The organism is Pedobacter ghigonis, from assembly GCF_903166585.1.
Taxonomy (GTDB): domain Bacteria; phylum Bacteroidota; class Bacteroidia; order Sphingobacteriales; family Sphingobacteriaceae; genus Pedobacter; species Pedobacter ghigonis.
In genome coordinates this window covers 1-97214 of the sequence record NZ_CAESCM010000021.1, presented here as the reverse complement: position 1 = coordinate 97214, position 97214 = coordinate 1, and the positions used below count along the sequence as shown (strand labels likewise).

67 protein-coding genes are annotated in these 97214 nt (G+C 40.2%); 20 read left to right on the top strand and 47 right to left on the bottom strand.

What is annotated here, in order from left to right; translation table 11 throughout:
- Positions 1 to 380: 380 nt before the first annotated feature.
- From HWV58_RS22650 to HWV58_RS22590, 13 genes are all read right to left on the bottom strand, one after another.
- Positions 381 to 2165: a glycoside hydrolase family 15 protein gene (locus HWV58_RS22650; RefSeq protein ID WP_175636284.1), complete on the bottom strand. Its 1785-nt coding sequence runs from the start codon at positions 2163 to 2165 to the stop codon at positions 381 to 383.
- 211 nt (positions 2166 to 2376) lie between these two features.
- Positions 2377 to 3645, bottom strand: coding sequence for a glucose-1-phosphate adenylyltransferase (locus HWV58_RS22645; protein WP_175636283.1), 1269 nt, complete (start codon positions 3643 to 3645; stop codon positions 2377 to 2379).
- A gap of 8 nt (positions 3646 to 3653) precedes the next feature.
- Positions 3654 to 5066 (bottom strand): glycogen synthase, encoded by a 1413-nt coding sequence (locus HWV58_RS22640; protein WP_175636282.1) that lies wholly within the window; start codon positions 5064 to 5066, stop codon positions 3654 to 3656.
- A gap of 645 nt (positions 5067 to 5711) precedes the next feature.
- Positions 5712 to 6506, bottom strand: coding sequence for a uroporphyrinogen-III C-methyltransferase (gene cobA / locus HWV58_RS22635; RefSeq protein WP_175636281.1), 795 nt, complete (start codon positions 6504 to 6506; stop codon positions 5712 to 5714).
- Between the two features lie 598 nt (positions 6507 to 7104).
- A complete protein-coding gene (locus HWV58_RS22630) occupies positions 7105 to 7572 on the bottom strand; it encodes a hypothetical protein (RefSeq protein ID WP_175636280.1) in 468 nt (155 codons plus the stop codon).
- A gap of 84 nt (positions 7573 to 7656) precedes the next feature.
- Positions 7657 to 8667: a bestrophin family protein gene (locus HWV58_RS22625; RefSeq protein ID WP_175636279.1), complete on the bottom strand. Its 1011-nt coding sequence runs from the start codon at positions 8665 to 8667 to the stop codon at positions 7657 to 7659.
- A 238-nt stretch (positions 8668 to 8905) separates the two neighbouring features.
- Positions 8906 to 10156, bottom strand: a complete 1251-nt coding sequence (locus HWV58_RS22620; RefSeq protein ID WP_175636278.1) for a sulfate adenylyltransferase subunit 1 — start codon at positions 10154 to 10156, stop codon at positions 8906 to 8908.
- Between the two features lie 74 nt (positions 10157 to 10230).
- Positions 10231 to 11136, bottom strand: coding sequence for a sulfate adenylyltransferase subunit CysD (gene cysD, locus HWV58_RS22615; RefSeq protein WP_175636277.1), 906 nt, complete (start codon positions 11134 to 11136; stop codon positions 10231 to 10233).
- 235 nt (positions 11137 to 11371) lie between these two features.
- Complete coding sequence (locus tag HWV58_RS22610) at positions 11372 to 12073, bottom strand: phosphoadenylyl-sulfate reductase (RefSeq protein ID WP_175636276.1); 702 nt, start codon at positions 12071 to 12073, stop codon at positions 11372 to 11374.
- Positions 12074 to 12075: 2 nt separating this feature from the next.
- Complete coding sequence (locus HWV58_RS22605) at positions 12076 to 13587, bottom strand: TSUP family transporter (protein WP_175636275.1); 1512 nt, start codon at positions 13585 to 13587, stop codon at positions 12076 to 12078.
- Complete coding sequence (gene cobA, locus HWV58_RS22600) at positions 13571 to 14341, bottom strand: uroporphyrinogen-III C-methyltransferase (RefSeq protein ID WP_175636274.1); 771 nt, start codon at positions 14339 to 14341, stop codon at positions 13571 to 13573. The genes HWV58_RS22605 and cobA (HWV58_RS22600) overlap by 17 nt, the downstream gene beginning before the upstream one ends.
- 104 nt (positions 14342 to 14445) lie before the next feature.
- Positions 14446 to 16536 carry a HEPN domain-containing protein gene (locus tag HWV58_RS22595; protein ID WP_175636273.1) on the bottom strand — a complete coding sequence of 697 codons (2091 nt, stop codon included), beginning with the start codon at positions 16534 to 16536 and terminating at the stop codon, positions 14446 to 14448.
- 654 nt (positions 16537 to 17190) lie between these two features.
- Entirely contained in the window at positions 17191 to 17637 is a 447-nt protein-coding gene (locus tag HWV58_RS22590) for an RrF2 family transcriptional regulator (RefSeq protein ID WP_124562610.1), read from the bottom strand.
- Between the two features lie 215 nt (positions 17638 to 17852).
- Between HWV58_RS22590 and HWV58_RS22585 the strand changes: the two genes are divergently transcribed.
- The gene (locus tag HWV58_RS22585) at positions 17853 to 19073 is read left to right on the top strand and encodes a metallophosphoesterase (protein WP_175636272.1); all 1221 of its coding nucleotides are present in this window, start codon (positions 17853 to 17855) and stop codon (positions 19071 to 19073) included.
- A 165-nt stretch (positions 19074 to 19238) separates the two neighbouring features.
- Here HWV58_RS22585 and HWV58_RS22580 read toward each other — a convergent pair whose 3' ends face one another.
- On the bottom strand, positions 19239 to 21665 hold the full coding sequence (locus HWV58_RS22580; RefSeq protein WP_175636271.1) for a TonB-dependent receptor: 2427 nt from the start codon (positions 21663 to 21665) through the stop codon (positions 19239 to 19241).
- A 320-nt stretch (positions 21666 to 21985) separates the two neighbouring features.
- Between HWV58_RS22580 and HWV58_RS22575 the strand changes: the two genes are divergently transcribed.
- From HWV58_RS22575 to HWV58_RS22555, 5 genes are all read left to right on the top strand, one after another.
- A complete protein-coding gene (locus HWV58_RS22575; RefSeq protein WP_175636270.1) occupies positions 21986 to 23527 on the top strand; it encodes a pyridoxal phosphate-dependent decarboxylase family protein in 1542 nt (513 codons plus the stop codon).
- The gene (locus HWV58_RS22570) at positions 23472 to 25931 is read left to right on the top strand and encodes a GNAT family N-acetyltransferase (protein ID WP_175636269.1); all 2460 of its coding nucleotides are present in this window, start codon (positions 23472 to 23474) and stop codon (positions 25929 to 25931) included. The genes HWV58_RS22575 and HWV58_RS22570 overlap by 56 nt, the downstream gene beginning before the upstream one ends.
- Positions 25931 to 27286, top strand: coding sequence for a lysine N(6)-hydroxylase/L-ornithine N(5)-oxygenase family protein (locus tag HWV58_RS22565; protein ID WP_175636268.1), 1356 nt, complete (start codon positions 25931 to 25933; stop codon positions 27284 to 27286). Before HWV58_RS22570 ends, HWV58_RS22565 begins: the two co-directional genes overlap by 1 nt.
- A 78-nt stretch (positions 27287 to 27364) precedes the next feature.
- On the top strand, positions 27365 to 29176 hold the full coding sequence (locus tag HWV58_RS22560; RefSeq protein ID WP_175636267.1) for an IucA/IucC family protein: 1812 nt from the start codon (positions 27365 to 27367) through the stop codon (positions 29174 to 29176).
- 569 nt (positions 29177 to 29745) lie between these two features.
- Positions 29746 to 30372 carry a M23 family metallopeptidase gene (locus tag HWV58_RS22555; protein WP_175636266.1) on the top strand — a complete coding sequence of 209 codons (627 nt, stop codon included), beginning with the start codon at positions 29746 to 29748 and terminating at the stop codon, positions 30370 to 30372.
- A 665-nt stretch (positions 30373 to 31037) separates the two neighbouring features.
- Here the strand turns inward: HWV58_RS22555 and HWV58_RS22550 are convergent.
- The 16 genes from HWV58_RS22550 to HWV58_RS22475 all read right to left on the bottom strand — a co-directional run bounded on the left by HWV58_RS22550 (position 31038) and on the right by HWV58_RS22475 (position 59286).
- Complete coding sequence (locus HWV58_RS22550) at positions 31038 to 31340, bottom strand: hypothetical protein (RefSeq protein ID WP_175636265.1); 303 nt, start codon at positions 31338 to 31340, stop codon at positions 31038 to 31040.
- A gap of 37 nt (positions 31341 to 31377) precedes the next feature.
- Positions 31378 to 32901, bottom strand: coding sequence for a M60 family metallopeptidase (locus HWV58_RS22545; RefSeq protein ID WP_175636264.1), 1524 nt, complete (start codon positions 32899 to 32901; stop codon positions 31378 to 31380).
- A 38-nt stretch (positions 32902 to 32939) separates the two neighbouring features.
- On the bottom strand, positions 32940 to 34142 hold the full coding sequence (locus HWV58_RS22540) for a glycoside hydrolase family 27 protein (RefSeq protein WP_217707055.1): 1203 nt from the start codon (positions 34140 to 34142) through the stop codon (positions 32940 to 32942).
- Positions 34143 to 34282: 140 nt separating this feature from the next.
- On the bottom strand, positions 34283 to 37447 hold the full coding sequence (locus tag HWV58_RS22535) for a glycoside hydrolase family 2 TIM barrel-domain containing protein (protein ID WP_175636263.1): 3165 nt from the start codon (positions 37445 to 37447) through the stop codon (positions 34283 to 34285).
- 238 nt (positions 37448 to 37685) lie between these two features.
- Complete coding sequence (locus HWV58_RS22530; protein WP_175636262.1) at positions 37686 to 39380, bottom strand: alkaline phosphatase family protein; 1695 nt, start codon at positions 39378 to 39380, stop codon at positions 37686 to 37688.
- A 12-nt stretch (positions 39381 to 39392) separates the two neighbouring features.
- A complete protein-coding gene (locus HWV58_RS22525; protein WP_175636261.1) occupies positions 39393 to 41324 on the bottom strand; it encodes a M60 family metallopeptidase in 1932 nt (643 codons plus the stop codon).
- An 11-nt stretch (positions 41325 to 41335) separates the two neighbouring features.
- Entirely contained in the window at positions 41336 to 43084 is a 1749-nt protein-coding gene (locus tag HWV58_RS22520) for a LamG-like jellyroll fold domain-containing protein (protein WP_175636260.1), read from the bottom strand.
- A 23-nt stretch (positions 43085 to 43107) separates the two neighbouring features.
- The gene (locus tag HWV58_RS22515; protein WP_175636259.1) at positions 43108 to 44811 is read right to left on the bottom strand and encodes a DUF5008 domain-containing protein; all 1704 of its coding nucleotides are present in this window, start codon (positions 44809 to 44811) and stop codon (positions 43108 to 43110) included.
- A 32-nt stretch (positions 44812 to 44843) separates the two neighbouring features.
- A complete protein-coding gene (locus tag HWV58_RS22510) occupies positions 44844 to 45563 on the bottom strand; it encodes a fasciclin domain-containing protein (protein WP_175636258.1) in 720 nt (239 codons plus the stop codon).
- A gap of 4 nt (positions 45564 to 45567) precedes the next feature.
- Positions 45568 to 47094 carry a RagB/SusD family nutrient uptake outer membrane protein gene (locus HWV58_RS22505; protein ID WP_175636257.1) on the bottom strand — a complete coding sequence of 509 codons (1527 nt, stop codon included), beginning with the start codon at positions 47092 to 47094 and terminating at the stop codon, positions 45568 to 45570.
- Between the two features lie 7 nt (positions 47095 to 47101).
- Entirely contained in the window at positions 47102 to 50272 is a 3171-nt protein-coding gene (locus HWV58_RS22500; protein ID WP_175636256.1) for a SusC/RagA family TonB-linked outer membrane protein, read from the bottom strand.
- A gap of 35 nt (positions 50273 to 50307) precedes the next feature.
- Complete coding sequence (locus HWV58_RS22495) at positions 50308 to 51330, bottom strand: DUF5007 domain-containing protein (protein ID WP_175636255.1); 1023 nt, start codon at positions 51328 to 51330, stop codon at positions 50308 to 50310.
- Between the two features lie 9 nt (positions 51331 to 51339).
- Positions 51340 to 52017, bottom strand: a complete 678-nt coding sequence (locus HWV58_RS22490; RefSeq protein ID WP_175636254.1) for a hypothetical protein — start codon at positions 52015 to 52017, stop codon at positions 51340 to 51342.
- A gap of 22 nt (positions 52018 to 52039) precedes the next feature.
- Positions 52040 to 53632, bottom strand: a complete 1593-nt coding sequence (locus tag HWV58_RS22485) for a RagB/SusD family nutrient uptake outer membrane protein (RefSeq protein WP_175636253.1) — start codon at positions 53630 to 53632, stop codon at positions 52040 to 52042.
- An 18-nt stretch (positions 53633 to 53650) separates the two neighbouring features.
- Positions 53651 to 56653, bottom strand: a complete 3003-nt coding sequence (locus tag HWV58_RS22480) for a SusC/RagA family TonB-linked outer membrane protein (protein ID WP_175636252.1) — start codon at positions 56651 to 56653, stop codon at positions 53651 to 53653.
- Positions 56654 to 57570: 917 nt separating this feature from the next.
- Positions 57571 to 59286, bottom strand: a complete 1716-nt coding sequence (locus tag HWV58_RS22475) for an FAD/NAD(P)-binding protein (protein WP_175636251.1) — start codon at positions 59284 to 59286, stop codon at positions 57571 to 57573.
- A gap of 106 nt (positions 59287 to 59392) precedes the next feature.
- On the opposite strand from HWV58_RS22475, the gene HWV58_RS22470 reads away from it, so the two are divergent.
- Positions 59393 to 60007, top strand: coding sequence for a DUF1543 domain-containing protein (locus tag HWV58_RS22470; protein ID WP_317174811.1), 615 nt, complete (start codon positions 59393 to 59395; stop codon positions 60005 to 60007).
- Here the strand turns inward: HWV58_RS22470 and HWV58_RS22465 are convergent, their stop codons facing one another.
- From HWV58_RS22465 to serC, 3 genes are all read right to left on the bottom strand, one after another.
- Complete coding sequence (locus tag HWV58_RS22465) at positions 60008 to 60799, bottom strand: DUF4350 domain-containing protein (RefSeq protein ID WP_175636250.1); 792 nt, start codon at positions 60797 to 60799, stop codon at positions 60008 to 60010.
- Between the two features lie 675 nt (positions 60800 to 61474).
- Positions 61475 to 62596, bottom strand: coding sequence for a DUF1015 family protein (locus tag HWV58_RS22460; RefSeq protein ID WP_175636249.1), 1122 nt, complete (start codon positions 62594 to 62596; stop codon positions 61475 to 61477).
- Positions 62597 to 62608: 12 nt separating this feature from the next.
- Positions 62609 to 63706, bottom strand: a complete 1098-nt coding sequence (gene serC, locus HWV58_RS22455) for a 3-phosphoserine/phosphohydroxythreonine transaminase (protein WP_175636248.1) — start codon at positions 63704 to 63706, stop codon at positions 62609 to 62611.
- A 323-nt stretch (positions 63707 to 64029) separates the two neighbouring features.
- On the opposite strand from serC, the gene HWV58_RS22450 reads away from it, so the two are divergent.
- Complete coding sequence (locus HWV58_RS22450) at positions 64030 to 64497, top strand: Lrp/AsnC family transcriptional regulator (RefSeq protein WP_175636247.1); 468 nt, start codon at positions 64030 to 64032, stop codon at positions 64495 to 64497.
- Positions 64498 to 64716: 219 nt separating this feature from the next.
- Here HWV58_RS22450 and HWV58_RS22445 read toward each other — a convergent pair whose 3' ends face one another.
- A complete protein-coding gene (locus HWV58_RS22445) occupies positions 64717 to 65760 on the bottom strand; it encodes an NAD(P)-dependent alcohol dehydrogenase (protein WP_175636246.1) in 1044 nt (347 codons plus the stop codon).
- Between the two features lie 227 nt (positions 65761 to 65987).
- On the opposite strand from HWV58_RS22445, the gene HWV58_RS22440 reads away from it, so the two are divergent.
- The 7 genes from HWV58_RS22440 to HWV58_RS22410 all read left to right on the top strand — a co-directional run bounded on the left by HWV58_RS22440 (position 65988) and on the right by HWV58_RS22410 (position 72379).
- Entirely contained in the window at positions 65988 to 68315 is a 2328-nt protein-coding gene (locus HWV58_RS22440; protein ID WP_175636245.1) for a TlpA family protein disulfide reductase, read from the top strand.
- A gap of 178 nt (positions 68316 to 68493) precedes the next feature.
- Entirely contained in the window at positions 68494 to 68823 is a 330-nt protein-coding gene (locus HWV58_RS22435; protein WP_175636244.1) for an ArsR/SmtB family transcription factor, read from the top strand.
- A 1-nt stretch (position 68824) separates the two neighbouring features.
- Positions 68825 to 69289 carry an SRPBCC domain-containing protein gene (locus HWV58_RS22430; RefSeq protein ID WP_175636243.1) on the top strand — a complete coding sequence of 155 codons (465 nt, stop codon included), beginning with the start codon at positions 68825 to 68827 and terminating at the stop codon, positions 69287 to 69289.
- Positions 69290 to 69295: 6 nt separating this feature from the next.
- Complete coding sequence (locus HWV58_RS22425; RefSeq protein WP_175636242.1) at positions 69296 to 69685, top strand: DoxX family protein; 390 nt, start codon at positions 69296 to 69298, stop codon at positions 69683 to 69685.
- A gap of 56 nt (positions 69686 to 69741) precedes the next feature.
- Positions 69742 to 70320, top strand: coding sequence for a YdeI/OmpD-associated family protein (locus HWV58_RS22420; RefSeq protein WP_175636241.1), 579 nt, complete (start codon positions 69742 to 69744; stop codon positions 70318 to 70320).
- A gap of 19 nt (positions 70321 to 70339) precedes the next feature.
- Positions 70340 to 70900, top strand: coding sequence for a DUF4256 domain-containing protein (locus HWV58_RS22415; protein ID WP_175636240.1), 561 nt, complete (start codon positions 70340 to 70342; stop codon positions 70898 to 70900).
- 582 nt (positions 70901 to 71482) lie between these two features.
- Complete coding sequence (locus tag HWV58_RS22410; protein WP_175636239.1) at positions 71483 to 72379, top strand: DMT family transporter; 897 nt, start codon at positions 71483 to 71485, stop codon at positions 72377 to 72379.
- Positions 72380 to 72658: 279 nt separating this feature from the next.
- On the opposite strand, the gene HWV58_RS22405 is transcribed toward HWV58_RS22410, so the two are convergent.
- The 4 genes from HWV58_RS22405 to HWV58_RS22390 form a co-directional block, all read right to left on the bottom strand.
- Positions 72659 to 74038: a helix-turn-helix transcriptional regulator gene (locus HWV58_RS22405; RefSeq protein ID WP_175636238.1), complete on the bottom strand. Its 1380-nt coding sequence runs from the start codon at positions 74036 to 74038 to the stop codon at positions 72659 to 72661.
- 280 nt (positions 74039 to 74318) lie between these two features.
- Positions 74319 to 74648, bottom strand: a complete 330-nt coding sequence (locus HWV58_RS22400; RefSeq protein ID WP_175636237.1) for a hypothetical protein — start codon at positions 74646 to 74648, stop codon at positions 74319 to 74321.
- Between the two features lie 33 nt (positions 74649 to 74681).
- Positions 74682 to 75926, bottom strand: coding sequence for an MFS transporter (locus tag HWV58_RS22395; protein WP_235972801.1), 1245 nt, complete (start codon positions 75924 to 75926; stop codon positions 74682 to 74684).
- Between the two features lie 7 nt (positions 75927 to 75933).
- Positions 75934 to 76998, bottom strand: a complete 1065-nt coding sequence (locus HWV58_RS22390; protein ID WP_175636236.1) for a zinc-binding dehydrogenase — start codon at positions 76996 to 76998, stop codon at positions 75934 to 75936.
- Between the two features lie 284 nt (positions 76999 to 77282).
- On the opposite strand from HWV58_RS22390, the gene HWV58_RS22385 reads away from it, so the two are divergent.
- The 5 genes from HWV58_RS22385 to HWV58_RS22365 all read left to right on the top strand — a co-directional run bounded on the left by HWV58_RS22385 (position 77283) and on the right by HWV58_RS22365 (position 82555).
- Positions 77283 to 77966: a phosphonatase-like hydrolase gene (locus HWV58_RS22385; RefSeq protein ID WP_217707054.1), complete on the top strand. Its 684-nt coding sequence runs from the start codon at positions 77283 to 77285 to the stop codon at positions 77964 to 77966.
- 244 nt (positions 77967 to 78210) lie between these two features.
- Positions 78211 to 78549, top strand: coding sequence for a hypothetical protein (locus HWV58_RS22380; RefSeq protein ID WP_175636235.1), 339 nt, complete (start codon positions 78211 to 78213; stop codon positions 78547 to 78549).
- A 158-nt stretch (positions 78550 to 78707) separates the two neighbouring features.
- Positions 78708 to 79712: an ABC transporter ATP-binding protein gene (locus tag HWV58_RS22375; RefSeq protein WP_175636234.1), complete on the top strand. Its 1005-nt coding sequence runs from the start codon at positions 78708 to 78710 to the stop codon at positions 79710 to 79712.
- Positions 79705 to 81069, top strand: coding sequence for an HlyD family secretion protein (locus tag HWV58_RS22370; protein WP_175636233.1), 1365 nt, complete (start codon positions 79705 to 79707; stop codon positions 81067 to 81069). The genes HWV58_RS22375 and HWV58_RS22370 overlap by 8 nt, the downstream gene beginning before the upstream one ends.
- A 28-nt stretch (positions 81070 to 81097) precedes the next feature.
- Entirely contained in the window at positions 81098 to 82555 is a 1458-nt protein-coding gene (locus tag HWV58_RS22365; protein ID WP_235972800.1) for a TolC family protein, read from the top strand.
- 61 nt (positions 82556 to 82616) lie between these two features.
- Here HWV58_RS22365 and HWV58_RS22360 read toward each other — a convergent pair whose 3' ends face one another.
- The 9 genes from HWV58_RS22360 to HWV58_RS22320 form a co-directional block, all read right to left on the bottom strand.
- Positions 82617 to 84251 (bottom strand): ABC-F family ATP-binding cassette domain-containing protein, encoded by a 1635-nt coding sequence (locus HWV58_RS22360; protein WP_175636231.1) that lies wholly within the window; start codon positions 84249 to 84251, stop codon positions 82617 to 82619.
- A gap of 189 nt (positions 84252 to 84440) precedes the next feature.
- Positions 84441 to 85685 carry an amidohydrolase family protein gene (locus tag HWV58_RS22355; protein WP_175636230.1) on the bottom strand — a complete coding sequence of 415 codons (1245 nt, stop codon included), beginning with the start codon at positions 85683 to 85685 and terminating at the stop codon, positions 84441 to 84443.
- 152 nt (positions 85686 to 85837) lie between these two features.
- On the bottom strand, positions 85838 to 86926 hold the full coding sequence (locus tag HWV58_RS22350; RefSeq protein WP_175636229.1) for a TlpA disulfide reductase family protein: 1089 nt from the start codon (positions 86924 to 86926) through the stop codon (positions 85838 to 85840).
- 15 nt (positions 86927 to 86941) lie between these two features.
- The gene (locus HWV58_RS22345) at positions 86942 to 89494 is read right to left on the bottom strand and encodes a zinc-dependent metalloprotease (protein WP_175636228.1); all 2553 of its coding nucleotides are present in this window, start codon (positions 89492 to 89494) and stop codon (positions 86942 to 86944) included.
- Positions 89495 to 89502: 8 nt separating this feature from the next.
- Positions 89503 to 90918 carry a RagB/SusD family nutrient uptake outer membrane protein gene (locus HWV58_RS22340; protein WP_175636227.1) on the bottom strand — a complete coding sequence of 472 codons (1416 nt, stop codon included), beginning with the start codon at positions 90916 to 90918 and terminating at the stop codon, positions 89503 to 89505.
- 12 nt (positions 90919 to 90930) lie between these two features.
- On the bottom strand, positions 90931 to 94293 hold the full coding sequence (locus tag HWV58_RS22335) for a TonB-dependent receptor (RefSeq protein WP_175636226.1): 3363 nt from the start codon (positions 94291 to 94293) through the stop codon (positions 90931 to 90933).
- 113 nt (positions 94294 to 94406) lie between these two features.
- Positions 94407 to 95534 (bottom strand): FecR family protein, encoded by a 1128-nt coding sequence (locus tag HWV58_RS22330; protein ID WP_175636225.1) that lies wholly within the window; start codon positions 95532 to 95534, stop codon positions 94407 to 94409.
- Between the two features lie 66 nt (positions 95535 to 95600).
- On the bottom strand, positions 95601 to 96194 hold the full coding sequence (locus tag HWV58_RS22325; protein WP_175636224.1) for an RNA polymerase sigma factor: 594 nt from the start codon (positions 96192 to 96194) through the stop codon (positions 95601 to 95603).
- Between the two features lie 290 nt (positions 96195 to 96484).
- Positions 96485 to 96736 carry an FUSC family protein gene (locus HWV58_RS22320; protein ID WP_175636223.1) on the bottom strand — a complete coding sequence of 84 codons (252 nt, stop codon included), beginning with the start codon at positions 96734 to 96736 and terminating at the stop codon, positions 96485 to 96487.
- Between the last annotated feature and the right edge of the window lie 478 nt (positions 96737 to 97214).

Sequence of the window (97214 nt, the reverse complement as noted above, 5' to 3'; positions counted from 1 at the left end):
ACAACACCAATAGGAAACAGCAGGAAAACTGGGGCTTTAATCCAAACATAAAAACAAATATTATCAACAGAAATGTGGAAAAGGATTTGTTTTTTTAAAATTCAAAATGTTTCGAACACTCCTAATTACAAATCCCGACCTTTTTTAGATTCAATCCTCCTTTTTTTCCATCAGAAAAAGTTAAAATGATCTGATCCAGTAACACAAACACGTCATCTCCGTGAAAACGGGAATCTTAAAGCAAAATAAATGCATAGCTAAGGCATTAAGATTCCCAGTCAAGCTGGAATGACGATCACCAAGGGAATACCATAGGACGGTCTGGGTTGGTCGGGATTTGTAATCCCGACCTCAGAACTGTGGATTTATAATCCACATTATTATAAAAATATCGGTCTATCCAGTTTAATTGCAATTCGGTAGGCAGCATTCATTAAGCCAACATGGCTGTAAGCCTGCGGAAAGTTTCCCCATTGGCTACCAGTTTTAGCATCCACATCCTCGCTGAAAAGCAATAGATGGTTACAGTATTTGATGATATTTTCAAATTCCTTAATGGCTTCATCGGTTCGGCCAACACAGGCCAAGGCCTCAACATACCAAAATGCGCAGATTAAAAACGTAGTTTTTGGTTTGCCAAAATCATCGGCATGCAGGTAGCGGTAAAATAAGCCATCTTCGGTTTTAAGCTCGGCTTCCAATGCTTTTAAATGGTCTTTAGCTTTATCCGAAGCGGGATCGAGGTAATTCATCATAATCAGCTGCAGTGTGCTGGCATCCAAATGTGTACTGCCCACTGCATTGGTGTATACCTTCCTTTCCGGATCGTAGCAGGCTTCGATATGGGCCGCAGCTTTATCGATTAAAATCTGCGCCCGGTGTTCAAAATTTTCATTGCCTATGGTTTTGGCCATTTTTAGTGCTGCCTGTGCCCCTGCCCACTGAAACAAATTACTGTAGCAGTGCACATTGGCGATATTCCTGAACTCCCAGATTCCTGCATCCTTTTCATCAATGGTACTTTCAATTTTAGATAAAACACTTTCTATCCATTTTACCGAATCGCTCCGCTCAGAAAACACAAAGCGGTGATCGGTATAGAGCGGCAGCATTGAAATTAAAACCTGACCATAAATATCATTCTGAATGTGCTCGTAAGCCTGATTTCCAATCCTGATGGGTTGCTCGCCTTTATAGCCTTCCAGATGATCTAATGTCCTTTCCGTAATTTTCCTTTCGCCGGCAATGCCGTACAAGGGCTGGTAACGTGTATCTTCCGCATACGAAATATCAGAGAGATAATTAAAATACTTCTCCATCTCTTCAAAATGACCAATGTGGTTAAGCGAGGTTAGCACATAGTGAGAATCGCGCAGCCAGCAATAGCGGTAATCCCAGTTGCGGGTACTGCCCGGCGATTCGGGCAAACTGGTAGTACTGGCAGCAATAATGGCTCCCGTATCTTCATACTGGTGTATTTTAAGCACCAGCGCCGATCGGATAACGAAAGGCTGGTAAAACCCTGCAATAGAAGAGTGTTTAATCCACAAGCGCCAATAGGCAATCGTTTCACGCAGAAAATTTTCTGAAGTACTTACAATTGGGGCTTCAAGGTCTTGTCCGTAAGTCATTACCAGATATTTGGTTTCGTTCAGTACAAATGCCTTTTCATCAATAATATAAGTTAATGAAACGTTGGTACTTAAACGGATATTTTCATCGCAACCTGAATAATCGATGTGATTACTCCCTCTGGTAACCGTCATTTCATTTTTGCCATAATTGCAAACCGGTTTACATGTGATCGTTATCCTCGGATTTCCGCTTAGGGGTTCTATTTTCCTGATCAACATTAAAGGTTTAAAATACCTTTCGTAGAGGTGAAAGCGCGGGGCGAAATCGGTAATCCGGTAAGTGCCATCTTCGGCGGTAATTTCGGTGCGCAGCACATTGGTATTTTCGACATAGTACTGGTTAGTTGAAAATTCGCCCTGTGGCCGAATGGAGAACTCCCCTCCTTTGTGTTGATCCAACAAACTCCCGAAAACGAAAGGGCTATCGAAACGTGGCCAGCAAAGCCATGATATATCGGTGTTTTTATTTACGTGGGCTAAAAAAGCGCAATTTCCTATTATTCCGGTTTGATATAAATGCTGTTCGGGCATAAGCTGTTTTTATGTGTTTATAAATTAACAAGCCTGTACCGAAAATGTTGGCAGGAATATGAAAAACCTAATTCAGCTACTATTAATACACCTTTTTGCCCGGCGAAAGCACGCAATTTGGCGAGCGATAAACGTGAAGGAATAAATTCCTAAAATAAAAAAGCCAGTCTGGATAAATCCAAACTGGCCTATAGTTAATGATTAATGATTGCTAAATTACGGTTCCGCTAGGCAAAACCACTCCTTTTTTAATTACCACTATACCATCTTTAACAGCATAGAGTTCAAAATCGCCATCTTCTAAATGATCGCCTCCATTAATTTTTACATCGTTACCAATGCGGCAGTTTTTATCGATAATGGCATTGTTAATGAAACACCTGTCGCCAATACCAATCAGCGAATTTCCTTTACTCGTTTCCTCCTGTATTTCTTCGAAATTCTGATACCTGTCGCTACCCATAATGTAGGAGTTAGTAATTACGGTATCTTTTCCAATTCTCGATCTGATCCCCAAAACAGCATGTTCTACCTTGCTGGCCTGTACAATACAGCCTTCGGCAATAATGGTTTTATCTAAAGTGGTACCCGAAATTTTAGAAGGGGGCAACATCCGCGCCCTGGTAAAAATAGCATGGTTACTATCGAACATATTAAACTTAGGAATTTCGTCAGTCAATCCCAAATTGGCTTCGAAAAACGACGAAATATTACCAATATCAGTCCAGTAACCTTCGTACTGATAACTTAAAACCCTGCTTTGGGTAATGGCACGTGGCAAAATTTCTTTACCAAAGTCTTTTTCTTCTTCGTTTTCGTTTAAGATATTGATCAGGTATTCGCGGTTGAAAACATAAATACCCATAGAAGCCAGAAAATTACGTCCTTCACCCTGCATCTCCTCACCAGTATCCGAAATCCATTCATCGAGACCTGTTTTTGGTTTTTCGATAAAAGAGGTGATCATATTTTCTTCGTCAGTTTTCAAAATACCGAAATCGGTAGCATCCTTTGCTGTAACCGGGATGGTAGCAATGGTAATTTCAGCATTGGCCTCAATATGCTTCTCAATCATATCTTTAAAATCCATCTGGTACAACTGATCGCCGGAAAGGATTAAAATATAATCGAACTCATGTGAAACAATGTGGTGCATACACTGACGTACCGCATCGGCAGTACCCTGAAACCAACCTGCATTTTGTACCGTTTGCTCTGCTGCCAGAATATCAACAAAAGCCTTACTGAAATGGCTAAAGTGATAAGTGTTTTTAATGTGCTTATTTAACGATGCCGAATTAAACTGTGTGAGCACAAACATGCGGTGGATACCAGAATTAAGGCAGTTAGAAATCGGAATGTCTACCAACCGGTACTTCCCTGCAATTGGAACTGCCGGTTTAGAACGTGTTTGTGTAAGTGGCGATAATCTAGAGCCCTGGCCACCGCCAAGGATAACGCCTAAAACTTTGTCAGTCATGCTTAAGCTTAATTTAATATTTGGTACAATTCTATATAATTTAATGCAGCATTATCCCACGAGTGGTCTAGCTTCATCATTGTTTTGCGTACTGCTTTAAATGCCTTTTTATCGTTATACAGTTCTACTGCCCGGTTAATAGCGTGGGTAACATCCCAAATGCTGGTTTGGTCGTGACAAATACCGAAACCTCCATCGCCAATATCAATAACGGTATCTTTTAACCCGCCAATGCGCCGTACCATGGGTACTGTGCCATATCTTAAAGCATACAGCTGGTTTAAACCACATGGCTCCACGCGTGAAGGCATGATCAGAAAATCGGCACTGGCATATATTTCGTGCGAAACCTGCTCATTGTAGCCAATATAGGCATTATACTTACCCGGAAAAATATCCTTTAACTGGTTTAAGCGTCCTTCTACCCAACTGTCGCCCGAACCTAAAACCAATACATTAATGTTATCGCCATGCTGCTGCAAAGCTGTATAAAATATATCGGGCAGTAAATCGGCTCCTTTTTCATCAACCAGCCGGCCAATAAAAGTAAAGAGGGGTTTAGTAGCATCCAATTGAAAAACATTACACAGGGCGGTTTTGTTTGCCAGTTTACCAGCTTCAACTGTTTTTATGTTGTAACCTTTGCTCAGCATGGGGTCGGTTTCGGGGTTCCAAACTTCACTATCAATCCCGTTTAAAATCCCTACCGATTTCCAGCGTTCCTGCCTCAACAAACTTTCGAGACCGCGGGCATTGTTCATCATTTCTTCGAGATAACTTGGCGAAACCGTAGTTACCCGCCAGGCACATTTTATGGCCGATGCCAAAGGATTAATGGCATCTTCCCAACCCAGCAAGCCACCTTTCCATAAATCGAAAGCAGGCAGGTAGTATAATTTATCCCAACCAAACTGCCCCTGGTATTGTGCGTTATGAATGGTTAAAACTGTAGGTACATGTTTAATACTTTCGTATTTTAAGCAGTTCGATGCCATAAAAGGAATTAACCCGGTATGGTGATCGTGGCAATGAATTACATCCGGACGATGCTCCCATTGCGCTATCCAATCTAAGGCAGCAATCTGAAAGGCAACAAAACGCTCGGTATCATCGCCGTAACCGTAAACATTTGGTCTGTCGGTAAGGCCTTTGATGTGGATTACATAAACATCGAACCCCAGTTTATTCGTTTTTTCTTTTAAGATGCGGTACTGAAAATGGTGATTGCCATAGTTAGACCAGGCATCGTATGTTACTTCAAATTCGCTTTCGCGGATGAATTTAGTGTCGTACGCGGGAACAACCACCTTGGCAATGTGGCCTAATTTATTTTGATACTTGGGTAAGGCCCCTACTACATCGGCTAAACCACCAACTTTTGCAACAGGGTAACACTCGGCACTTATATGTATAATTTCCATCAAATATTTGGTGTAGATAACCTAAGTAAGTTACTAATTGTTTTGAGCATTGCAAATAATGGAAATTATATTTTTAGTTGAATATTTAACGGTCAGGTATTTTTTAACGAGGGTATTGATTTTGAATCTGAGTGGCAATGTTTTAGGTATTTCTCTATTAATTACGCAGATGTACGCGGAGAATTATTATGAAAAAATGAAGCTTTCAAAACAGGCTTAAAAAGTAAATTTAGCAGTTGAAAAACGTAGGAAACAGGTGCTTAATCAGCGATGATCTTCTTAAATCTGCGGGACAATTTCTAAATAGCTTCCTGCTGCTTATACTGAGGCATGTTTATCAGAAAGTGAATGTTCAGCAATTTGTGGCAGCCAGCAGCCCTGCTTTACACTGCAAGTCCTCACCCGATGAAATATCGGGTTCCGGGCTTTTCGTTTCAATCAGGCTTATTAACAGCGTTGGTGCAATAGAGATACCTAAATAAATAAGCTACGATGATCACCTTAAATCTGTAGGATAATTTCCAAACAGCTTCCCGCTGATAGCGCAGATGTACGCTGAGGCAAACATAAAAACAAAAAAAACCGCCTGGCTCGCCCACGCGGTTTTTAACAACAAAACAAATATATTTTTGGTTTAAAAATATCTTAGTACTCTTCCGCTAAAATTTCGTAGAAATCGCGGATAGGCTGAAATTGTGGGTGTAGGGAAACAACATCGCCGAAAACCAATAAGGCTGGCGCGGTTATTTTTTTATCCTCAACAATTTCGGCAATGGTATCAACTATACCTACGGCAATTTTCTCTTGTGGCGTCGATCCGTTCTGGATTACAGCTACTGGTAAAAGATTTTTATTTTCAGACTGAAATATAGCTGCGATTTCTTTTACCTTCTCAATTCCGTTTAAAACCACGATGGTCGCTTTGGTTTTAGCTGCGATGTATAAATCTTCCGAAATTTCACCTTTCGAATTGGTTCCGGTTACCGCCCAAAAACTCTCGCTCAGATCTTTATAAATCATCGGGATCTTTTGTAAGCTTGGTGCACCTGTGGCACTCGAGATACCAGGAATAATTTCGGTTGGGATGCTGTAAGATTCTGCCGCATCGATTTCTTCGTAACCTTTGGCAAAGAAAAACGGATCTCCGCTTTTTAAACGTACCACGTGTCCGTAGTTTAAAGCGTAATCTACAATCAGCTTGTTAACAGCCTCCTGCGAAAAATCTTCATCATCGCTGCGTTTACCTACATAAACTTTCGGAATACCATCTGGTGCATGACATAGTAAAGCTTCATTCACATTTGCATCGTACAAAACAACATCAGCTGTTTTTAATGCTTTAACACCTTTTAAACTAAATAAATCCGGGTCGCCAGGACCTGCACCTATTAAAGTAATTCGTGGTTCAATGTTCGCTTTTTCTACTTTATTTAAAATCATAACACCAAATTTATGCTGGTTCACATTCGTTAATTATCACAAATATATAAAGTCTATAGGAATTGTAGTAATTTATTTTAAAATATTTTTTTATTGTGACGATGAACATAGTGAAGCATCTCTTATGATATGAAAAACAAGACTATAAAAATCCTTCGACTCCAATACCATTGACAGCCCCAGTAGAAGAATCGTCATTTCGACTGAAGCCAACCGGTTTTTCACCGGTAGCGGAACGGAGAAATCTATAGAGACGGATTTAGCTTCGCTGAGTATTGCGTGTTTCTCGACTACGTTGCATTTCTGCTCGAAATGACGACTCCGAAGGGTTGTAACTATATTGATTTTATCCAATAAATTACCCCTCAAAGGACAATCTATGGAGTGGCTATCTATTAGTGCTGTCAGATATTATTATCGAACAGCCATCGAAGCTTTGATTAGTATAAGGCAAATGGTAACATTTGACCTTACGTTAGAAACCAGAATAACAAAAAAGAAAAATCTTTCCGTGTTTTCCGCGCATCCGTGGCGAAAATATTATAGCATACAAAGAGGTCTTAACGAAACACTAAGACCCCTAAAAATAGTTTATTACTTATTTACAGTTTACTGCTGTAAAAATAAATTTTCCGGCTTCGTAATTAATTGGTTTCCCTTTAGCAAAGTATGAGCGACCCAATGTGGTTTCGATCTGCCCTACTCCCATAACCAGTTTACCATCTTTTTTTAGGAAAGCCAGTGGATTTGTAAATACCCGGGTGCTGTCTTTCCCAGTATTAAAGCGATAATCTACATATAAAGTATCGCCACTAAATTTACCGTCAATTTTACCATTGTTTTGCGGTTTATTGGCATACTTAATTAATAATGAACCTTCAACTTTACCCGAAGCCATTGTTTTAACAATAATTGCTGCACTATCTTTTTCAAATGCTGATGCATAACAAGCTTCATTAACTACAGAATCGGTTTTCTCTTTCGAGTTTGTACTGGTTTTATTTTGGTTACAGGCATAAGCAAAGGGAAGCGCCGCCATAACGAGGTAAACGATGTTTCTTTTCATATCAGGAGTTTTAGCATTGTAATTGATTATACTAATATACCAATATGATGAAGAATTTAAGGTATTTCCATAACAGAAAAACCATTACATCAGTATAAAATGCTCTGGTGTAAGTGCCGGCGGCAGATCGGTTTCATCAAGCATATCCCGCATGTCGATTTCTATCGTTCTGGAGATATTGGTGATTGGAACATCGTTCGCACTTCCTTCAAAAGGATTAGTAGAACTTTCGCCAACAATATCCAGCGAATTGAAAACCCAGGTTAACAAAATAGCGAAGGGAATATTTAACCAGATAGAATAACCTTCAATTAAAGTGCCGTTGCCTAGCTTATTAAATTCGTTTAGCAATCCGTAAGGAACCAAAAACACAAATAAATTTAGCATAATGGTGGCTATAGACGAAAAATGGCGTGGATAAGGAAAATTCTTAATCCTTTCAGCCTTACCCTGGTTATCGTAAAAGCTGGTAATGGTATTTTGTAAAGATTGCAGTTGCAGTTCGGTTAAAAATCCGCTAACCACAAGTTTATTAATATGGGCCGATTGCAGTGCCATTAATTGGGTAGCCTTGTTCTTCTTGGTCAAAATATATTTTAATTCATCAGCAGAAAGGTATTGTGCAAGGCTATCTTCCAAACGATCTGCCTTTTCTGAAACCCGATAAAGCCGGGCATATTCGATATTGCGCGGATCATCTGAGTTTTCCCATGCCCTTGGTTCCCTTAGCTGAAAACGTAAGGCGGTTAACCATGCAAAATGGCGATAAAAAATAGCCTCAACATCTGTCTTTTTATCGTGAATTGCCAGATAATCGCGAACCATTACTCCAAAGGCGCGGCTCGAGTTGATTATTGCTCCATAAATTTGCCGGGCTTCCCAAAGGCGGGCATAACTTGCATTATTTTTAAAACTAATGATAAATGAAACTGCGGTGCCCAAAAGCGCTACAGGTACCCAGGAAATGGAAAGAAAAGTAAAAGCGCAATAATGATAAAGTACGGTAGGAATAATGGCCAGGATGGTTAAGCGGTAAATATCGCGCCTGGTCCAGATGATAAATTCCAGAAAAGTATATTTTTTTCCTGCATGCATAAGTTAAGCGGTTATAAGAGATAGTGAGTTAAACTAAGATATAAAAATTATCTACGCAGGCACTAAATTATGATAAAATAGCCAGCACACTACGAAAAACGGGACTATCGTAACCGATGCCCCGCTGAAATTGCTTTCACACTATACCTTTCGGCATAGCGTCTTCATCTTATATTTGGTTGTGGTTTTGCTGGATATTTACAAAATTCATCCACCTCACATCTCCCTTACGTTTATTTTATTCAATTGCTGCCCTGAACATTAAGGCTCCAACTGTTAAATTGGTACGGCTATCAACCAAAATAGCTGAGCCGTTAGCGCGGTTATCATCATAAAGATCAAAAGCCAAAGCATCTGCCGTTTTAATAATTACGCGACCTATATCATTCAGTTTAAATTCATCAGCTGCATGTTTTTCGAGTGTATTAATATCTACCTTATGCAGAATTTCACTGATTTTACACTTCGTAACCTTACTGTTATGCTGAATGTTATACATGATCGAGGTATCCAATGCACGTGCATCCATCCAGCACAAATCGGCTTCAATCAGTTTCGATTCCTGCGGCAAGGCAGAAGCATTTACAATGGTATCGCCACGGCTAATATCCACATCATCTTTTAAATGGATAATCACCGACTGACCTGCATGGGCTTCATCCAGTGCTTCATCAAAAAATTCAATTTTCTCGATGGTAGAACCTGCACCTGAAGGCAATACATTTACTTTATCGTTCAGGCTAAAAGTTCCGCTCAATACTCGGCCGGCGTAACCGCGGTAATCGTGCAATTCGTCGGTTTGCGGGCGTACAACCCACTGTACCGGCATGCGTGCCAGTTGCGAACGGTCTGAATGATCGGTATCTACCTGTTCTAAGAAATGTAGCAAGCTTTCGCCTTCGTACCACTGCATATTTTCTGAACGTTGCACCACGTTATCACCTTTCAGGGCACTAACCGGGATGTAAGTTACATCGTCTAACTTAAGCTGCTGGGCCAGTACCTTGTACTTTTCGATAATGGAAGCATAAACCGTTTCACTGTAATCAACCATATCCATTTTATTGATACAAACCACCACGTGTTTAATGCCCAATAAGGAAACAATATACGAGTGGCGGATAGTTTGCTCTACAACACTGTTCCGGGCATCAATTAAAATAATGGCCAGATTAGCGGTTGAGGCTCCGGTAACCATGTTGCGGGTGTACTGGATGTGCCCCGGGGTATCGGCTATAATAAATTTACGCTTTTTGGTTTGAAAGTATTTATAGGCTACATCGATGGTAATGCCCTGCTCGCGCTCTGCCCTTAATCCATCAGTTAAAATAGCCAGGTCAATTGTTCCGTCGTCATTTTTACGGTTCGAGCTTTGTAAGGCTTCTAATTGATCGGCTAAAATAGAATCTGTATCGTATAGCAAACGGCCGATTAAGGTACTTTTACCATCATCTACACTGCCTGCTGTAAAGAATTTTAATATGTTCATGTTAAAAAATGATTGAATGAATGGTGGATTTAATTATTGAATTGGACTCCCGACTAAAGACTCCGAACTCAAGACTAAAAATACCCTCCCTTTTTCCTGTCTTCCATTGCTGCTTCCGAAACTTTATCGTCTAAGCGGGCACCACGTTCCGAAATTTTAGATGCGCTGATTTCTGAAATAATATCATCAATCAAAGTGGCTTCCGATTCTACCGCAGCCGTGCACGACATATCGCCAACTGTACGGAAACGTACTTGTTTGCGGAAAACAATATCCTCATCATCCATATTTAAAAACGGCGATGCTGCCATTAACTGTCCGTTGCGGGTAATCACATCGCGTTCGTGCGAGAAGTAGATGCTTGGTAATTCAATTTTTTCGCGGCGGATGTAGTTCCAAACATCCAGCTCGGTCCAGTTGCTGATAGGAAATACACGGATGTTTTCGCCTTTGTGGATTTTACCGTTATAAATGTTCCAAAGCTCTGGACGCTGACGCTTAGGATCCCACTGGCCAAATTCATCACGAACAGAGAAAATACGTTCTTTTGCGCGTGCTTTTTCTTCGTCTCTGCGTGCACCGCCAATACAGGCATCGAACTGGTGTTTGGCAATGGTATCTAATAAGGTTACGGTTTGCAAAGCATTTCTACTCGCATTTTTACCGGTTTGTTCTACTACTTTACCTTGATCAATAGATTCCTGAACTGAACCAATAATCAGCCTTTCGCCAATTCTTTCTACCATTTTATCACGGTAGGTAATGGTTTCTTCAAAATTATGCCCGGTATCGATGTGTACCAGTGGAAAAGGAAATTTACCCGGACGGAAAGCTTTTTCTGCCAAACGTACTAAGGTAATCGAATCTTTTCCACCCGAAAACAGCAAAGCCGGCTTTTCAAACTGCCCTGCAACCTCACGTAAAATGTGAATGGCCTCTGCCTCTAGTTCATCTAAATAATCAAAATTATATGTACTCATTATAAAATGTTGAAATGATTGATTGTTGAAATGTTGGAAGGTTGCCTGCCAGCGCTGTTCCTTTTTCAACTAATATATTTGCTGTTGTTATTCTATTTACGTCATTGCGAGAAGGTTTTTCAACCGCCGAAGCAATCTGTTTCGGCTTTCTGCAATAGTAATTTTATTTTATCTTTCTATAAGATTGCCACGGCTCACTCTTTCCCAGCCTCGCAATGACGCCCCGATAGGAGGCTCAGGATGCTGCATGCAAGCCACATTCCTTTTTGCTTTGGTCTTCCCACCACCATCTTCCGGCCCTAAAATCTTCGCCGGGTTGTACGGCTCTGGTACATGGGGCGCAACCGATGCTCGGAAATCCTTTATCGTGCAAGGTATTGTAAACAATGTTGTTTTCTTTAATATAGGCCTTCACCTCATCTAATGTCCAGTCGAAAATCGGGTGAAATTTAACCAGCTGATTGCCTTCATCCCACTCTACATCGTGCATATCTTCGCGGTTGGCACTCTGATCGGCCCTGATGCCTGTAATCCAGATTTCGTTACCTTTTAATGCTCTTTTTAAAGGTTCTATTTTACGGATATAGCAGCACTCTTTCCTGTTTTCGACCGATTCGTAAAAACTGCTTGGCCCTTTACTGTTTACCATATTCTGCAATAGCTCATTTTGCGGATAGTAAGCGTAAATTGGTTTATTGTATATTTCAAGAGTACGGTTCCAAACGTAGTACGTTTCCGGAAATAACCGTCCGGTTTCTAAAGTAAAAACCTTGATCGGAATATTATTGGCAAAAATAAGGTGTGTAATTGCCTGATCTTCCCAACCAAAACTGGTCGAAAAGATGATTCGGCCTGCATAGCGATCGGCCAAAAACCTCAATTTTTCAACAGTACTTAAGCCCTTTAGTGCTTCTTTTATCTCTTCTACACGTTCCATCACTAAATTAATTTTAAAATAAACATAATTACGCTGCGCAAGCTTACGATCATCACAATAATCCCAACGGCTACCATAATGGTTTTTGCCGAAATTTTGTTCGATACTTTTGCAGCAATCGGCGATGCTATCGCACTACCAATAATCAATCCCAAAACAGCTTCCCAGTGTTTGCCACCCAACATGGTAAAAAAGGTTAGCGAACTAAGTGTGGCAATAAAAAACCTGCTGATTTTTACTGTTCCCAATGAAAACAAAGGGTGCCTGCCACCGGCAATTAAACTTGAAAGTACGATTGAACCCCAACCGCCACCAAAAGCAGCATCGATAAAACCACCCACAAAACCCAGTAATCCAATTTTTTTAATCTTCTGATCGGCTTTCTTTCTTTTGATGTTAAAAGCTTTCATTAAAATGATACCACCTAAAAATAAGGTATATACTGCCACAATTGGCTTAACATAAGCACTATAGTGCTCAAGCGACGATAAGATATATGCGCCAAGCACTGCCCCTACAATAGCCGGCAGGATTAATATTTTAAACAGCTTCCAGTTTACATTGCCCATACGGTAATGCATCCAGCCGGCAATACCGTTACTCATTACTTCCGAAATGTGGATAGCCATACTGGCTGAGGCAGGTGGTAAACCCATTGCCAGCGAGAAAGAGGCTGTAGTAACCCCGTACGACATGCCAATTGCACCGTCAATCAGGGCGAATAAAAATCCGGCACCTAAAAACCAGTAAAACAAGGGGTCGATATTAATCAGGAAAGTTTGAAACTCTGGCTCGGTATTCCATAATGAAAAACCTATGGCACCGATTAATAATACCGAAGCCACCCAGATTAACCATTTGATATTGCGCTCGGCAAAACTCTTTTTAGGGTCAATTAAACTTTGGGTAACCTTATTCAGCTTTTTAACTTTTGCCGAGAAATCGCCGTTTAAGGTCTGGCGCAAAGCACTCATATTCTGCAAAGTTTCATCCAGCTCGGCCGGTAAACCTTCGTTCAAAATTTGTTTTAAGCGTTTGGCTATGGTTGGCGATTTCCCGTTGGTAGAAATCGCAATTTTTAAATCACCCCTTTGAACAATAGATCCTAAATAGAAATCGCAAAGCTCGGGTTTATCGGCTACGTTAATCAGCAAACCTTTTTCGTGCGTTACTTTTCTAATTTCTTCGTTTAAAATGTCATTGTTTGTAGCGGCAAAAACGATATCAATATCCTGCAAATCAGAAACATCAAAACTCTTTTGCTTCACCTTAACCAAAGGATAATTCGCAATTAAGGTATAAACCTCCGGAGAAATTACTTCGGCCACAATGGTAATAGTAGCCTGTTGGCTGTTGTTAACAATCGCCGTTAATTTCTCGAGGCCAATATTACCTGCACCAATTAATAATGTACGCAGCTTATTCAGCTTCACAAAAACCGGAAACAGCTGGTTACCTTTTTCTTCCTCAGAAAAAGATTCTGCATTATTGGGTTGGTTAGGCAATACTTGCATATTGTTTAATGATGTTTTTAAATGACGGATGTAATGATACAACTTCTCCAAATATTAACAATGCCGGAGCCTTAATATTTTCGTATTGTACTAAACTTTCTATGGTTTCTACCACACCAACAACAAGCTTTTCGTCTTCTGCCGAACCATTCTGCACTACGGCTGTTGGTAAATTGTGTTTTCCGGCAGCTTTAAAAATTTCGACAATTTTCGACAGTTTTTTAAGTCCCATTAAAACCACTACGGTAGCATTTGATGTTGCTGCCTGATAAATATCGGCCGATACTTCACCAGAAGTGGTTGTGCCGGTAATTACCCAAAAACTTTCGCTCAGGCCGCGGTGCGTAACCGGAATCTGCTGTAAACCCGGTACGCCGATAGAACTCGAAATACCCGGAATAACGCTTACCGGAATGCTATATGATGCAGCATAATCCAACTCTTCGTACCCCCTGCCGAACACAAATGGATCACCACCTTTTAACCGCACTACATGCCCATAGTTTAAAGCGTAATCGATCATTAATTTATTGATGGTATCCTGAGGATAAGAATGCTCTCCTGAACGTTTACCCACATATACTTTAATGGCTTCTGCCGGTGCATGCTCCAATAAAGCTTCGTTGGTTAATGCATCATACAATACTACATCTGCAGCCTGTAAAGCTTTTACCCCTTTTAAAGTTAACAAATCAGGATCGCCCGGACCTGCGCCTAGAAGGGTTATTTTTGATTCTTTATTTTGATTAACCATGTTTCTTTTTAATTATTGAATTTTGAATGACTAGATGAAGAGTTGTTTGGCGTACGGCGTTTAGCGTCTGCAGTTCTCAAATCTCACATCAATTATCTCAAATTTCATTTTACTAATAGGCCCCTTTTTTCTTTAATCTGATTTAAAAACTGATTGGCTTGTTCAAAATATTTTTGAGCAAATTCAGCACTTGGTTCATTTTTATTGATCTGAAGAACCAAATCAGAAAAGTTAGTGGCCAGATTAAATTCGCCAGTTTCAACATAATGGTTATCGAACTCCCGAATCACACCAACCTGGGTACTGCTGTTTACACCTTTATCCAGCAACAACGATTTTGCAGCACTTACAAACGTACTGTAGGTATGGTAAATGGCATCAGCATAAGCACCTTTCTCTAAGTTTTGCTTTGCCCAGTCAAATTTCTCGTCTGCTTCCAACAATAGAGTAGCAACCAAATCAATCACTACACCAGCACATTCACCCACACCGATTGCAGTAACAAAAGGTTCTACGTGTCCCCAATCTACAAATTCTTCGGTTTGCAGATTAGTTAAATCGGCCAGTGGTTTTAATAACTGATAAAAATGGTCTTTACCTTTTCTATCATAATACTGGTGAAAATTCTCATCAGCCAGGTTATTGGCTTTAAAATCATTTAAAATGAAGTGCAAAACACTGGTTGCTCTTTTTGATGGAACTTTGATTACACGTTCTGCCACACGGCCAACGCCATCACCCACGGTACCACCACCCAACATTACCTGCACCGCCGGAACCACTTTTCCTTCGGCCTTTACCGAACTACCGTGAAAACCAATTTCGGCTAAACCATGCTGGCCACAAGAGTTCATACAACCACTGATCTTGATTTTGATGTTTTTCTCATAGATCAATTCAGGGAAATCGGTATAAATGACATCTTCCAACACCTCGGCCAATGTCATAGAGTTGGCAATACCTAAATTACAGGTATCGGTTCCCGGGCAAGTGGTAATATCGGCCACACTATCGAAACCGGCAGTGGTAAAACCAATTTTATTTAACTCCGCATATAAAGCCGGTAAAGCTTCTTTGCGTACATATTTTAATAACAAACCCTGATTTTGTGTAACCCTGATTTCATCGGCGACATACGGTCTGATGGCATCAACAAAGGCCCTGGCTTTATCTGTTTTAATATCGCCTACCTGTACTTTTACATACACCGAATAAAAACCAGTCTGTTTCTGTTCTACCACGTTGGTAGCCGACCAGTGCTTGTAATGGGTTTCGTTTAAAATTTCTACCGCCGGATAATCTTGCTCTGCTGGCAAAACAGGCTCGGCGATTGTATTTAAATCTATTTTATAGCTTTTTACTTTATTGGCAATGCGCTCTTCGGCAACCAGGCGTAAAACTTCGTCTAAACCTAATTTTTGAACCAGGTATTTTAAACGTGCTTTATTTCTGTTGGTACGTTCGCCATAACGGTCGAAAACGCGAAGCACAGACTCTGTAAAGGGAATGATCTGATCTTCGTGCAAAAATTCGTGAACGGCACTGGCTAAGAAAGGTTGTGCACCTAAACCACCAGCAAATAAAACTTTAAATCCACGTTCGCCCTCTTCGTTAATTTTCGGAATGAAACCTAAATCATGAATGTAGCTAAATGCAGTATCCTTATCACTCGAAGAGAATGAAATTTTAATTTTACGGCCCATTTCCTGACAGATTGGGTTACGCAAAAAGTATTTAAAAACAGCGTGCGCGTATGGCGAAACATCAAACGGTTCATCTTTATCGATGCCCGAATTTGGCGATGCCGTTACATTACGCACCGTGTTACCACAAGCCTCACGCAGGGTAATATCATCCTGCTCTAATTTAGCCCAAAGTTCTGGTGTGCGGTCTAAACTTACATAGTGCAACTGGATATCCTGACGGGTGGTTAAGTGTAAATTGCCACTTCCATACTCATCAGCAATATCGGCAATGCGCAGTAACTGCTTAAAAGTAACCTTTCCAAAAGGCAGCTTAATCCGGATCATTTGCACCCCCGGCTGTCTTTGTCCGTAAACACCGCGTGCTAAACGCAGGCTCCTAAACTTTTCGTCGTGGATTGTACCATCCCGAAAGGCTTTAATCTTATTCTCTAAATCGATAATGTCCTGCTCGACAATATTGTTTTCGAGTTCTGTTCTGAAAGTTTGCATATGTGTTGTTAGCTTTATTCAAAAAATGCTTCCCTTTTACTGAGAAGCATCCAATATTTTATACTTAAATTATCTATAGGCTCCTGTTACCGTGTTTTACAACAACAGCACATCATCCGGATAGCGGCTCTATTAAGTATAAAATTTAGGTTCATCCGTCAAATATATAAAGTATATAGGAATAGTCGTAATTTTTTATGAAAAAAATTACGGTACGGTGTTAATCTGTAAACCCTTAACGACAGTTTTCTCTTGTTTTTTCGCCTTCAATAGGCTGCGCAATCGTTTGCTAAAAAATGTTGCTAGTTGTAATTTATTTTTGAAGATAGCCGGAAGCTAAGCTGGTTGGTGTGGACACCAACCAGTAGATACCAAGAAATAACCTGGCACCTTTATCCTATCGGTTGGTGTCCCCACCGAACGAAACAGGCAACGAAAAAATCATCCCCTGCCCCCGTATCCTATCGGTAGATGCCCCAATAGACCCAAACAGGTGCTAAAAAACTGGTTGGTGTGGACACCAATCAGTTGACAAAAAAATCATCCCCTGCCCCCTTCAAAGGGGGAAAGATCATCTTTAAATGAAAAGAAAAATCAATAAAAAAAGGCTGGTGCAAACACCAACCTTTAAATCTTTATGATTAAAATAAGTTCTTACAATTTTTCGATAGCCAGCTTTAGCGTATCCTCACGATTAATTACATCGGCGATACTGGTTTCGCTTAAAACCTTCAATGTGGCATCTCTCACATCAATAAATGCACTTCTGATGCCGCAAGTCTTTTCATCTTCGCATTCATCGCATTTGTGATAGAAGTTTAAGCTGGCACAAGGCACCATGGCAATTGGACCATCGGTAACCCGCATGATGTGTACCAAAAGAATTTCTTCGGGCTTTTTGTTTAGACTGTAACCACCTCCGGCTCCTTTTTTACTATATAAAAAACCTGCGTTACGTAAATCGAGTAAAATTTGCTCCAGGAATTTTTTTGGGATATGCTCCTCCTCTGCAATTTTTGAGATCTGCATGGGTGGTTTATCTAAATTTTTACCAAGAGCAACAAGTGCCTTTATGGCGTATTTTGTTTTTTTCGACAGCATATTCGCACAAAGCTAATAAAAGAAAGTAAATTATTACAATACGCTATTCAGGCTGTTTTGTTTTCTACCTGCAGCGCGTTATTTAAAATCAGGGCCCTGCCCCTTTTAGATACATTTTAATCAAAGAAGCGTAAAAATAATCCAACTTGCAAACTGCAGGCAATTTATCTGCGTTTAAGCCCTACATTTATCTTTATGCCTCTTACCCATTTGTAATGAAAAGAAAACTCAATTTCATCCCGCTCTTAATTGTAGCATTCATGTTTTTTGCCTTAAATGCATACGTTTTATCAGGTTTGGGCACCTTAAATCAATCTACCTGGCTTAGTCCTATCTTCTGGGTTTTTATCGTAGGCTTAACATTTGCCTTGTTTTATGCCATCCAGCAAATGCGAATACAAGGCATAAACCGGTTTTTTCAAATCGTAAGTCATACTTTCCTGATCATTTTTACAGCAGAAGTAGTTTTTGCCATCTTCTTGCTGCTAGGCGATATTTACCGTTTTCTGTTCGGGATTACAGGTAGCTTTAACGGCGGCGGTTTTCACCTTTTGGCGCGTAGCAATTATTGGGTCGATTTTGCTTTTGTAATGTTTTGCTTAACTATTGCCTTATTTGCCTACGGCATTACCCAGGGGAAATATGCTTACCGGGTAATTAAACATACTTTGTATTTCGACGATCTACCCCCAGCTTTCGATGGTTTCACTCTAACGCAAATTTCGGATGTACACGCCGGCAGCTTTACCAACCCTAAAGCTGTACAAAAGGGCATTGATTTAATTAATGCGCAAAAAAGCGATTTGTTTGTATTTACGGGTGATTTGGTCAACAATATTTCCTCAGAGATTGTACCTTACATTGGTCATTTCTCTCAAATTAAAGCACCATTCGGACAGTTTTCTGTTTTGGGTAATCATGATTATGGCGATTATGTAAAATGGCCAAGCGAAACGGAGAAGATCAAAAACCTCGATCAGTTAAAAGCTTACCATAAAGAACTTGGCTTTAAATTATTGCTCGATGAGCATGTAGAACTGCATAAAAACGGTGAAAAAATTATTCTGGCCGGGATAGAAAACTGGGGAATTGGTTTTGGCGAACGGGGCGATTTAAATAAAGCTTTGGCCAAGACTGCTGCCAATGATTTCAAAATTCTGCTCTCTCACGATCCTTCGCATTGGGATGCACAGGTAAAAAATTATCCCTCAAAAATCCAACTTTCATTAGCTGGCCATACGCATGGCATGCAGTTTGGGATCGAGGCTTTTGGTATTAAATGGAGTCCGGTGAAATACCGTTATAAGCACTGGGCAGGTATTAAAACCGAGAACGGCAGGTATTTAAATGTAAACCGTGGCTTTGGTTTCCTGGGCTTTTCCGGTCGGATTGGAATCTGGCCGGAGGTAACGGTGATTGAATTGAAGCGGAAGTAAACACTAAATGCCCAACATTGTGCATTTAGTGTTTAGAGGGTCGTCATTCCCGCGCAGGCGGGAATCTTAATGCAACTAAAAAAACCTTGCTAAGGCATTACGATTCCCATCCGATAGTTATCGGATCAAGTTGGGAATGACGGATCACAAAGCAATCTATTGAACCTAATAATTAAGCGTATACGTTACATTGTAGGTACGACCACGGCCAGCATAATAAAAGGTTTCGGGTTTAGCTAGGGCAGCATACAAAATTGATGAACGCTGACTCCAAACTGTTTGGTAATTTTTGTTCAACAGGTTTTGCACACCGATTGATAAGCTTCCGGTAAATACTTTTACTGATCCCAATACATCAACAGTTGTATATCCTTTTAATTCGTATTCTTTTAAATTAGTAGAAATACCTTTTGAATCAAATGAGTGGAAAACCTGTGCTTTTAAGCCAAATACTTTTCCGTTATAGCCTAAATAACCAGCCAGTTTAGATGGACTAGCCACCGTTACATCCTGCAATGACCAGGTACCATCGGCATTTTGTTTCTGGGTTTTGATATACATACCATTTACGCCAGCCTCGAAGCCATTTTTCAGGTTAAGCGATAGCGAGCCTTCAAGTCCAAGGTTTCTTACATGTTCATCGTACACCTCGATATTGAAAGTGCTGTTGGTTTTCACGTTTTTATCTGATAAAGCATAAAAAGCAGCCACCTGCCCGTTAAATACACCAGTGCGGTAACGGTAACCTGCCTCGTACTGATCGGTTTTAATGCCCGTTAACGGAGAGCTGCCAACGTTGATAGAATTACCTAAATTCCAGTTGGTGCCAGCTAAAGTATAAGTTCCCTGACCATAATATTTTGCCGGATCGGCCAGGTTAAATCCTTGCGAATAGTTAAACCAGGCTTGTTGAGGTGTGTTAATTTTAAATACCAAACCACCATTAAGCAAATTAACATCGTAGTGATTGCTTCCACCCGCAATAGCAGTAGCGCTACGGCCTACACCATAAGCCAAAGGTACAGCAGCAGCCGTGCCTACAAAATCGCCAACCTTAACAAACATGCGTTGCTGACGAACACCACCAGATAGGGTTAAGAAATCGGCCAGCTTAAATTGTGCCTGTAAAAAGCCCGATAAGCCATTTACCCTAAAATTAGGATAACGCGCAATAGTAGCAACTGTGGTATTGGTTAAACCGCCAGATGTAGCTGCTTTTACCCTATCGAAAAGCGCTTGCTGTGCATTAAAATTCTCGTTATCGGCATCAATACCATAGGTTAGGTTTAATTTATTCCAGTCTTTATTCAACACCAGTTTTAAAGCACTGTAATTGGTATTCTGGATGGAAGAGCCACTGTAAAGCACTCCCGGTAAGGCCGCTGTTCCCGGAAATGGGTGAAAGCTAAACCGTTCATTTCTGGCTGCCGCCTGCACGTAAAGGGTTTGTCCGCCTAAAATATCGCTGGCCTGATAATTGGCATTGATATTGGCACGACTTGTTTTAGGATCAACATCTGATGAATAACCGTTTCTCATCTCCAATAACGATGCATTTGACAATAAGCCAGCATAGTTAGTACCTAAAAATAAGTCTTTATCACCACGATAGCCCGAATTGTAATACTGCGCATTTACCGTTAACTTTTGATAATCTGTCAATTTAAATTCTGTACTTCCAAAGAAATCAAAAGACTGGTTGTACTGCAAATCGGTTTGGGTAATATCGGTAAAAATCTGCTTTCCATCGGCACCATAAGCTGCGTTGTTTTTCTGGAAAGCAATACCAATCCGGCCATTCCAATCTTTACTGCCACCTGAAATAGCCTGGGCAATGCGAACATCGTGATCGCTTTTTTCTTTCAAACCACTGCGTACACCAAGCTGCGTAGTAAAAGCTGGCTGACCATCCTGTCCTTTTTTGGTAATGATGTTGACAATACCACCGGTTGCACCGCCACCATAAACGGCACTGGCACCTGATAAAACCTCGATTCTTTCGATATTAAAGGGATCGATAGATTCGAACTGGCGGCTTACCCCACGGGTACTGTTAAGCGATACACCATCAATCATCACCAATGCATCTCTGCCACGCTGGTTTTGGCCATAATTGGTACGGCCTTCGGGTCCGGCATCTAAACTCGGAATCAATTGGGCTAAAGCCTGTTTAAAGGGTACACCTGCCTTAACCTGCTCCTGTATTTTTGCACCATCAACCACCCAAACGGTACCCGGTATCTCACTTATTTTGGTTGGTTTACGTGCCGATACCACTACCACCTCCTGCATATTGGCCGTTGGACTTAAGTTGATGATTAAATTAACCGTTTGCCCTTTAGCTAAATTTACTTTTTGAAATACGGTAACATAGCCTACATAACTTACCTGTAGCTGATGTGAACCTTCGGTTAGCGCAAGTTCGAAACTACCATCTGCACCAGTGGTAACCGCAGAACTTTTCCCCTGCACTTTAATATTGGCACCACTTAGCGGTGCAGTTTCGCCTATTACCTTGCCGGTAATGGTTTGAGCTTTACCTGTAATTATAAACCCACAGATAAGGATCGCAATTAAGTATAGATTTTTCATCAAATAATTTATTTTTTTCGCAAAGCAATCATTTATTTGGATTAAATCCAAATAATAATTATCAAATATTTTACAAAACATCCTAAAAAATGAAATAAAAACTATACTTAAACAACTTATTAACAACGGTTTAAAACTATTTTAAATATTATTTTTAATCAATCTAAATAAAAATATACCTTAGCGGTCGAGATTATAGTCTACACATTACGCTTATTTTAAGTACTCAACTAACCAATTAATCAGTAAAAAAACTATCGGCATTTTGCCCGGTATGGTATTGCCTTTTTGACCTTAAATTTTGAAAAATTGAAAAACTAATGTTTACATCAGACCTAGAAAAACAGGACCTCATCGATTTCCTTACGGAGAGCCCGGCGAAGGAAATCTTTCACCACGAAAACGAAGCAGAGTACCTGCATGCGGTTGGCAAAGTTACCCAGGCGGTAAAAAAATTCCTGAACCACAACAAGCAGCCCTTCAGCGGTGTATCGCCAGCCAAACTGAAACCCTTATTCGATGCCATCGAATTTGAAAAAACGCATGACAATTACGATGCTTTGCTGAAAGAAGTAGAACAGCTTTACACCAATCACGCTGTTGCTTTTCACCACCCTGCCTACATTGCGCACTTAAATTGTCCCATTGTTATCCCGGCTGTTGCCGCCGAGGTGATGATTTCAGCCATCAATTCCTCTATCGATACATGGGACCAAAGCGCTGGCGGCACTTTAATCGAGCAAAAATTAATTGAGTGGACCTGCGATCAGATTGGTTATGGCAAAAAAGCCGACGGCATTTTTACCAGTGGCGGTACGCAGAGCAATTTAATGGGGCTTTTACTGGCAAGAGATCATTACGCCATTACCGCCCTGAACCACAACATAAAAGTAAATGGCCTGCCTGCCGAGGCTTCTCGATTCAGGATTTTTGTTTCCGAAAAAGCACATTTCAGCATTCAGAAAAATGCCTCACTATTAGGCCTGGGCGAAAAAGCCGTCATCAAGATTAAAACCGACCGCAGTTTCAGGATGAATACCGTTTTGCTGGAAGACGCGATAAAAAGAGAACTGGCACAGGGAAATATACCAATTGCCATTGTAGGTACTGCGGGCACCACCGATTTTGGTAATGTAGATCCATTGCAGCAACTGGGTGCGATTAGCCAAAAATACAATACCTGGTTCCATATTGATGCGGCTTATGGCTGTGGCTTATTGCTCACCGATAAATACCGTAACCTGCTAAACGGTATCGAACTGGCCCATTCGGTTACGGTTGATTACCATAAATCTTTCTTTCAGCCTGTAAGCAGCAGCGGTTTTCTGGTGCGCGACAAGCACTTTTTTAACCTGATTACGCACCATGCCGATTACTTAAATCCTAAAGATCATGATGAAGATGGCCTGCCCAACCAGGTAAATAAATCGATACAAACTACCCGCCGCTTCGACGCTTTAAAACTATGGTTCACACTCCGCATGATGGGCCGCGATAAACTGGGAGGCTATTTCGATACCATTATTGAAACCGCAGCAGAAATAGCGGGCTTATTGCAGGCCGACCATGATATTGAACTTATGAACGAATCCGATATCAGCGCACTGGTTTTCAGGTACCGCCCTAAAAACGCACAGTTAGATGTTTGCGCCATGAACCAATACATCAAAAAAGCCATGTTTAATCAAGGTAAGGCCCTGGTGGCCGGTACCAAGATTAACCAGCAATTCTACCTCAAATTTACCCTACTAAACCCGCTTACTACCATCAGCGATATTGAAAATATCATTAAAATCATTAAAAAACATGGAAACGAATACGTTAGACTTAATCAAGCTTCAGCAGATTTCAGAAGAAACTAACTTTAATGCGCTCCTTAACAGCTACTGCCGCGAATTTACCAACTGGACCCGCTATGCAGGCATCCCGAAATACGACGCACCGCTGGCTAACTACCTGTCAACTAAGTCAGACCGCTTGCATCTCAGGTTTGATTTTAGCAGCATTGGTTACGAGGTATATGCCCCGTTAAAGTTTTATGCAGATAGCGGCCGGCATGTATTTAATTTCCCGGTTGTAGCACGCGATATTGAAACAGATGCCATTACTGCCATTGATATTTACCGCTTTATGGAATTGGCGGTGCAATTTAGCTCGACTGAGTTTCCGGATGCAGCTGCCGACCTGGTAAAACAGCGTTTAACCAATAGTGTAGAAAACCTTCAGCAATTTCTTTCATTCTTCCTGCAAAATGGCAAGCCGGTAAACTTTGCCAAAATGAACTTTATATCGGCAGAACAATCGCTGTTTTTAGGTCACAATGCCCATCCCCTACCCAAAGGCCGGTCGGGTTTTAACAGTACTGACGAGCTTTTTAAATATTCGCCCGAAACAAAAGGCAGTTTCCAGCTTAGCTATTTCTTAATTGCGGCAACCAATATCAACGAAAAAAATGCCGAAGGTTTCGATATTACCGATTTTTTCAGGATTGAACTTTTAGAGACGGCAAATACAGAAACAATAACAATACTTGATCGGTACCCTAACCACAAAGTGGTGCCCATGCATCCCTGGGAAGCGGATTACCTGCTTGACCAACCTGCTGTACAAGCCATGCAAGCGGAAAAACTGCTGATTTACCTCGGGCAATTTGGCGATACCTATACCCCAACCTCATCGGTTAGAACGGTGTATAATGCAGCGAGCGATTGGATGCTTAAATTTTCGCTCCATGTTAAAATCACCAATTCGCAACGCGTTAATCTGGTTAGAGAACTGCACCGTGGTTACGATGTAAGTAAACTTTTAAAAACTACTTTAGGCAAAGCGGCAAAAGCCGAATTCCCTGAAATCGAATTCATTACCGATCCGGCTTTTATTACCGTAAATTATCAGGGGCAAAACATCGATGGTTTTAACATCAGTATCAGGCACAATCCGTTTAAGGGCGAAGAGGCAGAGAAAAACGTAACCCTGCTTGCGGCCTTATGTCAGGATGGTTTGCTGGGCCAAAAACCGAGGCTGGTACATGTAATTGAAGAAGCATCGATCAGCAAAAACAAAAGCCTGGCCCATACTGCAGTAAACTGGTTTAAACAATACCTGCATCTGTGCGTAGCGCCTATTGTAGGCCTGTACAACCATTATGGGATGGCTTTCGAATTTCACCAGCAAAACGTAATGGTAGAACTGGATAAAGATTTTTATCCAGCCAAATTGTACTTCAGAGATAATCAGGGCTATTTCTTTAGCGAGAGCAAAGCTGAAGCCCTGCAACAGGCATATCCCGAAATTGCAGCAGAAAGTGGCTCTATTGTACCCAATGAGTACATTATTCCGAAACTGACTTACTATTTACTCATTAACAATATTTTAGGTGTAGTAAATGCGCTGGCCAGCAATAATCTGGCGGATGAAAAGACTTTAATCGACCTGGTTTATTTAGAGTTTAAACAATTTGAAAACAGCGATACTACCGGTTTGGTAGATTATATTATTAACCGCCGCAGCTGGGAAGTTAAAGGCAACCTGCTTACCAACCTCTGCAATATCGACGAAGCCAGTGCACCGATTGATAATCCGGCCATTTACCGCGAATTCCCGAACCCGCTGTCTAAATATCTGTTTGCAGAAAACCTGATTAAACCGCAAACCAAAGAGGTGCTATACAGCCGGTATTTCCCCAAAGAAGATGTAACGATTAACATCCGTCCTTTTGATATAGACCGGGATCTGGAAATGGTGCACGACTGGTTTAACCAGGAACACGCCAAACCCATCTGGAAAATGGATGGCCCGATTAAAGGGCTGGAACTCTTTTACCGCACCTTGTTACCCAACGATGCCTCGCACAGTTTTATTGGCGAGATAAATGGCGTACCCACCTTCACCATAGAACCTTACTGGCCGATGCGTGATGGTGTAGGCGCTTGTTACGAGGCATTAACCACTGATTATGGTGCTCACTTGCTCATTGCCCCAACCGATAAAGACAAGAAATACAGTTTTGAAACCGGTCAGGCTCTAATGGATTTCATTTTTGAGCAGAAAGAAGTAGGCAAATGCATCGGCGAAGCTGCTGTTGAAAGTCGTGCCATGCACATTTTTGTAACCCGACTTGGCTTTAAGCTCGAAAAAGTAATCCAGATGCCTTATAAAATGGCCAATCTTACCTTTTGCTACCGCGATTGGTACTGGGAAAAATTCCCTGAAGCTAAAGCCTATGCCCAGGCCAAATTATCACCATTTGAAACGGAGGAAGCCTAATGCAAAACCAGAAAATATACGATATCGTAGGCATTGGCATCGGTCCCTTTAATTTGGGGCTTGCCGCCTTATGCGCACCCATTAACGGTTTATCTACCCTGTTTTTAGATCAGGCCAGCGAGTTTAACTGGCACCCCGGCATGATGCTGAGCGATGCTACCCTGCAGGTTCCCTTTATGGCCGACCTGGTCACCTTAGCCGACCCAACCAGTGCGTACAGCTTTTTAAACTACCTGAAACAAACCGACCGTTTGTATAAATTTTATATCAGGGAAGATTTTTTTGTGTTGCGCAAAGAGTATAATGCCTATTGCAAATGGGCCATCAGCCACCTTCCGAACTGCCAGTTTGAGCAAAAAGTTACGGCAATACACTACAAAGATGGCATTTACGAAGTAGAGCGGATTAACCTCAGCACCGGAACAACGGAAACTGTTTTTACCAAAAAGATTGTACTCGGAACCGGAACAGGCCCAAAAATACCTGACTTTGTTAAGCCTGCCCTGCATCAAAATGCGATACACTCTTCGGAGTACCTCCAGTTTAAGCAAAGCATTTTACAGCAAAAAACCGTCACCATAGTGGGTTCAGGGCAAAGCGCTGCAGAGATTTTCTACGATCTTTTACCGGAAACAGAAAACGGACTGCAACTAAAATGGTTTACGCGTCCCGATCGGTTTTTCCCAATGGAATATTCGAAACTGACGCTGGAATTAACCTCGCCAGAGTATGTAGACCATTTTTACAACCTGAGCGATGCCAAAAGAAAGCAGTTGCTGAGTAAACAAAATTCGCTGTTTAAAGGCATCAACTTCGATCTGATTAACCAGATATTCGATAAACTGTATGAGTTGAGTGTAGATGGCGAACAAATAAATGCAGCACTGATGCCCAACTGCCAGCTGAACAATTTAAACGCTAAAGCTAGCGGTGCTTACCAGCTCGACTTTTACCATACTGAAAGCGAGAAAAACTTTAGTGTAGATACGGATTTTGTGGTACTGGCTACCGGCTATAAGTATAACGAGCCTGCATTTTTAAGTCCTATTCAAGAACGCATAGGCCGAAATGCCGACGGCCTATTCCAGGTGCACCGCAATTATGCCATTGATGTAAACGGAGATGAAATTTTTGTTCAGAATGCCGAACTGCATACCCACGGCTTTGTGACCCCCGATTTAGGCATGGGTGCTTACCGCAACGCTTCCATTATCAATGCCGTACTGGGATTTGAAATTTACAAGGTAGAAAAACGCATTGCCTTCCAGCAGTTTAGCATTCCAGATGAAAAACCGGAAAATGAATTTGCTGAGGAACAACAGTTGGTCGGGATTTATAATCCCGACCGGAGATAAGTAAAGTCCGGATTACAAATCCGGACTAACACTAACTAAGCGCAAATCCGGACTAACAACACCATTAAAAACAACACCATGAATTACAATAACTTTGATCAAATAAAACCTTTAAAAAAAGAAATCTGGGATAAGGTAAATCTCAACTATATCGCCAAATCGATTGTAGAACTGATGCATGAAAAACTAGCCGAACCTACCTTGGTGGGCAGCAGTACACCGGGCTGGAATGATTACCATTTAGCTACCGATAGCTCAGAGATTTACTACACCTTTTCGGGTCAGGAACGTGCACTCGATTACCTGCATATCGACAAAAAGAGCATTAAAAAGTTTGTAAACGGCGAAAGCGTGGCGGTAAATAATGCACCGGCATTTTACACTGAGCTACAGCAAACTTTCGGTATTAAACCTTTTACGCTGGCACATTTTATAGAAGAAACCTTAAATACCCTTTATGCCGACGCTTACATTCACGAAAAAGGCAAGTTAAATGCCGATGAACTGGCCAATGCAGATTACCAAACCATAGAGCACCAAATGGATGGTCACCCATGGGCAACCATTAACAAAGGCCGCATAGGCTTTAACCATAGCGACCAGGGTAAATACGCACCAGAAGCAGCACAAAGAACACGTTTGGCCTGGTTAGCCGTACACCACAGCAGGGCTTCGTTTAAAAGCATTGAAAGTATTTCGGCATTTTCTTTCTACAACGAAGAGCTAAGCTTAAAACAGGTACACGATTTTAATCAGGTGCTTTTGGAGCAACAGCTACAACCTGCCGATTATTTCTTTATCCCTGTGCACGAATGGCAGTGGAACAATAAAATTGTGCTTCAACTGGCGCACGATATTGCCCACCAGTTAATTGTACCGGTTGGTTTGGGTGCAGATGAATACATGTGCCAAAACAGTATCCGTACCTTTTTTAATGTAAGTGAGCCAAAAAAACACTATGTAAAAACAGCCATTTCAATTTTAAACACTTCCATTTTCAGGGGCTTATCGCCTAAAAAACTGGCTATTGCACCAAGGGTAACCCAATGGGCTAAAGATATGTTGCAAGGCGATGAATACCTGAAACAAACCCGCGTTGTGCTTTTGGGTGAGGTGGCTACGGTAGCCTATACGCACCCGCAGTATAGCGAAATTCCGGGATCGCCTTACCAATACCAGGAGTTTTTAGGTGCCATTTGGCGCGAAAGTGCCGAAAATTACCTGCTCGAAGACGAGACCATCATGACCATGGCCAGCTTGCTTTACGTAGATGATCAGGGCAAGAGCATGGTGCAGGCATTGATCGAAAAATCGGGGCTGGATGCTGCGACCTGGTTAAATGCCTATTTATCGGCTTACCTAAAACCTGTGCTACGCATATTTTACAAACATGCCTTCTTCTTTAGTCCGCATGGCGAGAATACCATACTGGTTATGAAGAATGGTGTTCCGGAAAGGATTATCATCAAAGATTTTGTGGAAGAAATTGTACTCACCGACGAATCGAAAGCCAGATTACCAGAAGACCTGGTGGATGTTTTAAGGGAAATTAATGATGAACTCGCTCCACTGTTTATCCTCTCGGGCATTTTTGATGCAGTTTTCAGGTATCTGGGCAATATTTTCCATAGCTATGTGGGCTTGGATGAAAAGCAGTTCTGGCGCCAGGTGGCAGATGTAATTTTAGCTTTCCAGCAGGAAAACCCTGAGTTATCTTCCAAATTCGAAAAATTCGATCTGTTTGTTCCTGAGTTTATCCGCGTATGCATTAACCGGGTAAGATTACTCACTCATGGTTACAGCGAAAGTACTGATGTTCCGGTGCCTGAGTTGATTGGTACGCTGGTGAATCCTGCGGCTGAGGCTTTGAGGGAAGATTTGTTAGTATAATTTTAATTTCCGTGCAGTCAGATGGTAACACCTGATTGCACGCTTATAGAATTGTAATCCTGAGGGTTAATTTATTTCATAAAAATCAATATTAGTGACAGCCCCTTCATGGTCGTCATTGCGAGGGACGAAGCAATCTTACTACTATGGGTGGGAAAAAGCATTACATCAGTTTCAAATAGCGATCGTTGTAAGATTGCTTTCCCGATTAAGCGGGACAGGCTGTCGTTCCTCCTCGCAATGACGATTCTTCTGCCAGACCTGTCAATTATAGCTTGTTGAAGGGCTTGCATGAATACTGTGCGAGGCGTTTCGACATGCTCAACGTGACAAACTTCTATAAAAATTATGGCTTTTTATACTATTACAATACTCTATCTATGCTTTATCTATACTTGATCTATACTTGAACTACGCTTTATCTATGCTTAATGTATTCCTGAGCTAAGGCGATAACCCGTATCAAAAAAGTATAATTTATTTTGGCTAACGCTGATCGATATTTTTAAACTAATCCAATAGTTATTCTTTCAAAATAATGTTATCTTGTTTATCAATTCACATCAGGCATGAAAACATTACTATTTATCTTTTTATCGGCTATTTTATTTGAAACACCAACAATCGAGAAAGACCGAGAACGCTGGAAACCTTATTACAGTGAGGTTAGCCCCGCTAAAACAGCCGACCAGTGGTACCTTCCGTTTGATGTAGCCAACCGTAAAAAGGTAAACAACATTAAGATCATCAGCATTTTTGGCGATCACCGCGATAGTTATGTTAAAGGACATATCCACACCGCGATTGACATTAACCCTGCCCAGCCCAAAAGCAAACTGGTTGGTATTTACGCCATGGCCAATGGTACAGTTTGTTCGGTACATTTAGGCGAAAACCAGCGCACGGTAGTGGTGAAACACAAATTGCCCAATGGCACAACGATGTTTACTACCTATAAACATTTAAAGGAAGTATATGTAAGCAATGGCCAAAACGTAGATCAGAATACCAAACTGGCACGCTTGTTTACCCCGCAGGAAAGCAAAAAATATGGAGGCGATTACCATCACCTGCATTTAGAAATCAGGAAGAAATTTGATGATTACGGTTGTGCAAGCTGGTTAACCTTTACCAACGCGCAGCTGAATGAGCGGTTTTACAATCCGCAGGTGTTTATTAAAGAATATGTTAAATAATAAAGGTGTATTCGATTATCCTCAGCCTGGCAACAGCTGTACTTAAACTGGAAGCCTCAATTTTAAGATTCTGCCCTATTTTTCTCTAACAACTATCCAAAATTACTTAGAAACCTTCCCACTATAGGTGGCACCAAATCATTGAAGCTATGAAAGCTTCCCACCATGGGTGGCGCCAAATCATTGAAGGTATGAAAGCTTCCCACCATGGGTGGCTTGGAATCATTATAAATAAGAAAGTTTTAGAGATTATATTAAAACCTATGAGGTTTTAATAGCAATGGGGCCATTAACCTCATAGGTTTGAAGTGTAAGAGTTGAATAAAACCTATGAGGTTTTAATAGCATGTGCCTATCAACCTCATAGGTTTGAAGTGTAAGAGTTGAATAAAACCTATGAGGTTTTTTAATAGCAATGTGCCTATCAACCTCATAGGTTTGAAGTGTAAGAGTTGAATAAAACCTATGAGGTTTTAATAGCATGTGCCTATCAACCTCAATAGGTTTGAAGTGTAAGAGTTGAATAAAACCTATGAGGTTTTAATAGCATGTGCCTATCAACCTCAATAGGTTTGAAGTGTAAGAGTTGAATAAAACCTATGAGGTTTTTGAGCAAGTTGCCCATTAAAACCTCATAGGTCTGTAGTAAAATTTCGCAGAATTGGTTAAAACTTAATTTTCAAAACGCATTTTTCCCTGTCTTCATCATTGATGAGTCCATCAGGCAGCGTAATTCTCAGTCCCTTAGCGTCCTGCTTCCATTTAATGATAAAATCTTCGTCGGCCATTGCCAGCGATTTCACTTTTAAAATAGCTGTAGACAATGATTTGATAATCAGTTCGCCATGATTAAACTCCAGAAGCTCAATATTCAGTTCGTCGGCTTCGCCAGAATAAAAAATGATGGGATTAACCTCATAAATTTTCAGCTCTTTTGTTTTCGATGTTATTTTTTCGCTTAAAGCCATGCCCGTTAATTTATTTTTGATTGAATAGCTTTTAAACTTAGTTTACCGGTGGAAAATTGAAAGGTTTCCAGGCTGGCAAACCTGCCAGTTCTTTCTGGGTCAGCTCACTAATATCAACTCCCCAGGTATTAAAAAATGGCGCAAGGTTGCGTTTCACGATGTTCGAATAGGTTTTTACCCATAAATCGCGCTTCTGCTGATCGTTAAGCTCGCCTATAGCTGGTCCGATTTTTTGATATTCTTTAAAGAAAGATTTAAAGCTTTCCCAGCCAAATCCTTCCTGCATCTGACGGAACATGATTAAGCCTAAGAAAGGATCTTTTTTCCATTTTTCGTAGCTGGCTCCTTCTGCAAAATATTTTTTCATCATTTTCTGTGTGTTTGCACTCGATACACCTGTGTGCGAATCGTCTCTCCCACCCATTAACCTATCGAACATATAAAGCGAAAAGAAGTTGTTGCTCACTTCGGTAGTGCCACCAAAAACCCAGTTTAAGTTTTGCATGTTATGCCCTATTTCGTGGAAAAAGCCCCAGTTTGCGCCACCTTTACTAGGTTTCATCAACAACTCGGGATTAGCCATAATTTCGTTAGAAACCATGTGTCTCGAAGGCGAATGGTGAATCATAATCGGATAACCACTATGCATATAACCGCCCCCAATATGCTCATCGGGAACCATGCGTTGTGCACGGTAAAACGGAGCAGGCATATTGGCCAGATCGAGTTCACCCAATACTACCAAATCCCACAATTTAAGTACTTCTTCAGGTTTTTTAATGGTTTTCAAAACACTATCCGGCAGGGTTAAAATTACATTTTCAGTAGCCATTTCCCCCCATGGCGCTTTATTGTTCTTCAACTGGTTTTCCCAATCGCTTTGCGTGCTTTTGCCCAAAATAAAAAGTGGTGCTGCTACCGCATGACTAATTTTGAAATCAATTTTTCTGCTGGCAGACTGCGGTTTAACATCAATATAAATTAAACCGCCAAAAGGTGAAGCCAACCTGTTTTTGCCCGCTACCAGTTTTTGTTTTTTGGTAATAATCGGCATCCTGCGCCAATCTTCCTTGCCGGCAACCCAATAATTCAGTCGGTCGCTGTGTGCGCCAATCTGCACTTCAAGTTCACTTACATCGGCATTTTTAGGCACATCAATTTCAATATATTCGCCAGCCTTGGCATATAAACCCGTGCTGTACATGGTGGCATTATCGTAACCCGAGTAACCCAGCGTTGATACAATTGACACCAGACTATCGGCCATTTTTTTATGCTCGATACTTACTGTTTTATTGATAAACTGGAAGCCTTCTTTAACGGCACCCGGAAAAATATTAGCAGAGGGCTGTGCTTTAATGCTTTTATAATCGGTACTTTTTAGTGTTTCATCGCTCCATTTGGCTATCGCTTTTCTAAACTCTGTATCTGTTTTAGCGAGTGTATGCTCGGGCGAAATAACAATAGTTGCCGGATCTTTGGCTGCATCCTGGGCAAACGCATTTAAACCACCTGCCATAAGTGCAAGTGCTAACGCTGATTTGATTGTTGTTTGGTTCATTGTGTTTTAGTTTGGATGGTTTGGTATTTTGAGGTTGGTTATACTTTTTTCAAGCGGAAAACTTTGGTTTCGTGAGCAGTTACCTCACCTGTCCACCTGTTATTTTTGCCAATAATTTTGTGTTGCCACAAATCTTTAATCTCATATTTATCAGCCAGGCCCAGTTCTGCAAAGTTTACTTTGGCATTTTGTGTTGAGCCCGATTTGTTTAAAACAGCGATGGCGAAATCGCCATTGGCCAAAGGACGCACGAAAATATCCCAGGTATCGGTTTTAATTTTACGTTCGGCCTGTTTGCCCAAAGCATCCTGGTTTAAAGCAATAACTTCGGTATTGGTGAAAATAGCCTTCGCTTCATTGTCCATTTTGCGGATATCGCAACTGGCATACAGTGGCGAGTTGAGCATGCTGTATAAACTCATCTGGCTCTGGTACTCGGCCTTTGTGCAACCCACGCCATTAAAAGCAGCGGAAGGCCCTTTGGTGCCGTGCAAACCCGCTACCAGCATGTCGCCGTCGTTCCACTTACCCGGACCTGAAAAGCTGGCTAATCCCGCCATTTTATCAACCACGTTATAAATCCCCACACCGCCTTTACCTTCGGTATCCAGCCATTTATCCCTGATATCGTAAGTGGTACGCCAGCTTTGTCCGCCAACCTGTGCGCCCCAGTTCCAGGGTTCGCGTGGGCCCCATTCGCAAATGCCCAATATGATATCCCTGTCCGATTTGCGTAAAGCCTGGGCGATTTTACCATAACGTTTCTTCGCGGTTTCTACATCCTCCGGTGCGTTGCAATAGTCGTATTTCAGGTAATCGATTCCCCACGATGCAAAGGTTTTGGCATCCTGGTCTTCGAAATTTAAACTAGCGGTATAACCTCCACAGGTTAAAGGAGCGGCATCTGAATAAATGCCTAGTTTCATCCCTTTATCGTGCAGATAATCAGCCAGTGCTTTAATGCCTGAAGGGAATTTCTTAGCATCGGCTATGATGTTGTTTTTATTATCGCGACCGCCCTGCCAGCAATCATCTAAAAAGATATATTGATAACCTGCTTTAACCATTCCGCTGGTTACCATCGCATCGGCCATTGCTTTAATATCTTTTTCGTTCGGGTTTTCTGACATGATATTCCAGCTCATCCAGCCCATGGGTGGTGTTGCTGCTAATTTTGTTTCTTGTGCAAAACTGATTTGGACAAATAACAATAAGGTAAAACAGATTTTGATAAATCTCATATTTTCTTTGGATAGCGCGTTCATCATTTCATTAAAAAAGAACAGTCGTCATTCTCACACAGATAGGAATCTTAATACTAATGCTTTAAGATTCCCATCCGATAGCTATCGGATCAAGTTGGGAATGACGACCATCTATGTTACTTAATAGGTTTAATGTAGTAGCTGTAATTGTAATCTTTGAAAGGAATCTGGTACTGGATTAATGGCATAGAGCCCCAGCTATCAATTCCCTGTACACCCAGCTGCTGTAAATCCATGTGTACATAAATCTGATTACGCTTTACCAGTTCGCCTGAGTGGTATTGTTTTTTCTCTGCCTCAGGATCTAAATCTTCAACTGCGTAAGGCAGTGCATTAAAGCTCAATAACTGATCGGCAAACTCGAAACGTAAACCTTTGCCGGCCTTATCGGTGAAATTTACCCAACGCACTTCAGTTTTATTACCACTCTCCTGCGGACGGGCATACGGGAAATACTGATCGGCAACGGTTGATTGATAGGTTCCGATTAAGGAAGCCGTTTTTCTATCTACATAGTTTTCGCCCGGACCACGGCCATACCATTGAATATTGTTGTATTCGTTTTTCAATTGCAAATCATTTCCGATACGCATTAAACTTTTGTAGTTTCCTGTTACCGCTTTAAATTGGTTATCTACTTTAACGGTACCATCGGCCAGAACCGTAAATTGCTGAGTGGTTTCGGCATCGCCTTTTAACAGGGATGATTTAACGGTTAGTGTAAAGTCGGTAGCTGTTGAATTTACAGTAGATTTGATATTGGCGGCATCATTATCCTGATATACATTGCGCCACATCCTTAACCTGGTGTTCAAACCTGCACCAATGTCATTATCGGTTGGCGCCCGGTAAAAACCCGGTTGCGGGCCATTAGCCAATAGCTCGCGACCTTTAGACAGATAACTGATTAATGTTCCTTTTTTAAGATCGAAAGTAATGGTAAAATCGCTGCCTTTAACCATTGCACGATCGGCAGTTTGTTCAACTTTTAAAGCCTTTTTACCAGCAGCGTAGGTATTCGCTTTCGGTGTTCCTGCCAAAGCAATCTGCTCATAAGCAATTTCGTAGCCTTTTTCTAAAAATGGTTCAGCTGTTTTTAAGCGGTAACGTACATTTAAGAAATACTCTTTACCGTTTGCATAGTTCGTATTAAATGGAATGCTTAGCGTTTGGCTTTGGCGCGGCCCAACATTCAGGTTATTTACCACACCGCTTTGCACTACTTTGCCATCTGCTACTAACTCCCAGTTTAACTGTACATTGCTGATATCTTTAAAGAAATAGCTGTTATTTACATTAATCTGGTTGGTACCATTAAAAGTGGTTTTAATGTACTGATGTACTTTTTTAAGTTCAACAGCCATTGGGGTCATGCCGCGATAAGCGGTAACTACTCCTTTAACACAAAAATCGTTATCGCTAAAGTTTTCATCAACCGGGCCACTTAAAGGGAAATCGCCCCCATAAGCCATAATGCGTTTGCCGTTTTTAACAGTATCGATGGCCTGATCGATCCATTCCCATACAAAACCACCCTGTAATTTTGGATTGTTTTCAATGGCATCCCAATATTCTTTAAAATTACCCAAACTGTTGCCCATAATATGGGCGTATTCGCTCATGATAAACGGACGGGTCTCTTTTTCCTGTTTCGAATAACGGGGCAGATAATTTGGCGAAGGATATTGCGGTACAATCATATCGGTATTGAAATCATTTTCTGCCCTTTCGTACTGCACCGGACGGAAATCTTTGGCTTTTAACCATTCGTAAGCTTCGTAAAAGTTAACGCCATTACCTGCTTCGTTACCTAACGACCAGGTAATAACCGAAGCATGGTTTTTATCACGCTCATACATTCGTGTAATGCGCTCAAGATGTGGCACGCGCCATTGTTTATCGTTGGCAAAAGTTGTCTCCAGACTGTAATAACGGCCATGCGATTCGATATTGGCTTCATCAATTACGTACAAACCATATTCATCGCAAAGTTCCATCCAATAGGGATCGGGCGGGTAATGTGAATGACGCACGGCATTTACATTCAGCTTTTTCATCATTTCCATATCTTTTTCCATATCGGCATGGGTTAAGGTATGGCCCTGCGTAGCATTGTGCTCGTGCCTGTTTACACCTTTCAAGAAGACGCGCTTACCGTTAACCAGTAAATCGCTGCCCTTAATTTCTACCGAACGGAAGCCCACACGTTGTGGAATTACTTCGATTACTTTATCGTTTTTATCTTTTAAAGTGATGTATAAGGTATATAAATAAGGTACTTCTGCCGACCAGTTTTTAACATTGTTAATCTGTGCCTTGAAATTAAGATCTGTTTTATAGTTACCCAATACTTTTTGCAGTTTGGTCGCTTCTTTCCACACGTTATTTCCTTTGGCATCTACCAGATCGAGTGCTACATAAAAACTATCCGGGCGGCTGTGATTGGTGCGTTGATCTATTTTGTAATTCTGAACGGCTAAATCAACATTCAGCAGTCCGTTGGTGTAGCTTGCATCGAGCGTACCTGATACTTTAAAATCGCGGATATCTAATTTAGGAGTAGCATACAGATACACTTCCCGCTCGATACCTGAGATGCGCCACATATCCTGACATTCTAAATAACTGCCATCGCTCCACCTGTACACCTGCAATGCGATTGTATTTTCGCCAGGTTTTACGTATTTGGTGATATCAAATTCGGCTGCCAACTTGCTATCTTCGCTGTAACCTACTTTTTTGCCATTTACCCAAATGTAAAAGGCCGATTTAACTGCTCCTAAGCTGATAAATACCTGCTTATCGCCCCAGTTAGCCGGGATATTGATTTTTTTGCGGTATGAACCTACCGGATTGTTGTCTTCCGGGATATCGAAAGGCGGATTCATGCGGTTACCTGTAAGCTGCCTACCGGCAAACTCGTATGGCTGATTCACATAAATAGGCAGACCATAACCGTTTACTTCCCAGTTTGCAGGTACTTTAAAGTTATCCCATCCTTTATCGTCGAAATCTACCTTATAAAAATCTGTTGGTCGTTTATGTGGGTCTTTTACCCAGTTAAATTTCCAGGTTCCGTTTAAGGATAAAAAGTAGGCCGATTTTTCTTTAGCTCTTTTAGCGGCAAGCTCCTGGCTTTCGAAAGCAAAGGCCGAGGCCCGCATGGGCAAACGGTTTACCGAAACCACTTCGGGTGTTTGCAGTTCGGCCGGCAGTTGTTGTGCACTAACTTGACCGGCTATCCATAATGAGGTAAATAAAATGGTTAGTTTTCTCTTCATTGTGTGTGTATAATATTAGGTTTTGTGCATCCAAATTACGGATGATTGGGTGATAATAGTAAGAATGTTTTAGCGCAAACGTTTGAGTTTTAAATATGTTACTGAACGGTTACGTTATTAGGAGTTGCTTGATACTATGGCGTAGGTATCATACTAATTATGCGCTATAAAATCCCTTTAAACAGAAAAAACCCTTTGCCTCCTCCGGAGGCAAGGGTTTCACTAACTAAACTAACTACTATTTTAAGAATTCGATTTCAAATTTGTTAAGGTAGGGTTTACCATCAAAACCAAAATCAGAAAGAATATTTATTTTCATCCAATATAAGGTTAATGCAGAAACATCACTCACTGTTGATGGAATAGATAATGTTGATGTTACAGGTTCAGCAGTCGTACCCGGAGGATACAAAGCACCCAAATTTGTCCAGTTATACAAACCTGAAAGGGCCATGTTATAACCACCTGGAGCCTTATTAAAAAAAGTTCCCTCTGCACCTTCGTCCATTGGCCAAAAACCAGTAATGTTTGCATAATTAGTATGCTTGGTAATATCTTTTAATCCTAAATTACTGTTTATGATAGCTTCGCTCAATGCAGTATTAAAATAAGCTAGATTAGCACCATAAAAGGATGTTGGTGTATCATTATCACCAGTTCTATGGCCTACTCTAAATCCTTCTGTTGTGCTTAAGCTTTTTCTTCCACTAATATTTAATGCAGTTGCATTTTGACGTTTACCATCTATATACATGATTAGGTTTCTTGTTGTTGAATTGATGTATTCGACCGTCATGGTTAAGGTATGCCAATCTGTTCCAGGAGAATCAGTTGATGTTACATCAAGCTTTCCTCCGCCTCCATTTAAAGTTCCTCCAGTAGTAATCACCCACTTGCCACCAGGATAAAGCGCCCATTGCCAACCTGTAATTGAGGAACCACTTAGATTAGTACTCTTACTAAAAAAGCTTGAGTAGCCACTTGGTACAGCATTAAATTTCACATCCATCTGCACAGTAAAATTTTTTGTTTCACCAGCATCGTAAAGATTATTATCAGCACTTAAAGTAGCTCTACCAGTAGTGTTATTGAATAAAACCGGATTAAATCCTGTTTTCTTTAATTCGTAAGGTTTAAAGGCAGGATTATACAATAATGTAAAACCATTGGTTGGATTGGCACTACTGCCACCATGATTGCTGGTGATTATTACAAGCCAATCTTCATTTGCATAATTTTTTCTGGCTTTTAAAGCCGTCATAATATTGCCAACATACTCATCAGCCTTTATTATTGCATTTTTATAATTTGGATTGCTTGCCAAATATCCACCGTTAGCACCTGCAGCCTCTACTTCTCTAAAATTAACCGCTATGGTACCTAAACCTGCTTGGTTATTCAGGATGCTTATCGTGCTGTCTTTAACCGCCAGATCCGTTGTTACAATAGGTGAAAAATCAGCATTACGCATATAATTGCGCAAATTAGCCCAAGGTGTAACTAAGGCTGTTTTTACAGCTTTATACTGCGTTACATAATCAAAAACGTTACGATAAGATACAATCGGCGCATGATCATCAGTATTGGGGTCTTTTACCCGCTCGAAATTATCACCGCTGATTTGATGTTTTGCAAAACCTGTACCTGTTAGCATAGATGCCCACCCTGCAGCATCAGAAGCCGTCTTCAAAGTGTTATAGCTATATTTTGAGTTTTTCTGTAACTCTGTAATACTAGTTGGTGCTATGGCTTGCAGCTCAGCTCCAGTTAAACCGTCAATACTGATAATCATCACTTTGCGTTGCGCAAGTACCGATCTTTTTAACTCTTCGAATACTGGCGGTGGATTATCATATTTTTTACAACCAGAATAAATTAAGATGCTTAAAAGGCCAAATGAAAGGACTTTAAAAATTTTGTTATCTAATTTCATGATCTCTTTAATTTATGGCTTTATTAAATTCATTTCGGCAAATACCACATAAGGATTAGTGGTGTATCCGTTTTTAACGATTACTTTGAAGAATTTGGCATTTACATTTCCATTTGGAAAAATATATTCGAACCTATTGGCTGTATTAGGCAAAGTAGTGGTACCAATGCTGGTGTAGTTAATGTTATCTCTACTGCTAAAAATTTCTATGTCTTTAGCATCTCCTGCCCTATTGGTGCCTGCTCTACCATTAAAATACATGCCCTTAATTGGAATATTAGCACCTGCGTTAAAAATGAAGGTAAAAGGATATGACTGAGCAGGTGTTGGACTTGAGTACTGCGAATGGTAGTATGTAGTTAAATTATTATCTACCAAAGCAGCAGTCGATCCCTCCTGTGCAGGAGAACTTGCTGATACCACACTGGTTGTATAAATTATTGTGCCCGTACCACCTGTTTTATTTAAAGGATTATAAGTCCAGATCTGTTTAGTTAACAAAGGGTATTTATTAGACATTTTTACAGCAACTGCATCACTATAATTAATACCCCAGGCATCGAAAAACGGGGCCAAATCAGTTTGGGTATAGTCAGATAGCTTTTCGTACACAAAATTGTGCATGGTAATATCACTGGTATTCAGGCGGGCTGCATGACGGGCTTCTGTATAAAGATATGTCATTGCGCCATAACCATATTTTTCAAAAATCTGTACAAAAGGCGTCATCCGTTTAAACGGATCGTTCATAGCGCCATCAGTATCAAAATTTTTAGTTCCTGTACCCGAAGCATAAGTAATAGCCTGAGGGAAACCACTTGAAACAGCAGGGTGCAGGATGTTATAATTTGCTCCTATCCTGTTGGCTACTTTAAAACTAAACAAGTTGTTGGTAGTTTCGCCCAGCGTACTCCAGCTCCAAACCTTACCTTGCTGACAGTTGTGGCCAAACTCGTGATAAGACCCCCATTGCCCGTCGCTGGTAGTAATATTTTTCAGACTTGTAAAACCTTTAAACCATTCGCTATCGTTTAAGCCAACAAAAGGAAAACCTGAGTGACCGTACCCCGCTGATAGTTGAATATCCAATACTCCTCTCCATGGGCCTTGCGGACTTCTGTCTTTTGGATCTGGTGCATTATCAGATAACCCCATCCAGGCGTTGTAATCCAAATCGAATACATCGTTCCATTTACCCAAAGCAACTGTTGGGTTAGTATAGGGCTCTGATGAGGTAAATGTGGCCACAATTTTATCTCGCGGTACCAGGAAAATTACGCGTTTGCTACGCAATTCTAACCAGGGCACCTGTGATGCCTTTACTTTATTTACCCAGTCTGCATCAACAGTTTGCCCCAGAATAAAATCGGGAGAAACACAGGCATTGGTAATGGTGAATTCTACAGGGTTTGGATAAGCCCTGTCTGCACGGATGTAAATGGTACCACCATACAAATTCCGTACATAGTTAGCACCTGCATATAATTGCTGGCGCATATACACAACCGGATCGCGCAATAACGGCGATTTACCTGCAAGGTTATCGGTATGCCCACCTATCTGAACCGTTAAACCTTCAATGCCAGCCGGAACCTCTATCTTAACCAGTTCGCCTGGTGCAGCATAATAACCAGTGCTATACTGTGGTTCTGGTGCTACCGAAATACGCAAATTATCGGCCGTTTGATCGGTGAAATTTAAATCTAAAGTAAACTTGGCATTTTGAACCCGAGGTTCAGACTGATCTACCAGACCTGGAAATACCCTGGCTTTCGCATACATCGATTTATCGATGATCTTCATATTGGTATCGATACTACCTCCAGCTACATTTTCAGAATTATCCGGATAGCCATCTGGAATATCGTAACCATATTTTTTACAAGCTGTCAGACTTAAGAATAAAACTGCAGCGCATGATATAGTGAAATGATTAATTTTCATATACATTTAAATTAGTTGGTTGGAAAAGAAACAACCGGGGCATAAAATTTCCCCATTAATGCCCATTTAGCAGGTGCAGCTATATTTAACCAATTGTAGATTAGCACAGGTATATCCACACCATTTGGCACTGCTTTAAATGCTGCTTCAGATATTGCGGGAGATAAATTTGGAGAGATATCGGCATAATTAGTCCAATTAGGCGTACCTACCAAATTCATTGCGGGTGATTTACCTAAGGCATCATTCAACACATTTCCAACACCTTCGCTGGTTTTATAATAAGCGATTAAATTATTATAATACGGATCAGAAATCGGTGTTAATGGCGTTTTTTTACTTGCTGCAATAATATCTGCCTTTGGAATGGCTATATTGTAAACCGCAAATTCAGTAATAAAACAATCAACACTGCTGTATTTCCCAAACTGCAAAGGTGCTATGCTATTTATGTTTCCATTGATTTTTAAATCAGGTTGTTGAGCTGGTATACCATCAACAAACATACTAGCATAACGGTCTGCACCACTATTATAAAATCTTACCGCAATAGCATGCCACTTACCATCATCCAGTTTTTGAGATGTTGGCCCTTTTGCCTGGATATTACCTGAACCAGTGAAACTTGTATTTAAACTAATAATACCACCATCATCTTTGATAAAGGCCCATCCCGGTACACCTCCGGTGATTCCGCTGGTAAGTCCTCTTTTTTGAAGAATTGCGCAGTAACCTGAATTACCAGCACTTCCATCCCAACGGATGTTAAAACGAATGGTAGCTTCGATATTTGTACCTAAATTTAAAAAATTAGCATCGCTTTGTACCGCACCATTGGTTGCATTAAATTTAGCCCCGATGCCAGAATATGGCAGGTTACTTACATCAGGTTTATTGATGGCATTCGGTTTAAATTTAGGATTGTAAAAAGCTACAAAAGTATTACGCGAATCGTCTGCATAGATATTTGAACCTGGTGCACCACCAGAAGTAGCAGCTCCGCCCTTATTTGAGGATACAACTACTAACCAGTTTTCCTGTGCATAGGTTTTTCTAGCCCTTAAAGCAGTCAAAATCTCCCCCACGTAACCATCGAGTGTATTAATGGCAGTAGTATATGCTGTTGTTGATGCAGTATAGCCATTTGCCAAACCTGCTACTTCTGCACTATGGAATTGTGCCACCAATAATGAAGGATTGTTTGCCCCTAACTCAGCAATAACCGAAGTTTTAACTGCTGCATCGTCTGCCAGTGTTTGTTTAACCGTAGCATCAACGGCCAGGTTATCGTTAAATGCTGCCGTCGAAGCTAAAGAAACTGTCCGCACATTACCCAGGTTTGATTTTATACCGGTAAATAATGTTGGCGTGGTTTGTAAATTTAACCCTGTAAAAGCCTCCGTACTTACATTATGTTTGGTATAATCAACACCAGTAAGCATAGTGGTCCATGCTGCGGCATTGGTAAGCGAATTACGTTGATAATCGGCCACTCCATCATAAGAGAATATGGCATTATTGGTAATTTGCGTTATGTTGGCAGGCGCTAAACTACTTACCACCGAACCTTTCACGCCATCCAATATAATGTATAATACTTTTTTTGAATTACTACCTAAACCCAGCGTATCATTTCTGAACGATTTAGGCAAAACATTATCAAAATTTTTATTGCAGGCCGAGAGGAGTAAAATAAACCCTAAAAGGAATGCTGCACTTATCGTTTTAATATTAAAAACTGATCTTATATTTTTTTTCATATCTATAAAATTAAAGTGTACAGTTAATTAGAAATGACTAGCCTAAGTACGTTATGCGGCAGTATAGAGTTAAACCTGTAAATATCACCAACTAAAACAACCTGCGAACCATTGCTTACCGGTGTTTCAATCATATCGTAAATCCTGCCCTGAAAACCTCCTGTATTGTTGTACCCCACAGCTAACTGCCCGTTAGCTTCCAATATCATAAAACCCTGACGTAAATAATCGGCATATTTATTGAATGAACCGGCAACTATTATTTTACCATTGTTAAGCTGTGCAGCGAAAGTTGCAATACCTCCACTAATAACCGAGCTATTAAAAGTACTGACTACAGACCCATTTGAATTTAGTAAGGCCAGGCCGGAAGATGCTTTTCCGTTAAAGGTATTAAAGTTGCCGCTAACTACAATTTTATCGGTTGTAGTATTATATCTGATCGAATAAATATCGCCATCTGATCCAGCACCAGCACTAAAAGTCTGATCTACCGACCCATCTAAATTTAAACGCACAATATGGTTGGCAGTTACACCGTTAAACGAAGTAAACGATCCTACCAAAATGAGCTTTCCATCTGTTTGCATCATGGCGTCGATAATCCCTCCATTACCTGCAGCAGCACTTTGACGGGTATTTTTGTTATAATGGAAAGTAGAATCCATTGATCCATCTGCATTAACCCTCACCAGTTGTTTCATTTTGGTTATGTCGTATACTTTCTCATCGTAACTAGAGTTTGGATAATACATCCTTCTGAAATTTTGAAAATTACCAACGATATAAATCTGCTCACCATAAATAAATGTTTTTCTTACAAAACCATCCACACCGGCATTAAAAGCTGCTACAGTATCGCCGTTTTTCCAGGTTTCGCCAGGTTTAGGGTTTACAATAGGCACCAATGAATTGCCCTGAGCATCTTTATCAGCTGTTTTGATGGTATCTAAAGTACCATTAGCGTTTAATCTGGCGATATTGCTAAGCGTTTGACGATTAGCTCGGTAAGAGTTATAAGAAGAAAAACTACCCGAAATGATAAATTTACCGTTTTGCGAGCCGCTTGATATTCTATTAATTGAAGTTATAATTCCAAGCCCCCCTGCAACGCCCTTTCCAAAGTTAATATCGTTGGTAATGTAAGCTCCATCGGCATCTAGCTGAACAATACCTCCGTTTGGTGTTACTAAGGTACCTTTTTGCTCAAAACTGGTAAATCCGCCACCTAGCCAAAATCTACCAGTAGGGAGTTTTTCTGCATCGTAAACTGTATTGATACCAAATGCAGAAACTGATCCGGCACCATTTACAATTTTAAAAGTAGGATCTACTGCTACTTTCCCACCAACCTTAACAATTGGCCCAAAAAAACTTTGACCTTGCGAGGTAATCCAAACACTACCGGTGCTTGCTGTTAAAGGAACTTTGAATTGGATGGTGCTATCTGTATAATTTAACACTTCAGCTTCGATCTCATTAACATAAAGCTTAAAATTATCTTTATATTTCATTAAGCCGTTTACCTGAAGGTTCAGGGTTGCACCTGCAGTTACAATATCAGGATCAGTAGTTTTGGAAATAAAATTTATACCCAATACCTGTTTCCCTCCGGCATAAGGATCCTCGGCCAGCCCCTTGCTTTTTTCGCAAGAAACCATCAGGCTAACAAGGCAAATTACCATTGCTACCAAAAAGCCTGTTCTATATTTTATGTTTGTTAACATATATCTATTAATTGATATGAATAAATAATTAGCTATGGGGTAGGTGGTAAAATACCTGCTGCAACTACCTGATCAATGAATCTATTGGTATTAAAACCCAGGTTATGCTTAATTTTTGTTAATACATGTAGTACACCATTTGTAGTCTGAATATCTGATGTAGCTACAGGATTATTTTGTAGCGCTACCTGCGGATTAGATAAATCAGGAATGTAGGCCAGAAACAACTGACGGTACCCTGCGTATTTTACCCCAGCTGCATCACTAAAAATTGCGCCAACATTCATAATACGACCTCCATAAGAAGTATAATTCTGCCCTGGAAAAGCAATATACGAAAGCGTATCTCTTTGCGGATAATCTTTTAACAGGTTAGAACCCTTGAATATATATTGCGAAAGGGTGTTTCTCCATACTTCAGGCTTTATCTGACTGAGTTGCGATACTGTATCCTTTCCATTAATTCTCAAATACTCGTTCAATCTTTTAATACTTTTAAAAACTGAACCACTTGGCGGAGCAAAAAAAGTTACATTTTCTTTGTCCAATACGTCGTTCATTCCAGCCAGATTAATCACTGTTAAAGTACTGTCGAAAAAAGGTTTTTTGGATTTCATGTACTGTAATGTACTTCCACTATATTTTGGATCGTGCACGCCTGTATCAAAATAATACTTTTTGCAACTTGCAAGCATGAAAAGCCCACAGGTCAATACCAATAAGAATGCTTTATTTATGTTTTGTATTTTCATCTTCTTAATTCCAAAAGTTATTACCTACCAAATATGGATTAGCCCCACGCTCAGCACTACTGATGATTAATGGCCAGGTCCATGCCCCATTATTAAAATTAGACACACTAATTACCGCTTTTGAGTATTCGGTATTTATTGCTCTTTTCGTGCGTACCAGATCGAAAAAGAACTGTCCTTCGCCAATTAATTCGCGGCAACGCTCTTTGTAAATATCGTTCTTCAATTCATCGCCACTTGTAGATAACAACGGTGCTGCTGCTGCAACCCTTACCTGGTTAGCATAGTCGCGTGCTACGGCATCATTTCCCAACTCTGCTGCGGCTTCTGCTGCCAATAGCAAGGCATCGGGCAAACGGAAAATAACCGCACTATCATCACTGTTTACCGTTAAACTTGCTCCGGAACCGGTTGAATACACATTGATAAACTTTTTAAACTGAAAGCTGGCATCGCCGTTATTATAGTTTTCGAACCAGGTAGTTACCCTTGCATCGGGCACACCTGCTGGGAAAAGTTTATTGATATAATCTTTTTCATAGGTCATAAAACTGAGAGTTTTAGTTGTAGCACCACGAATCGGGTAATGAGAAAAGAAATAAGAATAATTGGAGAAACTTGAAAATGTCTCACCATAATTGTAATCCTGCAAAACGCTGAATAAGTTTTCGCTGGAGCGGCCTTTAAAAATCTTTTTGGTATTTTCTACCGTAACTGGTAATACGGTGTAATTCTTATAAGTAGCCAGCTCCTCTCCTAGTGCTACAACTGACTTATAATAACCTGTTTTATCTCCGGTATCCCAGGCAGCTGCCCACATATTTAAATGCATTAACAAAGCTACTGCACTAGCTTTAGTTGGTCTTATGCCTACTAAGGAAGCATCAGTATAGGCTTCAGGAAGATCGTTCTTTGCAGCATTCATATCTGCAATACACTTTTTCATTACTTCAACCTGAGGGGTACGTGGCAACGATTTGTTATTATAAGCTTCAGTATAATAAATGGCATCTCCAAATAATTTGCAGATAAACATGTAACTTAAATTACGCGTAAATACTGCTTCAGCTTTATATTTTTTTCTCTCGCTATCCGACAGGCTGTTAGCTGGGACATTATCAACTTCGTAATAAAGGATATTGCTGGCGGCAATAATATCGTACCAGGCTTTCCAATCCATAATACCTCTTAATCTGCCGTCGTAGGTTGTAGTACCATTTACAGCAGCTTTTAAGTTATTGGCTACCAAGTTACTGAAAACATTGCTTCCACTATTATCGATTGAACTCACTACCGTTACAAAATTCCCACGAACTTCAAGAGCGGGCATGATCACACTCGAGCCTATCTTATTTCTCAACCTGGAATAAATACCGTTGGTAAAACCTTCTACATCCTTTTTGGTTTGCCAAAAATTGTTTCCAGATAATGCATCAATAGGTTCTACATTTAGAAACTTCTTACATCCTGGGGCTACGAACAACAGTAAAGTAGCCATCAGTAAATATTTTATATTTTTCGCTTTCATCATATCCGATTTAAAATTCAATATTTAAGCCTAATGCAAATTGTTTTGAAATTGGGTAACCTCCCGAATCATCTCTACCCAAAGAAGTAACATTTTCTGGATTTGGGCCTGAGTAACGGGTTATAAAACCTAAATTAGAGGCAGTTAGGTTAACACTCACTCTGTTCATACCGTATTTTTGGGTAAATTTTTGATTAAACATGTAGTATACTTTTACTGAGTTTAATTTAAAATACGATCCATCTTCCTGGAACAAGGTTTGATTAGATCTAAATGGATCTAATAGCTTTGCCCTTACGAAATCCAATGGGTTACCATACATGGCCATATCGCCCGGCGCTGCCCAATAGCTATATTCAGAAAGTGGAACCAAACCACCTATATCCCCCTTGTCATTACCAAGCGGCGTGTTGAAGCGGGCAAACTGAGCTGCTAAACTGTTATTTAAGATATCGCGCTGAAGCGTGAAAGATGTATTAACCTCTAAACTCCAGTTTTTATATTGGAACAATGAGGTGAAACCACCTGTAATTTGTGGCTGCGAGTTACCGGCAATTACCCTATCATACTCATTTAAAACATAGTTACCATCTAAATCGGTAAAAATTGGATCTCCGGCTTTAAAATAATTCAATTTACCGTTAGTACCTACACGATAAGGTAAACCCGTAAGCGGATCAACCGGAACCTGGGTATTGGTACTATAAACACCTTTAGTATTATACAGGTAGTTAGATAGTGAATTGATACCTAAACGATAATAAAGATCCTGTCCTAAAGCCGTATCATAATAAATCTGCTCTCTAAGTCCGTCAGGCAACGAAGCCAAGATTTCTCTGTTGATAGATAAATTCGCACTTAGTGATAATTTAAACGGACTTGTAGCATTTAGCGGGCGGCTTGTTGCCTGAAACTCCCAACCATAGTTAACATTACTAATTTCTGTTGAACCAATTTTATCGAATGAATTAGCAGTAGATAGTTTCTTTTCCCTGAAACTGTTATCTGTTTGCTTGTAATAAGCATCCATTGATAAACTAAATTTTCCGTTAAGGATACCAACATCAAAACCAGCATTATAAGTAGTGGCTTTTGTTGGTTCTAAAATTAAGTTTGGTACGAAATCTAAATCTGACACTACCGTATTGCTGTTATTATAACGGTTACCGCCAACATACTTACCGTAAGCCTGATAAATATTACCGTTAGGCGTAATATTTGAACCATAACTTAAGCGAATATCACCATAATCCAAAAATTTCAAACCGCTTAAAAACTCTTCCCTGTCAAAATTCCATTTTACCGCTATCGCCGGATTTTTCTTGTAACCGGCATTTGGGCCATTAGTAGAAAGTCCGTCCACGCGGTAGTTCAGGTCGATTACATATTTTTGTTTATAGTTATAAGAGAAAGCGCCTGCAAATGCAATACTTCTTAAATCCGTATAACCGATTGTTCCGCCTTTTGAAGTCAGGTAATCAGTCATATTGGTTAGCGGCCCCCTTAACTGATCGTTTACTACGCGATCGTTCAATATGGCATCTGATTTAAAGAATGAAGCCCTGAGCTCAGAGAATGCGAAAACTGAAAAGTTGTGCGCATCTTCTCCTGCCTCTTTTAACGAATATACGTACGAAAGTTGATTACGATTGTATAAAGTGGTTGCCCTATCGTTGTAAGTATAATACTCTGCCTGGTTTGAATTTAAGGCCGCTGGAGAAAAGTTATCCTTAGTACTCGATTTTGCGGTGTAACTTAAGTAGGAACCCAATTTTAAATTTGGCACAATTTCGTACTCTCCATTTAGCGTTGCAGTTGTGTTTAATACTTTATTATCATTGTCGGTAGTTAGTGCTCCCAATACCGCATCAACAGAAGAATAAAGTGACGGGGCTGGTAGTAAGGAAGACGAACTTCCTCCTCTGGCTATGCCCGCGTTCTGGAGGCCATTACCACTTCCTGTTTGCTGTTTTTGTATAGAGTTATTTAACTGCCCTTCGAGTTTAAACTTTCGGCTGGGCGCGTAAATCATATTCATGTTCAGGTTATACCGGGAGTACCCTGTATTTTGTTGAATACCTTTTTCATCATAAATACCAAGGGCTACTTTATAGTTAAACTTTACATCACCACCAGAAATATTTAAATTGTGGCTTTGGTTAAAAGTAGGGCGATAAAAATAAGACTGCCAATCTGTCGAATTATTGTAATACGCATTTAAACTATCAGCTAAAAACGGCGTAGAGTTTATTAAATCGATAGCGTGATTGTAAGCTGTATCGTAACGTAAAATTTGGTCTACTCTTAACAAACGCTCACCTTTACCTCCAATTACCGAACGCAATTGTGGAACGGTTGACATAAATGCAGAACCATTGTAACGCACTACAGGAACTTTAGAATTGCCGCGCTTTGTGGTAATTAAAATTACACCATACGCTCCTCTCGAACCATAAAGTGCTGTAGCGGCTGCATCTTTTAATACTGTAATATCTTCAACATCCTCTGGTGGAATTTGGGAAGCTGGCGAAACACCAGGTCCTGCCTGCTGAAAACCATACGAATAGTCGGTATTGTCATCAACCGGTACACCATCAATTACAAATAATGGCGATGTAGGTGTTAAGAAAGATGAACTTCCTGAGCCAGAAACGTTGATATTAGATATACCACGTATGGTTAAGCTACCCCTGAAACCTGGAGCACCTGTATTGTTCTGGATATTTAAACCTGCCACCTTACCTTGTAATAGCGACATTACATCACTGGCTGGTTGTCCCTGAATATCTTTTCCGGAAATCGTTACTGCAGAACCGGTCATCAATGTTTTTGTTTTGGTTTGATAACCAGCTGTAACTGTAACCTCTTTTAAGGTTTTGTTATCAACCCCCATGGTAACCGAAATGTTGGTACGGTTGTTTACTTTAACGGTAACCGATTCGTAACCTACATAACTAAAGGTTAAAGACGCGTTGTTAGCTACAGTTACCCTAAACTTACCGTTATTATCGGTAATTCCTAACGAACTGCCCCCGCTGGTAACACTAACCCCGGGTATGGTTTCTTTTGATTTTGATGAACCATCAATAACTGTCCCGGTTACAACAATACGTTGCTGGGCAATAGCTAAATTCTGGAAACCAAAAATCAATAAAATAACTATGGTGTAAAAATACTTCATCGGAAATATGTTTTGTTTTAGTTTATATTGTTCCATTAATCATTATCAAATTTTGGTTTATCACGCTTAAACCAGAAAGTGATTTCCCAATCTCCTTTTTGGTAAATATTAAAGTTGAAGGCCAGGAAACACTGTTGCTGTATATTACCAAATGCCTGCCTGTTAAACCTAAAAACAACCCTGGCCTGATCGCCCGATAATGTGGTATATTTGGTAGGATAAGCACTGCAAGGTATTGGATATGCAACCTCGTATTTTACCTTGGTAGCATCTTTAACCATATTAAAGCCGTGTACCAAATTAGCCCAATCGGTAGCAGCAAACTTATTCGGATCAATTGGATTAGATAAGGTATCTGCAAATTTGAAAGTGATACTATTGCCGTTTCCTGCCCTTTTAAACAAAACCTGAACATCATCTCTGGTATTCAGCAACTGTCCACGTTCGCCGGTAATAAATACACTGGTAGGATTAACCGATACTGATGTACCCTGACCTGTAACAGGATCTAAATTTGATGGCTCGTAAGGGCGCTCACGCAAAGGACGCAAACGGAAGTTTTGATAGTACTTTCTACCACCCGAATTCGACATTTCTACGTCAAAAACATAACCAGAGTCTGGCTGCGCCTTAACCATGTTTGAATTTGCTGCAGCCCACATCATAAACTCACCAGAGTGTGGTCTTACTTCAAATAAAGGGTGGTTTTCTGTTGTACGTTTTGCTTCAATCTCTGCCAGCGATTTCTCTGTACCATCGTAAGCAGTTTTCCAAACTGTTACCGGATAATTATTGGTTAACTCTGGTGCTGGCTCCCCGTTAAAAGAACGCATATTTACAATTTTAAAGTCCAACGGACGGCTGGAGTTCCCGTATTGAAAATTATTGGTAAACAAAGTATTTCTACCTAAAACGGGTTGATATAAATATTGGGTGTACTGAGAATCGTTGGCTATGGATAAGCGTTCATCAGGTAAATTCTTTTTGCATGCCGATAAAGCTATGCTCCCCGTCAACAGGGTTAAGGATATACGCAATAGATTTATTTTATTTTTCATCGTCACTTTTTAATTGTTCAATCTATAGGTGAATTCGTCAAAACCAAAATTGTGTATCGGTGTAAGTATATTGATAATTGCATTGTTGGTTTTAATGTTAACCGCGTTGGTTGTTGTTGTTACCCAGGTATTGGCAAAAATAGACCCATAGGTATCGCTAAAATTAAGTGTTGCGGGGCCGCCGCCAACATAACCTGCCGAGCTTAGTTTTACATATTTAATATGCATCTGATAGTCGATTACAATATTTTTAAGCAACACCCCATCTGCATTATTAATGTAAGCATCAGTTGTTCTATTGCCTCTGATGATGTATTTGCACATCATAAAAGCCAACTGAACAGGGTCTGCATTTGACAAATAAACTGGTGCTTTGCCCTGGTTTTTACGTACTAAATTCAGATACTTCTCCGCAGCCTCAAAATTTTTATTAACCGGGGCAAAAAGTGTTACTTTTTGATTCGTTAACGAGTCTTTAAGGAAGGGATAACGATCTAATACTAGTAGCAAGGAATCGAATGTACCTTTAGGCTGGGCCTTTAAATAATCAATCGCAGAACCATTAAAGGTTTGCTGTGTATTTACATAATCATGGTAAGGCGAAACATCTTTTTTGCAGGCAGTAAAGCATAAGCCTATTAGCCCCAAAAGAAAAAACGTGCTCTTTTTATATAATAAATTTTTCATTCTAAATCGATTAGGTTAATGATTACCAGTATGGATTTTGGGTAATTGATGAATTGGCATTAATTACATCTTGCGATACCGGCCAATAGATACCACCGGCAGCTTCAAACTCCTTAAAAGTCATCGATTTACCATTTTTAGTTGTAAAAACACCTTGGGGATTTTTAATACGATTGTATCTTATAATGTCGTACCATCTCCAACCCTCTCCCATTAACTCTCTTCTGCGTTCCTGAAAAATTGCGGCAACTAAATCTTGTACATCAGATGTGAAACTGAAACCTCTTAAAGCACAAGCTCTGTTTAGGGCAATAAGCGCATCACTTCTCTGTCCTAACACAGCAAGCGCCTCAGCCCTTAACAAGGTAATTTCTTCCATTCGGCTAAATACCATTGAAGAACTGAATAAGGTTACATTACCCGAAGTACTGGACGGATAGATTACTTTTATTTTATTAAAAATTGGACGCTCAGATTCAAAACCATAAAAATAATTTGTTCTTAATAATCCTGTTACCGGATCTCTGCTGAACCTTAAATCAACAGGATATGGAAATGCTTTGATGATGGTATCTTTAGACACAAACATTTCCGGCTGCGACTTCGGGATAAAAGGATAAGCCAGCGTTAATTGCTCAATGTGGCCATTGGCAGTTGATAAACCATTACCTGCTTCAAAAGGGAAACCTACCATCAGGTTTGCTCTTTTGTATGCAAACGGACTATAGTTGTTCTGATTTTCCGTTAGGGCGTTCATATCAATATAATCCAACGGGTTAGCCCCATCAACAAAATACTGTGTAGATTGATTATCCAAAACAAATTTCGAATAATTAGCCGCATCAATATAGTTACCTTGCCATGCAGCAATGTGTGCTAAAATAATATAAGCCGATAAACGTGTAAAAACGATACCATTCCATGACGGCCAGTTTGCACCATAATATAAGCCCGGCATAATCGGGTCGGTACCACCATACCTGAAAGGCACTACTTTAGCGGCAGCTAATAATTCGTTAGTAGCAAATGCCAGTACTTTTTGCTGCGAGGTCCTGGGCAGTTGTATAAATTCACCATCGTGAGATGAAGTAAGCAAAGGCACATCGCCCCAAATTCTGCTCATATAAAAATAAGCAAAGGCTCTAAGCATTCTTGCTTGTGCAACATCTACATCAAAATTTATCTGAGTGTAACGGGGATCTAAACTTTTAATCTCTTTTGCCCGCTCTATAAAAAGACTTGCAGCATTTATGGCAGCATAAAATCTTCTCCAGTTGGTTAACCTGTTAATTACCGGGTAAGAAGCATTAAGTTGACCATTCACAACAGCCTTTAAATCGGCACGATTAGTAATGGTAAAATCGCCCTGTCTTAAATCGCCCATGATCCAGTGGCCGTTATCAGCTACAGTAGCCGAACGGAGCAACCCGTATACCGATAGCAAGTTCGCTTTGGCATCTTCTAAGGTTTTCCAGTTGGTTTCTTCAGTAGACAATCTTGTCGATTGTACATCGTCGATCTTTTTACAAGAAAAATTCCCAAAGCCAATTAGTAATACCAAAATTGCAGCAGCAGTCTTGTAAAACCTATTTTCTTTATTGATTATATCATTCATATTAATTGTATAATTATTTTATAAATCCAATTTAAAGCCCAATACAAAGGTTCTAGGGATGGTTAAATTGGCTCCATCGTAGTATCCGGTATAGTTTACAAGTTCAGGATCAGCCCCTGTAAACCTGGTAATGGTAAACAAGTTCATCGCGGTTGCGTATAAGTATGCCCTTCTTACTGTTTTACCCGTTTTTTTGAAGAATGAAGTTTTACCGAAATCGTAACCAAGGGTTACTGATCTTAATTTTACATACGAGGCATCCTCTAAAAACAGATCCTGATCAACACGATATGCATCAACATCACTCCACGGATTATAAATTGGATACGTTTTTTCATTGTCAAATACCTGCCATGAAGAAACTTCCTTAACAGAATTAATATCGTTGCCTGCCTCGCGGTTAATAAAACCATAACGGGTAGCTTCATATTGATTAATTGCCTTTTGGCCCAATGCAAAGATGAAGTTGAAATTAAGATCGAAGTTTTTGTAAGCCAAGGTATTATTCCAACCACCTACAAATTTCGGTAAACGGTTACCTGTTAAAATTTTATCTTTACTATCAATACGGTTGTCGCCATTATAGTCTGCCCAGTTAGGATCACCGGCTTTCATTGGAATACCATTAAAGGTTCTTCCCGCAGGTACATCGGCATTGGTATTGTAAATACCATTGTTAGTATACAACCAAAAGCTTCCAACCGGTTTACCAACAGTAAGCTTATTATCGCCAACAATTACTTCTTTTAAACCATTTGGTAATGCCTTAAGTTCGTTACGGTTGTAATTGATGTTTAGGGTTGTATTCCAGCTTAACCCTTTAGGTTGATTGATGATTACACCATTCAACATAAGTTCTAAACCTTTATTGTTAATATCCATTCCCGATTGATAGTTAACATTGTAACCTGTTTCAAAAGGTACCGGTACACCAATAATGTTATTATTGTCGTTACGGTTATAAGCACTGATTGCTGCATTAATTCTGTTATTCAAGAAAGCTGCATCAAGTGTGATATTGGTCCGATCAGAAAAAGGAAGACTAATTCCATAACCAATAAAGCCGCTCTCATATGGTCTGTTTATCCCTAATCTACCTCCATAGCCTGGGATAGTAGGCTCTTCAAACCAACCATTTTCCGAACGGTACTGAGGGCCTGCCGCATATCTGTCGTCAAGGAAAATCCTTAAATTTCTTCCCCAACCAGCACTAAGGTTCAGGGCATCAAAAAAAGTATCATTCTTTAAAAACTGCTCCTTCAAATTAAAGGTGGCATTAAAGGCTGGTGTTGTTACCCATCTGCTATCCGGCTGTCCGTTAGATGAACCATCTCTTCTTACAAGGGCACTTACGTTTAACAGGTTTTTATAGCTGTACTTAGCCGATCCATAGAAAGACATCAGGTTATTCCGCTCCTTGTCTATATACCGGAAAACATAGAAACCACCTTTTGCAAGTGTATTTAGATAATCCGGGTTATCAGCATCGTTAATTTTTTCACGGCCATCAACCAGGTTTAACTTTACATAATCATTTGGTCCGTTATAGGCACGAGCATAATTGTATTTATAGGTATCGCCCTGAAAACTTTGGCCAATTTCAAAATCGACAGTATGCTTCTTATTAATTTCATACTTATAAGAAGCTGTATTGCTTTGCAACAAACGCTGGCTATAACCAAAATAATTGGATACATAACTCACTCCATCCATTAAGCTAGAAGGAGTAAAATAATCTCTCACGCCTTCGTTATAATCAAAAATTAAACTCGAAGTAAGGGTTATTTTATTGACTTTAGCGCTGATTATTAAATTACCGTTTAAAATGCTATTGCGATTATTATCTACATTCTTGGCATTTTCTTCTAAAAAATTTCCATAAATAGAAGCGTTTGGCGATAAAGGATTTGATAAATCTGGAATATACCTGGTTTCAGCAAAACGATCTCTCAAACTTCGGTTTCTGGTACGGTCTAAACGCGCTGCATTCACACTACTCGAAACTGTAAGCCATTGAAATGGGGCCATGTTGATACCAAAAAATAAATTATACTTATTTATATTAGTATCATCTGCATTACCTGCGTTTTTAGTGCCTGAACCGAAAAATCTGAAATTTGCGCGGTCACCACCACCTGTAATACCTAAATCAGCCGAAAAAGTTGGCGTATTTTTGTAGTATAAATCGTTCCAGTTAGATGGTCCGTAGTATGCGGTATTGGTCGAATCTCTTAAATAAGATGCATAACCCGCATAATTTTCAACGGTTGCATACTTTTGATAAAATGGTTTTCTAAAATTATTTTCGTAAACACCGTTAATCGTATTTACTTTAGGTGTGGTTACATAACCAAAATAAGCGTTTGCACTGATATCGCGAAGACCAGAAGACCTGGCATTCTTAGTAGTAATATATATGGCACCATTAGCGGCATTTGGCCCAAGTTTAGCCAATTCAAATGGATCTTTGATCACCGAAATAGACTGTATATTATCTATACTGATTTGAGACAATAAGTTGGTAGCAGGGCCAATCCTGTTATAGTCATATTTCTGAACATCAAAAGCGAAAGGATTATCGGCCACCAACGGTACACCATTTAAATAAACAGCTGGTTGCAATGCATAAATATCTTTTTTGCTGAAAAGTAAACCAGAAGCTCCTTGAATAATAATACTTTGTTCGGTTCCAGGCTCGCCATTTGGCTCCTGCACGTAAACTCCTGCTAAATTTCCTTTAATAATCTGTTGTAATGACAAATTTGGAACCGGCGTTGCCGAACGGATGTTAATCGTATCGCGTACAGCCTTAAATTTCTGCAACGCCTTAATCATTTGCCCTATTGTATCTGTTTTTACAGAAAATGTTGCTGGCTCCTTCTTAGTTTTTGTCGTATCCTGCTGAAAAGCAAAATACAGACTATTACCCCCCTTTACCACTACCGTATTGGCATGTAAGGCTTGAGATCCAAAAACAGATAAAAACAAGGCAAAACAAATGCTTGTGTAAATTTTAACCATTTGAATAGTTTTTATTAAATTTTTAGTATTAAATGAAAATGCAATTGCTAAAAGACCGGTAACTGATAATTACTGGCAGAAAATTTTGGGCACAAGAATGCCTGTCGACAAAGCGTAAAATTTTTGAACATGGTATGGGAGTTAGGATGATTAGTTATAATTCTTAACTACAAAAAGATGTGTTAAAAACCTTTGGTTGTTTGTTATTTTCTTAAAAGAATACCTGGAGACAAAGTGTAAAGTTTTTGATCATAGAGTTTAATTAGGATTAATTGTTAATCCTTGCTGCAAAAAAATTTGCAACAAGAACCATTAGTTATTGTTTGTTTGCTGTTATTCCCCGGTAGAGGTTATATCGTTGTTTTCGCTAATGTTGTTTCAAGTGGTTAGCAAGAAACATTATTAGCTGGTTGTACTAATAAAATATTTGGCTCGTTATGTTTTTGTTAATGCAAGATATAGATTAAGAAAGTTCGTTTTTCTTTTTTCTTAACGCAAACGTTTGCCTAATAAATGCCTTTAAAACAAACTAAAGCAACATAAAAGCTTTAGCACTTAAATAATAACTAACAATTCTTATCGATTTTTAAAGAGATATTCCTTTAGCGAATGGCAAAAAACAATAAACGTTAGAATGACAATATAATTTGGCGATCAAAGATTAAAAAGAGAACGATAATAGGCTAATTTTTAGATCATTGACTATCGTCCGAATCAGGATAAAAAAGTGATGTGAAATAATTTATACACAATTTAAGCGCAAACGTTTGTTTTTAGCAGCACAAACCAAGCAAAACAACAATTAACACACTAATAATCAATATACTAAACAATTAAACACAGAAAAACAGAATACACATAGTACTTAAAATCAGGTATACTTAGCACTACATTTTAAGCCAAAATCATCAAATATTTCAAACTAAAATTTGCTGGGCAACAACTGTTGAGGCAGCTTCACAAAAATCGAGTCCCGAATAATCCGGATTATAGCCTCCCATGTATGGAACAGCCATCAGATAGATTCTATCGCAGTTATTCCCTTTCTTATCAACCAGCTGAAAATGATCGTTTATGGTAATGCCCGGTACGTTTAAATAGTATTCGCCGTCAATTACCGTCACTTGTTTATTAACAGTAGCCTTAGCTTTCTGACCCATGTCTGCTGATTTAAAAGCAAGCCTGGCCTGACTGATTTTACCCCCTTTAACCAAACTTTTAAAAGGAAAATCATGAACAGAAAGGTGGGGCTGCCCAACGCAATCAACAAATGTTTTAAAATGACTTACAACCTTTTTATTCTGGCTGTTGTAATAATGATAATTGACCCCTCCTTTTTTAAGCGGTTTAACTTCACTGTCGTCGCCAACTTCAACAATATCTAAAATCCCTGCATCGTGCAAGGCAAACAGCATCCTGCATGAGCTTTGAGGAACAAATGCAATAACAATAGATATTAAGGGCATTAATACTTTTTGCAATCGCTCCATATCTTCGGCTGATAAATATTTGGCAGGATAATTCATCGTAAAGCTTAAAATGGCCAATGCTTCTTTCCAATAAACCGATTCCTTTTTACGGATGGACTTTTCGGCTTCTATATATTCTTGTTTAAAAAGCTCAAAAGGTTCTTTTTTTTCCCGGTAAGCCATCATCTTTTCGACAAACTCCTCCAGCGTTAAATCCTTTATTTTTTTGTAAAAATCTGGATCTTCTTTAATGAACCTGGCTTTAAAATTCTCCTCAAATAAAAAGTCAAGGCTTACAAAGCCCCCATTTGCTTTAATATGTTTCTGAATTTCTGTTTTCGGCAAGGTTTCGTCTTTACCTAAATGCGGGTCTTCTAAATGAAACCGGATAGCAGGTAACAAGCCATTTCTTGAATGCATAATGAGCTTAAAACCTTCACTATCCTCGTTAAGCTGGTAACTGAGCTTTCCTTCTTTATTTTCTACAAACTTACCATTTGCTTTAGCCAGTGTCCGCACAGCATCAATTGCAGTTAGCGATGAACCCATTAAGCCAACAGGATGATTCAGCTTTAACAACATTTTTTTGGGAGGATAGGGCGAATCGAAATACCCCTCGATTTTACCTTCATACTTTTTGGGCCAGCTGTGGCCGGTACAAATAATTAAACTATCAAAATCAAGCCAGCCACCTTCCTGCAGTTTTACAGCTACCTCCTTTTTACGTGGATGGTCGATCACATCTTCAACCACGGTATTGAGGTGCACCCTGGTGATAATCCCCTTTTTTGTGGCAGATTTTTTTAATAGCTCAAATTGTGCTTTCAGGTATTCACCGAAAAATAACCGTGGCAGCACTTTATATTCATTAAAATTTTCAGGGCTGATATTAAACTTTTTCAACAAAGGTTTTGGTGCGGTTTTAACCCAGTCTGCTATGGAATTAAAAATAACCGGAATTTCGTTATCGGAAACATTGGTAATGTGCTCGTTGTTTGCTCCTTCGGCACTATAAGGCATACCAGCTCCCAAAGTATCCTTTCGCTCAAAAATATCGATTTGCAGGTTTTTCCTTTTCGATTCTATAAGTCTTTTATACATAAAAAGCGCACTTGGTCCGCCACCAATGATAGCAACCCGCTTATTTAATTTTCCCTTACCCATTAATTAATGTGATTTGTAAACCTTATAATCTTTAAAAGCTAAAATTGTTTTAGCTCAGGGAAAATTGCCAATCTTATTTCTTTTCAGAAACCAATCGTAACAAATCTTGTTAGTTTTATCGGACATCAATACGTTTGACAACAAAATGGAGGAAAAAGGACTAACACCACCCAAATTGTTTATGATTTTACTGGGATCGAAAGCCCCTAAAAGAAATGTAGAGCAACATGATTATTTTTTTGGGATAGCACACAGTTTAAAGGAATTGATACCGGATATAAAAGCTTTCTGGCCCGAAGCCGGCAGCAGCATCCATCTGGATGGTTGGCGCGAAGTAAATTATGTGGATGGATACCGGATTAAAGTAGTGCCGCGCAGTAACGAAACATCCACCGGTACAAAGAAACTCTTTTTCATCAACCTTGGCGGATATCAATCAGGCTTGCTTTACGAACAGCATTACATTGTACTATCGGTACACGATGAGCGGGCACAAGCCATACAGGAAGCCAAAAGGACTTTATTTTTTAAAACGAACTCCATCAAAGGTGCCAATTCGCATATTGATGAAAAATATGGAATTGACGTTGATGATATCTATAAAATAGAAGATATATTGAGTAAGGAGGCCAGGAAAAAATACCAGATAGAAATTACCGAATCAACCGGCTTACCAGAAGATGAGATTCATTTAGGTTATTTTAAGCTGGATAAACTTTAATTATTTTTTGGCCAGGGTTTTTAACCATTTAACCAGATCAGCTGCTGCCTTATCGTTTTCGAAGCCCATCTCTTTAGGCAAACGGCCATTTACGTATTCATCGTACAACCATGGATCGGCGATGGCCACTACATTGCCCTTACCATATTTTGCAGCAGCAATAACGGTAGCACCGGTACCATTTTTTAATATCGGTTTGGCAGCGCCTTTGGTTTCGATAGCACATACATCTTTCATGAAAATTTTTGAAGCAGTTTTAAATACCGGGTTGTTTTTGGTTACAATAGCACCATCTTCAAAATGTGCATCATCAATTACATGGTTTTGCATCTCATTGCTAAAATGTATTCCAAATGTATTGGCCAGCTTATTAAAGTGCGTTAGTTCTACATTGGCGCTATCGTTAGCAAACATCACCAATACCCCGCCCTGTTTTACCCAGGTAGCAATGGCCTTGATGTGCTCGGCTTCTATATAATTTGGTTTTGGGTTTTCTTTTGGCCTGTCAGGATCGACAATTAAATAAACATCACTTCCTTTTAAATTTGCTGCTGTAGGTGCGGTTTCCAGCGAGTCTAGTTTAAAGCCCTCTTTCTTAAAAGTATTGCCCAAAATAGAGAAACCACTGCTTGCGCGCTCGCTCCACAGGTAGTGAAAACGGATTTCTTTTCCCTGTTTATCTTTACGGGTTTCACGGTTAAAAAAGTAATCGAGTGTAACGGTTTGTGCACTGGCTGCAATTGATGAAGCAGTTAATAGGCCCGCTACACAAAATCTAAAAAGTAATTTCATAAAAAGAGTATGATTAGAAAACCAAAAGTATAAATTTTAGTGGTAATCAATTCATCCGCTACCAAATTTCAACCGCATTGATACATTTTTAACCTGAATTGAAATATAATAGGCTTGGTTAATGCATTATACAAGAATATGAGATTTACGGGAAAAATTTTGGTTTATAATTTCCCGCAGATTTTATTAATAGCACAATTTATTAAATACATTGAAAAATCAGCTTTCATCAACCTACTTGCAACTCTACGCTCCAATCTGCGTGCTTTGTGGAAAAATTTCAACTTATCATCTCCCACTGCTTTAAGGTGATACCGCAGATATTATAAATTTAAAGCCTATTAAATGCATTATATATGTTAAACCTTTTATTATTTTTTAGCTCTGCGTTTCAATCTGCGTAATTTGCGGGAAAAATTTCAACTCATAATCTCCCGCTGATTTAAGAGGATGCCGCAGATATTATAAATTTAAAGCTGATTAAATGCATTATATATCTTAAACCTTTTATCATTTTAAGCTCTGCGTTTCAATCTGCGTAATTTGCGGGAAAAATTTTGGATTCCTTAATACCGCCTTTTATACCAGGCCACTACAAAAAAGCCAACAATTAGCACTGTGGCCGTTACTTGTCCTATACTTTCTAAATCGAGATCGAACATTGTATTTCTTTTATTAATTCATCCGTAACTGTTCGCCTTTTGCGGTAATGGCTACCGGACTGCTTGCCATAAAGCCCTGTGGAACTTTAGGGGCGATCCAGGTAGATTTAGGTGGCAAAAACTCAGCTCTTTCTGCTGCTGCAATAAAAGCATCGGGCGTCATGGCAAAAAGAGAAAAACCAATTGAGCGGTTATCATTGCTCAGTTCGCTGAGAAACTGTGGCCATTTGCAATCCGGAAAACAAGTTAACCGCTCATCTTCCTTAGGCTGGTGTATCCCCAAGACTTCCGAAAGAATCATATCCTGCAAAATCACTGTATCGGGTTTGGCAGACAGCGTATCCCAGGCTTTATTTAAATCGAGCTGATACCACTCTCCCTGAAAACAAAGTCCCAGCCTGTTTTTCTGATCGGGTTTATAAGGTTTATTGTTGGGGATTTTTGAAATGTAATAATACTGGCCCAGCTTTTCCATCAGTATAGGCCAGGAAATATCAGTAGCAGAAACAATCCTGTGGAAAGGCGCTATCGAAATTACATCGGCAGAAACAAAGAGCGAGCTGATTTGCTGTGGAATATTTTTTTGAAGTGAACAGGCGGCCTCCAGCCTGTGATGGCCATCGGCCAGGTAAACGGCTTCAATTGCTTTAAACTGTTGCACAAATTTTTCAATCACCTCTTCTTCCAGTACCTGATAAAGAAAATGTCCCATTTGCGACCACTCGGTAGCCAGCGGTTTGCGCGTGCGCACCACATAATCAATCAATGCATCTAAGGCTTTATCTTTTTTATGCACCAATAATATGGGCGACTTTTCGGTGGTTTTACTTCTCCTGTCGGCTTTCAGTGATTCAACTTTCGATGATACAGTTTCTTCGTGACGCTTAATCGCTTCTGCTGCCGTTTCAGAAAGATCAATAGTGGCCCAAACACCGCGCATTACACCAGCATCGCCACGAACTTCATAAACATAAATGGCCGGTTGATCGTCCAAAGCACATCCAAACAAATTAATGATATCTTCAAAAGAAAGTTTTTCATTTTTATGTCCCTTACCATTTACCTGGTCAGAGATCATCAGATCAAAAATGCCTTTCCCTGGCCTTAATGCCTTTAAAGGAGAAATTTTTATCATCTTTTTATAGATTTATTCGAGTTCAAGAACTGTTTTATCACTATATATTTTTTCGAAACTGACCATAGCTTCTACCAATACAGATACACTTGATAAGGGAAGCGCATTATAAAGCGATGCACGGAAGCCACCAACAGTACGGTAACCTTTTATCCCCACGATGCCTTTTTCTGCAGCAAATTTTAAAAATGCGCCTTCTGCATCCTTGTCAACTGCCTGAAAAGTAACGTTCATCCGCGAGCGGTGTGCAACCTGTGCAGTACCGTAAAAAAGCGGATTCCGGTCTATTTCAGCATATAGTAATTTGGCTTTCTCTATATTTCTAAGTTCTATTCCGCTTACCCCACCCTGATCTTTAAGCCATAAAAGATTAAGCATGGCCACGTAAATAGAAAATACAGGAGGTGTATTGTACATGCTCATGTTATCGCGAAATACCCGGTAGTCGAGCATAGATGGAACTTCTTTCTTTGCACGATCGAGGAATTCGCTTTTAGCAATAACCAAAGTCATGCCTGCCGGCCCCATGTTCTTTTGCGCACCTGCATAAATCAGATCGAAATCATTTACATTAATCTTTCTCGAAAAAATATCTGAAGACATATCGCATACCAGCGGAACGCCAGCGGCTGAAAAATTAAATATCTCTGTTCCTTCAATCGTATTGTTTGAGGTATAATGCAGGTAGGCAGATCCGGCATCTACATTGGGGTGATCTGGAATATAGGCATAGTCTTTATCTTTCGAAGATGCTACAACATCAACTTCACCAAATAATTTAGCCTCTTTAATGGCTTTTATTGCAAAATAACCGGTATCGAGATAAGCTGCCTTTTTCCCTTCACTTAAAAAATTCATCGGAATCATGGCAAATTGCGTACTGGCCCCGCCCTGTAAAAAAAGCACCGAATAGTGATCGGGAACCGACAGCAACTCGCGCACCAGCAACTGTGTTTTAAGTACCACCTCCTCAAATTCGGGCGAGCGGTGCGAAACTTCCAAAATAGACAATCCCATTCCGTTCCAGTTGATAACAGCCTGGGCAGCTTGTTCCATTACAGCCGATGGCAATATGCACGGACCGGCGCCGAAATTGTGTTTTTTATCCATGAGAGAAACAATATTTGGTAAAATAATTTATGCTATAAAGATCAGTAGTTAAGCAAATTATAAAGCAACAAGCTTTTTTTTTGGTAAAAATTATTTTTTTCAAACACCCCTGCATCCCAAAAATTTGGTTTATCTGATTCTAAAAACCAGCCAACAGAATATAATTTTTATTGCACCTTACAAAAACCACACATAATTGTAAAAAATACACTAAGCAAAACCACTAACACTGGCATTAAATCAACTTAAATATAATTATTTTACCTATTTTTAGGCTTCACAAAAGCGAACAAAAAATATACAATTATACACTAAGTATTTACATGCAGTCACCAAAAGTTGATCAGACCGATATTGAAATCCTTAACCTTTTACAACGCGACGGATTATTAACCTACAAGGAAGTTTCGGGGAAGCTTAGAAAAAGTATGACGCACATTGTTGAGCGTATTAAAAAGCTACGAACAAACGGCTACATCAAATCGACAGTAGCTTTGGTAGATATTGACAAGCTGAGATCACATTTCATAGCCTTTCCGCACATTCAGCTTAACCTCCATTCTGAAGATGTGATCAGGGCTTTTAAAGCCGAAATGGAAAAATACCCTGAAGTAATGGAATGCTACCACCTTACCGGGCATTTCGATTTTATGCTAAAGGTAGCCATGCCGGATATGGTTTCGTACAACAATTTTTTGAGGGATAATATTGGTACCCTGGCCTATGTAGGTAATATCCAGAGTTTTTTAGTGCTTTCGCAATCGAAGGCGGAGACGGCGTATGCATTATAGGTTCATTGGCTCATTAGTTCATTTGTGCATTGATCACTAGTCATTGGTTCATTAGCTGGTCGCTTTATTGGGTTAACTGGTTAATTGTTTAAACCGGTTAATTGATCTTCCCTGATGGTTACTTTAAGCAGCGCACAACGTCTATTGCAATCAACTGGTTAAACAAAAAAACCGGAACAATCAATGCTCCGGTTTTTTCCTGTTAGATAATCAGACAGCTTATAAAGTAGCCATATCAATAACAAAGCGATAACGTACATCGCCTTTTTCCATGCGTTCGTATGCATGATGAATATCTTTGATATCAATCATTTCAATATCCGAAACAATATCATTGGCTGCACAGAAATCAAGCATTTCCTGAGTTTCCTTAATACCCCCGATACCAGAACCAGCCAGGCTTTTTCTGCCACCCAATAAACTAAACGCAGCAATTTCTGCCGGTTTTGGTGGCACGCCTACACAAATATGAATTCCGTTTGTTCTCAGTAAAGAAAGGTACATGTTAAAATCGTGCTCAGCCGACACAGTATCAAGAATAAAATCGAATGTACCGGTAGCAGCTTTTACCTGTTCAGGATCGGTAGTAACCACAAAATGATGGGCACCCAGTTTTTTGGCATCTGCTTCTTTTTTAGGTGAAGTACTTAATACAGTTACCTCTGCCCCAAAAGCTACTCCAAATTTCACCGCCATGTGACCTAATCCGCCCAAGCCTAATACTGCTAATTTATGTCCCTTACCCACTTTCCAATGGCGTAAAGGCGAATAAGTTGTGATACCGGCGCACAACAATGGCGCAACCGCAGCAAGGTTTAAGTTATCGGCAATTTTAAGCACAAACTCTTCCCTAACCACAATACTATCCGAATAGCCACCGTAGGTAGGTGTTTTGCCGTCGCGCTCTAAACCGTTATAGGTTTGCGTATTTCCTTCCAGGCAATATTGCTCTAAATCCTGCTTACAGTTTTCGCAAACCATACAGGCATCAACCATACAACCCGTTCCGGCCAAATCGCCAACCTTAAAATTCTTTACATGGTCGCCAACCTTAACCACACGACCAACAATCTCATGCCCCGGAACCATTGGGAAGATACCTGGAAACCAGTCGTTTTTAATCTGGTGAAGATCGGAGTGGCAAACGCCACAAAATAGTATTTCGAACTGCACATCATGTGGTCCAACTTCTCTGCGTTCGAAGTTCCATGGTGCAAGATCTGTTGTTGGGCTTTGCGCCGCATATCCTTTTGTTGCTATCATAAGTTTAAATTTTAAAATATTATACCCTTACAAATTTAAGGCAGAGTTGTTTCTTAAAATTACGCAATTCAAATAATTGATTATAAAATTCAAACAATTATTTAGCGTCAGCCATCCCTATTACGCTTCAACTACACCTCCATGTACCTGCAAAAAAAATTAACATTATTTAAGGGTTAAGGCCGTCTTAATTATTTAATTTAGCTATCTAATCAAATTAACAACCCATGAACTCCTCACCCACTACCTTAAACAATCTGCTTAAAGGCCTGGCCTTAACTTGCCTGCTGGCACCAGTTAGCTTAACCAGTTTGGCGCAAAAAACCATTACCAATCCATTGGTTGGCTTTGATGGCAAAAACCCGAACTTAAAAATTGTTAAAGTTAGCTTAGGTGATACGGCAACAGTTTTAAACTTCGAAACCACTGCTCCTGCTGGAAATTGGATCCGCATTCCAAAAAACACCTATATACAGGTAAATGGTGCAAAGGAAAAATTGTTTATCAAAACCACAAAAGGTATTCCCTTTAACAAACAGTATATCATGCCCGCCAGCGGAAAAACAAGCTACGAACTTGTTTTCCCAAAAATAGCTACCACAACCAGCATGATTGATTACGGCGAAGACAGCGGCGATGGCTGGAAAATTTACGACATTGAACTCATAAAAAAGCAAACACCCCTACCTCTTTCTTTGTACACCGAATGGTACAACCCAAAAAACAGCGATTTAGCCATCGCTTTTTACAATAAAGCTGTGATACTCGATCAGCAAGTTTGGACTTACCAGGCAATTACCCAAAACGGCGAGCACTACAACCTTACCCTAAGCAATAACAAGGCTACCAAACAAATTACTGTAGAAAAACTGGCCGACAATGAGCTTAACCTAGCCATAGGCAAACTTTCGACACGCTTAAGCAGTAATAAAGAAAGCTGTGCACAGATTTTAAGCAAGGAAGTTTATCAGCTTCCGCTGTTAAAAAATGATAGTGCTGTTTTTAGCGGATACATTAAAAACTATTCAGCGAAACTGAATACCAAAACCCTGATGCTGGCCATCGATAACATTATTACCGGCGAGCAGGAAAATGCCCTGGTTAATATTGAGCCGAATGGCTACTTCTACCGCAAAATACCAGTGTACCACTTGCAAAGGGTATTTTTGCGTTCTGATGTAGCTGATGAAAATGACATCTATCTGGAGCCTGGCAAAACACTCTTTGTGGTATTGGGAAATGGCCCCATAAAATATACTGGCAGTGCCGCGCAATTGAACGAAAGCCTGAGGCAATTAAACAGTATCGACCAGTATAACTACCAGCGTATACAAGAAAAACTGGTGAATATGAAACCCAACGATTATAAAACCTACCTGCTTGGCCTGCAAGCCATTGAACAGACTAAATTAGATTCGCTTAATCAACTTGGTAAAGTTTCGGCCAAAGCTTATCAGGTAAAGAAAAAAGACATTCTCTTGGAATATGCAAACCGCATGATGGAATACCACTGGAATTATGAATATGCTTACAGAAGTGCATTTAAACTACCAGATATAGCAACAGTTAATGTAGAAGCTTACCCGGTCGGTTATTACAATTTCATTAACAATAGCGATTTTAACAATGAGCTTAATGTGATTTCTAATGGTTACAGCACATTTATCAACCGGATTAAATTTATACCCGGCTTCAGAATGGACAGCTACACATACAATTACAAAGACATTACAGCTGCACTAAAATTGAGTGGCGGGCAACTGAGCAAAAACGATATTGCTTTCGAAAAATTAATCAGCGAAAATGGTTTAAGTCTTAGTACAGATAGTGTAAGCGCACCGATAATAAAAAAATGGAATGCAGATCATAAAAGCTTTGTCAATGACTTTGTAAGCAATGCTTTTAAGAACCGCTACTACACAACTTTAGATTCGGCAACCGGTATTAAGCAGGGTATTTTGATCGATTTAATGCGATCGCAGGATATTGCAAAACCAGTTGTATCTCAGCTAACTCCACTTGATACAAAACACCTTGACTTAGCCAAACAACAGATCAGCAATCCTTTCTTAAAAGAATATATCGAACTGAAAAATAATGAAACCCTAAAGCAGATTGAAATAAACAAAACTTCTAGTGGATATTTTGTAAACGAAACACCAAAAGTTGAAGCCGATAAAATATTTGATAACATTATGGGCAAATATGCTGGCAAAGTTATCCTGGTTGATTTTTGGGCAACCTGGTGCGGTCCCTGCCTGAATGGAATAAAAGAGATTAAACCTTTAAAAGAAGAGATGAAAGATAGTAATGTGGCCTTTGTTTACATCACAAACGAAACCTCGCCACTTGCTACTTATCAGAATATGACACCCGGCATTAAAGGCCAGCATTACAGACTTGACAACGATGCCTGGCGCTACCTTGCCGACAAATTTAAAATTACCGGCATTCCACATCAGGTACTGGTAAACAAAGAAGGCAAGGTGGTTAATCCACATTTAGGCTTTTTAGACAATAAAGAGATTAAGCAGCTTTTAGAAAAACAACTTTAAGTATTGTTTAAAATCCAAAACAAAGCTCAATAGCCTTACGGTTATTGGGCTTTGTTCTTTTACTACCCTCCATAATTACCTGCTTTAACGAAAGCTAAAGCACATTTATTAAAAAAGTTGAAGAAAAATTTGCGTAGTTAAATAGCTACATATATATTTGTAGTCAAATAGCTACATAATGAATTTAAGAAGAGATGTTTTTCAGGCCATAGCAGAACCAACCCGCAGGGCAATCCTTTTGCTGGTGGCCTCGCAGGCAATGACCGCCGGAGCCATTGCTGCAAATTTCGATACTGCCCGCCCCACCGTTTCTAAACACCTGCAAATCCTTACCGAATGTGAGCTACTGGAGCAAAAGCAAAATGGCAGGGAAATTTTCTATTACATTAATGCAAAAAAAATGAAAGAAGTAGCCGATTTTATCGAACCTTTCCGCCAGATGTGGGATGATCGCTTTAACAAACTCGAATCAGTAATGAAAGCCTACCAAGCCAAAAAGAAAGACTAACATGGAACAGAAAACAAAGATCGATGCCCAAAACGGCAAACAGGAAATACTCGTTACGAGAGAATTCGACCTCCCGGTTGAACTGCTTTTTAAAGCTTATGTAGAGCCCGAAATTGTAGCGCAATGGATGGGAACCAAAGTATTGAAACTCGAAAGCCGCAAGCATGGCAGCTACCAGTTCGAAACTACTGACCCCAGAGGAAATAAACATGGCTTTAACGGGGTAATCCATGAATTTATAGCTGATCAGCAAATCACCCGAACTTTCGAAATGGAAAATACACCCTTTGGCGTGCAGCTGGAGTATTTAAAATTCGAACAACTTACCGATGCTACCAGCAAACTAACCATGCATGTGGTATACCGTTCGGTTGAGGTGCGCGACCAGATCCTGGCGATGCCTTTTGCCCAGGGCATTAACATGGCGCACAACCGTTTACAACAAATCGTTAATCAATTAAAATAACCGATCATGACAAAGAGAAACAAAATTATTTATTGGATCGCCACCGTTTGGCTTGCTTTGGGAATGACAGCAACAGGAATTGTGCAGTTACTGAAAATGAAAGAAGAAACTGCTATGATGGCACATTTAGGTTATCCGGTATATTTCCTCACCTTATTGGGTATCTGGAAAATTTTAGGCGTAATTGCTGTGCTGATCCCTAAATTCCCTTTACTAAAAGAATGGGCTTATGCAGGCTTTTTCTTCGCTATGTCGGGTGCTGTATTTTCCCACCTGGCCATGGGCGATGCAGCAAAAGACCTTTTTGGTCCGGTATTGCTTCTGTTGCTCACTGCGACATCATGGTATTTCAGGCCTGCGGATAGAAAAATTATTTTTGCTAATTTTAATCAGTAAGCCAACCATTTTAACTGAGAAGCACATTTTCTTTTACAACAATCTAACCAGATAACATGAATCCTAAAGTTGATTTTTATTTTAACAAAGCCAAAAACTGGCAAACAGCAACAGAACACCTGAGAACCATTGCACTGGATTGTGGCCTTACTGAAGAATTGAAATGGGGTTGCCCATGTTACAGCTATAAGCAAGGCAATGTTGTGTTAATACACGTATTTAAAGAATATTGTGCCTTCCTGTTTTTTAAAGGAGCATTATTAGCCGATCCGGAAGGTATTTTGGTTCAGCAAACCGAGCACGTGCAATCAGCACGACAAATCCGCTTTACCAATGCACTCGAAATAGTAGAAATGACGACAACACTAAAAAACTATATCCACGAGGCTATTGAAGTAGAAAAATCGGGCCTAAAGGTAGAATTTAAAAAGACGGAGGATTTTGCCATACCCGCCGAGTTTCAGCACAAATTAGACAGCATACCCGACTTAAAAGCCGCTTTCGAAGCCCTAACACCAGGCCGCCAGCGGGGTTATCTTTTCTACTTTTCGCAAGCGAAACAAGCCAAAACCCGCGAAGCCAGGGTAGAAAAATACATGCCTCAAATTATGAACGGAAAAGGCCTTGACGACTAAACATTTAACAATTACCGCCATGAATAATAAAACACTACAACCCGAGCAACGCGAAGAATTACTGAATATTTTGCAAACCCGTTTTGAGAAAAACATGAATCGCCATAAAACTATTCAATGGAGCGAAGTAAAAGCAAAACTAGAAGCTAGCGAAGCAAAATTATGGATACTCGACGACATGGAAAATACCGGCGGCGAACCTGATGTGGTGGGCTACGATGAAAAAACAGGTGAATACATTTTTTACGATTGTGCTCCCGAGAGTCCTAAAGGCCGCCGGAGCATTTGTTATGACGGTGAAGCACTCGAATCGCGCAAGGAACATAAACCAGCCGACAGTGCGGTAAACATGGCTAAAACGATGGGCATTACGCTTTTAACTGAAACCGAATACCGGACTTTACAGCAATTGGGCAAATTCGACTCTAAAACCTCGAGCTGGGTGCAAACGCCTGCCGCTATCAGAAAATTAGGTGGTGCCCTGTTCTGCGATTACCGTTACGACACCGTTTTCGTATACCATAACGGTGCAGAATCTTACTATGCAGCCCGTGGTTTTCGCGGTTCGTTGAGGGTTTAGAAACAAATACTAGCTCACACCAGGATTTTCATGCTGAGGAGAACCTGTTTGACTAAAATCAATATAAGTAACAGCCTAGCCAAGATCGTCATTTCGAGCAAGTCCGATAGCTATCGGGTGCGATGTAGTCGAGAACCACCTGGTGCCCAGCGGAGCTAAATCCAACTAAGTAGATTTCTCCGTTCCGCCACCGGTGAAAACCAGCTGACTCCAGTCGAAATGACGACTCTTCTTGTTAACATCATTTCTCCTTTTCATATTTTCATTTTGATCTCAAATCGGAATTACTTACTTTCGCCTACAGCAAGCCATAAACCATGGCCGTAAATGCTAAACATGATGAGAAACGTAATTTCACCTCCAGCGCCTTAGTTAAAATTTATTGCCATCTGATGCAGCGTGCTTATGCTCTTGTATCAATCCCTGCAATGAATCTATTTTCAATCAATTTACCGGATACAGAATGATATCGGGCTGAACAAGCTACGGTTAAAATCCGTCAATAACCATAAGTCTGTTTCAGGCTTTAACCCATTATAAACTTCTACCTGTTGCGCAAGGTAGATTACTTTTCTTAACAAAATGAAAAAAGCATATATACAGCTTCACCTGGCATTGGTACTTGCCGGTTTTACAGGCATATTTGGCCGCCTAATCACATTAAATGAAGGTTTAATCAGCTGGTACAGAACATTCTTCTCGGCAATTTTTATCCTGATTGTTTTAACACTTAGCGGCAAGTTTCAAAAAACAACTTTATCTGAAAAAGTTAAAATGGGAGCAGCCGGGGCTATCCTGGGTTTCCACTGGTTATTCTTTTACGGCAGTATTAAATACTCAAATATATCGGTTGGCGTGGTGTGTTTTGCACTCACCAGTTTTTTTAACGCCCTGTTTGAGCCTGCCATAAACAAAAAGAAACTTTCTGTACAAGAACTCCTGCTAAGCGGCCTTACCCTTTGCGGCATTGCCTTAATATTCGGGATGGATATCAGCTTTAGAACAGGCATTATATTGGGCATTATATCATCCATATTTTCAGCGCTGTATACGGTTTATAACGAACGATTGGCTGGCAATTACCGAGGAGAAACCATTATACTGTACCAAATGCTGGGTGGCGTTTTGGCCTTAACACTCATTATGCCGGAATTCTTATACTTTACACCAACTACAACACTATTACCTTCGTTACAGGATTTTGGTTGGCTTTTGGTTTTAGCCATCCTGTGTACCGTGCTGATGTACCTGTTAATCATCAATGCCCTAAAGCATATTTCTTCGTTTACGGTAAGCTTAACCTTTAACCTCGAACCGCTTTACACCATCTTACTGGCCATTGTTATTTACAAAGAAAATAAGGTACTATCTGCCAGTTTTTACATCGGCCTGTTTTTAATCCTAACTTCACTGGCCTTGCAAATGTGCCGTGTTTGGTATAAGAATAAAAGGAGCCAGTTAACAACAGCAAGCCATTGAGTTAGGTAAATTGGTTATTTAACGAGGCTGTATCTAAACCTTAGCCTGATTCTACAAGGTTGTAACGTTGAGCCTGTCGAAACGACTCAGGCAATATTTGGACACTCCTTCGACAAGCTAGCATTGACAGAAGCCCATAAAAGTCTCGTCATTGCGAGGAACGAAGCAATCTTAATGCATTCGCTAAATAGCGATCGTTGTAAGATTGCTTCGTCGGCTGGAAAAGCCTTCTCGCAATGACGAAATTCCGCAACAAAACTAAAATACCTTAAATAAATACTAAATCTGGCTCATCCAGATATTGATATCGGTAGTTGAAGGAATATCCAGTTTTTTCCTGATCCGGTATTTACGGCTTTCTACCGATCGTACCGAGGTTTTGGTGTAACGGGCAATTTCTTTCGTTTCGAAATTTAAGCGTAGCAAAACGCAGAATTCTATTTCAGCTGCAACCATTGTAGGTGCTTTTTCGAGCAGTTTTTTGCTAAAACCAGTATCGAACTCGTTAAATTTAACCAGGAAAGCAGGGTTATTTTCAACTGCAAGCTGCACAATTTCCTTTAACTCCTCCATTTTTACCGGCGAACGGTCCTGTTCATTCAACTCGATCTTTTTAACCAGCTCATCAATTTTTTGCTGTGCTTTATTTACCTCTTCTTCATTTTCGGCACGCAATAACAATTCGGCCTTGTTTAGCCTGATGATAAAAACAATCAGAAGGATTGCAAAAGCCACAATAATAACCAGCGCAGCCAGATAAAACTTGTTTAACAATGCGGTTGTTTCCTGGTAATTTTTAAGTGCAAGCACTTTAAATTCATCAATCATCTGGTAATTGATGTCTTTTACATTGTTAATAATGTTCTCCAGCTCATTACTGATGTGACTATTGAGTACAATCAGCTCATTCTGCATCCCCAACAGTTTTTCATTTTCGCGTTGCAGGAGCTTAAGTTTGTTTAAATAGGCTTTACGGTCGCTACTGGCAGTTTCTTTTTCCTTACTTATAGTGGCAGTCTGTGTACTTTCTTTCTTGGTAATTTCGACGGTAGACACTTCGCTTTTATTGGCTATCGCATCTTTTAACCGTTTAAAGAAACCTTTTTTGGCTACTGGCTTAGCCTTCAGCACAGTATCAACTTTCACTTTTACATTCCTGTCGAACTTGTGCTCGGTTACGCTTGCCCCCTGCACACCTTGGCCAGTTTGCCTGCTATAATCTGCATATATGGTTAATAAGGAATCGAAACTATGCTTTAACGAATAAAGCTGATCGGATAAAGCAGACTTCTTATTGTACCAGAATTTAACCTTCTTGATTTGCAATGCAGTAAGCTGAGAAGTATCGGCCTGAGCTTTCAGCAAAGTATCGATCATCAAAAATACCTTCGATATTTTAGTATTGTAAGCAGTATATTTTTTACTGCCCGCATTGAGCATCGATTCCTGAAAATCGCCTTCTGCATGGTGAATGAGCAACAAAATCTGTTCTGGTTCCGATTGGCTGTGCTCTATATTGGTGGCCAGCTTAGAAACACTACGCAGTTTACCCGTGATGGTATTGAGCGCGAAAAAAGCAGCCCCGGCAGAAATAATGGTAAGGATCAAAAATATGAGTAATATTTTCTTTGAGATGGTCCAGGTGTAAGTAAAATTCATGGAGGGATGGGATTGTTAATTCGGAATAAACGTTTTGCATCGCATAAGCGAACCACAAAGAGAACATTTTTCTAAAAATTAGCGCCTACTCATTTCTACGCAACCAATTTTTAGCAGCTCTGCGTTCAATTAATTCGCTGATTATAAGCATTAAATCTCTAATACTCCGAATACCTTTTTTGTGGCTGATATGAAGCTAGGCAATTTAAATTAAATATAAAAGCGCCTGCAAAATAAATTTCTTCCTATTACATCCCCCTGCAAAAACAACTAATACAACCTATATCAAATGGCTCTTGCGGATGCTTTCCCTAAGTAAAATAAACTCGTAACTATCTTGTGGAACCGTTCGCCTTAAGCCCTTCAGTTTCTCTGGAATAAACCTTAACCTGATTTTATTGTAGATCGCCTGGCAAACACTTACATGCATGGCTATTTCGCTAAGCATGCGTTCATATTGACGATAGGCTTCATTCAAATCCTGTTTAAATGCCTTTACCTCGTCACACGCTTCAGGGCTGGTGCCTAATAAACGGTCGAGCTCTTCCAGCTGATCGAGCAGACCGATCAGATTGGCAACCGTACGTTTATTTATTCCTTTTAAACTCATAAATCATCTCTCGAATAAAATGCACTAATAAAATCAGGCAACCAACAGACTGTGGTTTTTACCCGACCGGGATACAAAAAATGCAATGGTAGCCGACAGCAGGCAGGCCAACGCAGTTACAATAAAAATATTGTTGCTATCGCCGGTAACATCTATTACATATCCCAAAAACGGTTCGCCTATGGCTGCAAAAAGGTAGCCGCACATGTTCATAATACCTACACCGGTTCCCGTTAGCTTATTGCCCAGCATATCGGGACTTAGTGGCCAGAAACAGGCCTGTGGTCCATAAACAAAAAAACCAGTCAACAACATGAGGATACCACTGAGTACAAGCTCTTGCGCGGGCACGAAGAAAATGAGCAGCGATAATACTGCACTTGCTGCCATGCCTACCACAATTGCCTTTAACCTGTTTCCTTTAAAAAGCGTATCAGACAAGACCCCAAAACACAACGCACCAATCCCCATGCCGATCGGGAGTAAAAAGGTTACCCAGATATTCCCCGGGTTATCTTTCCAGTTTTTGCCCAGAAAATGTACCGGCACCCAGAAAATAAGTCCGTAACGGGCCATACTTTCAAAACCAAAGGCCAGCGAGGTAAACAAAAACTTCCTGTTCCTGAAGGCTTCTTTATAGCGGTCGAGCCAATCAGCTTGTTCTGCATCTGTTGTTGATTTACCTTCGTCTGTTTTAGCTTCGGGCTTATCTTTGGCTACAATTAGAAAGATGGTGGCAGAAACGAGTAACAAAAGTACCGGCAACCTGAAAAGCATTCGCCATTCGATGCCCTGTTGCAGCAGGATGATGGAGATTAAATAGGTAACTGCCGAAGATAAGCCTGCGGCCATAGTGTAAAAACCAAAGGCTTTCCCCCGCTCATGCTCATCCCACCAGTTGTTAATTAATTTTGCACCAGGGGCCCAGGCCATCGACTGAAAAAAGCCGTTAAGCCCCCACAATACCATAATTACTGTTGCAGTATTCGAAAAACTGATGGCAATATTGGTTATAATAGAAAGATACGCCCCTGCTACCACCATCAGTTTCGGACTTAGCTTATCGGCAAGGTTACCATTAATAAACTGCCCGATGGCATAGCCTATAAGCATACAAAAGCTAATCCAGCCAATTGTGCTATAGGGAATATTTAACGAAGCAACCATTCCTTTTACCGCCCAGCCAAAGTTATGCCTGCCCGTATAAAAGAAGAGGTAACACAACATGGTTACCAATAACATCTTCCACTTCTGTCCTATCGCTGTATTTTTATTCATTATCTGATTACTGAGCTATGTTAATACCAACACGAATAGGTTTATCTGTTACTGCAAAATTAAAGGCGGTTGCCGCATCTGCTAACGCAAATTCAGCCGAAACCAGTGCTTCGAAAGGAAATTTGGAATAATTGTTTTCGATAAACTTTACAGCCTGTACAAAATCGTCGTAGTTGTAATTGTGAAGTCCTTTAATGGTATTTAGCTTTCTTACCACCTGCTCGGCATTAACCGCTACGCTACGGGTTTTAAATACGGCACCAATCCAAACAGCGGTTCCACCAACAGTTAATGCATTAAGTCCCATTTCCATGGCATCGGGCGAGCCGCTCATATCAAAAGCCACGTCAATATCTGCCGGAAGCGCCGGGTTTTGATTGAGCAAATGCCGAACATTGGCCCCGAATAATTCAGCCAGCTTTAAGCGTTCTTCATTTAAATCTGCCACGTGAATTTCCTTAGCTCCATCGGCACTACACATGGCGGCACATACCAGTCCCAGTAAACCCACTCCAGAAATTAAAACCTTTTTCCCACTGAGGCTCCCCGAAAGGCGAACCGCACCTGCAACTGTTGCTACGGCACAATTAATGGTGGCCGCAACTTTAAGTGGAATTTCTTTGCTAATCTGGAGTACAGTGGTACCTTTTTTTAATACACAGTGTGTTGAAAGGCCACCATGAAGTGCATCGGTTGCGGTAACCTGTGCATGACCATATTTAAACAAACCTTCGGCTTTTTGTGGCATACCCGCTTTGGCCTTTTCCGATGTAGCGTCCGAAGCAAAAATACTCCAGGTTACCCTATCGCCAATTTCAAGTGCACTGCCTAAATAATCTTTCCTATTGTGATCGGGATGAAACCCTGCAATTTCACCAACAATTTCATGTCCTAAAACCGTTGGAACAGCTTCATGCCGTAACCCACAATAAGTATGCAGGTCGCTTCCGCAAATGGTGGTATATTGGTTCCTGATCAGAATTTCGCCAGGTTTTAGCTCCGGAATATCTGTTTTAATTTCTTCAAGAGCCTCGCCTGCTCCTTTGAAAACAATAAGTGTTGCTTTTTTCATAACTATTTTTGGTTGATGTGCCAATAAACATTGCTAATTTAAATCCTGCAGTTTCGACTACATCTCACCTGATAATTTTGTATTATTTGAGTGAGCGATAATTGTAAATGCAATAATGACCATTTAATGTTTAGCAAAAGTAAACAAATGATAACATAAATGTTAATATTTACTAAACATTTGTTTAGCATTACTAACTAACTTATATTTGCAGCTCAACATAAACAACATTGATTATACAAGCTTACTAATTCTATTTTATTAACTCTATTTAACAATAGCAAATGCACCCTGAAATTAAAATGGTCGTATTCGACATGGCCGGCACCACAGTAAACGAAGATAACCTAGTTTATAAAACCCTGATGAATGCTATTAACGCGGCAGGTTTTTCTTACAACCTGGATCAGGTACTGGCCGTAGCTGCCGGGAAAGAGAAGAAAGAGGCGATCAGATCGGTACTTAAAACCTATGGAGGTGACTTTGACGAAGCAGTTGTGACCGATATTTACGGGAAATTTATTAACCAGTTGCAACAGGCTTACGAAGTTGAGGCTATTTTACCACAGCCAGGTGCCACTGATATTTTTGAGAAACTAAGGGACAGGAATATCGTTACCGTTCTGAATACCGGTTACGACAGGCCTACTGCCGAAGCCATATTAAAAAAGCTTGGATGGGTAGCAGGCAAAGATTTTGATGCACTAATTACAGCTTCGGAAGTTAGCCAGAACAGACCCGAACCAGATATGATTTTACTGGCGATGAAACAATATGAAATTGCCGACGGAAGCGCGGTAATGAAAGTTGGCGATTCGAGCATCGACATAGAAGAAGGCCAAAATGCGGGCTGCAGTCTCAGCATTGGCATTACTACAGGCGCACATACCAGAGAACAGTTGCAAAATGCGAATCCAAATGCCGTAATTGATCATTTGATGCAAATACTGGAAATTATTCCAAACTAACTCATCTTAATTAACGCACTCCATAGCGTTCATTGGTATACAGCTAACCCTTATGTGTACTGATGGACGCTTTTGCTTTTTTCACTAAAGCCAGCACATAATTTTGTACAAAAAATCAGCCATTTGTCATTCTCTAATCTCGTTCTAATACTAGTATAACATTTGTGTCAGGCTTTTAAAAAAGTGTCAAATTTCAGTTTCTAAATGGTTTCAGATGCCTTCACGACCCTATATTTGTGATCAGATGATGAGGTTATTAAGAAAAAATTTACTAAAAAAGATTTTTGGCATTATGGTATTGGTCCTGTTTGCCACTAAATTCTTTACCAGTGCAATAACCATATTGTTATCTACCGATTATGCCTACGCCATTGAAAAAAGCAGTGAAGAAAATAAGGCTAAAGAAGAAGAATCTTTCGAAAAACTAAAGAAGAAACTGATGCTTTACGAATCGTCGGATCTGGCTGGCTTAAACCCAGCACCTGCCGATTGCCCTGCGCTTAATCAATATCTGTACGGCCCACGCCTCTGCAGTTCGCCGGCCAAAAATGTACCAACACCGCCTCCCGACTTAACTGCTTAACCTTCGATAAGCTGTTATTCCAAAATGTTAAGGTACTTAAACCTCTTTTAGCAGGTACAGTGCTTAGTTAATTCCTACAAAAATCTAGTTCAAGTTTATCCCCAGGCTCATTGCTGTTGCCCTGCACCGGTTTTGTGCCTGAATTTAAAAATTAAAAAATGAAAAATCATACTGTTGCCGGCGCACCATCGCCCTGGCAAAGATTGGTACGTATGCTCCATTTAGAGCGTAAAACCATCAATTATATATATATCTATGCTATACTCATTGGCTTAATCGGCCTATCGCTTCCGCTCGGTACCAGCGCAGTTTTCAACCTGTTATCCAACGGGGCGATGTACAGCTCTACCTACATTCTTATTGCCGTAATTCTGGTAGGCATTGTGGTGGGCGGCCTGCTGCTCATTGGCCAGCTAACCCTGGTTGAGTTTCTGGAACAAAAGATTTTTACCAAGGCAGCACTTGAATTTGCTTTCCGTTTGCCAAGAATTAAAAAGAAAGCACTCGAAGGCGAAAACCCTACAGAACTTGTCAATCGTTTTTTCGATATCCTTACCATTCAGAAAGGCCTTACTAAACTCCTGGTTGATATTGTTGCCGCAGCAGTACTGATCTTTTTCAGTGTAATACTGCTTTCTTTCTATCACCCTGTTTTTATGGCTTTTGGCACTTTTGTGCTTATTGTTATTGCCCTGATCCTGGTGCTGTATTATCGCCAGGGTGTACGTACCAGCATTGAAGAATCGGGCTATAAATATGAGGTTGTTGGCTATCTGGAAGATATTGCCTCTGATCTGGATACCTACCGTTCAAGTCCGGCTAAGCGCAAAGAGATTATCGAACGAACGGATAAGATCACAGCCAACTATATCCAGGCCCGTAACGATCATTTCGGCATATTGAAAAAGTTTTTTGTTAGCGCCGTGGCTATGCGCACCGTACTGATGGGTGCCCTATTGCTTTTAGGCTCTTATTTCGTTGTAGAACGACAGATGACTTTTGGCCAGTTCGTAGCCGCCGAGGTGATTATTGTGCAGATTAGTTACGCCATCGAAAAACTAATGACCAATTTAAACACGGTGTTTGATATGATAACTGGTAGTGAAAAACTTGCGGTAGTAACCGACCTGGAGTTGGAGAAAGGAGACTATAACCATGGGTAAGGTGAGTAATAACCTGGCACAGCTCCAGAACTGGGAAACACTTTCGGTGCACGCCAACAGCAAAATTATAGATGCAAGGGGAACCAAGCGACTGGGCAGAATACTGCTGTTTATTATTGCTTTTTTTGTCTTGCTCCTTTTTCTCCCCTACCGTCAAACCATTCCGGGTAGAGGTACTGTTACAGCACTTCGACCAGAAGACAGACCTCAAACGGTCCAAAACCAGATTGGTGGTCGCATAGAACACTGGGCGGTACGCGAAGGACAGGAAGTACAAAAAGGCGATACTATTCTGGTGATTTCGGAAACCAGCCAATCTTATTTCGATCCGGAATTACCGGCAAGGCTTAACGAACAGCTCGATGCCAAGCGGGGCAATGAAAATGCTGCCGGACAAAAGATTGATGCCACAAAAGCACAAATGAAGGCCCTGAGCGATGGCTTACACTTTCAGATGAAAGCCGCCGAAAACAAGGTACTGCAAGCCAAAAACTATGTAAGCATTGACAGTGCTGATTTATTGGCCGTTCAAAAGTTTTACGAAACCACAAAAGTGCGTTTGGAGCGTTATGAAACCGGATATAAAAACGGGCTTTTCTCGCTTACCGATATCGAAACACGCCGGCTTAAACTACAGGAAGATAATGCCAAGGTAATCAGCCAGCGAAATAAGCTAAACAATTCGGCACAGAACTTATTAAACGCCTCAATTGAGCTCGATAACATCAGGGCGAAATACCAGGAATCGATGTCGAAAGCACAATCAGACATGAGCACGGCCATATCAAGCAAGGCCAGTGCACAGGGCGATATCGCCAAATTGCGCAACGATATTTCGAATGTGAGTATCAGGCGCGGGCTTTATGTAGTGCGGGCACCACAAAGTGGATTTATTGTTAAAACCTTAAAAGCCGGTATTGGCGAGAATATTAAGGAAGGAGAATCGGTTGCTACTTTACAACCAAAATCGCCAATGGTAGCTGCAGAATTATATGTAAGCGCCATGGATGTGCCACTGATATTAGATACCAGCGATGTACGCCTGCAATTTGAAGGCTGGCCATCGGTTCAATTCTCGGGATGGCCATCGGTAGCTGTGGGTACTTTTGCGGGCAAGGTTTTTTCGATCGACCGCATGAGCAGCACAGGTGGAAAATACCGTTTGCTGATAAGTCAAACCTATCCGGTGCCATCAAAAGATGAGCCCTGGCCACCTCAGCTAAGGCAAGGTTCGGGTGTTTATGGCCGCATTATTTTGCGTTCTGTACCGCTTTGGTATGAGATCTGGCGTCAGCTTAACGGTTTCCCTCCTAGCCTGGAGAAAGAACCTACAGGCCTTGCTAAGGATAAAAAATAGATTGGGAGGCAATGAAATGAACATAGTTTTGAAAAAAATATCAGGCATATTCCTCATCATCTTATTATCAGCCGGGGTAGTTTCAGCGCAAAAAACAGACATACCAACGGTAGTAAAAAATGTGGATAGCACCAAAATTTTCGCTTTAGAAGACCTGCAGCTAATGGTTTTCAGGTTTCACCCCATCATTAAACAGGCTGCATTACTGAGCGAATCGGCCAGGGCAAAGGTACTGCAATCGCTCGGTTATTTCGATCCTGAATTAAAGGCAGGCTTTAACCGGAAGTTTTTTGGTAACGCAGAATATTACAACAGATGGAATAATGAGTTAAAAGTACCGCTTTGGCTTGCCGGTGCCGATTTAAAGCTGGGCTACGAACGCAATGTAGGCACTTATGTTAACCCTGAAAGCCGCACCAACGGACAAGGTTTGTCGGCTATAGGACTGAGCATCCCCCTGGGGCAAGGTTTAATTATTGATGCAAGGAGAAGTACGCTTCGCCAATCGAAAATAATGGTTCAATATGCAGAAGCCGACCAACTGAAACAGATTAACAGCGTTTGGTATGGCGTTGTTAAAGATTACTGGAACTGGTATTATCTGCACAAACAGTTTGAGCTGGTTAACGAAGGTCTGGATTTGGCCCAACGCCGGTTTAAAGCCCTGAGTGCACAAACACTTATAGGCGACAAACCTGCTATCGATTCGGTTGAAGCTTATATTACGGTACAAGAGCGAATTATCCAGAAAGAAAAAACAGCGATCGAATTGCAAAATGCCAGGCTGGTACTTTCTAACCATTTATGGAACGAAGCAGGCAATCCTCTGGAATTACCCGTCGAGGCTGTACCACAAAATATGGTTAATAAAACGGGCCGACCCAACCCACAGCTGCTGGATACACTTTTGGGACAGGCTGCTAACCTACATCCCGAAATTTTAAAACTGCGCAGCAAGGGCGAGCAGCTGGCTGTTGAAAGAAGTTACCGCCAGGAAATGCTAAAGCCTAAACTGAATGTTATAGGTAACCTGATCTCCAGCCGAATCGGTTTTAACAGCAATGTACCGGGATATTATGATTTCAACTGGAGCAATTATAAATTCGGCGTTGAGCTTGCTTTCCCACTTTTTTTAAGGTCTGAGCGAGGCAAATTAAGAGAGGTGAAAATTAAGCAGCAAGAGCTGGATTACGATCTTCAACAGTCGGGAAGAGAAATCAGGAACCAGGTAATGGCCTCTTACAACGATTTGTCGGCTTATTCTGCACAGTTGGCGGTACAATTAAAAAGCATTGAAAACCAGCAGATGCTTGTTAACGGCGAAAATCAAAAGTTTAATTTAGGCGAGAGCACGCTTTTTTTAATCAACAGTAGAGAAACCAAGCTTATAGAGATGAAGATTAAGCAGGAAAGTATGGTTGCAGGCTACCAGAAAGCACTGGCAGAATTATATTACAAGGCAGGTACGCGGGCCACGCTAAATTAACAAAGGCTATAATGATGCAGGCTGTAAAAGGTTATACCCCATACAGCCTGCAATATTTAAATTAATTTTGTTCTATTTCTTTAAGGTTATCCATTTTCTTATAAGCCAGGAAGCCTTTAATATCTTCGAAGTGTTCGCGCACGCGTTTATTACCAAATTCGAATACTTTTTGTACCAATCCATCTAAGAAATCACGATCGTGTGATACGAGAATCAAAGTGCCGTCGAAATCCTTTAGCGCATCTTTAATAATGTCTTTGGTTTTCATATCCAAATGGTTGGTTGGCTCATCCAGGATTAACACATTCACCGGCTCTAACAACAACTTAATCATGGCTAAACGCGTTTTCTCACCTCCCGATAGCACTTTAACCTTTTTGGTTGTATCATCGCCACTAAACATAAATGCACCTAAAAGGTCTTTAATTTTAATGGTGCCATCCGTTAACGGAATCTGATCAATGGTTTCGAATACCGTTAAATTTTCATCTAACAAAGCAGCCTGGTTTTGGGCAAAATAACCAATTTTGGCATTATGGCCTACTTTTAAACTGCCTTCAAAATCAATCTCGTTCATGATGGCTTTGATCATGGTCGACTTACCTTCGCCGTTTTTACCAACGAAAGCTACCTTTTCTCCCCTTTCAATTACCATCGATGCTTTTTGGAACACTACATGATCGCCATAAGTTTTGGTCAGCTCCTCTACCATTACCGGGTATTGCCCTGAACGTGGCGAAGGCGGGAATTTTAAGCGCAATGCTGATGTATCTACCTCATCAATCTCAATAACTTCCAGCTTCTCGAGCATTTTTACACGCGATTGTACTTGTAATGTTTTAGAGTATGTTCCCCTGAACCGGTCGATAAATTCCTGGTTATCGGCAATAAAACGCTGTTGTTCCTCGTAAGCTTTCAACTGGTGTATGCGGCGGTCGGCACGCAACTGCAGGTAATGGGTGTATTTGGCTTTGTAATCGTATATCCGCCCCATAGTTACTTCTATGGTACGGTTGGTAATGTTATCCACAAAGGCACGATCGTGTGAGATGACCATCACCGCTTTTGCCGAGTTAATTAAAAAATCTTCCAGCCACTGTATACTTTCAATATCCATGTGGTTGGTAGGCTCATCCAGTAAAATCAGATCAGGTTTCTTTAACAGAATTTTAGCCAGTTCAATACGCATGCGCCATCCGCCTGAAAATTCAGAAGTTTGGCGGGTAAAATCTTTACGCTCGAAACCCAAACCTTTTAATACCTTCTCTACCTCTGCATCGTAATTCGTTTCTTCGATTGAATAAAACTTCTCACTCAGCTCCGATACGCGTTCAATCAGCTTCATGTAGTCGTCGGTTTCGTAATCGGTGCGAATGGTCAGTTGCTCATTCAGCTCATCAAGCTCTTTTTGCATTTGAGTAACCTCTTCAAAAGCCTTCATGGTTTCTTCAAAAACGGTAACCTTATCCTGGGTAAGTAAATGCTGAGGCAAATAAGCAATTACAGCTTCTTTCGGACCCGTTACATTACCCGTTGTAGGTTTGGCTACATCGGCAATAATCTTTAAAATTGTCGACTTACCAGCACCATTTTTACCCATCAGGGCAATTTTATCATTCTCGTTTATCGAAAAGGTTACATCGCTAAACAAAGTGGTTCCGCCAAATGAAACGGAGATGTTATTTACATTAATCACAGTATGAAAATATTGAATTGCCGCAAAGATAAGTGAAAGCGACGGGATTATAACGAGAGAAATAGAACGTTTGATAAGTAAATCAGGGCAAGGCAAAAATATTTGGCTCCTCTCTTTTAACTGGCGCTGTGAGAGAACCTAAACAATACTTTTTGTCTTGCCCCGAAGATTGGCGGTAATCCAAGGTTATTATTCAACCACCTTACCGTGTTTGATAACCATGTATTGATCTTTTAGTCTATTGATATCATTTAAGGGATTATCTTTAATTACCACGAAATCTGCCTTTTTCCCAACCTTAATACTTCCGATGTTTTGCTCCTGTCCAATCGTTTCAGCAGCAATAATTGTAGCGGCGGCTAAGGCATCTGCCGGACTAAAACCGCAATCGTTCACGAAATAGTTAAGCTCATCCAGCAAATGGGGATATGGATTGCTGAGCACCGTAATTTTATCCGTTCCGGCAGAAATTTTAACACCTAAACGGTGAAGCTTTTTTACAATTTCAAAAATCCATTGTTCCTTTACCTCCAAAACGCTTAGCGTGGCATCGAGTATCACATTACGTTTCTTCATTTCTTCAGCCAGTTCGCGTACATCAATACTTGCCCCAACACTGTCTTTATAGGCCTGCGGAACTTTCCGGTAATTCATTTTTGGATCATTGATCAAAGCGGATAGCATGCTAGCATGAGAAATTACTTCTACCCCAGCCTTAACCACTTCTAAAGGCCTGGCAGGATACATCATCGCATGGCCCCACACCAGCAAATGATTTCTTTTGGCAGCCGAAACAATTTCCTTTAAAAAAGCAGCATCAAAAGAATGGTATAATTTTACACCAGTAGCACCAAAATTTTTCGCCACTTTCATTGCGCTATCCAAATTAACACCTGGTTTTAAGCATTGCTCCCAGGGGTGATAAGGCTCTTTTCTAATATTCATATCCCGGTTGTAATACCAATCGCCGGCCATAAAAGCAGCATAATAAATAGCTGGACCAGGCTTAATACCCAAATTAACATCTTGCTGAACTTTTTGCAGGATTACGCCATTTGCTGCAGGATCTCTAATAGCGGTAATTCCATGCCTGAGCAAATAATCAAGATATTGATAAGACCTTTCGATCGACGAACCGCCAATACTACTTAGATGTACATGCGAATCAACCAATCCGGGAATGATAAAACGATGTTGCAAATCGATTACCTTTCCTCGTGTTTTGTTTTTTTTAGCCGGAAAAATAGCTGTAATCCGATCATTTTTGATCAGGATTGTCATTCCGGTATCTAATTTCCCTTTCTCTACGTCAACAATATTTACGTTTTTCAGGGTGAGGTAAACTGCTTCTTGTTTTTGTTGTGCGAAAGCAGCTGGCAAAGCTAAAAGCCACAAAAAAACAATGCTAAACAATTTGTGAACTATATATTTCATTTTTTCTGATGGATTGAAAAGTTTAAAAATTATCATCATAAAAAATGCAGGAGACATCCGTCGTCCTGCATCATTATCTAACTACTATTAACATCAACTGCTTCTACCCAGTTGTTAATTTTCAAGTCTGTAATGACTTATTTTTTCATGAATTACTTGTTAAATATGCTATTGAGCTGTTCTTCCAAAGCGTTTCCTCTTAAATTTCTGGCAATAATTTTACCCGATGGATCGACTAAAAAGTTTGCGGGCAGGCTTTTAACGCCATATATACCCGCAGTTTTTCCACTGGTAGATTTTGGATCATTTAACTGAATCCAGGAAAGTTTATCCTGTTCAACAGCCTTTAACCAGTTTTCTTTCGAGCTATCCATGGATAAGCCAACAATGGTAAAACCCTTGCCTTTAAATTTCTGATAGGCTTTAATTAAATTGGGATTCTCTAACCTGCATGGTCCGCACCAGCTTGCCCAAAAATCAATCAGCACATACTTCCCGCTAAAATCTTTCAGTGAAACCATTTTTCCCCCGCCATCTTTTAAGGAAAACTCAGGAGCTAGAGCCCCTGCAATGGTAATTGCTTCCGCATCGATAAATTGCTTTATTTCTTTCCCATAGCCTGATTGCCGAACACCAGCCGATAATTTGGAATAGGCATCAGCCGCTTTTATCCTATCGGGATAAGTAACATACATATTAAAAATCGCTATTGCTGAGCTTACCCGATCCGGGTTCGCCGAAATAAAATGGTTTAGCACACTATCTTTTAACAGTTGAAGGGATGCTGCATATCTACTGAGTGCAGCCTTATCGGCATCTTGATTTCCGGATAACGAGGGTCGCTTACCCGGAATCGCAGCTAAGTTCATTTTATAGTCGTTAAACAGGTCATTCTCTTTTGATCCGGATATATTAAGCTCATAAATTTTATCAGCTACTCCATTAACCTTAACAGGACTATTTTCTACTATAAAAATCCTAATTTGCTTATTAACCGATGTTGATAAGGTACAAATAGCCGTTTCTACCAGCGGAATTTTAATTTCAAAAGCATCTGATTTAGCCTGCACAGAATCCTGATAAAGGGTATCATCAAATTCATAAGAAAATTTAATCCATCCGTTTCCCAAACCTGCTATGTTTCCAGTGGTATGTGTAAATTGTTGCGCATACACAGTAGAACATAGCATCATAATCAAAACCTGTAATGCAATGTTTTTGATATTTTGTAGCATCATCATGATCTGTTTAAAATATTAATAGTTTAATCCCGGTATTGGCGATTCTGTTAAAATCTTATCCAGCATTTGTTTTAAATAAGCCAGGTGTATTTTGCTATCCGAATCGTTCGTTCTGCCAATGGCACTGCCAATATCTTTGCGGAGATCTTTTAAATGCGCAAGCGCCAGGGGCTTAACATTCGAATAAAGCAGAATTTCAGTTGGTGTAACACCTGCCAGAATATTATCCAACGAACCTTGTAATGCAAAGCGTTTATTGTACATGGTGATGATACTACCCACATACATTTTCTGCAAACTGCGGCGGTAAGAATCAATAGCCTTTCCGGTTTTTATCTCCGAAAAAATGCCGTTTTTCAGATCGTTTAACCATTGCTGAGGCGAATAAGCACCTTTTCCATAATCGCGTTGGTTAACCATTAAACGGAATAAGCGGCTTTGAGAAGTAACCGAAGCAACAACACCCGATTGCAAATTCTCAACTTCACCAAAACCATATTTAGGATCGATCTTATTTAAAATCTGCTCGTTTAACAACCATTTTGGCGTGGTAAAAATTTCATCGTTAATAAATTTAATCGCCTCCTTCTGTTTGGCCAGACTAACAGGTTTATAAACCGCACCTGCCTGCTCGTAAGTTTTTTCAGTTACGTTAACACCTCCCAAGTTTTTAATTACGTGATAAGCATATTTAGAAAGTTGCCCAACTGCCTCTTTATACATTTCTTTCAAATCGGTATAATCTTCACCATCTTCCCTAGTCCAGTAAATTAACTGTGGAACAACACGCTTTAAGTTTTTAATGCCATACTGACTTACTTTTATCGCGTCGTCTCCTAAATCTTCAGATTGAGAACGTGGATCGTAATCTCTGCCTTCGCCACCAAACCAAAGTCTTTTGTTGGACGCTAAGCTATCGATAGTAATTTTGTTGAGGATTTTTTTATCGGCCGCAGCATTTGCAGTACCAAAAATCGGCTTGTATCCCCATTGAATGGCCCATTTATCGTAATCGTTAATTCTTGGAAAAATTCCGGCTTCGCTAACGTTATCTTCTGGCTGTGCCACATAATTAAAACGGGCATAATCCATAATTGATGGCGTGTGGCCATGTGCTTCAACCCATTTCTTATCTCTCAATTTTTCTACAGGCACGGTACTACTCGCGCCCATGTTATGGCGTAAGCCCAGTGTATGACCTATTTCGTGCGAAGAAACAAATCTTATTAATTGCCCCATCAACTCATCATCGAATTTATTTTTGCGGGCTTTCGGATCTATTGCACCAGCCTGGATCATGTACCAACGGTGTACCAGGTTCATTACATTGTGGTACCAGCCAATGTGGCTTTCCAAAATTTCGCCGGTACGCGGATCGGCAATGTTTGGTCCGTAAGCATTTTGCTGTGGCGATGCAAAGTAACGGATTACAGAGAAACGCGCATCATCTAAACTCATTGTTGTATCGGCCTCTGGCCATTCTTTACCAACAATTGCGTTTTTAAAACCAGCCTGTTCAAAAGCTTTTTGCCAATCGTTTACACCAGCAATCAGGAATGGCCTCCATTTTTTTGGTGTTGCCGGATCGATATAATAAACAATCTGTTTTTTGGGTTCTACGAGCTCTCCTTTTTTAAATTTTTCAATATCCTCCTCTTTGGGTTCTAATCTCCAGCGGTGAATAAAAGCCTCCTGTTCTACTTTCTGCTGATCATCTTTATACCTGATGTTTGCACTGGCGAAGAAACCCACGCGGGCATCGTACATACGCTTTCTCATCGGGTTTTCGGGAAGCATTACAAAAGAGGTATTCATGCCCAAAGTAATGGCACCAGCCTCGCTCGCAGCAGGTAATCTGCCGCCAACAGTATTGTAAGTACGGATGCTTTTTACTTCGGTATTGATTGGAAAACTCTTTACACTTTCGATGTAAGAACGGTCGGCCGCCTGTGCACCTAAACTGTATGCTTTCTTATTTTCTGCATCGAAAGATAATAAGGGGGTTTCGCTAATTAAGAAATCTGTAACATCAATTACCACTGATGATGAGTCTTTACTTTTTGCCTTAATCGGAAAAGCTGCCATTATCGGGTTTAAGTTCGAACTGGCCACCGCTTTTGAAATCATATCGGTAGAATCGGCAATGCTAACCGTTGCCGAAACTTTTAGGAACAGCTTGTTGTTTGGCCCTAACTCCCAGTACACAATACGGGCCCCCACTTCTTCTCCGCCGTAATTGCCAGCACCAGGTGTTGATTTACTTAACCTGTTTACCGCTAAAATCTCCTTTTTTAGCAAGGTATTCGGAATTTCAAAGAAATATTTATCTGCTATTTTATGAACAGTAAACAATCCTTTTTGGCTCACTGCTTTTGCCGTAATTACCTCGCTGTAGGGCTTAATTGGATTTTTTAAAGAATCTGTTTTTGGCTTTGGTGCAACAGCCGTTGCTACAGCAGTTTTCTTTTTCTTTTTTAAAATACTGCACGATTGTACGGTTGTACCGAGCATGCCGATGGCTAATGCCAGGTAAAAATACCTGACATTAAATTGGTTTTTTGTTTTCATTTGTGTTTTTAGTAACCTGGGTTTTGAGTTAAAGTATAGTTAGCGTCGAGGGCCGCTTGTGGAAGCGGTAAGAGTTTTGATTTGGGTGTATAACCTGCCTTAATCGCACTTAAAACGGCATCAGCTTCACCTGTACGTTTTAAATTGAACCAGCGGAAAGCCTGCTCACAAAAAAGTTCCTTTCTGTTTTCGAGTGCAATATCACTTAATAAGGTAGCAGGAATAGTAGAAGTGCTTAACGTAGCCGCAGCTCTTGTTTGTATGGCATTCAAATCGCTCAGGGCTCCTGTTAAATTTGTTCCGATTCTTGCCCTTGCTTCTGCACGGATCAGGTAAACTTCTGCCAATCTAATTACAGTTTGAAATTCGGTAACGCCAGCTGTTACCGCCAAAGCCTGTGTACGATACTTGTATTTGAAAGGAAGCGTGTAAACCGCACCCGAAAGTGTAGTGTGGTTCATCCAGTTAATGCGCCTTAAATCTGTTGTTTCAAATAAAGCGGTAAACCTTGGATCGATGCGGTAAACAAAACTGGTTACTGCTGTTGTAGTACTGGGAATAAAAGTAGCCGCTTCGTTTGTATATTGGTTCGTTGCTACTACAGGTGGCGACATTTGCCAAATACTTTCTGCGCTATTTTTGATAAATAAACCTGTGCCCATAGTTGCCCTCGGAATCAGGCTGTATAAACCTGATGCAATTACTTCCGAAGCATTGGTTTCGGCCGCAGCATAATTACCGGTAAACAGATATACCCTTGCCAAAAGCGCGGTAGCAACAAATTTATTTACACCTAAGCGGTCGCCTGCCGTTGCCGAATAATCGTTTAACAGGTTCGCTTTTGCATCGCTAAGGTCAGCAATAATTTTGGTGTAAATGTTTGCAGTAGCCTCTCTAGGCTGAAATGCAGTGATTGTTGGGTCGGTAACCAAAACCAAAGGCACATCGCCAAAGGTATTAACCAGGTTAAAATAACAGTAAGCCCTTACAAACTTAGCCTCGGCTATATATTGCTTTTTAATTGCGTCCGAAGCTCCGGTAGAGGTTTCGAGACCATTAATAATGGCATTTGCGCGGTAAATGATCGCGTACCACTCCGAAAAAATACTTGCCTGCCCCGTACTCAGTGCATTGTAACTGTTGTTGTTATATTCCTGCAAACCGCCCACCGTAGAAAGATACAGCAGATCATCAGCCTGTAACGAGCTGTAAACCGTAAGGTTTGTAGATTGGGTTGTGGTTTGCGATAAACTACTAAAAAGACCTGACCGCGCACTGGTTGCCAGCTTGTCTGATGCAAATACCAAATCGGTTGTAACCTGATTTAAAGGTGCATCTATATCGATAATTTTTTTACATCCTGCACCGGCAATCGCGATGAAAACCAGCGAGCAAATGATGATGTTGTATTTTGATTTTAACATGATGATTCGGATTTAAAAAGTGAACTGTAAACCAGCAATTAAAGTGCGCAATGGCGGAGTTGCTACACCTTGCGATTCAGGGTCGAACCCTTCATAATTGGTGATGGTAAATAAATTCTGCCCCTGTGCATACACCCTGATGTTTGGCGCATTGGTTTTAGAAATCCATTTAGTTGGCAATACATAAGATAAGCTTACATTCTTTAACCTGATAAATGAAGCATCAACCAACGAAGCATCCGAACCAGTATAATAGCTGTAGGCCAAATACGCTGCCGAACCTGCAGTACCACGTGTACCGGCAGAAACCAAATAATCTTGAGAACCCAGCGCCAGATAATCATTTACTATACTTAAGGCTGCATTGCTAAAATACCCCGGAGGATAGAATGACGAGGCCAGTAAACTTCTGCCCTGTTGTTTTACAAACTGGAAGGTAAAATCAAGTGTTAATTTCTTATAACTAAAAGTGTTGGTTAAACCACCATAAAATTTAGGGTAAGAAGTGCCCGCATAATAACGGTCTCCACGGCCTGTTGCAGCAAAACCTGTTGTTGGACTATTGATACCGCCAACACCATTAAAATCGGTAAACGATGGTAGGTTGGTTGCTGGATTTATGCCTGCATATTGATATAAATAGTAGGAACTAATCGGATTACCAACTACATAAGTAGCGAAGTAGGATGATTTTTCGATATCAGGAAACGACAATAATTTATTGTGGTTTTGACTGATATTAAATGAAGAGCTCCATGAAAAATCTTTATTTCTGATGTTTGTACTTGTTATAGCCATTTCCCAGCCCGAGTTCTGAACCGTTGCCGGCAAATTACTTTGGTAGCCGGTAAAACCTGCCTGCGCACTGGTTGTTAAATTAATTAACTGGTTGCTTGTTCTGTTGCGGTAATAAGAAGCACTTAAAGATAAACGGTCATTGAAAAAAGCCAAATCTAAGCCAACATCCAGCTTTTTGGTCTGTTCCCACTTGTAATCAGGATTTGGCAAACGTGATGGATTTAACCCCGTTGAACCTGCATAAACATAAGTTGAAGCTGTGTATGTATCTAAATAGCCATAATTATCGATGTCATCGCTACCCACAACCCCGTAACTGCCACGAAGTTTACCAAAACTGAACCAGCTGAATTTATCTTTCAAGAATTTTTCTTCTGAGAAGATCCATGCTCCGCCCACTGACCCGAAATTACCGAATTTATTGTTTGGCCCAAACCGCGATGAACCATCCCTTCTAAAATTAACGTTCAAGATATACTTATCTGCCACATTATAATTTGCCCTGCCAAACAGCGATGCATATTTATAATCAACAGAACTGCTTGTTGTACTTACTATTGAGGCAGCGGTAACAGTTCTTAAAAAATCATCAGAGGTAAATCCCGACGCACTTGTGCTGTAAGGCAATTTGGATTGTTTAAACTGATAAGTTCCACCCACCAAAGCATTCAATGTACCTTTCCAGATTTTATTGGTATAGGTAATTTGGGGTTCTACGATGTAGTTATTGGTATAATTATACGTGTAATTTGCCGTACCCGATGTTGGGTTTAAATTCGGATTTAACGAAGATAATGGCCTTGTAACCACCTGGTTCATATCCGTTTTGCTGTAACCTAAGCTTGCCTTAATATCCAAACCTTTTAATACATTGTATTTTAAAGCTAAATTGGTTAACAGGTTCGAAGTACGGTTATCATTCGATTGACTTAAATAACCCAGGGGATTATTGGTAAAACCATCCCAGTTTAAGCTCCCGTCTGCTTTATATAAGGGAAAATTTGGCGCCAGGCTATATGCCCAGGTAGCTAAATCAGTAGTAGAAATGTTATTTTTATCAGTTGAATAAATGGCGCTTAGCGATAAATTGAAACGTTGATCGAGCGAAGCGTGGTTTAAATTTAACTTACCACCGCCACGCTGATACCCCTGATCGCCGGGAAAAACATTTCCTTCTTTGTGGTAAGTTCCACTTAAGAAAAAGTTCGTTAACTCATTCCCACCCGATAAACTGGCTGTTACATCGTTTGTATGTGCTGTATTGCCCAACATATAACGCTGAAAATCGGTGTAGCCATTCTGGTCCCAAACCAGCAAATCGGGAGCGGTAGTTGCCGTTGGTGTTGCCGGGTTTGTGGTATTATTGGCAAAAGCTTTTCTTCTTAATGCCAGATATTGCTCAGTGCCCACCGTTTCTACAAAATGCGATACATTTGATACTCCCGTTGAAGCATTGACATTAAATTTTGTTCTGCCGGGTTTTCCTTTTTTGGTGGTAATTAATACCACACCATTTGCTCCTCTCGAACCATAAATGGCTGTTGCATCTGCATCTTTTAAAACCTCAATACTTTCGATATCGGATGGGTTAATGGTATTCATCGGGCTTGTATTGCCTTCTGCAGAGGGTAATGCGGCTCCGGATTGTGATGAGGCAAAAGCTGCTGTATTAATTGGCTCAGACAAGTACGGAACACCATCGATAATGTAAAGCGGACGGTTTGGCTTAACACCGTTTAAGCCAATGGCATTTGCACCTCTTATCTGAACATTAATACCTGCGCCCGGTAAACCATTGGTTTGTACAATGGTTACACCAGCCATACGGCCTTGCAAAGCCTGCAATACGTTGGTAACGGGTTGCTTTTCGATATCTTTTGCACTAATGCCAACCTGCGAACCTGTGCTTAACCTGCGTGTAGTTGTGCCGTAGCCAATAACCATTATTTCATCCAGCTTAGCCGGATCAAGCACCATATTAACCGTTAAAGTAGCCGTTGCTGTAACTTCTATGGTTTTGTAACCAACGTATGATAAAATAAGCGTCGGGTTTTCATCGCTAGCCGAGATATAAAATTTACCATTATTTCCTGTAGCCGTTGAGCGATTCGTGCCTTTTACTTTTACACTCACCCCCGGAAACGGCTGCCCCCTTTCATCAAGCACGGTACCAGTAACAGTAATATTATCAAAATAACCGGTAACCTTATCCAAAAAGCTTTTTTCCTGAATAATTACCGTTTTATTTTCAATGGTGAAAGTAAGCGATTGGTTAGACAAACAACGTTTCAGGGCTTCGCCAAGTGTTGTATTGGTAACGTTAATGCTAACCGGAATGGATTTAGAAATTAAATCCTGATCGTATATAAAATCGTAACCGGTTTGCGTTCTTATGGCCTTGAATACATCGGTTAAATTTGCATTTTTTTGATTAATTGTAACCCTTTGAGCAAGCGTTGTTGCACTTACTTGCATCATTGCAGCCAATAATAGAAACGTAGTTACACGCATAATCAGCAGAATTTTTTGGACATGGCCAGAAGGCCCACCCAGTTTGTTTGGGTAAAATTTGTACATTTGTTTGGTTTTTAAGTTGAATAGTCAGTCGATTGATTTATTAGCGCTAAAAACTTTGGCCAGCGGTGTTCCACCACCTCTGGCTTTTTATTTTAGGGCCACGTATAATTATATTATCTGGTTACCGTGATCCTCCTTCCTTCAATTTTAAAGTGAACTTTTCCCGTCTTTTCCATTACTTCTAAAACGGATGAAATATTTTTTGATCTTGAAATCCACCCTCCAAGATTTAATTTTTTAGGTGCATCATCACTGTAAACAACTTCCACATCGTACCAGCGGGCAATTTTGCGCATAACCGACCTAAAATCATTATGTTCTAAAATAAAATCACCGTTTTTCCAGTCGATAAAATTCTCGGCATTTACGTTTAAAACTTTTACCGCCTCGCCGTTTCCACGGGCTTGTTGACCAGGTTTTAGCAGCAGGGCATCGTTAATCTTCACACTTCCTTCAAGCAAAGTTGTTTTCGTTGCTATTTCATCGGCATAAGCATTTATATTGAAATGCGTACCCAATACTTCAATTTTCTGATTTTCAGTTTCTACAATAAAGGGTATCCTCCTGCCCCCCATAGAAATTTTACTTACTTCGAAATAAGCCTCACCTTTAAGTTTAACCCTTCGTTCTGCCGCAAAAGATGTGGCAAAAGTTACTGATGATGATGCATTTAACCATACCCTGGTTCCATCAGGCAAATTAACCTGATACTGACCGCCGGCAGGCGTTTGAATTGTATTGTGTGCGATTTTATTATCAACTACTGCCTGATTGGGCATTTCATAAACAATTTGTCCATCGGCTGTTTTTGAAATTTTAACTCCGGCCTGATCAGCCAAACGACCATTATCAATTTGGTCCAGGTCGATTTGTTTCCCGTTATCCAGCACCAGAATAGCGCGGTCTTTACCTGCCTTAATATCTTTAGCTGGCGGAAGACTTGCCAGATACGAGGATGGATGATTTTGGTTATAAATTAAAATACCTGCTAAAGAAATCACAACTAGTGCAGCTGCAGCATAAAACAAAGGTTGTAATTTTATTTTCCGGGCTGGTTTGGTATTGGCTTGCACCGTTTTCCAGATCTGCTGCGTTTCTGCGGCTAAAAATGATTCGGTATATACTGGAAGTTCTTTGCTATTCAGATTAATATAGGCAGACTCAAGCCATGCCTCCTCTTCAGGAGTAGCTTCACCTGCAATATACCGATCTAAAATCCGTCTGAATTTTTCTTCTTCCATTTGAGTATTAAGCTTGATATAAGTAATACAATTGTGAAAGAGAGATTGGGGATATAGAATTAAAAATTATTTTACATTAAGGTAATGTACAACGATTAAGATCAATCCAATCTTGGTTTTTAGTATCCGTAATGCCTTTTTCATTTGATCGGCAGCAGTAGATTCGGTGATGCCCAGACGGACCGCCACTTCCTTATTGGATAGGTTTTCGTTTCTGCGCAATTCGAAAACAGCCCTCATACGCGGCGGAAGGTTTGCAATTTCAGCCGCAATCATTGCTGCAAACTGCTTTTCACGAACCAGCGTATCGGTGTAAATTCCACTATCGGCATTTGCCTTCGAAAAATTACCGGCGTATGCACTTACTAAATTCTTATGTTTAATGAGATTGAAAATGCCATTGCGCAAGGCAATAAACAAATAGCCAGACAAATTATTCCCTTGTTCGATAGTTTGGCGTTTTTGCCAGATTTTCATAAACATTTCCTGAACCACATCTCTCGAATCGCTCTCGTTCCGAAGCTTATTAAAAGCATGTGCATACAATAAAGTGCTGTACCGGTTAAATATCTCGGTAAAAGCCGAATGATCATCATTTTTTAAATGAATTAAAAGATCATCGTCCGTTAAAGTTGTATATGAGATGCCAGTATTGGTCATTTCAGGGATTAAAAAACATCAAATAGTCCGGGATAGGTAGAAGAGCAATCAAAAATAGTAATATTTACCATAATTATTGCACCTATTTGGTGTATTTCAATAAAGTAATCAATGGATTGGGCATCCAATTGTACACACACTAAAAAATCATTTATACGATTTATGTGCAGGCTCTATATAAATTTAGAATTTCTGTTTTGACACAGTATATTGAACAGACTTCATTAAAAGCGTCGAATAACAGAAGGCTTTTAAGTCTATGAAGTACTGATACTATCAGCGGTTATTGCTTATTTCAAATTCCGCGCCTTTAAAATACTTTTTAATTCTTCGTTTTTATACTTCGAATTATTAATGAGTTTATAGGCAAAAATCAAAGGGATTAGTGTAAGAAAGCCCCAGCTGTTTTTAATAATACTGTAAAATATAATGCCAATCAGAAATCCGATTAAGAAACCATTCATGATTGCTGCTGATTTCATTTTTTTTGCTTCCTGCAGCAATTCTTCATCTGTTAACTCGGTAAGTGCTTTTTGTTCCATGCTTAATATTTTGGTGTTTACGTTATTCAGTTTGTTATATTATTAGTCAAAACTTATTTTGAGCCGGCCTTTAAACAGCTCCCCTAAAAATGATCGAATATATGAATGTCAATGCAGGGTTTTCAAATTTCAAGTTTTGAAAATTAAATTGCTTAAACAAGGTCACACCAACCATTAGGGCCACAATCGCCAAAGTGAATGTTAGTACCATTTTCATTTCCATATTTAGGTTTTATCTTAATAGTTTAAATGCGTTATGCATTGGGTGTAAAGTTCATTATTGCATTTTAAATACTGGTTACACCAAAGTGTAATTTTTGATGTTTAAAAAAAAGGGATCGGAAATGTGTGATCGAGTAAGAAGCAGGGGATTAGTTTCCCTGCTGTCTCCTCACACCACCGTACGTACCGTTCGGTATACGGCGGTTTGTCAGAATAACTTCGTTTGGTGTGTCGTTTTCCAATAGTAATAATTACC

What these genes read in the sequence shown, in the direction of transcription:
- HWV58_RS22650 (WP_175636284.1), bottom strand. Translation starts at nt 2,165, where the DNA reads ATGCCCGAACAGCATTTATATCAAACCGGAATAATAGGAAATTGCGCT.
- HWV58_RS22645 (WP_175636283.1), bottom strand. Translation starts at nt 3,645, where the DNA reads ATGACTGACAAAGTTTTAGGCGTTATCCTTGGCGGTGGCCAGGGCTCT.
- HWV58_RS22640 (WP_175636282.1), bottom strand. Translation starts at nt 5,066, where the DNA reads ATGGAAATTATACATATAAGTGCCGAGTGTTACCCTGTTGCAAAAGTT.
- cobA (WP_175636281.1), bottom strand. Translation starts at nt 6,506, where the DNA reads ATGATTTTAAATAAAGTAGAAAAAGCGAACATTGAACCACGAATTACT.
- HWV58_RS22630 (WP_175636280.1), bottom strand. Translation starts at nt 7,572, where the DNA reads ATGAAAAGAAACATCGTTTACCTCGTTATGGCGGCGCTTCCCTTTGCT.
- HWV58_RS22625 (WP_175636279.1), bottom strand. Translation starts at nt 8,667, where the DNA reads ATGCATGCAGGAAAAAAATATACTTTTCTGGAATTTATCATCTGGACC.
- HWV58_RS22620 (WP_175636278.1), bottom strand. Translation starts at nt 10,156, where the DNA reads ATGAACATATTAAAATTCTTTACAGCAGGCAGTGTAGATGATGGTAAA.
- cysD (WP_175636277.1), bottom strand. Translation starts at nt 11,136, where the DNA reads ATGAGTACATATAATTTTGATTATTTAGATGAACTAGAGGCAGAGGCC.
- HWV58_RS22610 (WP_175636276.1), bottom strand. Translation starts at nt 12,073, where the DNA reads ATGGAACGTGTAGAAGAGATAAAAGAAGCACTAAAGGGCTTAAGTACT.
- HWV58_RS22605 (WP_175636275.1), bottom strand. Translation starts at nt 13,587, where the DNA reads ATGCAAGTATTGCCTAACCAACCCAATAATGCAGAATCTTTTTCTGAG.
- cobA (WP_175636274.1), bottom strand. Translation starts at nt 14,341, where the DNA reads ATGGTTAATCAAAATAAAGAATCAAAAATAACCCTTCTAGGCGCAGGT.
- HWV58_RS22595 (WP_175636273.1), bottom strand. Translation starts at nt 16,536, where the DNA reads ATGCAAACTTTCAGAACAGAACTCGAAAACAATATTGTCGAGCAGGAC.
- HWV58_RS22590 (WP_124562610.1), bottom strand. Translation starts at nt 17,637, where the DNA reads ATGCTGTCGAAAAAAACAAAATACGCCATAAAGGCACTTGTTGCTCTT.
- HWV58_RS22585 (WP_175636272.1), top strand. Translation starts at nt 17,853, where the DNA reads ATGAAAAGAAAACTCAATTTCATCCCGCTCTTAATTGTAGCATTCATG.
- HWV58_RS22580 (WP_175636271.1), bottom strand. Translation starts at nt 21,665, where the DNA reads ATGAAAAATCTATACTTAATTGCGATCCTTATCTGTGGGTTTATAATT.
- HWV58_RS22575 (WP_175636270.1), top strand. Translation starts at nt 21,986, where the DNA reads ATGTTTACATCAGACCTAGAAAAACAGGACCTCATCGATTTCCTTACG.
- HWV58_RS22570 (WP_175636269.1), top strand. Translation starts at nt 23,472, where the DNA reads ATGGAAACGAATACGTTAGACTTAATCAAGCTTCAGCAGATTTCAGAA.
- HWV58_RS22565 (WP_175636268.1), top strand. Translation starts at nt 25,931, where the DNA reads ATGCAAAACCAGAAAATATACGATATCGTAGGCATTGGCATCGGTCCC.
- HWV58_RS22560 (WP_175636267.1), top strand. Translation starts at nt 27,365, where the DNA reads ATGAATTACAATAACTTTGATCAAATAAAACCTTTAAAAAAAGAAATC.
- HWV58_RS22555 (WP_175636266.1), top strand. Translation starts at nt 29,746, where the DNA reads ATGAAAACATTACTATTTATCTTTTTATCGGCTATTTTATTTGAAACA.
- HWV58_RS22550 (WP_175636265.1), bottom strand. Translation starts at nt 31,340, where the DNA reads ATGGCTTTAAGCGAAAAAATAACATCGAAAACAAAAGAGCTGAAAATT.
- HWV58_RS22545 (WP_175636264.1), bottom strand. Translation starts at nt 32,901, where the DNA reads ATGAACCAAACAACAATCAAATCAGCGTTAGCACTTGCACTTATGGCA.
- HWV58_RS22540 (WP_217707055.1), bottom strand. Translation starts at nt 34,142, where the DNA reads ATGAGATTTATCAAAATCTGTTTTACCTTATTGTTATTTGTCCAAATC.
- HWV58_RS22535 (WP_175636263.1), bottom strand. Translation starts at nt 37,447, where the DNA reads ATGAAGAGAAAACTAACCATTTTATTTACCTCATTATGGATAGCCGGT.
- HWV58_RS22530 (WP_175636262.1), bottom strand. Translation starts at nt 39,380, where the DNA reads ATGAAATTAGATAACAAAATTTTTAAAGTCCTTTCATTTGGCCTTTTA.
- HWV58_RS22525 (WP_175636261.1), bottom strand. Translation starts at nt 41,324, where the DNA reads ATGAAAATTAATCATTTCACTATATCATGCGCTGCAGTTTTATTCTTA.
- HWV58_RS22520 (WP_175636260.1), bottom strand. Translation starts at nt 43,084, where the DNA reads ATGAAAAAAAATATAAGATCAGTTTTTAATATTAAAACGATAAGTGCA.
- HWV58_RS22515 (WP_175636259.1), bottom strand. Translation starts at nt 44,811, where the DNA reads ATGTTAACAAACATAAAATATAGAACAGGCTTTTTGGTAGCAATGGTA.
- HWV58_RS22510 (WP_175636258.1), bottom strand. Translation starts at nt 45,563, where the DNA reads ATGAAAATACAAAACATAAATAAAGCATTCTTATTGGTATTGACCTGT.
- HWV58_RS22505 (WP_175636257.1), bottom strand. Translation starts at nt 47,094, where the DNA reads ATGATGAAAGCGAAAAATATAAAATATTTACTGATGGCTACTTTACTG.
- HWV58_RS22500 (WP_175636256.1), bottom strand. Translation starts at nt 50,272, where the DNA reads ATGAAGTATTTTTACACCATAGTTATTTTATTGATTTTTGGTTTCCAG.
- HWV58_RS22495 (WP_175636255.1), bottom strand. Translation starts at nt 51,330, where the DNA reads ATGAAAAATAAAATAAATCTATTGCGTATATCCTTAACCCTGTTGACG.
- HWV58_RS22490 (WP_175636254.1), bottom strand. Translation starts at nt 52,017, where the DNA reads ATGAAAAATTTATTATATAAAAAGAGCACGTTTTTTCTTTTGGGGCTA.
- HWV58_RS22485 (WP_175636253.1), bottom strand. Translation starts at nt 53,632, where the DNA reads ATGAATGATATAATCAATAAAGAAAATAGGTTTTACAAGACTGCTGCT.
- HWV58_RS22480 (WP_175636252.1), bottom strand. Translation starts at nt 56,653, where the DNA reads ATGGTTAAAATTTACACAAGCATTTGTTTTGCCTTGTTTTTATCTGTT.
- HWV58_RS22475 (WP_175636251.1), bottom strand. Translation starts at nt 59,286, where the DNA reads ATGGGTAAGGGAAAATTAAATAAGCGGGTTGCTATCATTGGTGGCGGA.
- HWV58_RS22465 (WP_175636250.1), bottom strand. Translation starts at nt 60,799, where the DNA reads ATGAAATTACTTTTTAGATTTTGTGTAGCGGGCCTATTAACTGCTTCA.
- HWV58_RS22460 (WP_175636249.1), bottom strand. Translation starts at nt 62,596, where the DNA reads ATGATAAAAATTTCTCCTTTAAAGGCATTAAGGCCAGGGAAAGGCATT.
- serC (WP_175636248.1), bottom strand. Translation starts at nt 63,706, where the DNA reads ATGGATAAAAAACACAATTTCGGCGCCGGTCCGTGCATATTGCCATCG.
- HWV58_RS22450 (WP_175636247.1), top strand. Translation starts at nt 64,030, where the DNA reads ATGCAGTCACCAAAAGTTGATCAGACCGATATTGAAATCCTTAACCTT.
- HWV58_RS22445 (WP_175636246.1), bottom strand. Translation starts at nt 65,760, where the DNA reads ATGATAGCAACAAAAGGATATGCGGCGCAAAGCCCAACAACAGATCTT.
- HWV58_RS22440 (WP_175636245.1), top strand. Translation starts at nt 65,988, where the DNA reads ATGAACTCCTCACCCACTACCTTAAACAATCTGCTTAAAGGCCTGGCC.
- HWV58_RS22435 (WP_175636244.1), top strand. Translation starts at nt 68,494, where the DNA reads ATGAATTTAAGAAGAGATGTTTTTCAGGCCATAGCAGAACCAACCCGC.
- HWV58_RS22430 (WP_175636243.1), top strand. Translation starts at nt 68,825, where the DNA reads ATGGAACAGAAAACAAAGATCGATGCCCAAAACGGCAAACAGGAAATA.
- HWV58_RS22425 (WP_175636242.1), top strand. Translation starts at nt 69,296, where the DNA reads ATGACAAAGAGAAACAAAATTATTTATTGGATCGCCACCGTTTGGCTT.
- HWV58_RS22420 (WP_175636241.1), top strand. Translation starts at nt 69,742, where the DNA reads ATGAATCCTAAAGTTGATTTTTATTTTAACAAAGCCAAAAACTGGCAA.
- HWV58_RS22415 (WP_175636240.1), top strand. Translation starts at nt 70,340, where the DNA reads ATGAATAATAAAACACTACAACCCGAGCAACGCGAAGAATTACTGAAT.
- HWV58_RS22410 (WP_175636239.1), top strand. Translation starts at nt 71,483, where the DNA reads ATGAAAAAAGCATATATACAGCTTCACCTGGCATTGGTACTTGCCGGT.
- HWV58_RS22405 (WP_175636238.1), bottom strand. Translation starts at nt 74,038, where the DNA reads ATGAATTTTACTTACACCTGGACCATCTCAAAGAAAATATTACTCATA.
- HWV58_RS22400 (WP_175636237.1), bottom strand. Translation starts at nt 74,648, where the DNA reads ATGAGTTTAAAAGGAATAAATAAACGTACGGTTGCCAATCTGATCGGT.
- HWV58_RS22395 (WP_235972801.1), bottom strand. Translation starts at nt 75,926, where the DNA reads ATGAATAAAAATACAGCGATAGGACAGAAGTGGAAGATGTTATTGGTA.
- HWV58_RS22390 (WP_175636236.1), bottom strand. Translation starts at nt 76,998, where the DNA reads ATGAAAAAAGCAACACTTATTGTTTTCAAAGGAGCAGGCGAGGCTCTT.
- HWV58_RS22385 (WP_217707054.1), top strand. Translation starts at nt 77,283, where the DNA reads ATGCACCCTGAAATTAAAATGGTCGTATTCGACATGGCCGGCACCACA.
- HWV58_RS22380 (WP_175636235.1), top strand. Translation starts at nt 78,211, where the DNA reads ATGATGAGGTTATTAAGAAAAAATTTACTAAAAAAGATTTTTGGCATT.
- HWV58_RS22375 (WP_175636234.1), top strand. Translation starts at nt 78,708, where the DNA reads ATGAAAAATCATACTGTTGCCGGCGCACCATCGCCCTGGCAAAGATTG.
- HWV58_RS22370 (WP_175636233.1), top strand. Translation starts at nt 79,705, where the DNA reads ATGGGTAAGGTGAGTAATAACCTGGCACAGCTCCAGAACTGGGAAACA.
- HWV58_RS22355 (WP_175636230.1), bottom strand. Translation starts at nt 85,685, where the DNA reads ATGAAATATATAGTTCACAAATTGTTTAGCATTGTTTTTTTGTGGCTT.
- HWV58_RS22350 (WP_175636229.1), bottom strand. Translation starts at nt 86,926, where the DNA reads ATGATGATGCTACAAAATATCAAAAACATTGCATTACAGGTTTTGATT.
- HWV58_RS22345 (WP_175636228.1), bottom strand. Translation starts at nt 89,494, where the DNA reads ATGAAAACAAAAAACCAATTTAATGTCAGGTATTTTTACCTGGCATTA.
- HWV58_RS22340 (WP_175636227.1), bottom strand. Translation starts at nt 90,918, where the DNA reads ATGTTAAAATCAAAATACAACATCATCATTTGCTCGCTGGTTTTCATC.
- HWV58_RS22335 (WP_175636226.1), bottom strand. Translation starts at nt 94,293, where the DNA reads ATGTACAAATTTTACCCAAACAAACTGGGTGGGCCTTCTGGCCATGTC.
- HWV58_RS22330 (WP_175636225.1), bottom strand. Translation starts at nt 95,534, where the DNA reads ATGGAAGAAGAAAAATTCAGACGGATTTTAGATCGGTATATTGCAGGT.
- HWV58_RS22325 (WP_175636224.1), bottom strand. Translation starts at nt 96,194, where the DNA reads ATGACCAATACTGGCATCTCATATACAACTTTAACGGACGATGATCTT.
- HWV58_RS22320 (WP_175636223.1), bottom strand. Translation starts at nt 96,736, where the DNA reads ATGGAACAAAAAGCACTTACCGAGTTAACAGATGAAGAATTGCTGCAG.